At 64.5% G+C, this 112,914-nt stretch carries 107 protein-coding genes (1 of these 107 only partly in view); 45 read left to right on the plus strand and 62 right to left on the minus strand.

All coding sequences use genetic code 11. From position 1 onward, the window contains the following. Positions 1-576 (plus strand): IS5 family transposase (locus ABIB90_RS22570; RefSeq protein WP_354201409.1); only part of this gene is annotated, 576 nt, incomplete at its 5' end. A 140-nt stretch (positions 577-716) separates the two neighbouring features. Here ABIB90_RS22570 and ABIB90_RS22575 read toward each other — a convergent pair. Both ABIB90_RS22575 and mutY read right to left on the minus strand, forming a co-directional pair. Then, positions 717-1,136, minus strand: a complete 420-nt coding sequence (locus ABIB90_RS22575; RefSeq protein ID WP_354169745.1) for a PaaI family thioesterase — start codon at positions 1,134-1,136, stop codon at positions 717-719. A gap of 68 nt (positions 1,137-1,204) precedes the next feature. Continuing rightward, positions 1,205-2,305, minus strand: coding sequence for an A/G-specific adenine glycosylase (mutY, locus tag ABIB90_RS22580; RefSeq protein ID WP_035993278.1), 1,101 nt, complete (start codon positions 2,303-2,305; stop codon positions 1,205-1,207). A gap of 122 nt (positions 2,306-2,427) precedes the next feature. Here mutY and ABIB90_RS22585 point away from each other — a divergent pair, with 122 nt between their 5' ends. The 9 genes from ABIB90_RS22585 to ABIB90_RS22625 all read left to right on the plus strand — a co-directional run bounded on the left by ABIB90_RS22585 (position 2,428) and on the right by ABIB90_RS22625 (position 12,637). Then, a complete protein-coding gene (locus ABIB90_RS22585; protein ID WP_007595017.1) occupies positions 2,428-2,922 on the plus strand; it encodes a DUF721 domain-containing protein in 495 nt (164 codons plus the stop codon). Between the two features lie 127 nt (positions 2,923-3,049). Next, entirely contained in the window at positions 3,050-3,706 is a 657-nt protein-coding gene (locus tag ABIB90_RS22590) for a DsbA family protein (RefSeq protein ID WP_354169754.1), read from the plus strand. Between the two features lie 218 nt (positions 3,707-3,924). Next, positions 3,925-7,389 (plus strand): chromosome segregation protein SMC, encoded by a 3,465-nt coding sequence (gene smc / locus ABIB90_RS22595; RefSeq protein WP_007595021.1) that lies wholly within the window; start codon positions 3,925-3,927, stop codon positions 7,387-7,389. Positions 7,390-7,501: 112 nt separating this feature from the next. Continuing rightward, positions 7,502-8,470, plus strand: a complete 969-nt coding sequence (locus tag ABIB90_RS22600) for a small ribosomal subunit Rsm22 family protein (RefSeq protein ID WP_354169741.1) — start codon at positions 7,502-7,504, stop codon at positions 8,468-8,470. A 14-nt stretch (positions 8,471-8,484) separates the two neighbouring features. Next, positions 8,485-8,955, plus strand: a complete 471-nt coding sequence (locus tag ABIB90_RS22605) for a hypothetical protein (RefSeq protein WP_354169739.1) — start codon at positions 8,485-8,487, stop codon at positions 8,953-8,955. Between the two features lie 163 nt (positions 8,956-9,118). Further along, positions 9,119-9,679, plus strand: coding sequence for a LemA family protein (locus tag ABIB90_RS22610; protein ID WP_354169737.1), 561 nt, complete (start codon positions 9,119-9,121; stop codon positions 9,677-9,679). Between the two features lie 32 nt (positions 9,680-9,711). After that, complete coding sequence (locus ABIB90_RS22615; RefSeq protein ID WP_354169735.1) at positions 9,712-10,950, plus strand: M48 family metallopeptidase; 1,239 nt, start codon at positions 9,712-9,714, stop codon at positions 10,948-10,950. A gap of 205 nt (positions 10,951-11,155) precedes the next feature. Then, positions 11,156-11,908 carry a P-loop NTPase family protein gene (locus tag ABIB90_RS22620; protein ID WP_007595031.1) on the plus strand — a complete coding sequence of 251 codons (753 nt, stop codon included), beginning with the start codon at positions 11,156-11,158 and terminating at the stop codon, positions 11,906-11,908. A 60-nt stretch (positions 11,909-11,968) separates the two neighbouring features. Continuing rightward, positions 11,969-12,637: a hypothetical protein gene (locus tag ABIB90_RS22625; protein ID WP_007595033.1), complete on the plus strand. Its 669-nt coding sequence runs from the start codon at positions 11,969-11,971 to the stop codon at positions 12,635-12,637. Positions 12,638-12,676: 39 nt separating this feature from the next. On the opposite strand, the gene ABIB90_RS22630 is transcribed toward ABIB90_RS22625, so the two are convergent. The 5 genes from ABIB90_RS22630 to petA form a co-directional block, all read right to left on the minus strand. Then, entirely contained in the window at positions 12,677-13,216 is a 540-nt protein-coding gene (locus ABIB90_RS22630; RefSeq protein ID WP_007595035.1) for an adenine phosphoribosyltransferase, read from the minus strand. 8 nt (positions 13,217-13,224) lie between these two features. Then, positions 13,225-15,390 carry an anthranilate synthase component I gene (locus ABIB90_RS22635; protein WP_354169732.1) on the minus strand — a complete coding sequence of 722 codons (2,166 nt, stop codon included), beginning with the start codon at positions 15,388-15,390 and terminating at the stop codon, positions 13,225-13,227. A gap of 403 nt (positions 15,391-15,793) precedes the next feature. Then, complete coding sequence (locus ABIB90_RS22640) at positions 15,794-16,468, minus strand: dienelactone hydrolase family protein (protein ID WP_007595039.1); 675 nt, start codon at positions 16,466-16,468, stop codon at positions 15,794-15,796. Between the two features lie 144 nt (positions 16,469-16,612). Then, on the minus strand, positions 16,613-18,685 hold the full coding sequence (fbcH, locus tag ABIB90_RS22645; RefSeq protein ID WP_354201410.1) for a cytochrome b/c1: 2,073 nt from the start codon (positions 18,683-18,685) through the stop codon (positions 16,613-16,615). A gap of 62 nt (positions 18,686-18,747) precedes the next feature. Further along, the gene (petA, locus tag ABIB90_RS22650; RefSeq protein ID WP_007595042.1) at positions 18,748-19,278 is read right to left on the minus strand and encodes a ubiquinol-cytochrome c reductase iron-sulfur subunit; all 531 of its coding nucleotides are present in this window, start codon (positions 19,276-19,278) and stop codon (positions 18,748-18,750) included. A 288-nt stretch (positions 19,279-19,566) separates the two neighbouring features. On the opposite strand from petA, the gene ABIB90_RS22655 reads away from it, so the two are divergent. From ABIB90_RS22655 to ABIB90_RS22680, 6 genes are all read left to right on the plus strand, one after another. Further along, positions 19,567-20,025, plus strand: coding sequence for a tRNA (cytidine(34)-2'-O)-methyltransferase (locus ABIB90_RS22655; protein WP_007595044.1), 459 nt, complete (start codon positions 19,567-19,569; stop codon positions 20,023-20,025). 18 nt (positions 20,026-20,043) lie between these two features. Beyond that, complete coding sequence (gene queE / locus ABIB90_RS22660; protein ID WP_354169727.1) at positions 20,044-20,676, plus strand: 7-carboxy-7-deazaguanine synthase; 633 nt, start codon at positions 20,044-20,046, stop codon at positions 20,674-20,676. Positions 20,677-20,693: 17 nt separating this feature from the next. Next, positions 20,694-21,059, plus strand: coding sequence for a 6-pyruvoyl trahydropterin synthase family protein (locus ABIB90_RS22665; RefSeq protein WP_354169752.1), 366 nt, complete (start codon positions 20,694-20,696; stop codon positions 21,057-21,059). Positions 21,060-21,178: 119 nt separating this feature from the next. After that, positions 21,179-22,066, plus strand: coding sequence for an oxygen-dependent coproporphyrinogen oxidase (gene hemF, locus ABIB90_RS22670; RefSeq protein ID WP_354169725.1), 888 nt, complete (start codon positions 21,179-21,181; stop codon positions 22,064-22,066). Continuing rightward, positions 22,063-22,809 carry an HAD family hydrolase gene (locus tag ABIB90_RS22675; protein WP_354169723.1) on the plus strand — a complete coding sequence of 249 codons (747 nt, stop codon included), beginning with the start codon at positions 22,063-22,065 and terminating at the stop codon, positions 22,807-22,809. The genes hemF and ABIB90_RS22675 overlap by 4 nt, the downstream gene beginning before the upstream one ends. Positions 22,810-23,180: 371 nt before the next feature. Next, positions 23,181-23,384, plus strand: coding sequence for a YodC family protein (locus tag ABIB90_RS22680; protein WP_354169721.1), 204 nt, complete (start codon positions 23,181-23,183; stop codon positions 23,382-23,384). Positions 23,385-23,561: 177 nt separating this feature from the next. Here the strand turns inward: ABIB90_RS22680 and ABIB90_RS22685 are convergent, their stop codons facing one another. Continuing rightward, positions 23,562-24,341, minus strand: coding sequence for an ArsR/SmtB family transcription factor (locus tag ABIB90_RS22685; RefSeq protein ID WP_354169719.1), 780 nt, complete (start codon positions 24,339-24,341; stop codon positions 23,562-23,564). 248 nt (positions 24,342-24,589) lie between these two features. Here ABIB90_RS22685 and ABIB90_RS22690 point away from each other — a divergent pair, with 248 nt between their 5' ends. Continuing rightward, a complete protein-coding gene (locus ABIB90_RS22690) occupies positions 24,590-25,999 on the plus strand; it encodes an MFS transporter (RefSeq protein WP_354169717.1) in 1,410 nt (469 codons plus the stop codon). 41 nt (positions 26,000-26,040) lie between these two features. Beyond that, complete coding sequence (locus tag ABIB90_RS22695) at positions 26,041-26,238, plus strand: DUF1127 domain-containing protein (RefSeq protein ID WP_354127387.1); 198 nt, start codon at positions 26,041-26,043, stop codon at positions 26,236-26,238. 243 nt (positions 26,239-26,481) lie between these two features. Here the strand turns inward: ABIB90_RS22695 and ABIB90_RS22700 are convergent, their stop codons facing one another. Further along, on the minus strand, positions 26,482-27,555 hold the full coding sequence (locus tag ABIB90_RS22700) for a TauD/TfdA family dioxygenase (protein ID WP_354169714.1): 1,074 nt from the start codon (positions 27,553-27,555) through the stop codon (positions 26,482-26,484). A 300-nt stretch (positions 27,556-27,855) separates the two neighbouring features. Here ABIB90_RS22700 and ABIB90_RS22705 point away from each other — a divergent pair, with 300 nt between their 5' ends. After that, positions 27,856-28,161 carry a hypothetical protein gene (locus ABIB90_RS22705; RefSeq protein ID WP_354169712.1) on the plus strand — a complete coding sequence of 102 codons (306 nt, stop codon included), beginning with the start codon at positions 27,856-27,858 and terminating at the stop codon, positions 28,159-28,161. A 100-nt stretch (positions 28,162-28,261) separates the two neighbouring features. Here the strand turns inward: ABIB90_RS22705 and ABIB90_RS22710 are convergent, their stop codons facing one another. Beyond that, positions 28,262-31,783: a LuxR C-terminal-related transcriptional regulator gene (locus ABIB90_RS22710; RefSeq protein ID WP_354169710.1), complete on the minus strand. Its 3,522-nt coding sequence runs from the start codon at positions 31,781-31,783 to the stop codon at positions 28,262-28,264. Between ABIB90_RS22710 and ABIB90_RS22715 the strand changes: the two genes are divergently transcribed. Further along, positions 31,743-32,243: a nuclear transport factor 2 family protein gene (locus tag ABIB90_RS22715; RefSeq protein WP_354169708.1), complete on the plus strand. Its 501-nt coding sequence runs from the start codon at positions 31,743-31,745 to the stop codon at positions 32,241-32,243. The genes ABIB90_RS22710 and ABIB90_RS22715 overlap by 41 nt on opposite strands. Positions 32,244-32,286: 43 nt before the next feature. On the opposite strand, the gene ABIB90_RS22720 is transcribed toward ABIB90_RS22715, so the two are convergent. The 5 genes from ABIB90_RS22720 to ABIB90_RS22740 are packed head-to-tail and all read right to left on the minus strand — an operon-like array spanning position 32,287 to position 35,856. Then, the gene (locus ABIB90_RS22720) at positions 32,287-33,054 is read right to left on the minus strand and encodes a sulfite exporter TauE/SafE family protein (RefSeq protein WP_354169706.1); all 768 of its coding nucleotides are present in this window, start codon (positions 33,052-33,054) and stop codon (positions 32,287-32,289) included. Continuing rightward, positions 33,051-34,307: a CCA tRNA nucleotidyltransferase gene (locus ABIB90_RS22725; protein ID WP_354169704.1), complete on the minus strand. Its 1,257-nt coding sequence runs from the start codon at positions 34,305-34,307 to the stop codon at positions 33,051-33,053. Before ABIB90_RS22725 ends, ABIB90_RS22720 begins: the two co-directional genes overlap by 4 nt. A gap of 9 nt (positions 34,308-34,316) precedes the next feature. Beyond that, positions 34,317-34,580, minus strand: coding sequence for a DUF6111 family protein (locus tag ABIB90_RS22730; protein WP_354169702.1), 264 nt, complete (start codon positions 34,578-34,580; stop codon positions 34,317-34,319). Then, positions 34,577-35,248: a CoA pyrophosphatase gene (locus ABIB90_RS22735; RefSeq protein WP_007595081.1), complete on the minus strand. Its 672-nt coding sequence runs from the start codon at positions 35,246-35,248 to the stop codon at positions 34,577-34,579. Before ABIB90_RS22735 ends, ABIB90_RS22730 begins: the two co-directional genes overlap by 4 nt. Further along, positions 35,245-35,856, minus strand: a complete 612-nt coding sequence (locus tag ABIB90_RS22740) for a DUF1285 domain-containing protein (protein ID WP_219684492.1) — start codon at positions 35,854-35,856, stop codon at positions 35,245-35,247. The genes ABIB90_RS22735 and ABIB90_RS22740 overlap by 4 nt, the downstream gene beginning before the upstream one ends. Positions 35,857-36,132: 276 nt before the next feature. On the opposite strand from ABIB90_RS22740, the gene ABIB90_RS22745 reads away from it, so the two are divergent. The 7 genes from ABIB90_RS22745 (at position 36,133) to ABIB90_RS22775 (ending at position 47,365) form a co-directional block, all read left to right on the plus strand. Next, complete coding sequence (locus ABIB90_RS22745) at positions 36,133-37,131, plus strand: AAA family ATPase (RefSeq protein ID WP_354169699.1); 999 nt, start codon at positions 36,133-36,135, stop codon at positions 37,129-37,131. After that, positions 37,131-38,075: a DUF58 domain-containing protein gene (locus ABIB90_RS22750; protein WP_007595084.1), complete on the plus strand. Its 945-nt coding sequence runs from the start codon at positions 37,131-37,133 to the stop codon at positions 38,073-38,075. Before ABIB90_RS22745 ends, ABIB90_RS22750 begins: the two co-directional genes overlap by 1 nt. Continuing rightward, positions 38,072-40,885, plus strand: coding sequence for a DUF4159 domain-containing protein (locus ABIB90_RS22755; RefSeq protein WP_354201411.1), 2,814 nt, complete (start codon positions 38,072-38,074; stop codon positions 40,883-40,885). The genes ABIB90_RS22750 and ABIB90_RS22755 overlap by 4 nt, the downstream gene beginning before the upstream one ends. A gap of 7 nt (positions 40,886-40,892) precedes the next feature. Further along, positions 40,893-42,956 carry a hypothetical protein gene (locus ABIB90_RS22760; protein ID WP_354201412.1) on the plus strand — a complete coding sequence of 688 codons (2,064 nt, stop codon included), beginning with the start codon at positions 40,893-40,895 and terminating at the stop codon, positions 42,954-42,956. Between the two features lie 259 nt (positions 42,957-43,215). Beyond that, complete coding sequence (locus ABIB90_RS22765) at positions 43,216-44,229, plus strand: alpha/beta fold hydrolase (RefSeq protein WP_354169692.1); 1,014 nt, start codon at positions 43,216-43,218, stop codon at positions 44,227-44,229. 226 nt (positions 44,230-44,455) lie between these two features. Further along, a complete protein-coding gene (locus tag ABIB90_RS22770; RefSeq protein WP_354201413.1) occupies positions 44,456-44,860 on the plus strand; it encodes a DUF2946 domain-containing protein in 405 nt (134 codons plus the stop codon). Between the two features lie 147 nt (positions 44,861-45,007). After that, a complete protein-coding gene (locus ABIB90_RS22775) occupies positions 45,008-47,365 on the plus strand; it encodes a TonB-dependent receptor (RefSeq protein WP_354169688.1) in 2,358 nt (785 codons plus the stop codon). Between the two features lie 22 nt (positions 47,366-47,387). On the opposite strand, the gene ABIB90_RS22780 is transcribed toward ABIB90_RS22775, so the two are convergent. From ABIB90_RS22780 to ABIB90_RS22800, 5 genes are all read right to left on the minus strand, one after another. Continuing rightward, complete coding sequence (locus ABIB90_RS22780; RefSeq protein WP_354169686.1) at positions 47,388-48,545, minus strand: hypothetical protein; 1,158 nt, start codon at positions 48,543-48,545, stop codon at positions 47,388-47,390. Positions 48,546-48,578: 33 nt separating this feature from the next. Further along, on the minus strand, positions 48,579-49,256 hold the full coding sequence (locus tag ABIB90_RS22785) for a methyltransferase domain-containing protein (RefSeq protein WP_007595101.1): 678 nt from the start codon (positions 49,254-49,256) through the stop codon (positions 48,579-48,581). Positions 49,257-49,291: 35 nt separating this feature from the next. Next, on the minus strand, positions 49,292-49,807 hold the full coding sequence (locus tag ABIB90_RS22790; protein WP_007595102.1) for a GNAT family N-acetyltransferase: 516 nt from the start codon (positions 49,805-49,807) through the stop codon (positions 49,292-49,294). Between the two features lie 67 nt (positions 49,808-49,874). Further along, a complete protein-coding gene (locus ABIB90_RS22795) occupies positions 49,875-50,822 on the minus strand; it encodes a glycosyltransferase family 2 protein (RefSeq protein WP_354201414.1) in 948 nt (315 codons plus the stop codon). A 62-nt stretch (positions 50,823-50,884) separates the two neighbouring features. Beyond that, the gene (locus ABIB90_RS22800) at positions 50,885-51,376 is read right to left on the minus strand and encodes an NUDIX domain-containing protein (protein ID WP_219684481.1); all 492 of its coding nucleotides are present in this window, start codon (positions 51,374-51,376) and stop codon (positions 50,885-50,887) included. 80 nt (positions 51,377-51,456) lie between these two features. Here ABIB90_RS22800 and ABIB90_RS22805 point away from each other — a divergent pair, with 80 nt between their 5' ends. Next, the gene (locus ABIB90_RS22805) at positions 51,457-52,338 is read left to right on the plus strand and encodes a metallophosphoesterase family protein (protein ID WP_354169679.1); all 882 of its coding nucleotides are present in this window, start codon (positions 51,457-51,459) and stop codon (positions 52,336-52,338) included. A 113-nt stretch (positions 52,339-52,451) separates the two neighbouring features. Here ABIB90_RS22805 and ABIB90_RS22810 read toward each other — a convergent pair whose 3' ends face one another. The 3 genes from ABIB90_RS22810 to ABIB90_RS22820 form a co-directional block, all read right to left on the minus strand. Further along, complete coding sequence (locus tag ABIB90_RS22810; protein WP_354201415.1) at positions 52,452-53,006, minus strand: hypothetical protein; 555 nt, start codon at positions 53,004-53,006, stop codon at positions 52,452-52,454. A 199-nt stretch (positions 53,007-53,205) separates the two neighbouring features. Next, a complete protein-coding gene (locus tag ABIB90_RS22815) occupies positions 53,206-53,412 on the minus strand; it encodes a DUF4170 domain-containing protein (protein ID WP_007595122.1) in 207 nt (68 codons plus the stop codon). A 30-nt stretch (positions 53,413-53,442) separates the two neighbouring features. Next, on the minus strand, positions 53,443-55,074 hold the full coding sequence (locus ABIB90_RS22820) for an isocitrate lyase (RefSeq protein WP_354169676.1): 1,632 nt from the start codon (positions 55,072-55,074) through the stop codon (positions 53,443-53,445). Between the two features lie 226 nt (positions 55,075-55,300). Here ABIB90_RS22820 and ABIB90_RS22825 point away from each other — a divergent pair, with 226 nt between their 5' ends. Then, complete coding sequence (locus ABIB90_RS22825; RefSeq protein WP_354169674.1) at positions 55,301-56,746, plus strand: helix-turn-helix domain-containing protein; 1,446 nt, start codon at positions 55,301-55,303, stop codon at positions 56,744-56,746. A 111-nt stretch (positions 56,747-56,857) separates the two neighbouring features. Here ABIB90_RS22825 and ABIB90_RS22830 read toward each other — a convergent pair whose 3' ends face one another. Then, positions 56,858-57,151 carry an antibiotic biosynthesis monooxygenase gene (locus ABIB90_RS22830; protein ID WP_007607017.1) on the minus strand — a complete coding sequence of 98 codons (294 nt, stop codon included), beginning with the start codon at positions 57,149-57,151 and terminating at the stop codon, positions 56,858-56,860. 229 nt (positions 57,152-57,380) lie between these two features. Between ABIB90_RS22830 and ABIB90_RS22835 the strand changes: the two genes are divergently transcribed. Continuing rightward, a complete protein-coding gene (locus ABIB90_RS22835; RefSeq protein ID WP_354169671.1) occupies positions 57,381-58,187 on the plus strand; it encodes a hypothetical protein in 807 nt (268 codons plus the stop codon). 164 nt (positions 58,188-58,351) lie between these two features. Continuing rightward, positions 58,352-58,699 carry a hypothetical protein gene (locus ABIB90_RS22840; protein ID WP_007595135.1) on the plus strand — a complete coding sequence of 116 codons (348 nt, stop codon included), beginning with the start codon at positions 58,352-58,354 and terminating at the stop codon, positions 58,697-58,699. Positions 58,700-58,703: 4 nt separating this feature from the next. Here ABIB90_RS22840 and ABIB90_RS22845 read toward each other — a convergent pair whose 3' ends face one another. Together ABIB90_RS22845 and htpX are read right to left on the minus strand one after the other, a co-directional pair. Then, positions 58,704-59,345: a tetratricopeptide repeat protein gene (locus ABIB90_RS22845; RefSeq protein WP_354201416.1), complete on the minus strand. Its 642-nt coding sequence runs from the start codon at positions 59,343-59,345 to the stop codon at positions 58,704-58,706. 134 nt (positions 59,346-59,479) lie between these two features. Further along, entirely contained in the window at positions 59,480-60,412 is a 933-nt protein-coding gene (gene htpX / locus ABIB90_RS22850) for a zinc metalloprotease HtpX (protein WP_354201417.1), read from the minus strand. A gap of 299 nt (positions 60,413-60,711) precedes the next feature. Here htpX and ABIB90_RS22855 point away from each other — a divergent pair, with 299 nt between their 5' ends. The 3 genes from ABIB90_RS22855 to ABIB90_RS22865 all read left to right on the plus strand — a co-directional run bounded on the left by ABIB90_RS22855 (position 60,712) and on the right by ABIB90_RS22865 (position 64,061). Beyond that, positions 60,712-62,013, plus strand: coding sequence for a lytic murein transglycosylase (locus ABIB90_RS22855; protein WP_354201419.1), 1,302 nt, complete (start codon positions 60,712-60,714; stop codon positions 62,011-62,013). A 260-nt stretch (positions 62,014-62,273) separates the two neighbouring features. Continuing rightward, positions 62,274-62,777, plus strand: a complete 504-nt coding sequence (locus ABIB90_RS22860) for a DUF1993 domain-containing protein (RefSeq protein WP_007595142.1) — start codon at positions 62,274-62,276, stop codon at positions 62,775-62,777. A 183-nt stretch (positions 62,778-62,960) separates the two neighbouring features. After that, entirely contained in the window at positions 62,961-64,061 is a 1,101-nt protein-coding gene (locus ABIB90_RS22865; RefSeq protein WP_354201420.1) for an alkene reductase, read from the plus strand. 188 nt (positions 64,062-64,249) lie between these two features. Here the strand turns inward: ABIB90_RS22865 and ABIB90_RS22870 are convergent, their stop codons facing one another. From ABIB90_RS22870 to glpD, 7 genes are all read right to left on the minus strand, one after another. Further along, complete coding sequence (locus ABIB90_RS22870) at positions 64,250-65,992, minus strand: ABC transporter substrate-binding protein (RefSeq protein ID WP_035993295.1); 1,743 nt, start codon at positions 65,990-65,992, stop codon at positions 64,250-64,252. 127 nt (positions 65,993-66,119) lie between these two features. Further along, positions 66,120-66,449, minus strand: coding sequence for a DUF2160 domain-containing protein (locus ABIB90_RS22875; protein WP_354169663.1), 330 nt, complete (start codon positions 66,447-66,449; stop codon positions 66,120-66,122). A gap of 10 nt (positions 66,450-66,459) precedes the next feature. Continuing rightward, positions 66,460-67,266, minus strand: coding sequence for a carbohydrate ABC transporter permease (locus ABIB90_RS22880; protein ID WP_007606994.1), 807 nt, complete (start codon positions 67,264-67,266; stop codon positions 66,460-66,462). Beyond that, on the minus strand, positions 67,266-68,168 hold the full coding sequence (locus ABIB90_RS22885) for a carbohydrate ABC transporter permease (RefSeq protein WP_219684474.1): 903 nt from the start codon (positions 68,166-68,168) through the stop codon (positions 67,266-67,268). Before ABIB90_RS22885 ends, ABIB90_RS22880 begins: the two co-directional genes overlap by 1 nt. Beyond that, on the minus strand, positions 68,168-69,253 hold the full coding sequence (locus tag ABIB90_RS22890) for an ABC transporter ATP-binding protein (protein ID WP_354201421.1): 1,086 nt from the start codon (positions 69,251-69,253) through the stop codon (positions 68,168-68,170). The genes ABIB90_RS22885 and ABIB90_RS22890 overlap by 1 nt, the downstream gene beginning before the upstream one ends. A 12-nt stretch (positions 69,254-69,265) precedes the next feature. Next, positions 69,266-70,405, minus strand: a complete 1,140-nt coding sequence (locus tag ABIB90_RS22895) for an ABC transporter ATP-binding protein (protein WP_354201422.1) — start codon at positions 70,403-70,405, stop codon at positions 69,266-69,268. Further along, a complete protein-coding gene (gene glpD, locus ABIB90_RS22900; RefSeq protein ID WP_354169656.1) occupies positions 70,402-71,952 on the minus strand; it encodes a glycerol-3-phosphate dehydrogenase in 1,551 nt (516 codons plus the stop codon). Before glpD ends, ABIB90_RS22895 begins: the two co-directional genes overlap by 4 nt. 231 nt (positions 71,953-72,183) lie before the next feature. Here glpD and ABIB90_RS22905 point away from each other — a divergent pair, with 231 nt between their 5' ends. Together ABIB90_RS22905 and ABIB90_RS22910 are read left to right on the plus strand one after the other, a co-directional pair. Next, a complete protein-coding gene (locus tag ABIB90_RS22905; RefSeq protein ID WP_354201447.1) occupies positions 72,184-72,465 on the plus strand; it encodes a type II toxin-antitoxin system Phd/YefM family antitoxin in 282 nt (93 codons plus the stop codon). Next, positions 72,462-72,887, plus strand: coding sequence for a type II toxin-antitoxin system VapC family toxin (locus tag ABIB90_RS22910; protein ID WP_354201423.1), 426 nt, complete (start codon positions 72,462-72,464; stop codon positions 72,885-72,887). The genes ABIB90_RS22905 and ABIB90_RS22910 overlap by 4 nt, the downstream gene beginning before the upstream one ends. Before the next feature lie 2 nt (positions 72,888-72,889). Here ABIB90_RS22910 and ABIB90_RS22915 read toward each other — a convergent pair whose 3' ends face one another. Next, positions 72,890-73,735, minus strand: a complete 846-nt coding sequence (locus tag ABIB90_RS22915; protein WP_007595163.1) for a DeoR/GlpR family DNA-binding transcription regulator — start codon at positions 73,733-73,735, stop codon at positions 72,890-72,892. Between the two features lie 90 nt (positions 73,736-73,825). Then, positions 73,826-74,500, minus strand: a complete 675-nt coding sequence (locus ABIB90_RS22920; protein ID WP_354169652.1) for an HAD family hydrolase — start codon at positions 74,498-74,500, stop codon at positions 73,826-73,828. Positions 74,501-74,654: 154 nt separating this feature from the next. On the opposite strand from ABIB90_RS22920, the gene ABIB90_RS22925 reads away from it, so the two are divergent. Further along, on the plus strand, positions 74,655-75,131 hold the full coding sequence (locus tag ABIB90_RS22925) for a nuclear transport factor 2 family protein (RefSeq protein ID WP_007595170.1): 477 nt from the start codon (positions 74,655-74,657) through the stop codon (positions 75,129-75,131). Between the two features lie 223 nt (positions 75,132-75,354). On the opposite strand, the gene ABIB90_RS22930 is transcribed toward ABIB90_RS22925, so the two are convergent. The 10 genes from ABIB90_RS22930 to ABIB90_RS22975 all read right to left on the minus strand — a co-directional run bounded on the left by ABIB90_RS22930 (position 75,355) and on the right by ABIB90_RS22975 (position 89,556). Beyond that, a complete protein-coding gene (locus tag ABIB90_RS22930) occupies positions 75,355-75,546 on the minus strand; it encodes a hypothetical protein (RefSeq protein ID WP_007595173.1) in 192 nt (63 codons plus the stop codon). A 216-nt stretch (positions 75,547-75,762) separates the two neighbouring features. Next, entirely contained in the window at positions 75,763-76,173 is a 411-nt protein-coding gene (locus ABIB90_RS22935) for an acyl-CoA thioesterase (protein WP_247372636.1), read from the minus strand. Between the two features lie 37 nt (positions 76,174-76,210). Then, positions 76,211-78,307 carry a 3-hydroxyacyl-CoA dehydrogenase NAD-binding domain-containing protein gene (locus ABIB90_RS22940; protein WP_354201424.1) on the minus strand — a complete coding sequence of 699 codons (2,097 nt, stop codon included), beginning with the start codon at positions 78,305-78,307 and terminating at the stop codon, positions 76,211-76,213. A 2-nt stretch (positions 78,308-78,309) separates the two neighbouring features. Next, entirely contained in the window at positions 78,310-79,593 is a 1,284-nt protein-coding gene (locus ABIB90_RS22945; RefSeq protein WP_354169647.1) for an acetyl-CoA C-acetyltransferase, read from the minus strand. Next, on the minus strand, positions 79,593-81,860 hold the full coding sequence (locus ABIB90_RS22950; RefSeq protein ID WP_354169645.1) for an acyl-CoA dehydrogenase: 2,268 nt from the start codon (positions 81,858-81,860) through the stop codon (positions 79,593-79,595). The genes ABIB90_RS22945 and ABIB90_RS22950 overlap by 1 nt, the downstream gene beginning before the upstream one ends. 279 nt (positions 81,861-82,139) lie before the next feature. After that, entirely contained in the window at positions 82,140-82,763 is a 624-nt protein-coding gene (locus ABIB90_RS22955) for a flavin reductase family protein (protein ID WP_354127407.1), read from the minus strand. Between the two features lie 178 nt (positions 82,764-82,941). Continuing rightward, complete coding sequence (locus tag ABIB90_RS22960) at positions 82,942-83,541, minus strand: TetR/AcrR family transcriptional regulator (RefSeq protein ID WP_007595185.1); 600 nt, start codon at positions 83,539-83,541, stop codon at positions 82,942-82,944. A 35-nt stretch (positions 83,542-83,576) separates the two neighbouring features. Further along, positions 83,577-86,714, minus strand: coding sequence for an efflux RND transporter permease subunit (locus ABIB90_RS22965; RefSeq protein WP_354201425.1), 3,138 nt, complete (start codon positions 86,712-86,714; stop codon positions 83,577-83,579). A 179-nt stretch (positions 86,715-86,893) separates the two neighbouring features. After that, on the minus strand, positions 86,894-88,000 hold the full coding sequence (locus ABIB90_RS22970) for an efflux RND transporter periplasmic adaptor subunit (RefSeq protein WP_354201426.1): 1,107 nt from the start codon (positions 87,998-88,000) through the stop codon (positions 86,894-86,896). Positions 88,001-88,221: 221 nt separating this feature from the next. After that, positions 88,222-89,556 (minus strand): MFS transporter, encoded by a 1,335-nt coding sequence (locus tag ABIB90_RS22975; protein ID WP_354169638.1) that lies wholly within the window; start codon positions 89,554-89,556, stop codon positions 88,222-88,224. A gap of 78 nt (positions 89,557-89,634) precedes the next feature. Between ABIB90_RS22975 and ABIB90_RS22980 the strand changes: the two genes are divergently transcribed. After that, positions 89,635-90,063, plus strand: a complete 429-nt coding sequence (locus ABIB90_RS22980) for a ribosomal maturation YjgA family protein (RefSeq protein WP_007595193.1) — start codon at positions 89,635-89,637, stop codon at positions 90,061-90,063. A gap of 92 nt (positions 90,064-90,155) precedes the next feature. On the opposite strand, the gene ABIB90_RS22985 is transcribed toward ABIB90_RS22980, so the two are convergent. The 3 genes from ABIB90_RS22985 to ABIB90_RS22995 all read right to left on the minus strand — a co-directional run bounded on the left by ABIB90_RS22985 (position 90,156) and on the right by ABIB90_RS22995 (position 92,054). After that, a complete protein-coding gene (locus tag ABIB90_RS22985; protein ID WP_354169636.1) occupies positions 90,156-91,319 on the minus strand; it encodes a winged helix-turn-helix domain-containing protein in 1,164 nt (387 codons plus the stop codon). Between the two features lie 115 nt (positions 91,320-91,434). Then, positions 91,435-91,689, minus strand: coding sequence for a hypothetical protein (locus ABIB90_RS22990; protein ID WP_354201448.1), 255 nt, complete (start codon positions 91,687-91,689; stop codon positions 91,435-91,437). A gap of 119 nt (positions 91,690-91,808) precedes the next feature. Beyond that, positions 91,809-92,054, minus strand: a complete 246-nt coding sequence (locus ABIB90_RS22995; RefSeq protein ID WP_018455000.1) for a hypothetical protein — start codon at positions 92,052-92,054, stop codon at positions 91,809-91,811. Positions 92,055-92,554: 500 nt separating this feature from the next. Here ABIB90_RS22995 and ABIB90_RS23000 point away from each other — a divergent pair, with 500 nt between their 5' ends. Continuing rightward, positions 92,555-93,196: an OmpA family protein gene (locus ABIB90_RS23000; RefSeq protein ID WP_354169632.1), complete on the plus strand. Its 642-nt coding sequence runs from the start codon at positions 92,555-92,557 to the stop codon at positions 93,194-93,196. A gap of 56 nt (positions 93,197-93,252) precedes the next feature. Here the strand turns inward: ABIB90_RS23000 and ABIB90_RS23005 are convergent, their stop codons facing one another. Beyond that, positions 93,253-94,683, minus strand: a complete 1,431-nt coding sequence (locus ABIB90_RS23005; protein WP_354201427.1) for a phospholipid carrier-dependent glycosyltransferase — start codon at positions 94,681-94,683, stop codon at positions 93,253-93,255. A 51-nt stretch (positions 94,684-94,734) separates the two neighbouring features. On the opposite strand from ABIB90_RS23005, the gene ABIB90_RS23010 reads away from it, so the two are divergent. Then, positions 94,735-95,436: a FecR family protein gene (locus tag ABIB90_RS23010; protein WP_354201428.1), complete on the plus strand. Its 702-nt coding sequence runs from the start codon at positions 94,735-94,737 to the stop codon at positions 95,434-95,436. A gap of 2 nt (positions 95,437-95,438) precedes the next feature. Next, positions 95,439-96,593 (plus strand): hypothetical protein, encoded by a 1,155-nt coding sequence (locus ABIB90_RS23015; RefSeq protein WP_354201429.1) that lies wholly within the window; start codon positions 95,439-95,441, stop codon positions 96,591-96,593. A gap of 75 nt (positions 96,594-96,668) precedes the next feature. Here the strand turns inward: ABIB90_RS23015 and ABIB90_RS23020 are convergent, their stop codons facing one another. The 3 genes from ABIB90_RS23020 to ABIB90_RS23030 all read right to left on the minus strand — a co-directional run bounded on the left by ABIB90_RS23020 (position 96,669) and on the right by ABIB90_RS23030 (position 98,270). Next, entirely contained in the window at positions 96,669-97,157 is a 489-nt protein-coding gene (locus ABIB90_RS23020; RefSeq protein ID WP_354201430.1) for a VOC family protein, read from the minus strand. 40 nt (positions 97,158-97,197) lie between these two features. Then, the gene (locus ABIB90_RS23025; protein ID WP_219684461.1) at positions 97,198-97,626 is read right to left on the minus strand and encodes a VOC family protein; all 429 of its coding nucleotides are present in this window, start codon (positions 97,624-97,626) and stop codon (positions 97,198-97,200) included. 131 nt (positions 97,627-97,757) lie between these two features. Beyond that, the gene (locus tag ABIB90_RS23030; protein ID WP_007595213.1) at positions 97,758-98,270 is read right to left on the minus strand and encodes a cupin domain-containing protein; all 513 of its coding nucleotides are present in this window, start codon (positions 98,268-98,270) and stop codon (positions 97,758-97,760) included. A 128-nt stretch (positions 98,271-98,398) separates the two neighbouring features. On the opposite strand from ABIB90_RS23030, the gene ABIB90_RS23035 reads away from it, so the two are divergent. Then, a complete protein-coding gene (locus ABIB90_RS23035; protein WP_007595214.1) occupies positions 98,399-98,617 on the plus strand; it encodes a CsbD family protein in 219 nt (72 codons plus the stop codon). Between the two features lie 58 nt (positions 98,618-98,675). On the opposite strand, the gene ABIB90_RS23040 is transcribed toward ABIB90_RS23035, so the two are convergent. The 5 genes from ABIB90_RS23040 to ggt form a co-directional block, all read right to left on the minus strand. Next, the gene (locus ABIB90_RS23040) at positions 98,676-99,140 is read right to left on the minus strand and encodes an FKBP-type peptidyl-prolyl cis-trans isomerase (protein ID WP_007595215.1); all 465 of its coding nucleotides are present in this window, start codon (positions 99,138-99,140) and stop codon (positions 98,676-98,678) included. Between the two features lie 61 nt (positions 99,141-99,201). Then, positions 99,202-101,493 (minus strand): xanthine dehydrogenase family protein molybdopterin-binding subunit, encoded by a 2,292-nt coding sequence (locus tag ABIB90_RS23045; protein ID WP_007595217.1) that lies wholly within the window; start codon positions 101,491-101,493, stop codon positions 99,202-99,204. A 2-nt stretch (positions 101,494-101,495) separates the two neighbouring features. Further along, positions 101,496-102,512, minus strand: a complete 1,017-nt coding sequence (locus ABIB90_RS23050) for an FAD binding domain-containing protein (protein WP_354201431.1) — start codon at positions 102,510-102,512, stop codon at positions 101,496-101,498. A 4-nt stretch (positions 102,513-102,516) separates the two neighbouring features. Continuing rightward, positions 102,517-103,131: a (2Fe-2S)-binding protein gene (locus ABIB90_RS23055; protein WP_354169619.1), complete on the minus strand. Its 615-nt coding sequence runs from the start codon at positions 103,129-103,131 to the stop codon at positions 102,517-102,519. Between the two features lie 169 nt (positions 103,132-103,300). Beyond that, entirely contained in the window at positions 103,301-104,887 is a 1,587-nt protein-coding gene (ggt, locus tag ABIB90_RS23060; protein WP_354169617.1) for a gamma-glutamyltransferase, read from the minus strand. A gap of 185 nt (positions 104,888-105,072) precedes the next feature. On the opposite strand from ggt, the gene trhO reads away from it, so the two are divergent. Next, positions 105,073-105,870, plus strand: a complete 798-nt coding sequence (gene trhO, locus ABIB90_RS23065; RefSeq protein ID WP_219684455.1) for an oxygen-dependent tRNA uridine(34) hydroxylase TrhO — start codon at positions 105,073-105,075, stop codon at positions 105,868-105,870. Continuing rightward, positions 105,860-106,078, plus strand: coding sequence for a SlyX family protein (locus tag ABIB90_RS23070; RefSeq protein ID WP_007595232.1), 219 nt, complete (start codon positions 105,860-105,862; stop codon positions 106,076-106,078). Before trhO ends, ABIB90_RS23070 begins: the two co-directional genes overlap by 11 nt. A gap of 6 nt (positions 106,079-106,084) precedes the next feature. Here ABIB90_RS23070 and ABIB90_RS23075 read toward each other — a convergent pair whose 3' ends face one another. Both ABIB90_RS23075 and ABIB90_RS23080 read right to left on the minus strand, forming a co-directional pair. Beyond that, positions 106,085-107,989: a sensor domain-containing diguanylate cyclase gene (locus ABIB90_RS23075; protein ID WP_354169614.1), complete on the minus strand. Its 1,905-nt coding sequence runs from the start codon at positions 107,987-107,989 to the stop codon at positions 106,085-106,087. Positions 107,990-108,159: 170 nt separating this feature from the next. Then, positions 108,160-108,375 carry a hypothetical protein gene (locus tag ABIB90_RS23080; RefSeq protein ID WP_007595236.1) on the minus strand — a complete coding sequence of 72 codons (216 nt, stop codon included), beginning with the start codon at positions 108,373-108,375 and terminating at the stop codon, positions 108,160-108,162. 110 nt (positions 108,376-108,485) lie between these two features. On the opposite strand from ABIB90_RS23080, the gene hemE reads away from it, so the two are divergent. Beyond that, positions 108,486-109,520 (plus strand): uroporphyrinogen decarboxylase, encoded by a 1,035-nt coding sequence (gene hemE, locus ABIB90_RS23085; protein ID WP_354169611.1) that lies wholly within the window; start codon positions 108,486-108,488, stop codon positions 109,518-109,520. A gap of 218 nt (positions 109,521-109,738) precedes the next feature. Here the strand turns inward: hemE and hemC are convergent, their stop codons facing one another. The 3 genes in view from hemC to ABIB90_RS23100 are tightly spaced (at most 53 nt apart) and all read right to left on the minus strand, a layout consistent with a single transcriptional unit that may run on beyond the window. Then, the gene (gene hemC, locus ABIB90_RS23090) at positions 109,739-110,719 is read right to left on the minus strand and encodes a hydroxymethylbilane synthase (RefSeq protein ID WP_354169609.1); all 981 of its coding nucleotides are present in this window, start codon (positions 110,717-110,719) and stop codon (positions 109,739-109,741) included. Positions 110,720-110,744: 25 nt separating this feature from the next. Next, a complete protein-coding gene (locus ABIB90_RS23095; RefSeq protein WP_354169607.1) occupies positions 110,745-112,370 on the minus strand; it encodes a GMC family oxidoreductase in 1,626 nt (541 codons plus the stop codon). 53 nt (positions 112,371-112,423) lie between these two features. Beyond that, positions 112,424-112,914, minus strand: the 3' portion of a protein-coding gene (locus ABIB90_RS23100; RefSeq protein ID WP_354169605.1) for a TetR/AcrR family transcriptional regulator. The gene runs 100 nt beyond the window's last position; the window shows 491 of its 591 coding nt (coding positions 101-591); the start codon falls outside the window, past its right edge — the gene reads right to left on this strand; it ends in the stop codon at positions 112,424-112,426.

Genomic DNA, 112,914 nt, shown 5'->3' on the forward strand with positions numbered 1-112,914 from the left:
CAGCTTGAGAATGCCGGCGTCATCCTCAAGCGCGGCACGATGCTGGACGCAACCTTGATCCAGGCGGTGTCGGCTCCTCCCAAGGAGGATCGTCCCTCAAACGATCCCGACGCCCGTTTTGCCAAGCGGCAGGGCAAGAGCGGTTCGACCTTCGGTTACAAGGCCCATGTGGGTGTTGATGAAGGATCCGGCTTGATCCGCGCGGTGCTGACGACGCCCGCCAATGTCAACGACACCACGCCGGCTGATGAGTTGATCCGTGGCGATGAAACCGTGGTGTGGGCCGATGCGGCTTACGATACCCATGCCAGACGAGCCCGGCTGAAGGCGGAAGGCAAAAAGCCCCGCATCGCCCGGCGTCCCAACCGCCATCACCCAGAGTTGCCACCGAGGCTCAAACGCTACAACCTACTCATCTCTCGACGACGGGCGACGGTGGAGACCACCTTCGCTACCCTCAAACGCCGGATGCGGCTGACCTACATCCGTTACGTCGGTCTCATGAAGGCAAGCGGACAAATCCTGCTCGCCTCCATCGCATTCAACATGAGGAAATGGGCCGCGATCGCGGCCTGAGCCGCCCGCCGAGGGCGACAATCACAGTCTTGGCCGGAGCCTGTCGCGACCCAGACCTTCTCTCTCGACGTCTTCAGCCTCAAAAGCCAATAGCGCAACAGGCCCGCAAGGGGAGAAGGGGTAGCGCCTACGCGGCTAGACTATTTGCCCACCACCCTCGCCGCTTCGAGCAGCCGCTCGCTCGCGCTTGCCGTCGCCAGCACTGTTCCTTCCGCCATCAGCTTTGCCTCGACGAACGCAATCGTCTTGCCGAGCTGCGTCACCTTGGCCTCACCGATGATCGGTCCGGGCTTTGCGGGCGCCAGGAAATTCACGGTCATGCTGATGGTGGTGGTGTAGAGCCGGCCTTCGCTCATCACCAGCACGGCGGGGCCCATCGTGTCGTCGAGCATGGCCGAGAGCATGCCGCCCTGGATGAAGCCGGCCGGATTGCAGAACTCCGGCTTGCCGTCAAACGCGAGCTTGATCCAGCCTTCCCCGGGACGGGCATCGAGCAGACGCCACCCCAATAGCTCGGCACAAGGCGGCCTGGGAAAGTTGTCGAGCGCGGTCTTGATCATGCGAGCCTCCGTTGCCGATCACAGCTAACGCAGGGCTGCTGCCAGCATGTTGTCAGCAGGATGGGCTGCTAGGGGTCCAATCCATGCGCAATCACCTTACGCATGACGTTGGGCAATGCTTCGTCGGGGAGCGTGGCGATCGGCACCCAGCGCATGCCTGCCGGTGCCCGCGTGCGCGCTTCCACCTTGGCCGTGTAGACCACCAGTTCCAGCGGGAAATGCGTGAAGACGTGGGTGACCACGCCGACCTTGCGTTGCCAGCGCGACAGCCCCTTCAGCTCGGGCGCCTGCTGTTTTGCCTTGGCATCGTCCTGCTCGGCCAGCCAATCCGATCCCGGTACCTCGGTCATGCCGCCGAGCAGACCCTTTTCGGGACGGCTGCGGACGAGAAGCTCGTCGCCGCGCGTGACAACGAAAGCGGCGCCGCGCCGTAGCGCGCCGCTCTTCTTCGGCGCCTTGCGCGGAAACGTATCCTGCGTTCCCAGCGTGCGCGCCGTGCAGTCCTCGTTGAGTGGGCATAGCGAGCAGGCTGGCTTTTTCGGCGTGCAGATCGAGGCACCCAGATCCATCAGCGCCTGCGCGCTATCACCGGCGCGGGAGTCGGCGAGCAGCGTCGCAGCCAAGTGCTGGATCCGCGGTTTGGCCTGCGGAAGTTCTTCTTCAACAGCAAAGAGCCGCGAGACCACGCGCTCGATATTGCCGTCGACCGGCATGGTGCGGCGGTCGAACGCGATCGCCGCGATCGCTGCCGCCGTATAGGGCCCGATGCCCGGCAGCGCGCGCAGGCCCAGTTCGGTGTCGGGAAAGGTGCCGCCATGCTCGCGCATCACCGCGACCGCGCAGGCATGGAGATTACGGGCGCGAGAATAATAGCCGAGCCCGGCCCACATCCGCAGCACGTCGTCCTGCGAGGCCCGTCCGAGCGCGGTGACATCAGGCCAGCGCGCGACGAATTTTTCGAAATAGGGCCCGACCGCCTTCACCGTGGTCTGCTGCAGCATGATCTCGGACAGCCAGACGCGGTAAGGGTCAGATGCCTCGCCGGGCGCAGCGCGCCAGGGTAAGCGGCGGCGGTGGCGGTCGTACCAATCGAGCAGCGCGAGCGGGCGCGACGAGGTCTGCGGCGGAACTGGTTCCGATTTCGCCCTGAGGGCGGATTTGGGGCTCATGTTCGCACTGTAACGGCAATGCACCGATCTCTCCACGTCGTGCCCACGCTGGTCGCGGGCGTCCACGTTTTTCTTCGCGGCGAAGAGCCTGTGGCCGACGCGCCGGAGTGCTATAAGGTCCCATGTCCAAGCTTCGCCCCATCAAACCCGGTCCTATCAGCGCCAAGCCGCTGTCGCTCCTGCTCAACGACGTCTTCGCCGAGGCCTATGCCAAGCAGGGTTTTGCCGCGCGCGAGCTGGTGACGCGGTGGGCGCAGATTGCCGGACCGGAGATCGCGGCCCATGCCGAGCCGCTCAAGATGCAATGGCCGCGGCCGGTCGAGGGTCAGCCGCAGGAGCCGGCCACGCTGGTGCTGCGGGTCGAGGGGCCGATGGCGCTGGAGATCCAGCACTCCGCCGATGTGATCCTGCAGCGGGTCAACCGCTTCTTCGGCTGGAGCGCGGTCGGCAAGCTGGCCTTCCGCCAGGCTCCACTGTCGCGCGCCCGGCGGCCAACCCGGCCCGCCCCGCCGGACGCCAAATCGGTGGCCGAGGTGGCTGAGCGCCTGGGCGACATCGAAGATGAACAATTGAAGTCGGCGCTGGCGCGCCTGGGGGCCGCTATCAAGCGAAATTGAGCCTTATTCGGCGGCCAAACTGGACCTGTCCTTGCCGCTCGCCATTGCCTCAAACGACGTTTCAAGCTAGCGACAGGCCGTCTGAATGGGAATTTCGGGCGAGACCACGCCAATCCGGGAGCCGACCTTGATCATCACCCGCCGCGCCTTCACCTCGATGCTGTCGCTGACCGGGCTTGCCGCGCTCGCCGGGTTCTCGCCGCTGCGGTTCATCTCGGAAGCTATCGCGCAGGCCGCTGGCGACGTCGCCAAGCCGGTGTCACTGCCCGACATGGCGCTGGGCCCGAAGGACGCCGCGGTCACCATCACCGAATACGCCTCGATGACCTGCCCGCATTGCGCGGCTTTCAATGAGCAGGTGTTTCCCAAGATCAAGTCGGAATACATCGACGCCGGCAAGGTCCGTTACATCTTCCGCGAGTTCCCGCTCGACATCAAAGCCGCCGCCGGCTCGATGCTGTCACGCTGCATCGCCAATGGCGACGCACCGAAATACTTTGCGGTCACTGACATGCTGTTCCGCCAGCAGAACGACTGGGTGGCGAAGAACACCACGGAGACCCTGACGCGGATCGGCAAGCAAGCCGGCCTCACCCAGCAGCAGGTCGAGGCCTGTCTGAAGGACCAGGCGCTGCTCGACAAGATCGCCGCCGACCAGAAATATGCCAGCGACGTTCTGAAGGTCGATTCGACGCCGACGTTCTTCATCAACGGCGAGAAGATCAAGGGCGAGACCTCGTTCGAGGAATTCGCCAAGAAGATCAATCCGCTGCTGAAGAGCTGATTCGCACGGCACAATCCCTGATTCGCATCTCGATAGCCGTATCTTTCCCGGCATAAATCCCTTGGGAAAAGCGGCTTTCGCCGGTTGCCCTCGCAGCGCACCGCGGCCATTGTCCAGCCGCATGAGGCGCCTCGCGCGACTCGCCCGGATAGCGACATTGCCTTCCATGGTATTGTCCCGGCAGGGGGATTCGCGCCTGCCAACAGAGATGCGTGCTTATGAAAATCACCCGCCTGCGCCTTCACGGCTTCAAGTCCTTTGTTGAGGCCACCGACTTCGTCATCGAGCCCGGCCTGACCGGCGTGGTCGGCCCCAACGGCTGCGGCAAGTCGAATCTCGTCGAGGCGCTGCGCTGGGCGATGGGCGAGACCTCCTACAAGTCGTTGCGCGCCGCCGACATGGACGCGGTGATCTTCGCCGGCTCCGGCAATCGTCCAGCGCGCAACCACGCCGAAGTGACGATGACGATCGACAATTCCGATCGCACCGCGCCGGCGGCGATGAACGACAGCCAGCTTCTGGAAATTTCCCGCCGTATCGAGCGCGAGGCAGGTTCGGTCTACCGCATCAACGGCCGCGACGTGCGCGCCCGCGACGTGCAGATTCTGTTCGCCGACGCCGCCACCGGCGCGCGCTCGCCAGCCCTGGTCCACCAGGGCAAGATCGGCGAGATCATTCAGGCCAAGCCCGAGCAACGCCGCCGCGTGCTGGAAGACGCCGCCGGCGTCGCCGGCCTGCACGCCCGCCGCCACGAAGCCGAGCTGCGGCTCAAGGCGGCCGAAACCAACCTCACCCGCGTCGAGGACGTGATCGGCCAGCTGGCGGGGCAAATGGAAGGCCTCAAGAAGCAGGCCCGCCAGGCCGTGCGCTATCGCGAAGTTGCGGCCAAGGTCCGCAAGGCCGAAGCAACCCTGTTCCACCTGCGCTGGATCGGCGCCCATGCCGACGTCAACGAATCCGGCCACACCCACGATCTCGCGGTCCGCGAGATGGCCGAGCGGACCCAGCACCAGGCCGAGGCCGCCCGCATCCAGGCGATCCGCGCCGCCGAAATGCCGGCGCTGCGCGATGCGGAAGCGCGCGCGGCAGCCGGGCTGCAGCGCCTCACCAACGCCCGCGAGCTGCTCGATCGCGAGGAAGAGCGCGCCAAGGAGCGCGTCGCGGAGCTCGAGCGGCGCCTCGCACAGTTCGAAGGCGATATCTCGCGTGCCCAGCAGCAGACCATGGACGCCGACGTCGCGCTGCAGCGCCTCGACGCCGAAGATGCCGAGCTGAAGGAAGAGATCAAGTCGCGCGTCGAGAAGCGCTCCGGCGTCGACGAGCGTGTCGCCGAAGCCGAGGCGGTGTTGACCGAAACCGAGCAGCAGTTCGCCGAGCTCACCACCGCGCTCGCCGACCTCACCGCCAAGCGCAATCAGCTCGAAGCCAACGTTCGCACCCACCGCGACAAGCTCGCCCGGCTCGATCAGGAGATTTCGAACGTCGCGGCGGAAGAGCAGAAGCTCACCGAGGCGACCGGCGGCTTCGGCGATCTCGACGAGCTGACCGCGACCGTCGAGAACGCCGAGCAAACGCTGGCGGCCTCGGAAGCCGCGGCTCAGGCCAGCGAAGCCGCGCATGTCGCCGCGCGGCAGACGCTGGAATCCTCGCGCTCGCCGCTCGTCGAAGCCGACAAGCGCGTGCAGCGGCTCGATACCGAGGCGCGCACGATCTCCAAGATCCTCAACGGCGAGACCAAGAATCTGTGGCCGCCGATCATCGACGGCATCACCGTCGACAAGGGATTCGAAAAGGCGATCGGCGCAGCCCTCGGCGACGATCTCGACGCCCCGGTCGATCCGTCCGCGCCGATGCGCTGGACCAATGCCGGCGTCACCGACGGCGATCCGGAACTGCCCGAAGGCGTCGTGCCGCTCGCCAGCCACGTGCAAGCCCCGGCCGAGCTGACCCGCCGCCTGGCGCAGATCGGCGTGGTGCCGCGCGAGCGCGGCGCCGAACTGGTCTCGCAGCTCAAGACCGGCCAGCGGCTGGTCTCGCCCGAAGGCGACGTCTGGCGCTGGGATGGCTTTGTCGCAGCCGCCCACGCGCCGACCGGCGCAGCACGGCGGCTCGCCGAGCGCGCCCGCCTCATCGACATCGAGAACGAACTGGAGCAGGCCCGCATCGACGCGCAGATCAAGCGTCAGGCGCTGGAGAACGCCGAGGCCGAGCTGCAGATGGCCGCCAGCACCGAAGGTGCGAGCCGCGAAGCCTGGCGCGCCGCACAGCGCGAGCTCAACGTCGCGCGCGAGCGCCATGCCACGGTCGAGCGCGAGATCAGCCGCCACGCCGCGCGCAAGGCGACGCTGTCGGAAGCGCACAGCCGTCTGGCAGCCGACCGCGCCGAGGCCGAAGCCGCCTACGAATACGCCGAAGCCGGGATCTCCGAGCTGCCGTCGAGCGAGGACACCGAAACCCGTCTCGCCGCCGTCCGCAGCGACATCGAAGGCCATCGCCGCATGGCCGCCCAGGTCCGCGCCGAGGCACAGGCGTTGGCGCGCGAAGCCGAGCTGGCCGACCGCCGCGTGCAGGCGATCCTCGCCGAACGCACCGAGTGGCAGAACCGAAAGGAGAGCGCGACCTCCCACATCGACACCATCCAGGCGCGCATCGCCGAAGTCTCGATCGAGCGCAGCGATCTCGAGAACGCACCGGCCGTGTTCGCGGAGAAGCGCAGCGCGCTGATCACCGAGATCGAATATGCCGAAAACGACCGCCGCATGGCCGCCGATGCGCTCGCCAGCGCGGAAACCGCGATGGCCGAAACCGATCGCGTCGCGAAGCTGACGCTCGAGGCACTCTCAAGCTCCCGCGAGGCCACCGCCCGCGCCGAGGAGCGCATGGAAGGTGCGCGTCGCCGGCTCGAGGACATCGAGCGCGAAATCCGCGACATGCTGGAAGTCGAACCGCAGGCCGTTGCCGGCCTCGCCGAGATCGAACCCGGCACGGAGTTGCCGCCGCTGCACGACATCGAGGAAGACCTCGAAAAAATGCGCCGCGATCGCGAGCGCCTGGGTGCGGTCAATTTGCGCGCCGAGGAAGAGCTGCGCGAGGTCGAGACCCAGCACAACGGTCTGGTCACCGAGCGCGACGATCTCGTCGAGGCCATCAAGCGGCTGCGCCAGGGTATCCAGAGCCTCAACAAGGAGGCGCGCGAGCGGCTGCTGACGTCGTTCGAGGTCGTCAACAACCACTTCAAGCGCCTGTTCGTCGAGCTGTTCGGTGGCGGCGAAGCCGCGCTGCATTTGATCGAGAGCGATGATCCTCTCGAAGCGGGCCTCGAAATCATCGCCAAGCCGCCGGGCAAGAAGCCACAGACGCTGTCGCTGCTCTCCGGCGGTGAGCAGGCGCTGACCGCGATGGCGCTGATCTTCGCGGTGTTCCTCACCAACCCTTCGCCGATCTGCGTGCTGGACGAAGTCGACGCGCCGCTCGACGACCACAACGTCGAGCGCTATTGCAACCTGTTGCACGAGATGACCGCCTCGACCGACACGCGCTTCATCATCATCACGCACAACCCGATCACGATGGCGCGGATGAACCGCCTGTTCGGCGTCACCATGGCCGAACGCGGCGTCTCGCAGCTGGTGTCGGTGAACCTGCAAGAGGCGGTGGACATTCTCGACCAGAACGTGGCGTGATTTTTTGGCCGTCATTCCGGGGCGATGCGCAGCATCGAACCCGGAATCTCGCGCCACCATTTCAAGATTCCGGATTCGCGCTACGCGCGCCCCGGAATGACGGCGAATTAAGATGATCTCGCCCACGCTTCCCGCTGAGCTAAAGGCCGCCCTCGACGGCAAGCTCCAGGGGTTCTCGCGCACCGACGCAGCGCAGCGATCGCAGAGAATCTCGACCACCTACCGCACAGGCGGCGGCTCCGGCACGATCAAGTCGGATGCCGACGCGCTCGCCTATGCGCTCGCGCGCATGCCGGCGACCTACGCGGCGGTGGCGGCCAGTCTGAATGCGCTGACCGAGATCGTACCCGACCTCGCTCCGGAAACGCTGCTCGACGTCGGCGCAGGTCCGGGCACCGCGAGCTGGGCCGCGGCGGAGGCGTTCTCCTCGCTGCAGGATTTCACCCTGCTCGACGCCAACGCCACGCTCAGCCGTCTCGCGCTCGAACTGGCGCGCGACAGCACGCGTCTGGCGGATTGCCGCTATCTGCCGGGCGATGCCGGCGCGAACCTCGCCGAGGTCTCGCCAGCCGATCTCCTGGTCGCGAGTTATGTCATCGGCGAGCTCAGTGAGCGCGATCAACGCAAGCTCGCGGAAACGATGTGGGCGAAAGCGCGCCGCGCGCTGGTCGTGATCGAGCCTGGCACGCCCGCCGGCTACGCCCGCATCCTCGCTTTGCGCCAGCAACTGATCGCGGCGGGCGCCTATGTCGCCGCACCCTGCCCGCACGAAAAGCCGTGTCCGCTGACGGCGCCCGATTGGTGCCATTTCTCCCAGCGCTTGCCGCGCTCGCAGGCTCACCGCCAGATCAAGGGCGCCGAGGTGCCGTTCGAGGACGAGCGGTTCATCTATGTGGCGCTGACCCGCACGCCGCCCGCAGCCCGCGCCGCGCGCGTGCTGGCGCCGCCGGATGTCGGCAAGGCCGAGATCGCTGCAAAGCTCTGCACGGAGGACGGTGTCGAACTCGCCAAGGTCCCCCGGCGGGACAAGGCCGCCTATGCGGACGCAAGGCGGTGGCGCTGGGGCACAGCCACAAATTGAGGTAGAAGTCCCTCATGGCCAGAGATAGCTCAGCAGTCTTGGTATTCGAGCGGAAGCGCTCGACAATAATTTGGATGATTCCAGCGGGCCTTCTCGGCATTGCCGTTGTTGCAGCCAGTTCAGGCGCGACTGTAGTCGGAGGCGGCGTCATCCTATGGCTATTGCTGGCGTGCATGTTCTTCTCCGTCGCGTCCCAGCGAACGATCGTTCACATCGATCTTCGCGCAAGGCGGCTGACGATCCTTCGTCGTTTGTTTGGGCGATGGGGCAAGACGATCGTGGATTGCCCGCTCGACCAACTCCGCACGCTCGGTCGTATCGAATACGAGAGCGACGGGCATGCCTCGTATGGCGTTTATGTCGAGCTGCTCAGCGGAAGGCGGCACGACATTCCGGTCAAGGAAGCAACTATTCAGGAAGCAGGCAGGGTCGCAGCGCGATTGGCCGAAGCCACGGGCATACCCAGGCTCGATACGAAGTACTGAGACGCCGGTCCTGTCCGAAAATTAACCTCGTTACCCGCTTTCGCCTTGAACTCGGATAGTTCCTCATCCGACCAAATCCTACCTCTCCTCTGCGCCGGGCTCTCGCTCGGGGCCAATTTGGTCTACCCTAGCGCCCGCCTTCTTCCCCCTTCAGGAGTTCTCAATGTCGACCGGCTGGATCGTCCTCGGCGTTATCGTCGTCCTCGTGTTCTTTGCCTTCGCCGCCTACAACCGGCTGGTGGCGCTGAGCCAGCGCGTCGGCCAGGCCTTTGCCGACATCGACGTGCAGCTCAAGCAGCGTCACGACCTGATCCCGAACCTGGTCGAGACGGTGAAGGGCTATGCCTCTCACGAGCGCGGCACGCTCGACGACGTCATCAAGGCGCGCAATTCGGCGATGTCGGCGCAGGGACCAGCGCAGGTGTCCGCGGCCGAGAACCAGCTCTCGGGCGCGCTCGGCCGGCTGATCGCGCTGTCGGAGGCCTATCCCGACCTCAAGGCCAACGCCAATTTCCAGCAGCTCGCCAGCGAGCTGTCCGACCTCGAGAACAAGATCGCGGCCAGTCGCCGCTTCTTCAACAGCGCGGTCCAGGAATACAACACCGGTATCCAGCAGATGCCGGCCGCCTTGTTCGCCGGCATGTTCGGCTTCACCAAAAAGGACTTCTTCGATCTTGGTGCCAGCCGCTCCGAGGTCGAAGCCACGCCGCAGGTGAAGTTCTGAGTTGAGCTGATAGGCCGGCAGGGCATCGCGTCATGGCCGCGTATGGTCTCTACACGCACATCGCCTCGAACAAGTTTCGTTCGATGCTGCTGCTCGCCGGCCTGTTCGCGCTGGTCTATGTGCTGGTCTATGCCGGCGCGCTGATCGCTGAAGTCGTCATCAATGGCGACGAGACCGTCGTCTATTATCTGAGCCGTGCCTTCTATGACCTGAAAGTGGCCGCTCCGGTTGCGACCGTCGTGGCAGCGGCCTGGATCGTGATCGCCTATTTCTTCCACCAATCGATGATCGATGCGGTGACCGGCGGCCACGACGTCACCCGGCAGGAAGAGCCGCGGCTCTATAATCTGCTCGAAAATCTCTGCATCTCGCGCGGCATCACGATGCCGAAGCTGAAGATCATGAAGAGCCCGGCGCTGAACGCGTTCGCGACCGGCCTCAACCCGCGGCAATATTCGATCACCGTCACCACCGGTCTCCTCAATGCGTTGAACGACAAGGAGATCGAGGCGGTGCTGGGTCACGAGCTGACCCATATCCAGAACGGCGACGTGCAGCTCATGGTGGTCGCCGTCATCATCGCGGGTGTGGTCGGGTTCTTCGGCGAACTCTTCTTCCGCCTGTTCACGAATTTCAGCTGGAGCTCCGGCTCTGGCGGCTCGTGGTCGTCGGGCTCCTCCTCGTCCTCACGATCGTCCTCGTCGTCGAGCGACAGCAAGAGTTCGGGCGGCGGCGCGGTGATCGTGATCATCATCGCGGTCGTGCTGATCGTGGTAGCCTGGCTGTTGTCGCAGGTGGTGAAGCTCGCGCTATCGCGCTCGCGGGAATATCTCGCGGACGCGGGCTCCGTTGAGCTGACGAAAAACCCGGACGCCATGATCTCGGCCCTGCGCAAGATCGAGAACCGCGGCGAGCTGCCGGGCGCAACCTCGGCGGTGATGGAGCTCTGCGTCGACAATCCGCGCGAGGGCTTCGCCGATTTATTCGCGACCCACCCCTCGGTGCAGTCCCGGGTGGACGCGCTGGTCAAGTTCGCCGGCGGCCGTGATCCTGGCCCGCTGCCGCCTCCCGCCGACGAGGGCGAGGAGCCAGACACGCAAGCCGACCGCCAGAACACCCCACCGCCGCTGCGCCAGGGTCCCTGGAACGACGCAGGCGGCACGGCCAGTCCGCCGCCCGTGCCCGCACCCGGAACCGCCAGCAGCAACCCAATAGGCAATCGGGTAAGCAATCCCTTGGGAAATCCTATGGGTCCTTGGGGCCGCCATTGAGCGCGATTTGACGCCATGCGCGGAAGGATTGATCGCGATTGGGAAAAACCTCGGGAATTGCCGTAACTGGGGCCTGCGGAATTGAATTCTCCCTTGTTTCTGCCATGTTCGCGCCCAACAGCAGACTTGGGACATCTTTGCGACATCGATTTGGGGCCCGTCCGATTGCGACCTCGCGATCGGGGGCGCGCGTTAGGGGACAGCAATGGCAAAGCCGGCAGTGGTTGTGGTGGGCGCGGACAAGGGCGGGGTCGGCAAGACCACGGTATCGCGCACCCTGCTCGATTATTTTTCCGCCAACAACGTGCCGACGCGCGCCTTCGACACAGAGTCACCGCGCGGAACCCTGAAGCGCTTCCATCCCGACATCACCGAGATCGTCGACATGACGACGACGTCGGATCAGATGAAGATCTTCGATACGCTCAACGCCACGAGCCCGTCGGTCACCGTGATCGACGTCCGCGCCGGCCTGCTCTCGCCGGCGCTCGCCTCCTTGCGCGACATCGGTTTCCTCGATGCCGCCAAGGCCGGCCAGATCACCTTTGCCGTGTTCCACATCCTCGGACCCTCGATCGCCTCTCTGGACGAAATCGCCGAGACCGCGGGCTTCATGACCGGCGCCAAATACTTCCTGGTGAAGAACTTCATCAACGACACCCAGTTCTTCCAGTGGGACCAGGCGACCTATAATTCCTACTTCCACCGCATCAAGGATGCGACCGAGCTAACCATCCCCAAGCTCAACGAAATGGCCTATGAGCAGGTCGAGGTGTCTTCCGTTCCGTTCCTGAAATTCGTCGCCAACAAGGGTATCAACGACGAGGCCGCGAACTATTCGTTCGTGCTGCGCGGCTATGTCCGGCATTGGCTGGCGAACGTCTGGAGCGAATTCGACCGGATCCGGCTGACCGACATTGTCGGCTCCAAGCCCACGACCCGCAACAGCGAAAAATAGTTGCGCAAGCCGGGCGGATACGGCTGGATTGGTCGCCGAGTTCGACTGATATAGCTATCGATGCCCGCGACGCCCCTCTACATCATTTGCTCGCCCCGCCCGCAGGTCGGCAAGACCCTGCTGGCGCGGCTTTTGAGCGAATTTTTGCTGCTCAAGAACGGCAACGTCGTGGCCTTCGACGTCAACCTGAAGGAGCCGTCGCTGCTCGACTATCTGCCAACGATCACGGAGACCGCCGACGTGATCGACACCTACGGCAAGATGCAGCTGATGGATCGCGTCATCGTCGATGACGGGGTTGCCAAGGTGATCGACCTCGGCTTCCACGCCTTTGACGAGTTCTTCAAGATGACCGAGGAGATCGGCCTGTTGAAAGAGGCGGCGCGCCGCCACGTCGCGCCGATGATCCTGTTCGTCGCCGACACCGACCGCGTCTCGGCCCGCGCCCACGAGATGCTGCGCGAACAGATCCCGCGGATTAACCTGATCACGGTGGACAACGAGCACATCATACGCGGCGAGCTGCCGGCGGCGATGGCTGCCGGACGGGTATTCCGCCTGCCTGCGCTGCCCGGCTTTCTCAAGACCTATATCGGCCGGCTGAACTTCTCCTTCACCGGCTATCTGCGCCAGGAGAAGGATGCCTCGACCGAGCTGCACCAGTGGACCCGGCGGAACTATCTCGCTTTCCGCGAGCTGGAGCTCAGCCTGATCCTGCAACGGTCCTAGGCGATAATTTACCCGGGCGATACTCCTCGGCGTCCTGGCTCAGTGCCCCTCGAACGTCATCAGCGTGCGCACCGGCACGTCCATCGCGCGCAGCTTGGCGGCGCCGCCGAGGTCCGGCAGGTCGATGATGAAGCAGGCGGCGACCACATTGGCGCCGATCTGGCGCAGCAATTTCACCGCGCCTTCCGCAGTGCCGCCGGTGGCGATGAGGTCGTCGACCAGGATCACGCGCTCGCCGGGCTGGATGGCGTCGACATGCATCTCCATCTCGTCGATGCCGTATTCGAGAGAGTAAGCGATCCGCACGGTGGTGTGCGGCAGCTTGCCTTTTTTCCGGATCGGCACGAAGCCGGCCGAAACCTGGTGCGCCACGGCGCCGCCTATGATGAAGCCGCGCGCTTCCATGCCGGCGACCTTGTCGATCTTGTTGCCAGCCCAGGGATTGACGAGTTCGTCGACCGCGCGGCGGAACGCACGCGCATCCGCGAGCAGCGTGGTGATGTCGCGGAATAAGATCCCGGGTTTCGGGTAGTCCGGGATGGTGCGGACGCTCGCCTTCAGATCGTGGTCAAAAGTCATGGTGCCTCTCAATCAGCGCGCGCATCCAGGCGGAACGCGTTCTCGACAATTCGTAAGCCCACCTCGCCGCTCAGCGACATCAGCGATTCCGGATGGAATTGCACGCCGGCGACCGGCAGGGTCTTGTGCTCGAGCGCCATGGCGACGCCGTCCTCGGTGCTGGCGGTGACGGATAGCACCTCCGGCATGCTGTCACGCTCGACATAAAGCGAGTGATAGCGGCCGATCACGATCTCGTTCGGCAGATTGCGCATCAGCCGCCCGCCGCGCACCTGCACCCGCGAGGGCCGGCCGTGGGCGGGATGCGTGAGCTGCCCGAGCTCGCCGCCGAAATACTCGCCGATCGCCTGGACGCCGAGGCAGACCCCGAACACCGGCAGCTTGTTCTCCAGCGCTGCGTCGATGGTCTTCTTGATCCCGAAATCCTCGGGCCTGCCGGGGCCGGGCGACAGCACCAGCAAATCCCACCGCTTCTGCTTGAGCATGTCGAGCGCATGCACATGGCGGACCACGGTGACGTCGGCGCCGACCTGGCGGAAGTAATCGGCCAGCATATGCACAAAGCTGTCGTCATGGTCGATCAGCAGTACCCGCTTGCCGCTTCCGGTGGCATCGGGCGCGAAGGCCGACAGCGGCTTCGGCGGATCGCCGCGCAGCGCCTGGAACAGGGCCGCGGCCTTGACCTGGCATTCGCGGTCCTCGGCGGCGGGATCTGAGTCGAACAAACAGGTGGCACCGACACGCACTTCCGCGAGGCCTTCCTTCATCCGGATGGTGCGGATGGTGAGGCCGGTGTTGATGCTGCCGTCGAAATTCACCGCCCCGATCGCGCCGGCATACCAGCGGCGCGGCGAGCGCTCGTGATCCTCGACGAACTGCATCGCCCAGAGCTTTGGCGCGCCGGTGACGGTGACGGCCCAGGCATGGGTGAGGAACGCATCGAGCGCATCGAAGCCGGGACGCAGCATGCCTTCGACATGGTCGACCGTGTGGAAGAGTTTTGAATAGGTCTCGATCTGCCGGCGTGCCAGCACCTTGATCGTGCCGGGGACGCAGACGCGCGCCTTGTCGTTGCGGTCGACGTCGGTGCACATGTTGAGCTCGAACTCGTCCTTCTCGGAGTTCAGGAGCTGGCGGATCTGCTCGGCATCGCCGATCGCATCGGTACCGCGCGCGATCGTCCCCGAGATCGGGCAGGTCTCGACCCGGCGTCCGTCCGAGCGCACGAACATTTCCGGTGAGGCCGAGACGAGAAATTCGCCCTCGCCGAGATTCATCAGCGCGCCGTAAGGCGACGGGTTGATGACGCAGAGCCGCTGGAACACTTCTGCCGGCGAGCGGTCGCAGGGCTCGGCAAAGAGTTGCCCCGGCACCGCCTCGAACAGATCGCCACGCGCAAAGGCAGCGCGCGCGGTCTCGACCGTAGCCTGATATTCGCCGGGCGCGTGATCGGCAAAACCCTGGCGCGGTGTCTTGAGGTAGGGGCTCTCGGCGGTCTCGTGGGGCAGGCCCGCGGTGGACTTGCCCTTCCACGCGAAATCGTAAGTGAGCACGACGCCGCGGCCGGTGGCGCGGTCATAGGCGAGCAGCCGGTCGGGGACGTAGAGCACGATGTCGCGTTGGTCGGCCTCGCGCGCGCGCTTCTGCACGAGGTCCTCGATCTGGAACACGAGGTCGTAGGCAAAGGCGCCGAACAGGCCGAGCACGCCGTCGTCGTTGGCGGAGAACGCGGCGACGAGATCGCGCACCAGCGACATCACGCTGGCGCGCCGCGTGCGCTGGTCTTCGTCGATCGGGGCTTCGCCGCGGATGATATGACCGGCAAGGCGCGTGGGCGTCGTCTCGGAGATCACGACGCAGGGTTCGCGCAAGACGTCGGCGAGGAAGGCGATCAGCACCTCTCCGCGCGCATTCAGCGCTTCCAGCTTGAAATTGACGCCAGTGGTCTCGAGCTTGAGCGGCGGATCGGAGAAGCCGAGGTCAAAGCTTTCGTAGCGGCCGGGCACGGTCGTCCCCGACGACAGCACCACGCCGCGGCGACGGTCGAGCAGGTTGACGAGATCGTCGAGCCGGTTGGCGCCGCCGGAAAACTGTTCCGCCACGCGCGTGATCGCAAGCCCCGCGCGGGTCACATAGTCGCTTCGAGCCGGAAGGGCAAAGACGGTCCTGTTCATGGGGTCCTCTTACGAAACTTGTCGAGGGAACGCCACACAGGACAAACGATCAGGCCGCCGCACTGCGTGGGCGACCTCAGACGATTTTGGGAGAATAAATCGCACCGGCCACCTCTTAGGAGGTGCGCCACCAAAGACGGGATGGGCGGACGGCGGTGCTCATGGGCGGATACTCACCATGGCGCGGGGACGGCGTCAAGGGTGGCTGGGCCGGCTGCTAGTCGTCCGTGAGGGACGACACCAATCTCCACCGTCGTCCCGGCGAAGGCCGGGACCCATAGCCACAAAATTGAGTTTGGCGAAGACTCGCAGTGGCAGCTCGCCCCGACCACAAAGTGTTGTGGTTATGGGTCCCGGCCTTCGCCGGGACGACACCGAAATTGTAGCGCGATTGGCGCCCAACCTACCCCAGATGCTTGCGGAAAAACTCCGTCGCCCGGCCCCAGGCCAGCTCGGCGGCTTCGCGGTCGTGCACGGCCTGGCGCTGCTCGTTGACGAAGGCGTGCTCGGCGTCATAGCGGAACAGCTCCAGCGACTTGCCGGCGGCCTTCATGGCCTTTTCGAAGCCATTGACCAGTTCCGGCGTGCACCAATCGTCCTTGTTGGCGAAATGGGCCTGGAGCGGGATCTTGACGTCGGCGGGCTTGGCCGCCTGCTCTGGCGGGATGCCGTAGAACACCACGCCGGCGGCGAGCTCCGGCACATGCACCGCGCCGATGATGGTGACGGCGCCGCCGAGGCAGAAGCCGGTCAGGCCCACCTTGGCGCCGTTGCGCGACAGATATTGCGTGGCGCCGCGCACCGTCTGCGTGGTGGCGTCCATGAAATCGAGCGAGTTCATCTCTTTGCCGGCCGCGTCCGTGTCGTGATACGGCACCACCTTGCCCCTGTAGAGATCGGGCGCGAGCGCATCGAACCCGGCCAGCGCGAAGCGGTCGCACAGGCCCTTGATCTGGTCCGACAGGCCCCACCATTCTTGGATGACCACCACGCCCGGCGCATTGCCGCGCGCGGCATTGGCGAGATAGCCCGATGCGTCCTTGCCGTCCGGGCGCTTGAAGGTGATGGCGGTTCCCATGATGTCCTCCGACGAGTTTTTGGGGAGCGGTTGGCGGCATTTTGGCGTTTGAGCGGGCGATAGGCAATCGCGCCTGACAACACACTCTCGTGCCCAACAAAAAAGCCCCCTTGCGGGGGCCTCTTCATTCTCGCCTCAGGCCGCTCAGTGCGAGTCGGCCCAGACCTTCTTCTTGGTGAAGTACATCAGGCCGGCGAAGATGATCAGGAAGATGAAGACCTGGAAACCGAGGCGCTTGCGCGCTTCCATGTGCGGTTCGGCGCTCCACATCAGGAACGTGGTGACGTCCTTAGCGTATTGCGCGACCGTGGTCGGCGAGCCGTCGTCATAGGTCACCTGGCCGTCGCTGAGCGGCTTCGGCATCTTGATGGCGTGGCCCGGGAAGTACTTGTTGTAGTAGGACCCCTCCGGGATCGTCACACCCTCGGGCGCCTTGTCCTCAAAGCCCTGGAGCACCGCCGAGACGTAGTCCGGGCCCTGCTCCTGATATTGGGTGAAGAAGTCGACAATGAACCAGGGGAAGCCGCGGCCGTAGGAGCGCGCCTTGGTGATCAGCGACAGATCCGGCGGCGCCGCGCCACCATTCGCCGCACGCGCGGCCTGCTCGTTCGGGAATGGCGAGGGGAAATAATCCGCCGGCCGGCCCGGGCGCTCGAACATATCGCCGGCGTCGTTCGGACCGTCCTTGACCTTGTAGTCGGAGGCGAAGGCTGCAGCCTGCGCGACCGAATAGCCGGGACCGCCGGCTTCCGCGAGGTTGCGGAAGGCGACGTAGGACAGGCCGTGGCAGTTGGCGCAGACTTCCTTGTAGACCTTCAAGCCGCGCTGCAATGCGCCGCGGTCGTACTTGCCGAACGGACCGGCGAACGACCATTTGTTGCCCGGCGGCTTGTCGCTGCCTTCGGAGGCACGCGCGCTATCGGCTGAGCCCGCAAACAACGCGCCCGCCAGCGCAAGCACGATCGCGCTCGACACCATCGGCGTCGACCTGCTCCCGGTTTTGGCCAGGACGGCGTCCGAGATCGAGTTCGGCACCGGCCGCGGCTTCTCGATGCGCGAGAGCAGCGGCAGCACGATCAGGAAGTAGGCGAAGTAGCAGAACGTCAGGACCCGGCCGGCGATCACATAGATGCCTTCCGGCGGCTGCGCGCCGAGATAGCCGAGCAGGATGCAGACCGCGACGAAGATCCAGAAGAACTGCTTGGCCAGCGGACGGTACTTCGACGATTTGGTCTTGGCAGCATCAAGCCAGGGCAGGAAGCACAGGATGATGATCGCCGAGAACATCCCGATCACGCCCGCGAGCTTGTTCGGGATCGAGCGCAGGATCGCGTAGAAGGGCAGGTAATACCATTCCGGCACGATGTGCGGCGGCGTCACGCCCGGGTTCGCCGGAATGTAATTGTCGGCGTCACCGAGATAGTTCGGCATGTAGAAGATGAACCAGGCGTAGAGCAGCATGAAGCAGGACACGCCAAACATGTCCTTGATGGTCGCATGCGGCGTGAACGGAACCGTGTCCTTCTCCGTCTTGGGCTCGACGCCATCAGGGTTGTTCTGGCCGGAGACATGCAGCGCCCAGACGTGGAGCACGACGACGCCCGCGATCAGGAACGGCAATAGATAGTGCAGCGAGAAGAAGCGGTTCAGCGTCGGGTTGCCGACCGAATAGCCGCCCCACAAGAGCGTCACGATGCTCTCGCCGACATAGGGGATGGCGGAGAACAGGTTGGTGATGACGGTGGCGCCCCAGAAGCTCATCTGGCCCCACGGCAGCACGTAGCCCATGAAGCCCGTCGCCATCATCAGAAGGTAGATGATGACGCCGAGGATCCAGAGCACCTCGCGCGGCTCCTTGTAGGAGCCGTAATAAAGGCCACGCAGCATGTGGACGTAGACGGCGACGAAGAACATCGAGGCGCCGACGGCATGCATGTTGCGCAGCAGCCAGCCGTAATTGACGTCACGGACGAGCAACTCGACCGACTTGAAGGCGAGGTCGGCATGCGGCGTGTAGTGCATCGCCAGGATCACGCCGGTCAGGATCTGGATCCCCAGCATGAAGGAGAGGATGGCGCCGAAGGTCCACCAATAGTTCAGGTTGCGCGGGGTGGGATAGACCACGAAGGAAGAGTGCATGAGGCCGAGGATCGGCAGACGTCGCTCGATCCATTGCAGGGCCGGATTGCTCGGCTGGTAGTCGGATGGTCCGCTCATGATGCGATCCTGAGGAAATAGTACGACGAGACGGCGCGAAGCTTCGGACGAGGGCCCGAAGCTCAGCCGATCTGGATTTTGGTGTCGGAAACGAACTGGTACGGCGGCACCGGCAGGTTCGCGGGCGCGGGCCCCTGGCGGATGCGGCCGGACGAATCGTACTGCGAACCATGGCAGGGGCAGAAGAACCCGTCGTAATTGCCTTCATGGGCGATCGGGATGCAGCCGAGATGGGTGCAGATGCCGATCACGACCAGCCACTGGTCATGGCCGGACTTGACCCGGGCCTCGTCGGACTGCGGATCGGGCAGGCTCGCCACGTTGACGGCGCGCGCCTCGTCGATCTGCTTCTTGGTGCGGTGGCTGATATAGATCGGCTTGCCGCGCCAGAACACCTTGATGTCCTGCCCCTCGGCGACCGGGCTGAGATCGACCTCGATCGGCGCACCGGCGGCGATGGTCGACGCATCAGGATTCATTTGGGAAATGAAGGGCCAGAGCGCGGCTGCGCCCCCTACTGCTGCAGCTGCCCCCGTTGCAACGAATAAGAAATCACGGCGTGTCGGATGGTCCGCCGAAGACGCTGTCGTCACGATTCCAACCCTTTCTTCTTATGCAGCCGGCGGAACCGCTCCGGGAGCCCCCAAGGTCCCCAGAACAGCCTGCCGGCGCCCGCGGCCCCCCGCGGCGGCAGAACTTCACGTGCCCCCACCAAAACAAGGCGAAAACAGCAGTCCAGAATCGTTCTATTGGCACCCTTGCCGGGCGAGCGCAAGCCCGCTATCGGCGCGGGAGCGTGCAATGCACGAATTCCCCGGCCAGCGATGTTTTATTGAGACATTTCCGGCCCGCACCGAACCGAGACAGCCCATGCACAGCCCATGCAGATAGCGCTTTTCCAACCCGACATCCCCCAGAACACCGGCACGATTCTCAGGCTCTGCGCCTGTCTGGGCGTGGCCGCCCACATCATCGAACCGGCGGGCTTCCCCGTCTCCGACCGGCATTTCCGCCGGGCGGGAATGGATTACCTCGATCAGGTCAGCATCGTCAGGCATGACTCCTGGTCAAAATTCGAGCAATGGCGCGCGGCGCAGGGCGCCCGCCTGCTGCTGTTCACCACCAAGGGGGCGACCGACTACCGCGATTTCCGTTACCAGACGGCGGACATCCTGCTATTCGGGCGCGAGAGCGCCGGCGTCACCGAGGCGGTGGTCGAGGCCGCCGACGCGCGGCTGGTGATCCCGATCGCCCCGGGGCTGCGGTCGCTCAATGTCGCCATGACCGCGGCGATGGCCGCAGGCGAAGCGCTGCGGCAGCTCCGGAACCCGCAAGTTTGATATGTTGAGGAGAGACGGTTGAGTTACGCGGTCAAGGAAATCTTCCTGACACTGCAAGGCGAAGGCGCCCATGCCGGGCGCGCGTCCGTATTTTGCCGTTTTGCCGGCTGCAATCTCTGGAGCGGGCGCGAGGCGGACCGCGGCGAGGCGACCTGCAAATTCTGCGACACCGATTTCGTCGGCACCGACGGCACGCTCGGCGGGCGCTATGCCTCGGCCGCGGACCTCGCAGACACCATCGCCGCGCAATGGACGGCCTCCACCGACAACCGTTACGTGGTGCTCACCGGCGGCGAGCCGCTGCTCCAGGTCGATACGGCGCTGGTCGACGCGCTCCATGCCCGCGGCTTCGAGATCGGCGTCGAGACCAACGGCACGATCGCCCCGCCCGAGGGGCTTGACTGGATCTGCGTCAGCCCGAAGGGCGGCAGCGATCTGGTGATCCGGCGCGGCCACGAGCTGAAGCTGGTCTATCCGCAGCCGCTCGCCATGCCGGAGGCCTTCGCGGGCCTCGCCTTCGAACGCTTCTCGCTGCAGCCGATGGACGGGCCCGAAGTCGCCCAAAACACCGCAGGCGCAATCGACTATTGCCTGAATCATCCGCAATGGCGGCTCAGCGTGCAGACGCATAAATCGCTCGGTATCAGATAGGATTGGTTTTCGAACAGATGTGGGAATTGACGAAATCGTTTCGCTTCGAGGCGGCGCACTCATTGTCGGGAACGACATTCGGCGCTGATAGCGAAGAGATCCACGGCCACTCATTCCGCGCCGAGGTGACGTTGCGCGGCACGCCGGACCCTGCGACCGGCATGGTGGTCGATCTCGGCCTGGTCCAGCGCGCCATCGAGGATGTGCGCATGACGCTTGACCATAAGTACCTCAACAAGATCGAGGCGCTGGGCACACCGACGCTGGAAAACCTCTCGCGCTTCGTCTGGGAGCGGCTGGCCCCTATCGGCAAGCTCACCCGCGTCAGCATCCACCGCGACAGTTGCAACGAGAGCTGCACCTATTACGGTCCGCAAGGGTGAAATTCGTAGGGTGGGCAAAGCGTAGCGCGCCCACCATTCAAGATAAACGGTGATAGATGGTGGGCACGGCGCAAGTGCGCCTTTGCCCACCCTACGAGCCCGTTCGTTGGGATTTGCATATGGACGTTTCTACGATCGAAGACCGCAAGACCCGCGCACGCGCCTGGTTCGAAGCCCTGCGCGACGACATCTGCGCGAGCTTCGAGCGGCTGGAGGACGATGCCCCGCAAAGCCTCTATTCGGGCGAGCCCGGCCGCTTCAAACGCACGCCGTGGCAGCGCACCGATCATACCGGCGCGGCCGGCGGCGGCGGCGTGATGTCGATGATGTCAGGCCGCCTGTTCGAGAAGGTCGGTGTGCATTGCTCGACCGTGCACGGCGAATTCGCGCCCGAGTTTCGCGCGCAGATTCCCGGTGCGGCGGACGACCCGAAATTCTGGGCCTCCGGCATCTCGCTGATCGCACATCTGCGCAATCCGCATGTGCCGGCGGTGCACATGAACACGCGCTTCGTCGTCACCACGAAAGCCTGGTTCGGCGGCGGTGCCGATCTCACGCCGGTGCTCGACCGCCGGCGCACGCAGGACGATGCCGACAGCGTCGCCTTCCACGCCGCAATGAAACAGGCCTGCACGCAGCCGAACGGCGTCGCCGATTACGACAAGTACAAGAAGTGGTGCGACGAGTATTTCCACCTGCCGCACCGGAAAGAGGCGCGCGGCATCGGCGGCATCTTCTACGACTGGCACGACAGCGGCGACTGGGACGCCGACCTCGCCTTCACCCAGGATGTCGGCCGCGCCTTCCTGAAGATCTATCCCGACATCGTGCGGCGCAATTTCGCGACGAGCTGGACCGCGCAGGATCGCGAGGAGCAATTGATCCGGCGCGGCCGCTATGTCGAGTTCAACCTGCTCTACGACCGCGGCACCATCTTCGGTCTCAAGACCGGCGGCAATGTGGATTCGATCCTGTCGTCGCTGCCGCCGGAGGTGAAGTGGCCATGACGACGATGAAGCCCGCAATGAGGCCGCTGCCGCGCGCCATGCTGATCGACATGGACGACACCATTCTGTCGGCCTATGCGCGGCCCGAGATCGCCTGGAACACGATCACAGCGGAGTTCGCGGAGGAGCTCGCGCCGCTACCGCCGCAACTGGTCGCAAGCACCGTCCTGGCGTTCGCGAAAAACTTCTGGGCCAATGCGGACGCCTCCTGGCGGATGAAGCTCGCCGAGGCCCGGCATCTCACCGTCAAGGGCGGTTTTGCCGCGCTCGCGGCCGCCGGTCATCGCGCCCTGCCCGACGACCTCGCCATTCGTCTCGCCGACCGTTTCACCGCCTATCGCGAGGAGGAGATGTTCGTCTTCCCCGGCGCGCATGATGCGATCGACAAATTGAAGGCGCTCGGCATCAAGCTCGCGCTGGTGACCAACGGCGCCGCCGACACCCAGCGCGCCAAGGTCGAGCGGTTCGAGCTGGCGCATCGCTTTCACCACATCCAGATCGAGGGCGAACACGGCTTCGGCAAGCCCGAGGAGCGTGCCTATCTGCACGCGATGGACGCGCTTGGCGTCACCGCTGGGGATACCTGGATGATCGGCGACAATCTGGAATGGGAAGTCGTGACGCCGCAGCGTCTCGGCATCTACTCGATCTGGATCGACGTGCATGGCGACGGCCTGCCCGAAGGCTCGATCGTCAAGCCCGACCGCATCATCCGCTCGCTGACAGAACTGGTGCCGGGCTGACTGCAATCAGGGTGCGTAAACAAAAACATCGAAAACAACCCCATGCACAGTAGACGGCCGCAGCAAAATCAACGACTTGCGGAAAACGCGAACTGCGGATCCGACGAAATCGGTTGCTCCGTCGGGCAAAACAGGCGCATGGTGTCATGGTCGCGACGCACGGGACGGAAGAGCCCTTGCGCCATCCATCGAACAGGCGCCATTGCCTCTCGTGATGGGATCGCTCCGGCCTAAAGCTCTCTGATCGACGTTTCAGCAGCACGGCCGGCGGATGCGCGCTACCGCAACACATCCACTGACCGAGTAGCCCGTGATCGGCATGTCATGCCGGTTTGCTAGCTTCTCCGTCAATCAACCCGAAAGGACCATCCATGGAACTAAAAGCCGGCGATATCGTCATGCTGAAATCCGGCGGGCAGCCGCTCACCGTCGCGGACGTGAAGGGCGACGACGTGATCTGTCTCTGGATGGGCGCGGAAGGCGATCTGTTTCGCGAGACGCTGCCGCTCGCGGTCCTCGATCGACTGGAAGAGCTCGACGAAGACGAAGACGAGGACGACGAAGACGAGGAGTAGGCGCGGCTGAGGCCGCGTCAAGGTTTGATCGTAGCGCACAGCTCCGGCGCGCGTGATGTCCGCTTCTTCGCCAACAATGGCGCGGTAGCGGACATCGCTGCAGGGCGCAGAACGGCCACAATGGAGCGCATCTGCCTTAGCTCCGGTCACCACAGCCTAAAATGGCTAATCGCGCTACTACCTCCGTCCGGGAGGCGCTGACTCGACCGTTATAGCTGATACCCGGCCTCCGGATAGTGATCCAACACGCCCATCGTGACCGTCCGTCGGGGGTACGCCCTCAATGCCGAACCTTGTGGCGAGTTCTCTAACGCCAACCGGGGTTACGACGAGCGCTCGGCTATCCCTGACGTGCTCGACCCAATCGTGCTCGAGAGCGTGATCAAGAATGGCGGCGCCGACTGCCCCGGCCAGATGCGGCCGGCGCTCGCTCCAGTCGAGACAGGGGCGACAGAACACCCGGCGCTTAGAGGCGAGGCCAAGATCGACGCCCAACTCATTGAAGAATGACCGGCCGGCGTCGGTGAGTTGCCCGCCATCCTCGTCGAGCAGAATAAACGACTGTTGGACCAACCGGTCGGCGATTGCGACGGCGATGCGGCCGGCCATGTGGTCATAGCACGTGCGCGCGTGCCGGAGCGTTTCTCCACCGCGCCAGAGATTGCGCTGCCGGGCGGGGCCGTCCTGCGCCACGACCATGAGACCTTCTAGCACGCGCGCGACGTGCGGAGAGGCCAGGCGGAAATATCGCCGTCGGCCCCGCTTTGCGAGCGCGAGCAATCCCGCGTCGCTGAGTTTCGCAAGATGGCCACTCGCTGTCTGCGGCGCCACGCCAGACACATAGGCGAGCTCCGAGGCGGTCAACGTTCGGCCATCCATCAGCGCGCTCAGCATGTTGGCCCGCGCCGGGTCGCCGATGACCGCTGCGACTTGGGCGATTTTGGGTCCCGTGTCCATGCCCTTCTCGTATGCCGATAAGGACGCAGTGCCAAGCACGGATACTTCGGTCAAGACCGTAGTGTTTCCGCGAGACTGGATCGATCACGAAACATAGGTTGCCCGGACGCCAGTAGGCCCGGTGAAGAAATGCCGCGACGAGGAGAAAGATCATCCCGCGGCTCCGAGTATTCGGTTGGTATCGAATGACCATCGCGAAGTGGGCTGATCAGGGCCGTCAAATTCTCGCAGGCAACTGAGTGTGATCAATGCCAACAACTTCGTTCAATACAAGACAGCCGGAACTAGCCCACGCCGACAACACGTCATCCCGCTCGCCTCTCGCGACGGCGCTGGCACTTGCTGCCACGAGCCTCGGCCTTGGCGTGGTGCAGCTCGATATCACCATCGTCAATACTGCGCTGAGCAGCATCGGCACTTCGCTCGGCGGTAGCGTGGCCGAGCTGCAATGGGTGGTGACCGCCTATACCATCGCATTCGCGGCCTTCATTTTGACCTCCGGCGCGCTCGGTGACCGCGTCGGCGCCAAACGGATATTCATCGCGGGCTTTGCGATCTTCACGTTGGCTTCGCTCGCCTGCGCGCTGGCGCCGTCGGCGATATTCCTGATCGCCGCACGCTCCGTGCAGGGCCTGGCAGCAGCGATCCTGGTGCCGAACTCGCTCACGCTGCTCAATCATGCCTATGCCGATCCGAGGGCGCGCGGCCGCGCGGTCGGCTTCTGGGCCGCAGGTGCGAGCGTCGCACTGACTTCGGGGCCGTTTGTCGGCGGCGCGCTGATCGCGCTGGTCGGCTGGCGAGCGATCTTTCTCGTCAACCTGCCGATTGGCGCCGCCGGCCTCTGGCTTGCCTGGCGTTATGCCGAGGAGACGCCGCGGCTCGCGCAGCGCGAGATCGATCTGCCGGGACAGATCGCGGCGATTGCAACCCTCGGCACGCTGGCCGGCGCCCTGATCGAAGGCGGCGTGCTCGGCTGGAGCCATCCGCTCGTCATCATGGGCTTCGTGGCAGCGGCCGTGATCGGACTCCTGTTCGTATGGCGCGAGGCGTGCGCGCCACAACCGATGCTGCCACTCTCGCTGTTCCGCCACCGCGTGTTTGCGCTGACCGCTCTGGTCGGGCTCCTCTTCAACATCGCCTTCTACGGCCTGATCTTCGTGCTCAGTCTCTACTTCCAGAAAATCAATGGCTGGTCGCCGTTCGCAACGGGTCTCGCTTTCGTTCCCATGATGGGCATGGTGCTGCCCGCCAACCTCGTCGCCGCATCGGTCAGCGAGCGCCTCGGCGCGCCGCAAACCATTGCACTGGCTTGTGCGATTACTGCCGCGGGCTGCGTTGCGCTGCTGCCTATGGCCTCAGGCACCAGCTACGGGGCGATCGGCACTCAGCTTGTGATCCTCGGCGGCGGGCTCGGCTTGCTCGTGCCGTCCTTGACCTCGACGCTGCTCGGCAGTGTCGAGAAGTCGCGATCCGGCATCGCCGCGGGCGTTTTGAACGCAACGCGGCAGACCGGCAGCGTGCTTGGCGTTGCCCTATTCGGCTCGCTGGTCGGAGACAACAACGTGTTCATTGCGGGCGCACATACCTCGCTGCTCATTTCGGCCGCTGTGTTGCTCGCCGGTGCGGTCGCGATCTGGCTTGGCCGAGCAAAGGACTGACGGTGAAAGGGAGGGGCCGATCGACCTCATATGGTGCCCGGATGTCGAAGACCGTGGGGTCCGACGGTTCGCAGCTTTCTGACGCAGTGAAGCGCGCGTTTGTCACACTGCAAATTTGGCGCGAACGGGTTCGGCAGCGCCGCGAATTGGCGCAATGGACTGACCACGACTTACATGATGTCGGATTGTCCTGGTCTGACATCGCTCTGGAAATCAAAAAGTCCTTCTGGCGGGCTTGAATAGCACTCGGATAGAGCGGCCTCCTGCGCGACGAGGCCGGCCAAAGAAGGCGGACCCTTGTCCAACTAAATTCTTCCGCTTTTGGCCCATCGCGACATTTGCCGCGGTTGCGCAAAGGAAAATGGCGCCGGACCGTGGCCTCGAGATGGCCTGCCTCGATCTAGTGCCAGGCTTCGCAGCAACGATGTCCGCTCCTCTACCAATATCGGCATAAGAGCGGACATCGCTGGATGCTTCGAACGTCAATCCAACGGAACGTTCAAACTGGTACCCTTGGTGATGATGCCACCACGGTTGCCGATCTCAATCGAGCCATAGCGCTGTTTGAAACAATCGGGCAGCGGCCGGTCGCCTTCCGTGCTGAGCCAAAGGCGCAACAAATGACGCTTTTGGCCTGCAATGGGCCAATCGCGGAATTCGGTCCGATCGTGCAACAAGGCATGATTGTAAACGAACTGCATGTCGCCCGGCTGAAGCCGCATGCCGAAATGCAGCGCGGGATCATTTGCGAGCGCGTCAAAGAGATCGAGCGCCTCGACGTGAGCCGGCGTCAGTCTTGGCGCATCGGGAAAGCGTTGGGCACTATCGATATACTGGCGCTGATAGAACCCGGTCAGGAACCCCACATGCCAATTCAGCACCGGGATTTCAAGATATGGCTTTTCGTTCTCCGGCACCTCGCCTCGCCGGTCCGTCGCGATCGGATCAAACAAGAGGGCGGCAAGGTCGGGACGTCTGTCAAACATCTCGTTGTAGATTGTCGTCGTACTGACGAGGAGAGAATCCCCTCCCTCCATCGCCTCGCGAATGCATAACAATCCAACCACGTCGGCCGAATCCGTGTGGAATGTCTGCCGGTCCGACGTTTGATAAATTCGGGTGTTGGGATCCCTTGCATCGGCGCCGGTGTCACGGACGTGACCGAGAATGTGACCCGCTGCATTCTGAGACCGCGCCGATCCAAGGTGCGCGCCCACTCCGCAAAAGATCGTAGCGGCAAACTCCTGATTATATTTTGCCACCGGGAGGCCGCGTATGACTTCGAAGCCAAGGCCAGCCAGGAGCGTTGTCTTAAGCTCTTCCAGATGCCTGCCGAAGTGGGGAAGCGGAAAGCTTTCCTTCGTGATCTCGGCGATTTTTTTGTTTCTGCCAAGATATGTTTCAGCCGCGCCCTCGAGTTCCGCAATCTCGCCGGCCGCAAGCGATATCAACCATCGATCAGGATTGGCTTTCATCTCAGCGCCCAGCCAGGCAGACGGGATATCGACCTTCCCCGGAGGGCGATGAATCCCGCCGGGCACTGAGACCAAATTCATAGTGTTGGCTCCCGAAGAGATTGGACGTCAGACATGGGGGCGGAAGACGTGGGGGCGGACGATCGACGATATTGTGCCGACCACTTGTTTGCAACTTGGCTAAAGCGCCGCCGTGAGCTGAGCGCATTTTCGCCGTGACGAGATCCGTTCCAGGCAGTCGCGTGTTAGGTGAGCCGCTTCCGCCAAAATGATTACAACGCGGCGCTTCGTTCGACCGGACAAAGCCCGGGAAAAAATGGCATCAGCCGGAACGTTCACGAAGCTGGCTGAGTTAAAAGTCATGCGCGTCGCGCTGCGGTCATGGCCGCACCGCGCGGCCCGGATAAGGCTCTGGAAGAGGCGAAAGCTACTCTGCGGCGTGCTTCGCGGCACGGCCGCGCGAGGACCGCGATGTACACGACGGCGATATACGATGAGCTGAGGCAGATCGAGCGCGACGTCGTCGAAGGAGAACGCCGGCTCGCAGAGCAGGAGGCGCTGATCATTGAAATGAAGCGCCAGAACGAGGACACAGCCAAGGCGGAAGGCGAACTCGAACGGATGCGGATGGAGCAGCGACGTCGCGATCAGGATCGGCAACGTCTGCTCTCACGGCTACAACCCTGAACAATTCCGCTCAATGAGGCTGATCCGCCGAAGGCGTCGTGTTCCTGAGACCTGTACTGCGGTGACAGTTGCCATTTTCGGTCAATGACGATGCAGCGGTTCAAATCAGCAGATCATGATGCGCAGGGACAATGGCTTGATGCGCGCCGTTATTGCCGTGATCGTCCGCGTGTCCGTTCAGTGCATGAGGGACGAGCTTGGCGTTGAACCCGAGGCTCTCTTCCTGACTGGGCGGAACGTGCGCATCGAGCGGATCATTGAACTCTTTAACCTCAACTATCGCGACGAGAGGAGAAGGAGTTGGTCCGCTATCGAACCGGAACACCGGTCCTTGGTCTGCGCCGCCGATTTCGAACGCAGCCTTGGCCGGGTGTGCGTCGTCTGATGCGATTGCTGCAGATTGCGCAGCGTGCTGCGAGTTACCGTGGTCCACGGTGGCTGGTTCTGCCGTCTTCATGGTCCCCGCAGCATCCGAAGCCGAAGCGTGATGCTCGGCGCCATCGCCGGTGCCGTTGCCCGGTTTGCCTCCATCTTCCGTCGATTCCGTGCTTGCCGCCTTTGCAGACCCTGGCTCCGAGGCGTGTTGCGAGTTGTCGTGGCCCGCGCTGGCGGGCGTTGCGGCGGCCGGATCGATCTTTGCTCCGTCCGGCGGGCTTGCAGCGGTTGAGTGCCCGGATTTGCCGTGTTCCGCGCCGCCTGGTTCAGCCGTCGTCGCTGGCGCTTGCGCGGCTTCAGAAGCCGAAGCGTGATGCTCGACGCCATCGCCGGTGCCGTTGCCCGGTTTGCCCCCATCTTCTGTCGATCCCGTGCTTGCCGCCTTTGCAGATCCTGGCTCCGAAGCGTGTTGCGAGTTGCCGTGGCCCGCGCTGGCGGGCGTTGCGGCGGCCGGATCGATCTCTGCTCCGTCCGGCGGGCTTGCAGCGGCTGAGTGCCCGGATTTTCCGTGTTCCGCGCCGCTTGGTTCTGCCGTCGTCGCTGGTGGTTGCGCAGCGTCGGAAGCCGAAGCGTGATGATGATCGCCGCCATGGCCGCCATCATTGCCCTGTTTGGAGCCAGCTTCAGTTGATTCGGTAGCTGCCGCCTTTGCAGACCCTGGCTCCGATGCGTGATGCGAGTTGTCGTGGCCCGCGCCGGCGGCCGTTGCGACGCCCGGATCGATCTCTGCTCCGTCCGGCGGGCTTGCAGCGGTTGAGTGCCCGGATTTGCCGTGTTCCGCGCCCGCTGGTTCTGCCTTCTGCGTTGCCCCTCCCGGAGCTTCCGAAGCCGATGCGTGATGCTCGGCGCCATTGTCGTCGCCCTTGCCCGGTTTGGAGCCACCTTCAGTCGATTCGGTAGCTGCATCCTTTGCAGACCCTAGCTCTGAAGCGTGCTGCGAGTTGCCGTGCCCCGCGTTGTCGGCCGTTACGACGCTCGGTTGGCCGATCTCGTTGGGTGCAATCGACGAAACGCCGGTGCCCGTGTCGGTCGGGCCACTGTGCGACGTGACATTTGCGACTGCCGGCGCTGTGGCACTATGAGCAAGCTCGATGGATGATCCGTGAGCCGACGCGGCAGACGCACCATCGCTCTCTTCCGTTGCATCCGCGGACGGGTCCGTGGAGGTTTCGAACTTCGACGGCGTTCCCAAGCCGGTCCGGGTCTGCCCGAAATGGAAACCCGAGCCGTTATTGGCCAGAAGGGCCCAGGCTCCGGCCGTCCCGAGCGTGCTCTCGCCCCCTTCGATACTGGTCTGGACATGGTCCTTGCTCGAAACAGCCTCATCGAGTGCGGTCGCCGGTATCAGCGCGGCTTCGAGCTGCTCCAAAGTGGTCGCGACAGCCGCGCCATCTGGCTCGGAGACGACATCCGCCTCCGCAACGGCTACAATTCCCTCCAGATGAATTTCCAGCAAGCCGCGATCGCCGATATCAAGGATACGATCGGTCGCATTCACATAGACGATCGTTTCGTTGCTTGCGGAGTCGTAGACCCAGGCGAGTGTATGTGGCGGTATAGACTTGCTTGCCGCCGTCATATGCAGCCAAGCAAGCGCTCCGAAAGCCGCAAGATTGATCCTGCTCGACCCAGATGCGAAATCGAACACGGTGTCGGAAGCGGTCGACTTGGAATCGTTAGACACGGAATCGATCGGGGAGCGATAAACAATTTTTTCAACGTTGCCGCCCAAGCCGATACTGGCATCGTGACCAAGGTCCGCGCCAACGGGTTTATGGAGGTTGTCACTCGCATCGCCCGGGCCCTTTTGGCCCAGAGCGCCTTCCGCGACGTCGTCGTGTCCAGCGGTCGCAACGGCGGAAGACAGGCGGACATCGTGCGACAGGAAACCCGGGGCTGAATTGTCGTCATGATTGGCGGCAGCATGGGTGATCGCGGCCAGTTTTGTGGTCGCACTCTCTTCAGTAACGGCCAGGATGCTGTCGATCGACGCTTCACGGAGGTCATGCGCCTGCGCGGCGAGATGGGGATCCTGCAGTGCGTAGATCAACGCACCGGCGAGAATAGCGAAGTTGCCATACCCGCCCTGCATCGACATCGCATTGGAAAGAAGCCGCGGGAATTGATGTTCCGGGGCCGGGTCAACTCCGACCTGTATGTCGTTTGCTGCTCGCGGCAAGAGCCCAGAAAGATCGGGCGCGCCCGATCCAGCTGGACCGTGGTGTGTCCACGCTTTCGCGCCCCCGGATTGCTCGGCCGCGCGCAGCGCTTCCATTGCCGTCGCCGGGTTGGTGATTTGGGCGGCCTTGGCGAACAAGTCTCTCTGGGCGAGCGTGGGCGTCTCGCCGGATTCCCAGGCGATGAGGTGCCGGAGAATGCCTTTTTTCCAGGGCTCGTACGCGGCGTGCTCGTCCGCATGGCCGACGCCGTTCTGATCCGGAAAGATGTCGTTCGCTTCGGACGCCTTGAGTTCGTCCGCAATTGCCAACGCCAGAAACGCCAGGGAGAGCGCGGCCAGGCCGGAGGGGCGCTGCAGCAATGCGATGGTCGCGAGCACGGTCCTGTTGGTGATCTCAAGCTTTTGGAAAATATTGTACAAGTGGACTTTGACCGTCCCGTCGGAAACGTTGAGCTGGCGCGCGATCTCCTTGTTCGACAGTCCTTCCGACACCAGCCGTGCAATTTGACGTTCCCGTTGCGTCAACAGCTCCAGCATCTTTTCGACTTTGCCGTCGCCGTCCACCTCCTTGCCGGCTGCCGAGAGATCGGACTTCTCCAGTGCCACACCGCTCTTCGTCATCAGCCGCAGCGATCGCAGCATCGTGGCGGGAGAGGCATACTTGGAAATTGCGCTGCAGGCGCCGGCTGCGATGGCGGACGTCAGATCGTGGTCGGTGTCGGACTCGGTGAAGAACACCAGGCGCGTAGAGAGCTTCTCAGCTTTCACGATCGCGAGGATCTCGGGGACCGTCAGATCCGGCACCTTGTCGGCAAGAAGCGCGACGTCGGGTGTCAGCTTTCGAATTGCTTCGAGGCAGCTTGTCCGATCGCTGGACGATGCGGCAACGTCGAAGTCCGGCTGCGTCCCGAGAACCGACCTCAGTCCCTGCAAAACGATCGGCTGTGGATCGACGATCACAAGCCGGATGGGCTTGAGTATCCCCTGCCTGGCGGACGCGTCCAACATCGATCTTGCCCTCGGCCCGGTCCTCTATGTCGTTCGCCATATGGCCGTGCCCGGGTGGGATATTAAAATCAAAAAAGGCTCGGCAGTTCCAGAGCCTGAAGCAGATTTGGACGGCATGCGAGTGAAAAATATGTCCTTTGACCCGATGGCCGTTGCGGTTGACTGGCTTGATGCCTATCGCGCGGGCGATATCGAGGCGATCTTGGAGCTCTATGCCGAAGATGCCGTTGTGCACTGCGGCTGCGCCGGTGTCCAAACCATTACCGGCCGCGAGGCACTTCGTGCCTATTGGGTCGATCGCCTCCGAAAATATCCGGCAGGCACGTTGGATGATCTCAATCCCTCGCACAACGACCGCACCATTATCTCGTACATCACCAGTGCTGGTGTGATGAGCGCACTTTTGGCGTTTGACGCCTCCGGCAGGATCAAGGAACTGGACTGCAGTCCCTCACACTAGATCTGCGGCGTAACCCAAACCCGCAGCGGGACACCTGGCGGCGTTAGATGAGCTGCCTCGCCGCTGCCGAAATCATCACCAGCCCGCCCGTGATCACCGCGACGTCGAGGATCGCGGTGTGGATGTGCACCGGCATCCGCTCGACAAAGGCCTTGGCCAGGAACGCGCCGGGAATGGCAATCGCGCCGATCAGAAGTGCAAAGGCGAGCACCTGCGCGGTCACGGCGCCGGCCAGTCCAAACACCGAGATCTTGATGAGGCCGGTGCCGAGCGAGATCATTGCATCGGTCGCGATCACGGCGGCGCCCTCGAGGCCCGCGGCCATCAGCAGCGACAGCAGGATCACGCCGGAGCCGGAGGTGCCGCCGACCAGCGCGCCATAGCCGACCGAGCCTGCCGCAAGACCGGTGTCGCCGATCTTGACCTGGCGGCGGCGGAGCACACGGCGCAGCGGCACGCTCAGGATCAGCATGGAGCCGATCACGAGTGCCGCGCCGGCATTGGTCAGCCGCGTATAGCCGTAGGCACCAAGGGCGGTCGTCAGTGCCGCGCAGGCCAGCACGATCAGCGCGCGGCGGCGATCGGCATAGCGGAGATAGGCAACCGCGCGGCTGGAATTGGTGAAGATCGCGGAGATCGCGATGATCGGCACCACCGGCTCGGCGCCAACGAGAGGGACCAGCACCAGCGGCATCAAGGCGCCGGTGCCGTAGCCGGCGAGACCGCCGATGATCGAAGCAAACAACGCCATCAACGCGACCAGCAGGAGCTGAAAGATCGAGATGTCGGCAAAGCCTGAGACGATGGTCACGTTCTCTCGTCGCGGCTGATTCGTGCCGCAGCTTGATCGGCGATGGAAGCGAGTGCGGCTTGCTCTAGGGGAAAATCCGCCGCAAGCCAAGCGTCCTCGGCGAGCGTCAACACATGTCCGAGCGCGGGTCCTTCCGCCATGCCGCGCGCGATGAAGTCGGCGGCGCGAAGCGGAAATTTCGGCGCAGTCCAGCGCTGCGGCAGCTCGGCGAGCGCCCGCCATCGCGACGAGCCGACGTCACCGCCGGCTCGCGCCCAGCCCAGCAACACGCGATCGTGATAGCGCTCTGCACCGAGCCGGTAGAGCAATCGCCGCGCATCGGCTTCGCCCTTGGTGGCCAGGCGCCACCAGCGATGCCCCATCGAATCCAGCGCCTTGGTTTCCGCATTGGAGAGCCTCAGGCGCGTGGCGACGCGCTTGGCGTCTTCGGTCACGGCGACCGTCAGCGCGGCGAGGCGCCGCGTGCTGCTCGCGGTGAGGCCAAGCTCGCGCTCGATCGCGATCATCGCCGAGAGCGGCCCGGTATAGGCGACGCCGCCGGTCAACGCCTGCAGCAATCCGCCATCGGCCATCGCAAGCGCGGCGGCGGACGCACCGGGAGCGACCAGAAGCTTCAGCGTCTCCATGCGCAGCCGCTCGGCCGAGAGGCTGGCAAGTCCGGCGCGGCCGCGGATGCAGGCGAGATAGCCGTCGCGGTCGGGATCGCCGGCACCAAAGGCGGCGTGGATGCGGAAGAAGCGCAGAATGCGCAGGAAATCCTCGGCGATGCGCTGGTCGGGATCGCCGATGAAGCGCACGCGCCGCGCGGCCGCATCTGCGATGCCTTCGACGTAATCGTGGACGACGCCGTCAGCATCGACCGAGAGGCCGTTCATCGTGAAGTCGCGGCGCTCGGCGTCCTTCACCCAGTCGCGGCCGAACGCAACCTTGGCCTTGCGGCCGAACGTCTCGGTATCCTCGCGCAACGTCGTGACTTCGTAAGGCTGGCTGTCGATGACGAGGGTGACCGTGCCGTGGTCGATGCCGGTCGGCACGGCCTTGATGCCGGCGCTCTTGGCGCGCCGCATCACCTCGTGCGGGAGCGCCGTGGTTGCGATGTCGATGTCACCGGGCACGAGGCCGAGCAGCGCGTTGCGCACGGCGCCGCCGACAACCCGCGCCTCCTCGCCATCCGCGTTGAGCAATTGCAGGACGCGCGCGGTCCCGCCCGAAATCAGCCAGGGCGCATCGGCGAGCATGGGCACCGCGCTCATCGGCCGGCCCTATCTTTCCACGCCCGGCACGAGCTTGCCGTTCTCGACATGGGCGGGGACATAGGTCGAATCCGGCGCAGCGCCGGAGTAATGCGCAAAGCCGATCAGCCCCGCGATCACCAGCACGAGCGCCGCCAGCATGAGACGCGCGACGATGGTGGTCGGCCAGGACGATTGCACGAACAGGCCGGAACGCGTGGCGGCCAGGAACAGCGCATAGACGACAAAGGGAACGAGGAAGATTCCGATCTCGGTCAGGATCGGCCGGATCATGACGAATAGATCCGCTCGTAGAGCACACGCAGCATGCCGGCCGTCGCGCCCCAGATGTAGCGTTCGGCAAACGGCATCGCGTAGTAGGACCGCTCCATGCCGCGGAATTCTTTACTGTGCACCTGGTGGTTGGCCGGGTTCATCAGGAAGGATAGCGGCACTTCGAACGCATCATCAACCTCGGAATGGTTGATCGTCAGCTCAAAACCCGGGCGCACCCTGGCAACCGTCGGCAGGATGCGGAAGCCGAAGCCGGTGCCGTAGAGATCGAGATAGCCGATCGGCTCGACGAAGTCTCTGGACAGCCCGACCTCCTCCTCGGCCTCGCGCAGCGCCGCATCGAGCGGCGAGCGGTCGGTCGCGTCGATCTTGCCGCCGGGAAAGGCGATCTGGCCGGCATGGTCGTTCAGATGCGCCGACCGCTGCGTCAGGAGGATGGTCGGCTCGGGATGATCGACCACCGCGATCAGGACCGCCGCCGGCCGCACCGGCTGCTCGCGCGCGATGATCTCGAGCATCTTGTCGGTACCGGGATCGCCCGAGGCAGGAATGATGTTGGGATCGTAGAGACCGGGCGGAACGTCGAAGCCGAGCCGCGCGGAGGAGCGGGCGAAGAAATCGGCCGCACCGATCACGGCGGGATCGTTCCTGGAGATAGGCTTGTTCAAAGCGCGGCCCTCACCTGCTCCGCATCGGCCATGGCAAAGAATTCGCCGGCCGATTCGACACCGAACATCGGCTGGCCATCGACCATCCGCTCCTCACCCATGTCAACAAGATCGTAATAGAGCGCGCGGGTGACCTTGGCCCAGAGCTCGGCGCGGACGTGCAGATAGGGCGTCAGCCCGCCGTCTCTGGCCTGCTCGAAGCGCAGCCGGTGCGCCGCATCGCAGGTGACCCAGTCGTCGACATTGGTGCGGAAGCGGAGCACGCGATGGTTGGCCTCGCCGTCCTTCTGCATCTCGACCGCCATGAACGGCGCGTCGTCGACGCGAATGCCGACCTTCTCCACCGGCGTGACGAGGAAATGCTTGTCGCCTTCACGCTTGAGGATGGTCGAGAACAGGCGAACCAAGGCATGACGGCCGATTGGCGTCCCCAAATAGAACCAAGTACCATCGGATGCGATTCGCATGTCGAGATCGCCGCAGAATGGCGGATTCCACAAATGCACCGGAGGCAGGCCCTTTTTGGCACCTTCGGCATCGGCAGCAGTTTTGGCAGCGGCAGTCAGCCCCTCGAGACCGCGATCGGCGCTCTGCCCTTGGTTCGCCATGGTTTGCCCTGACTTTGTCATTTGGCACGATCGGTGCAAGTCTGAATTGTAAGTCTACGTTGTATGCCGGTGCACGGTTCCACCCCGGATTCATCCGGTGTGGAGGTCGCCACTTCGTGATGCCCTACATATCCCTAAGCCGATAAGGTGGGGATAGGTTAATTCAACGAATACATGGCCTTCCTGCAAGTCTAGCATAGGGCCCACGTCTTGAGTTGAGGACGTGACGACATGACGACGCAAGCGAGCTGCATGGCAGGCTGAAGGAGCTAACGGATGGCGGAGAGTGTCGAGAAGCTCGAAGACGGAATCGTCCGTTCGGCCGAGCAGGTGTCGAGCCAGATTCGCGCGGCGAAAGAGGCGATCGGCTCCGTCATCTTCGGTCAGGATCGCGTGATCGAGAACACGCTGGTCACGATCCTCTCCGGCGGCCATGCGCTGTTGATCGGCGTCCCCGGCCTCGCCAAGACCAAGCTGGTCGAGACGCTCGGCGTCACGCTCGGCCTCGATGCCAAGCGCATCCAGTTCACGCCCGATCTGATGCCGTCGGACATTCTCGGCGCCGAAGTGCTCGACGAGAGCACCTCCGGCAAGCGTGCCTTCCGCTTCATCTCCGGCCCCGTATTCGCGCAACTGCTGATGGCCGACGAGATCAACCGCGCCAGCCCGCGCACGCAGTCGGCGCTGCTGCAGGCGATGCAGGAGCAGCACATCACCGTTGCCGGCGCGCGTCACGATCTGCCGAAGCCGTTCCACGTGCTCGCCACGCAAAATCCGCTGGAGCAGGAAGGCACCTATCCGCTGCCTGAAGCCCAGCTCGACCGTTTCCTGATGGAGATCGACGTCGACTATCCCGACCGCGACGCCGAGCGCCGCATCCTGTTCGAAACCACCGGCGCCGACGAGACGCTGGCGAAGGGCACGATGACACCTGACGCACTCATCACCGCGCAGCGACTGATCCGGCGCCTGCCGGTCGGCGATTCCGTGGTCGAGGCGATCCTGTCGCTGGTGCGCGCGGCCCGTCCGGGTCCGGACGGCGGCGACACCAGCAAATTCATCGCCTGGGGCCCGGGCCCGCGCGCCAGCCAATCGCTGATGCTCGCGGTGCGCGCACGCGCGCTGATCGACGGACGCCTCGCGCCTTCGATCGACGACGTGCTCGACCTCGCCGAGCCCGTGCTGAAGCACCGCATGGCGCTGACGTTCCAGGCGCGTGCCGAAGGCCGCACGATTCCGGACGTGATCCGGCAACTGAAGACACGGATCGGTTGATGGCGGCGGAGAACGGGCACGCAGCAAAGGAGATCATCGCGATCCGACGTGCCGATGGCGAAAGCCGCACGCTCGCAGCTTCCTTGCCGCGCCTGGTGCTCGAGGCCCGCCGTATCGCCGCCAACGTCATTCACGGCCTGCACGGCCGCCGTCGCGCCGGCTCCGGCGAAAATTTCTGGCAGTACCGCCGCTTCGTCTCCGGCGAGCCGTCGCAGAACGTCGACTGGCGGCGATCGGCGCGCGACGATCTGCTCTATGTCCGCGAGCTCGAATGGGAAGCCTCGCACACGGTCTGGATCTGGCCCGACCGCTCGCCCTCAATGGCCTTCGCTTCAAAACAGGCGCGCGAATCCAAGCTCGAGCGGACGCTGATTGTCGCCTTCGCGCTGGCCGAGTTGCTCGTCTCCGGCGGCGAACGCGTCGGCATTCCCGGGCTGATGGCACCGACCGCGAGCCGCAGCGTCATCGACAAGATGGCGCAGGCGATGCTGCATGACGATGCCGACCGCTTGAGCCTGCCGCCGTCCTTCGTGCCCGCGGCGCTGGCCGAGACGATCGTGCTGTCGGACTTCTGGTCGCCGATCTCCGAGATCAGGACCACGCTCGGCGGCCTGTCCGGCTCCGGTGCGCATGGCACGCTCGTGCAGGTCGTCGATCCCGCCGAGGAATCATTCCCCTATTCCGGCCGCGTCGAGTTCGTCGAGCCAGAAGGGTTCGGCGTGATCACCGCCGGCCGCGCCGAGAGCTGGGCGCAGGATTACACCGCCCGGCTCGCGCTCCACCGCGACCAGATCCGCGCCGAGACCAACAAGCTCGACTGGCTGTTCACGACGCACGCCACCGACCGCTCGGCCGCCGAGCTCCTGCTGTTCCTCCATGCCGGCATGCAGGTGAGCAAGTCGGGCGCCCGCACCACCACGATCAAGGCGGGGCCGGCAGCATGATGGGACTGCCGCTCGCCTTCACCGAACCGCTGCTCCTGATCGGCCTCGTCAGCCTGCCGGTGCTGTGGTGGCTGCTGCGCGTGATGCCGCCGCGGCCGCGGCGGATCGAGTTTCCGCCGACGCGCCTGTTGTTCGATATCGCGCCTCGTGAAGAGACGCCGTCTCGGACGCCGTGGTGGCTGACCGCATTGCGGCTGCTGGCTGCCGCACTCGTTATTTTCGCCGCCGCCGGTCCGATCTGGAATCCGCAAACAGGCGCGGCCGCCAGCAAGGCGCCGCTGATGATCATGTTCGACGACGGGTGGAGCGCGGCCTCGAACTGGGACATCCGAATCAGGGCCGCCGACGAGTTGATCGCCAGTGCCGAGAACGACCGCCGCGCGATTGCGCTGGTGCCGCTGTCGGAGCCGAACCGCGATATCACCCTGATGCCGGCGGGCGCCGCGCGCGTCGCGCTGCGGCAGCTGACGCCAAAGCCGTATTCCATCGACCGCGTCGAGACCCTGACCGCAATCGATCGCTTCCTGAAAGCGACCGGCGACTGCGAGATCGCCTGGCTCTCCGACAGCGTCGACACCGGTCGCGGCGAGGAATTCGTGGCTGGCCTCGGCAAGACCATCGGCGATCGCAGCCTGACCGTATTCGAAGGCGGCACCTCGTCGCCGCTGGCCCTGGTCGCGGCCGAGAACGCCGCCGCCAAAATGACGGTAAAGGTGCTGCGCACCGACGGCGGCATCGCAATCGGCACCGTGCGCGCTCTGGACCAGAAAGCCTCGCCGATCGGCGAAGCGCGCTATTCGTTCGGCCCGCAGGATAAGGAAACCGAAGCGTCGTTCGATCTGCCGGTCGAGTTGCGCAACGACATCACGCGGCTGGAAATTGCCGGTGAGCGATCCGCAGGCGCAGTGCAGCTGCTCGACAAGCGCTGGCGCCGCCGCGCCATCGGCATCGTCTCGGGCTCCACCAGCGAGACCGCGCAGCCGCTGCTGGCGCCGACCTTCTATCTCACCCGCGCGCTGGCGCCGTTCGCTGACGTGCGGCTCGCCGACAAGGGCTCGCCGCAGCAGGGCATCACGCAGTTCCTCGACCAGAAGCTGCCGATGATCATCCTCGCCGATGTCGGCACCATCGCCCCGGAAATCCGCGAGCGTCTCAATGCCTGGATCGATCAGGGCGGCGTGCTGGTGCGGTTCGCCGGTCCGCGGCTGGCGCAGGCAGAGGACGATCTCGTCCCGGTCAAGCTGCGCAAGGGCGGCCGAACGCTCGGCGGCAGCCTGACCTGGGAAAAGCCGCAACATCTGGCCTCCTTTGCCGCCGACGGTCCGTTTGCCGGCGTGGTGGTCCCCAAGGACGTCACCATAAGCCGCCAGGTGCTGGCCGAGCCCGACGCCGTGCTCGCCACCAAGAGCTGGGCGTCGCTGGAAGACGGCACGCCGCTGGTGACCGGCGAGCATCGCGGCAAGGGCGTCGTCAGCCTGTTCCACGTCAGCGCCGACATGCGATGGTCGGATCTGCCCATGTCGGGCACCTTCGTCGAAATCCTGCGGCGTGTCGTCGACATGTCCGGCTATACCGCCAAGCCGGGTCCAGGCGTTGCCACTGAGGCGACCGCCGAGACGGTGGCGCCGCTGCATATCCTCGACGGCTTTGGCGCCTTCGGCCCGCCGCCGGCCGCCGCCAAGCCGCTGCCCGCGGATTATCGCGACCGCGCCACACCCGATCATCCGCCGGGCTTCTATGGTCCGGCAGAAGGACCGCTCGCCGTGAACACGCTTGCCAGCGCCGACCGTATCGCAGCGCTGAACACCGCGAGCCTGCGCGCCCGGCACGCCACCTACACCAATGCCGAGCCGCAGGACTTGCGCGGCTGGCTGCTGTCGACGGCGCTTGCGCTGTTCCTGGTCGACGCCATCATCGTCGCGGTGCTCGGCGGCGGCCTTGCCGCGCTGCTGCGCCGCCGCGCCGCGCCCGCGATGATCGTCTTCGGACTGGTGCTCGCTGGCCTCGCCTCATTCGTGCCGACGCCGTCACACGCAGACAGCGCGTCCGACGAGTTCGCGATGAAGGCGGTGTCGCAGACCCGCCTCGCCTATGTCGTGACCGGCAATGCCGATGTCGATTCCATCGTCAGGGCCGGACTATCAGGATTGACGCTGTTCCTGGCGCAGCGCACCGCGCTCGAGGCCGGCGATCCCGTCGGCATCGACCCGGCGCGCGACGAGCTCGCCTTCTTCCCGCTGATCTACTGGCCGATCGTGCCGGGCGCGCCCAAGCCGTCGCGGGACGCCATCAACAAGATCGACGCCTACATGAAGCAGGGCGGCACCGTGCTGTTCGACACCCGCGATGCGGTCGAAGCCCCGCCCGGCGCGAACGGCGCCGCGCAGACCCCCGCCATGCAGACGCTCCGCGAGATCCTGTCCTCGCTCGACGTGCCCGAACTGGAGCCGGTGCCGCGCGAGCACGTGCTGACCAAGACCTTCTTTCTCTTGCGCGACTTCCCCGGCCGCTTCACCACCGGCCAGACCTGGGTCGAGACCTTGCCGCGGGAAGACGACGACGACAGCGCGCAACGGCCGGCACGCGGCGGCGACGGCGTCTCACCGATCATCATCACCTCGAACGACCTTGCCGGCGCCTGGGCCGTGCGGCCCGACGGACAGGCCATGCTGCCGGTGACCGGCGGCGACCCCCGCCAGCGCGAATTCGCCTACCGCGCCGGCGCCAACATCGTGATGTACACGCTGACCGGCAACTACAAGGCCGACCAGGTGCACGCACCGGCCCTGATCGAACGGCTGGGGCAATAGGATCGATATGAATTACGGCATCGCATTCACGCCGCTGGTTCCCACGATCGTCCTGTGGCTCGCGCTGGCCGCGGTCGTCTTCATCGCGCTCGTGCTGCTGCTGGCGCGGGCGCGCGGCGCTGCCGTGCGCGTGGCCGCGTTGGCGCTGTTCCTGCTGGCGCTCGCCAATCCCTCCTTCACCCGCGAGGACCGCGATCCCCTCACCTCGGTCACCGCAATCGTCGTCGACAAGAGCCCGAGCCAGAATTTCGGCAATCGCAATCGCGAGGCCGCTCAGGCGCAGGAAGCGCTGGTCGACAGCCTGAAGAAGATCAAGGGGCTCGAGGTCCGCGTCGTCGATGCCGGACAGGCCGACGGCGAGACCGACGGCACCAAGCTGTTCGGGGCGCTGGCCTCGGCCTTGTCGGACGTGCCGGTCGACCGCGTCGCCGGTGCGTTCCTGATCACCGACGGCCGTGTCCACGACATTCCGGCCAACGCCGCCGGGCTCGGCTTCCAGGCGCCGGTGCACGCGCTGATCACGGGGCAGAAGGACGAGCGCGACCGCCGTATTGCGGTCATCGCCGCGCCGCGCTTCGGCATCGTCGGGCAGCCCCAGACCATTACCTACCGCCTCGACGACCAGGGCGTCAGCGGCGAGCGCGCCAAGGTCACGGTCCGCAGGGACGGCGAGGTCATCAACGAGCGCACGCTTTCGAGCGGCCAGGCCGCAAGCGTCGAGGTCGACATCAAGCACTCCGGGCCGAACATCGTCGAGATCGAGGCCTCGCCGCTCGAGCGGGAATTGACGCCGGTGAACAACCGCGCCGTGGTCGCCATCGACGGTGTGCGCGACAAGCTGCGCGTGCTGCTGGTCTCGGGTGAGCCGCATTCCGGCGAGCGCACCTGGCGCAACCTGCTCAAGTCCGACGCCAGCGTCGATCTCGTCCACTTCACCATTCTGCGGCCGCCGGAGAAGCAGGACGGCACGCCGATCAACGAATTGTCGCTGATCGCGTTTCCGACCCGCGAGCTGTTCCAGCAGAAGATCAACGAATTCCAGCTGATCATCTTCGACCGCTATGCTCGCCAGGGCGTGCTGCCGATCGCTTATTTCGACAACATCGCGCGCTACGTGCGGTCCGGCGGCGCAGTGCTGGTCTCGGCCGGCCCCGATTACGCGTCCAACACCAGCATCTGGCGCACGCCGCTGGATTCGGTGCTGCCGGCCGAACCGGTCGGGGTGACGGAAAAGCCGTTCTACGCGCATCTGTCCGACGTCGGCAAACGCCATCCTGTCACGCGCGGCCTCGAGGGCTCCGCCTCCGAGCCGCCGCGCTGGAGCCGCTTCTTCCGCACCGTCGAGACCCGCAATGCGGTCAACCCGCCCGTCATGACGGGCGTCGACGGCAAGCCGCTGCTGTTCCTATCGCGTTTCGGCGAGGGCCGCGTGGCGCTGCTGCTCTCCGACCATATCTGGCTGTGGGCGCGCGGCTACGAAGGCGGCGGCCCGCATCTCGATCTGTTGCGGCGGATGTCGCACTGGCTGATGAAGCAACCTGATCTGGATGAGGAAGCGTTGCGCCTGCAGGTGCAGGGCAAGAATCTCGTGGTGGTGCGCCAGACCATGGCGGACAGCGTTCAGCCGGTGAGCGTGATCTCGCCGTCGGGCGTGTCGCGCGACCTGACGCTTGCAGCCGGCGATCCCGGCGAATGGCGCGCCAGCCTGCCGGCGAGCGAGCTCGGCCTGTGGCAAGCCACCGACGGCACGCTGAAGGCGCTGATCAATGTCGGCCCGACCAATCCGAAGGAGTTTTCGGAAGTCACCTCCACCACTGAGACGTTGAAGCCGCTGACCCAGGCGACCGGCGGTGACGCCGTGCGCGTGGTCGACGGCGCCAGCGTCGAGCTGCCGCGCATTCTGCCGGTCCGCTCGGCGAGCGTCTTCCATGGTGACGGCTGGATGGGCGTGCGGATGCGCGACGCCAGCGTCGTGAAGGGCGTCGGCGTGCTGCCGATCTTTGCCGGCCTGATCGGCCTGTTGCTGCTGCTCGGCGCGTTTGCTGCGACGTGGGTCCGTGAAGGGCGCTAGGCGGCTTACGCGCGTCCCTTCGCTTCCCGTTAGTCGGATAATCCAATCGTCACTTCTTCGCCGGAAGCTCCATAGCGCCTTCGACCCCGAACTCGGTCGAATGTAGCGCGTTGTGAAATCTGGGGGCGGTTCTTCCTCGGCCCTGGGCAGGCGTGTCCCTGTCCAGGCATCGCTCCCCGCGGACAAGAGCAGTTCTCGACGGAGCCTTCGCAGCACCCAAACAGCGCGAGCGTTCGATGAGAAGCGGAGTTACTCGACCATGACAGACACACTTCACCAGCGCACGTTCAGCTCGCCTCGTCAGACAACGCGCTACATCGCGTGCGGGCCGGCCGACGGACCGTTGATGATCTTCGTCCATGGCTGGCCGAGCATCAGCTTGATGTGGCGCGCGCAGATGGGCGCGTTTGCCGTCGACGGTTGGCACTGCGTCGCTCCCGATCTGCGCGGCTACGGCGGCTCTTCCACCCCTGCAGCCAACGACGCCTATACCATCGAGGAAATCGTGATGGACATGGCCGAACTTCATGATCACCTCGGCGGCAAGCCTGCGATCTGGGTTGGCCACGACTGGGGCTGTGTTGTGGTCGGTGAGTTGGTCGCGCATCAGCCAAAGCGCAGCCGCGGAGTAGCGCTGACCTCGTTGGCGTATCAGCCCGACGGGCACGCCCTGCGCACTGTCGTCCCGCTGGTCGACCGAACGATTTATCCGGTTGACCAATATCCGGACGGCCAATGGGATTACTACCGTTACTACACCACGCACTTCGAGGCGGCGGTCGCCGACCTCGATGCAGATTTGGCAGCATCGCTGGCGTCGATCTTTCGGCCAGGCGACCCCGCCGGCATCGGCAAGGTTTCGCCGAATGCGATGGTCACGCGCAATGGAGGGCGCTTTGGCGCCGCGCACCGCGCCCCGCCGACTGAGCCTGATCCGGCTCTCTGGCCGCCGGCGGACTTCGACGTGCTGGTGCAGACGTTCAAGACTCATGGCTTCCGCCCATCCTGCGTGTGGTACCTGAACGACGACGCCAACATCGCCTATGCGCGCAAGGCACCCAGTGGCGGCCGCCTGTCGCAGCCGGTGCTGTTCGTTAACGGCGACTTTGATCAGATCTGCAGCATCACCGGAAATCGCCAAGGTGACCCGATGCGGGCCGCCTGCCCGGACCTGACCGTGACGAGCCTGCCCGCAGGGCATTGGCTGCCGCTGGAGCGCAAGGCAGAACACATCGAGGCTATCCGCACCTGGCTCCAGAGCAAAAAGCTCTGATGCCGCCTCCTCGCGCTGGCACTGAGTCAATCAATCGCCGTTCCCGTAAGCCATTCGATAGGTCCTCAGCCTAGATCTTTCAGTTGCCCGCACGACACGGCGAGGAGCCGGCCCGCTCGGGTCGGCTCGACAGCGGTTGACATCCGCTGACCGATCGGGCGATGTTACATTATAACATCGCGGGATCAGGGGATGATGCCTCGCGATGTGGGGGTGGCGTTTTCGGATGAAGTGGTTCCGGTCGAATATCAAGCACGGCGCCCGGCTCGCGATCTTCGCGATGCTGGTGCAGTTCGCGCTGACGTTCGGCCACAGCCATTGGTTCGCCCAGGCCGCTCCCCTCGCTCAGTCCTCGCTTCAGCAGACCGACAGCAACCAAGCTCCCACTTCGATCGACCGCGCCGCGGTCGAGAAGCAATCTCCCGCTGGCCCCGACAGGGAGCAGCCGGGTGAGGACAATTGCGCGATCTGCGCATTGGTCGCGATGGCCGGCACCGTCATGTTCGCGGCGCCGCCGGTGTTGTTGCTGCCGCAGGCGATCGACCTGCTCTACCGCACCACCGACGCCGAATTCGTCCATCTGAAATCGGCCGGCACGGCATTCCAACCGCGCGCACCTCCCGCGTCCTGACTTCCAACAACGCTTGATCACGCTCGGCTCGCCGCTTTCAGGCGCGTGCCCGGGAGCAGTTGAAGTCGAATTCCGTCGCGCAGCGACGGCAGGCCGCCTCCGATCAGCAGACCAACATGCGGACGGCGCCTGACTGGAATCAGGACCATGTCATTCAAATTGCGGCGCACGCAGCGCCTTGGCGGAGCAAGCCTGCTCCTGATCGGCGTCGCCACCTCGGCGCTGGCCGAGGATAAGTCATCGACCGAGATCCCCGCCGTCACCGTGACGGCTCCGAGCCCCATCGTACGCAGGGCGGTGGTGCCGACCCGCAACCCCGGCCGCCCTACGCGAACCGCGCGGGCGCGCAGCCCCGAGCGCACCACGGACGCCACGCCGGCAGCCTCCACGCCGGCCGCACCCCAGCAGGGCGTGCTGCCTATCGTGACCAACCAGTTCGCGACCGTCACGGTGGTGCCGAACGAGGAGATCCGCCGCGAGGGCGGCGGCCAGCTCGGCGATCTCCTGTTTTCGAAACCCGGCATCACCGGCTCGAGCTTCGCGCCGGGCGCTTCCAGCCGGCCGATCATCCGGGGGCTCGACGTCAACCGCGTCGGCATCGTCGAGAACGGCACCAATGCCGGCGGCGCCTCCGATCTCGGCGAGGATCACTTCGTCCCGATCGATCCGCTCGCGACCAACCAGGTCGAGGTGGTGCGCGGGCCGGCTGCGCTGCGCTACGGCTCGACCTCGATCGGCGGCGTGGTCAGCGCCACCAACAACCGGATTCCCGACACGCTGCCGAACTGCGCTCCGTCGTTCCAGGCTTACGGCATGCCGGCCAAGGCGCCGCTCGCGAGCGCCGCGACATCGCCTTGCGTCACCGCCGAGACGCGCAGCGCCTTCAGCTCGGTCGACCGCGGCGTCGAAAGCGGCGTGCTGCTCGACACCGGCGGCGGCAATTTTGCCTTCCATGCCGACGTCTACGGCCGCAACACCACCGACTACAGCATCCCGAGCTATCCCTATCTGAACGACCAGACACGCTCCGTCGCCAACGGCCGCCAGCCGAACTCCGCAACGCGCTCGGACGGCGCCTCGATCGGCGGCTCCTATTTCTTCCAGGGCGGCTATGTCGGCGCGGCGATCACGCAGAACGACTCGCTCTACCACATCCCCGGCATCGACGGCGCCGACCACAACACCCGGATCGACGGCCACCAGACCAAGATCACCGTCAAGGGCGAGTACCACCCCGACGCGGCCGCAATCGACGCCGTCCGCTTCTGGGCCGGCGCGACCGACTACCGGCACAACGAGATCGGCCTTGCCGATCCGGCCGATCCCACCACCGACGGCGTGCGGCAGACCTTCACCAACAAGGAGCAGGAGCTTCGCACCGAGGTGCAGCTGATGCCGTTCAACGCGCGCTTCGCCGAGGTGACGACGGCGTTCGGCTTCCAGGCGGGCCACCAGGAACTGACGGCGCCAAGCCCGGATGATCCCGGCGCGCTGTTCAACGGGTTGTGGGACCCGAACCGAAACTACCGCGTCGCCGGCTACGTCTTCAACGAGTTCAAGTTCAGCGAACAGACCAGGGCGCAGATCGCGGGCCGGATCGAACATGTCGAACTGCACGGGTCGACGCCCGATTTCCCGGCAGACTTCCTGCCCGACGGGACGCCGCAAACGAGCATCGTCCGCAATCCGTCGTTCACGCCGAAGAGCGGCAGCATCGGCCTGTTGCAGGACCTGCCGGGCGGCATGGTCGGCAGCATCACCGCGCAATATGTCGAGCGTGCGCCGAAGCCGGCCGAGTTGTTCTCGCGCGGTGGCCACGATGCGACCGCGACCTTCGACATCGGCAATCCGAACCTCACCATCGAGACCGCGAAGTCGGTCGAAATCGGCGTGCGCAAGGCGGCCGGACCGCTCCGGTTCGAGGCGACCGCCTATTACACGCACTTCGACAATTTCATCTATCGCCGCCTCACCGGCGTGATGTGCGACGGCGACTTTGCCTCCTGCGGTGCGCCCGGCGCCGAGCTGAACCAGGCGGTCTACTCACAGCGCAATGCCAACTTCCGCGGCGGCGAATTCCAGTCGCAGCTCGATATCGGCGCGTTCCAGGGCGGCATCTGGGGCATCGAGAACCAGCTCGACGTGGTCCGCGCCACCTTCAGCGACGGCACCAACGTGCCGCGGATTCCGCCGGTGCGGCTGGGTGGCGGCGTGTTCTGGCGCGACGACAACTGGCTGATGCGCGTCAACCTGTTGCACGCGTTCGCGCAGAACAATGTCGCCGTGATCGCGGAGACTCCGACGGCAGGCTACAATTTGCTGAAGGCGGAGGTCAGCTACAAGACCAAGCTCAACCCGAATGCATTCGGCGCGCGCGAGATGCTGGTCGGCCTCGTCGGCAACAATCTGTTGAACGAAAACATCCGCAACTCGGTGTCCTACACCAAGGACGAGGTGTTGATGCCTGGCATCGGCGTGCGGGCGTTCGCGAACTTCAAGTTCTGAAAGCGCGATAGCTAGCCGGAGCTCATCGCGGTTCGGCTAGAGCGGCTGCATCGGGGGAAGCCTCTGCCGCCTCCCGAAACAGCACGGCGAACAGCAGGGTCCACAATGTCAGGAGAGAAATGGGGATCGTGTAGTATGGCGTCGCGATCGGATAGGTGAAGAAGAAGGCGAGGTTGAGCGCCAGATTGGCCATCGTGAGCAGCGCGACGCGGCGAGTGCCGTTCGCCTGCCGCAACAGCCAGATCGAGCCTGCAACTCCGATGACGATCAGCAAGGTCTGGAGCGGGTCGGCGAGATAGTCCCGGACCACCGCGAACGAAAAATCCAGCGGCCTGACATCGGGGTTGTTGCCGTAGGTCGACGCGAACGGACTGCCGGCGTTGACGGCGTAAGAGACGATGGTCGGGATCACGCCGGCCAGCAACGCGAGGCCGAACACGAGCCCCTGCAAGAACCGGGACAACGTCCGTTCCGCAAGGAACGCGACGAGGAGAAACAGGCCATAGCCGGACGCCAGGAAGAGATTGGCCAACCGGAAATCAACGGTCAGTCCGAGCAGGAAGCCGATCGGCGCCAGCGGCCAGATCCTCGGTTGAGATCGCGGGCTCGCCAGCCATCGCGCCGTGAGACATCCCGCGAGCGCGCAGACGACGACGGTCGGGGCCATCGAATAGCTCGCCTTGACCGGATTGACCATCTGGTAGATCGCAAGGCAGCCGAACGTCCCGGCCATCAGGACCGACCGCATGCTGCGCGCGAGAGAAAGCGCAAACAGCGCAAAGCCGAGCACGATAATGGTCGCCAGCATGTACATGGGCACGACCTGGTGACCTGGCGGAAACAGCGCCAACACGAGGCCGACACCCGGCGGATATTGAATGACGACCTTCCCCGTGGCCGGCATCAGATTGTGACAGGGCGCCGCGGTCGTATCGTTCCAGTCCGGGTAGCCGATCTCCTTCAGCTTCGCTTTCTGATAGCCATCGTCGTCGCGGCCGAGGTTGGTGTCGAAGCCCTCCACCAGCCCGAACCTCTGGAACAGATGCGCCTGCCTGAGGTAGCAGATGTCGTCATAGACGCCGCGCGCCTCATTCCATCGCATCATGGTCCAGAAATGGCCGATCAGCACCGCGAGAAACAACACGGCGAAGACGGCTTTGCTGGTGTGGATCTTCTTCATCGGGGATCATGATGCGACGGAGGCGGCGCTGCTTTAGCGGAATGCAAGATAGAGATTGGACGATAGCGGGCCGAGCGACAAACCGGTGTAGCCCACGGCCGCGGACTTAGGGGTGGAGGACTTGGCGGCGAGCCCCAGCAGCCGTTTTCGCGTCATCAGGATCAGGTTCTGCTCGTCGGTCCATTCCGACTTGCCGGCGATCCTGCAGGCGATCCTGAAGGTGCCGTCGAGATAATGCGCCAGCGGGATGGCGGTGTGGTGCTCGACCGGAAAGAACCTGTTGGGCACGGTGATGAACACCCGCCGCGCGACGCGGCAAAGCTCCTCGACCAGGAGCACCTGATTTTCATGGCTACCGGCATGCTCGAGCACGGCATTGGACGTCGCGACATCGAACGCATTGTCGTTGAACGGCAGCCGTGTATTCGGTTCGATCTGCACGTAACGGCAAAGCGGAAAAGCCGCCTTGAACCCGATTCCTTCGCCGAGCCCGCACGCCGTGATCTTGTGCTGATGCGGGTAGCTTCGCTCCAGCACGTTCGCGCCGTCGTTGATCACGTCGGATACGCCGACATCCAGGATCTCGTCCAAGGCAGACGGCTGCATGCGGGCGATGAAATCCTGGTAGATGCGGTCGCGCGCGGCGATCAGCAGCTTTTCCGCCGTGCTCCCGGACGCCACTTCCCGGTAATATTGCTGATCGACCGGCACTGCCCTACCTTCATGTGAGCTTCGAAGCGATGGCGTCAGGTGCGCGTCTTGCTCCAGTCCGGACCGACCGGTCCCGATACGCCTTCGAACGCGCCCTCGACCAGCTCGATGACGAGGAGCCGGCTGTAATCGACCGGGCCCGGCATGGTGACGCGTCCCTTGGGGACCTGCTTGAAGCCGACGCGGCTGTAATAGGGCTCGTCGCCGACCAGCAGCACCAGGCGATGGCCCTGCGCCTTCGCATCCGTCAGTGCGCGCTCGAGCAGCAGCCGGCCGACGCCGCGGCTGCGGAACGGAGGCTCGACCGTCAGGGGCCCGAGCAGCAGTGCCGGCGTGTCGCCGACGCAAATCGGCAATTGCCGTACGGATCCGACCAGCAACGTACCGACGCGGGCGGTGAAGGATAGATCGAGCACATGATCCACGTGCTCGCGGATTCGGTACGCGCTGAGCACGAAGCGGCCGGGTCCGAAGGTGCGTTCGTGCAGCCGCTCGATCGCCTGAGCATCGCCGGCGGCTTCCGACCGGATGGTGAGGGAGAGATCGTTCATCGCGTCGGCGGGATATCACCTTGGAGGGCAGCGGTCCATGGGATTGCGCCCGGCCCCGGAGGCAATTTCAGGTCCGCCCGAGCGGCGGTTGGGACAGGTAGGCGAGCATCTTTATTTCCCGCCGCCCGCGCGTCACGGTGTCGAGCACGAGCCCCGACGAAGCCGAAAGCAGCGCCATGATCATCAGACCCATGGAGAGCACGGCGGTCGGCAGGCGCGGGACCAGGCCGGTTTCGAGGAAGGTGATCACGACGGGCAGCCCGAAAGCGATCGACAGCAGCGCGAGCACGATGCCGATCGCCGAAAAGAAGCGCAGCGGCCGCTCCGACCGATTGAGCTTCAGCATCGTGTTGAAGATGCGCAACCCGTCCTGCCAGGTGTCGAGCTTGGAGAAGGAGCCTTCCGGGCGCGCGTAATAGGGCGTCTCGACCTCGGCGACCGGCAGCGACAATTCCAGCGCATAGACCGCGAACTCGGTCTCGATCTCGAAGCCACCGGACAGGACCGGGAAGGATTTGACGAACCGGCGCGAGAACACGCGGTAACCGGACAGGATGTCCTTGAAGGCGTGGCCGAAGGTCGATGCCAGGAAACCGGTGAACAGCCGATTGCCGATGCGATGACCGCGCCGGTAGGCCGCTTGCGATTGATCGACACGCAGACCGACAACCATATCCAGATGCTCGTCGAGGAGCTCGTCGATCATGCGCGACGCGCTCGGCGCGTCGTAGGTCGCATCGCCATCGACGAGCACGTAGATGTCGGCCTCGATGTCCGCGAACATGCGGCGCACGACGTGACCTTTGCCCTGGCGCCGCTCGCTGCGCACGATCGCTCCCGCCTCGCGCGCGACCGCCGCGGTACGGTCGGTCGAGTTGTTGTCGTACACGTAGACCTCGGCCGCAGGCAGTGTCTTGCGGAAATCGGCAACGACCGTCGCGACGGCGGCTTCCTCATTGTAGCAGGGCACCAGCACGGCGACCCGAAACGGCCATGACCTCGTCGATTCAGACAATCTTCATCCCTCGTCCATGCGCCGACACCGCAGGTGCGGCGATTTACTAGCACAGGCAGCCATCATCGCCACGTCGCAATCCGCGGCCTGTCGTGTAGGACTTCCGCGATCCGCAACCGCGTGCCGGGCGTGGTCCCCTCGGGCAGCGCGGTGACCGCGAAGAACCCGCACTCGGCGATCTCGTGGTTGGGCGCGGGCAGGCGATCCTGCTTGAACTGCCTGACGACGTAGACCGCGACGTGGTCGCGGCGCGAGACGTGGCTGTTGAGGAAGATGCCGTGCAGCACGGCATCGCCAGTGAGATCGATATCGCCCTCCTCCTTGAGCTCGCGGCGCATCGCCTGCTCCATGGTCTCGCCGAGATCGACGCCGCCGCCGGGCAGATACCAGCCCGTGACGTAGCTGTGCCTGACCAGGAACACCCTGGTGTCGGCATCCAGTACCACGGCGCGGACGCCGAGCGTCATGCCGCGGACCAGCAGGAAATAGGCGTGGAAGATTTGCCGCAGCAGCGGCTCGAATCTGCGTCGGACGCTGTTCAGACGATCCGCCATCGGGCTCCCTTGATGCCCCGCTTGCACCTGGCCTGCGACCTTGCCATTACAGCGGGCGAATAGCGAGGCAATCGCCCCCAATGGCCCCCTTCACGCTCGCCCATCTGTCGGACCCGCATCTGCCGCCGCTGCCGAAGCCGCGGCTGATCGAGCTCGCCGGCAAGCGCGCGTTCGGCTACGTCAACTGGACGCGCAACCGTCACAAGTATCAGCGCCGCGAGGTGCTCGACGCACTCGTCGCCGACATGAAGGCGCAAGGTCCCGACCACATCGCGGTCACAGGCGATCTCGTCAATCTGGCGCTGGAGGCGGAATTCGCGCCGGCGCGCGCCTGGCTCGACGGCCTCGGTCCGCCCGACCGCGTCACCACGATTCCCGGCAATCACGACGCTTATGTCCGCGCCACCTTTCATCGCTTCGGCGAAACCTTCGCGCCCTATCTTGCGGGTGACGATGGCCGTATCGGCTTTCCGAGCCTGCGCCGGCGCGGGCCGCTCGCGCTGATCAGCCTGTCCACGGCGGTGCCCACCTTGCCGTTGATGGCGACAGGCGCGCTCGGACGCGATCAGCTCGCGTCGCTCGAAGAGATGCTCGAGCGGTTCGCAGCCGAGGACGTCTTTCGCGTGCTGCTGGTGCATCATCCACTGAAGTCCGGCGCGCGCCACAAGCGGATGATCGACTCGGCCGAGCTGCTGACGCTCTTGAAACGCCACGGCGTCGAACTGATCCTGCACGGGCACGACCACATTCATTCGACGATGTGGTTCGAAGGCCCCAACGGCAACATTCCCGCAATCGGCGTGCCATCGGCCTCCGCGCTCGCGCACGGGCACACCCCGGCTGCGGCCTACAATCTGTTCACGATCGAGAAGGACAACGCCAGCTGGCGTTGCGAGCAGACGGTGCGGAGCCTGGGGGCTGGACTTCAGATCGGGCAGATCAAGCATGTGAAGTTGATTTAGACCGCTGTCATTCCGGGGCATGCGAAGCATGAACCCGGAATCCATCGGGCCGCGATACGTGCTGATAAATGGATTCCGGGTTCGCGCTTCGCGCGCCCCGGAATGACGACGCCTCACCAGCTCCGCAGGGCCGCGAGCACGGCGACCCCGAACAGTGCGGCGGCACCGAGCACGAACCCCAGCACGAATGGCCAGACGCGCGAGCGGCGCCGCGGCTGCGCCACCTCGGGCTTCGGCTCGGGCGGGACCACCATGGCATGCTCGCGCTCGATCATGCGGCGCGCGACGTAATCGGTCACGGCCTCGACGATGACAGCGGTGTCGTGCGATTCAGCGAGCACGATGCGGCCGAAGCGGGTGTCCTGCACGAAGCGGTACATCCGCTTGTCGCGCCCCATCACGATGTGCGCGACGACGTCGATCCAGAGCCTGGGCGTATCGCCCTGGCTGATACCGCGGTCGAACAGGTCGATCTTGTCAGGCACCTGCGCGAACAGAGGATCGAGCGAATCGTTGAGTATCTCGAGCCGTGCCACCTCGGCATCGCGCAAATCGACGACGACGCCGGTCCGGTCGGCAGCCTCGATCCGCGCCCGCAACAGCGCATCGCGCAGCCGCACCGGGCGCGGCTGGCTGGGATGGATCCCGCTGGTCTCGGGCTCTGACATTGGCGGCCTCGTCCTCACTTGGCCGGATTAACCTATCAGCAACCAATGTGTCCGCAAAGGCCCTACAATTCCAGTTACTTACGGAGCCCACAGGCTATTCACCTGTGCCAAAAACAGACGGTCCCACCCGGCTTGCGCCGGATGGGACCCTCCGTCCTTGGACGTCTTCTTATTCAGATTGGCATGTTAGTTCAGATTCTCACGCCGAGACCCGCGACGGCTCTTCCACGATCGAGAAGCGGACGCCCGCCTTGTGGCGGTTCTCTTCCGAGACCGAGCGCCAGGCGTCCTCGGCCTCCTTGCGGGTCTTGAACGGACCCTGCACCTGGGCCGAGCCTTCCACCAGCTTGTGGAAGTTCATCGAGCCGAACTCGCCGCCGATCACCCAGAAATTGCTGTTGGTCATTGTCAGTCTCCTGTCGATTAGCGTGATGCGTTAGCCGAACTGGTTCATCGTGTTGTGGGCGCCGCCCGCCTTCAGGGCAGCCTCCCCGGCGAAGTATTCCTTGTGGTCGTCGCCGATGTCGGAGCCGGCCATGTTCTGATGCTTGGCGCAGGCGATACCCTGACGGATCTCGGCGCGCTGGACGTTCTTGACATAGCCGAGCATGCCCTGGTCGCCGAAATATTCCTTCGCCAGATTGTCGGTCGAGAGCGCCGCCGTGTGGTAGGTCGGCAACGTGATCAGGTGGTGGAAGATGCCGGCACGCTTGGCGGAATCCGCCTGGAAGGTACGGATGCGCTCGTCGGCTTCCTTTGCCAGCGGCGTATCGTCGTATTCCACCTTCATCAGCTCGGCACGATTGTACTTGCTGACGTCTTGGCCGGCTTCCTTCATCGCGTCGTAGACCTGCCAACGGAAGTTGAGGGTCCAGTTGAACGAGGGCGAGTTGTTGTAGGCCAGCTTCGCGTTCGGAACCACCTTGCGGATGCGGTCGACCATCTTGGCGATCTGCTCGATATGCGGCTTCTCGGTCTCGATCCAGAGCAAGTCGGCGCCGTTCTGCAGCGAGGTGATGCAGTCCAGCACGCAGCGGTCCTCGCCGGTGCCCGGGCGGAACTGATAGAGATTGGAGGGCAGCCGCTTCGGACGCATCATCTTGCCGTTGCGGTTGATGATGACGTCGCCATTGCGGGCGTTCTCCGCCGTCACTTCCTCGCAATCCAGGAAGCTGTTGTACTGGTCGCCGAGGTCACCGGGCTTGTGGCTGACCGCAATCTGCTGGGTCAGGCCGGCACCGAGCGAGTCGGTACGGGTCACGACGATGCCGTCTTCGACGCCGAGTTCGAGGAACGCGTGGCGGCAGGCCCGGATCTTCGCCAGGAACACCTCGTGCGGCACCGTGACCTTGCCGTCCTGGTGGCCGCACTGCTTCTCGTCCGAGACCTGGTTCTCGATCTGGAGCGCGCAGGCACCCGCCTCGATCATCTTCTTGGCGAGCAGATAGGTCGCCTCCGCATTGCCGAAGCCGGCGTCGATGTCGGCGATGACGGGCACGACATGGGTCTGGAAGTTGTCGATCTTCTCGATCAACTCCTTCTCTCGGGTCTTGTCGCCTTCCTTGCGGGCCTTATCGAGGTTGCGGAAGATATCGTTCAGCTCGCGCGAGTCGGCCTGACGCAGGAAGGTGTAGAGTTCTTCGATCAGCGCCGGCACCGAGGTCTTCTCGTGCATCGACTGGTCGGGCAGCGGGCCGAACTCGGAGCGCAGCGCCGCGATCATCCAGCCGGACAGGTACAAATAGGTGCGATCGGTCTTGCCGAAGTGCTTCTTGACCGAGATCAGCTTCTGCTGGGCGATGAAGCCGTGCCAGCAGCCCAGCGACTGCGTGTACTTGGTGGGGTCGCCGTCATAGGCGGCCATGTCCGCCCGCATCAGCGCCGCGGTGTAGCGGGCGACGTCGAGGCCGGTCTTGAAGCGATTCTGCAGGCGCATGCGGGCGACGGCCTCGGCCGACACCCCGTTCCAGGTCGGCTGGGTCTCCAAGAGCGACCGGGCCGCCTCGACCTCGCTCTGATACGAGGCGGGGGCCTGGAGGGTGCTGATGCCGCGGGGCTGGTAATTCATGTGCCTGATCCTTTCGCTGACGATGGCCACCAGCCATCGACATTCTTGACAATGCATTGCGAGATGCGTGTCAGAAGCTAAACGCGAGAAAGCTCAGCTCGTATAGTAGGCTTGTATCTGAATGGTGATGTCATGTAACATCGGTACTTGTAACAAATGTCACTTTGTAAATCTTGTAAATTAAAAGGTCAGCAAGCCTGCCCTTGATGCCTCCGGAGACCTGAGAATGCCCGCCGGTTCCAGCAAGAAGCTCTTCGTCGGCCCGCGCTTCCGGCGGATCCGGCAGCAATTGGGGCTGTCGCAGACCCAGATCGCTGAGGGGCTCGGGATCTCGCCGAGCTATGTCAATCTGATCGAGCGTAACCAGCGCCCGGTGACCGCCCAGATCCTGCTGCGGCTGGCCGAAACCTACGACCTTGACCTGCGCGACCTCGCGACCGCCGACGAGGACCGCTTCTTCGCCGAACTCAACGAGATCTTCTCCGACCCGCTGTTCCGTCAGATCGACGTTCCCAAGCAAGAATTACGCGATCTGGCCGAACTTTGCCCCGGCGTCACCCATGCGCTGCAACGGCTCTATGCCGCCTATACCGAGGCCCGCCAGGGCGAGACGCTGGCCGCGGCACAAATGGCTGACCGAGACGTCGGCACCCGCTATGAGGCCAATCCGGTCGAGCGCGTCCGCGAACTGATCGAGGCCAACCGCAATTACTTTCCAGAGCTCGAGCAGGCCGCGGAGACTCTGCGCGACGAGCTGAACGTGCCGGCCGAAGAGCTTTACGCGGCGCTCGCGGCACGGCTGCGCGAAAAGCATTCGATCCAGACCCGCATCATGCCAGTGGACGTGATGCGCGAGACGCTGAGGCGCTTCGACCGCCACCGGCGCCAGCTCCTGATCTCCGAACTGGTCGACCCGCCCGGCCGCGCCTTCCAGCTCGTCTTTCAGCTCGGCCTGGTTGAATGCGCGCAGCATCTGGAGACCATCATCGGCCGCGCCGGCCCGCTCGACGACACACCGCGCCGCCTGTTCCGGATCACGCTCGGCAACTACTTTGCGGCCGCCGTGATGATGCCCTACCCGGCTTTCCTGGCTGCCGCCGAAGCATTGAACTACGACATCCATCTGCTGGCACAGCGCTTCAATTCCGGCTTCGAGCAGGTCTGCCATCGGCTCACCACCCTGCAGCGGCCGAACGCGCGCGGCATCCCGTTCTTCCTGCTTCGTGTCGACAATGCCGGCAACGTCTCGAAGCGATTTTCATCGGGCACGTTCCCGTTCTCGAAATTCGGCGGCACTTGTCCGTTGTGGAACGTGCACTCGACCTTCGACACGCCTGACCGCCTGCTGAAGCAGGTGATCGAGCTGCCGGACGGCACGCGCTATTTCTCGATCGCACAAATGGTGCGCCGTCCCGTCGCGCCGCACCCGCTGCCGCAGCCGCGCTTCGCCATCGGCCTCGGCTGCGAGATTCGTCACGCCGCGCGCCTCGTCTATGCTGCCGGCATCGATCTGGAGAAAACGGAGGGCACGCCGATCGGCGTCAACTGCCGTCTCTGCGAGCGCGAAAACTGCGCCCAGCGCGCCGAGCCGCCGATCACGCGCACGCTGATCCTGGACGAGACGACGCGGCGGGTGTCGAGTTTTGCGTTCTCGAATGCGCGGGAGTTGTGAAGGGGCACATCTACCTCCTCGTCATTGCGAGCGAAGCGAAGCAATCCAGACTGTCTCCGCAGTGACAGCCTGGATTGCTTCGTCGCTTCGCTCCTCGCAGTGACGAAGGACTTACGCCAGCGTATGCACGATCACCGGTCCCGCGGCGGCGCGGGCGTCGCCTGCAAGGAGCGCACCCAGATCCTTCTCGATCCAGGCGATCGCACGCCTGTTCGCCTCCTCCGCCTGCTCGAACTTGTCGAAGATCGAAATCGCCGTGACCGTGTCGTCGCCGGCATAGACGACGTAATAGGCGCGGAAGCCGTCGACGTCGCTGATGATCGGAACGGCACCTTCCTTGATACGGCGCGCCAGCTCTTCGGCGCTCCCGCTTTTCGCCTTGGCCTGACGGATGGCGGCATACATGGCATCCTCCCTTCCGGCTATCTGGTTTGAGGGCTTGGTGCCCGGACCGCATGCTACGCCGAAGCGCGCTGGCAATCCACGCTTGGTTAACCCGGCGCTAATTCACTTCCGCGATCCGCAACCATCGATTAAGCACGCCTCAACATCGCTGCCTTAGTCTCGCCCCACTCACTTTTCGCAAACAACGGCGGCTTATCCTGCCGCGTGAAGTGACATCAGGGGGTTCATCATGCGCATTGCGTTGCTGCTGACCGCGACCATTGTCGGCGCGCTCTTTGCCAATTCGTCCCATGCCGGACCGCTTGATGCATCCGCCGGCGCAGCGCAGGCGTTACCGCCGGGCTTCCAGAGCTACCGCGGCTACATGTTCGACTTGTCGGAGAATTCCGACCGCAAGGATGTCGACAAGCTCACCGACAATGTGAAGAGCCAGATCGACGTGGTCGAGGCCGCCGGCCTCTCGCCGCGCGTCCTGCGCTTCTTCCGCACCGTCCCGATCATCGCCAGCGAGCTCGCCTGCCTCGACGAAGGCGCCGCGACCGCGTGCTACGGCCGGGTCACGCCTGACATCCAGCGCACCGCTCCCCGCACGCTGACGGTCTGGGACCCCAACAAGCAGCGCTGGAGCAATCCGAACGCCGTCGACCTCGCGGTCGATTCCGGCCTTGGCGTGATCATGCTGCGGCCGGACATGATGCGGTACGAAAAGGAAGCCGTGCTGCTGCACGAGTTGCTGCACGCCTACCACGCGCGGCTGTTGCCGGACGGCTACGCCAACAAGGGCGTGATCGGCTATTACGCCTACGCCAAGTCCAAGGATCTCCTGCCCAAGGAATCCTACGCGCTGAAGAATCACATGGAGTTCTTCGCGGTAACCGCCAGCATCTTCCTGGCCGGGAAGAGCGAATTCCACGACCCGAAGTCGCGCGAGGCGCTCAAGGAGAAGTTGCCGGACTATTACAAATATCTGGTCGGCGTGTTCGGCTTCGATCCCGATCCGGCAGCCTCGAGCGGCCCGGTCGCCTCGCTGAAGTAAGACAGAAAGCGCCAGACCAAGCCCGAGAGCCGCGCGCGCAGCGCGGCTCTTTTATTTTGGTCACCGGAAGCTGCGGATGACGCGTGGCCGGGAATTGCCAAGGTGGGGCCCGATCTGCATAGTCCCGCCCGCATCGATACCGTTTTCGAAGAGGATAGAACAACATGGCGGAAGCCGACCTGGATGTCGTGATCCGGCAACTGGCCAGACAGCTGCATACGGGCCTGATGACCCGCGCCAAGGAGCGGCGGGACCGATTCAACGGCCTTGCGGCCAAGGCCAAGGGCAAGGAGACCGGCGACCGCTTCAAGATGATGGCCAAGGCCACCATGGAGCAGGCCATTGCCGCCGCCAAGCGCCTGCAGATGTCCGCCGACAACGTCGCCGACAGCTACGCGCGGTCGATGCGGATCGCCGCCAGCACGCCGGTCGCGGTGAAGGTGGAGAAGAAGGCGCCCAAGGAAAAACCGGCCAAGAAAGCGAAGAAGGCCAAAGCCAAGAAGGCGAAGTAGACGCTCACTTTCCTGGAGCGCCGAGCCGGGTCGGCTCGGCGCTCGCCAGTTCGGCGAGCTTTGCGCGTGCCGCGTCGCGGGTGCGGACGTCCTTGCCGGCGGGCAGCGCCAGCGCGGCCTCGAAATCGGCGCGCGCCTCATTCGCCTGGCCCCGGGCGAGGAAGGCGAGGCCGCGGTCGAGCCGAGGCTGCGCATCCGAGGGGTCGAGGCGGACCGCGGTGTTGTAGCTCAGGATCGCGCGATCGAGATCGCCGGCGGCCGCGAGCGCGAGACCGCGCTGGTGATAGGGCGCGGCGTGCCTGGGATCATGCGCGATCGCCTCGTCGTAATCCTCGATGGCAAGTTCGAGGTCGCCGTTCTGCCGGCGCGCCAACGCCCGATCGCGATAGAGCGAGGCGCGGTTGGGGTTGAGATGGATAGCCTCGTCGAAATCCGCGATCGCCCGCCGCCAGTCGCCGTGGCGCAACGCGATCCGTCCACGCCCCTCATAGGCGAAAGCGATCAGCGAGCCGCGCAGCGGCGAGAAGCCGATCACTGCCGAGCAGATGTCGGGCTCGTCCTCGTCCCCGCAATTGACGACGGTGTGCGTGGACAGGCCAATCAGCATGCCCAGGGCAATCAACAATGGTACTGCAGCTTTGGTCATCTTCGAGGGTGGCAGGCAGAGGGCCGGCCACGCATCCCCTTTCGCAGGAACTGTCACGGCAGGGTGTTAACACCGGCCGGGACGGCCCTGTGTGCGACAGGTCACAAAGCGAGCAAATTCGCGCTGCTTCCGCGTCAGCCCCAAGGGCCGCGTGAAGAAGAGCGGCCCCATGGGCTCCGCGGCGGATAGTTCTCATTGGCGCCGACCGACGGCGAGGCCTGCGCACCGAGCTCGGCTGCGAGCTGCTGAAGTGCCGCGATGCGATTCTGCGTCGAGGGATGGGTGGCGAACAGATTGTCCACGCCGTGGCCCGACAGCGGATTGATGATGAACATGTGCGCGGTGGCAGGATTTCGCTCCGCCTCGACATTCGGGACCTGATGCGCAGCGCCCTCGATCTTCACCAGCGCCGATGCCAGCCACATCGGCTGACCGGCGATGCGTGCGCCGAGATTGTCCGCGGCGTATTCGCGCGTACGACTGATCGCCATCTGCACCAGCATGGCGCCGATCGGGGCGAGGATCATCATCAGGATCGAGCCGACGATACCCGGACCATTGTTGTCGCGGTTGCCTCCGAAGAACATGCCCAACTGCGCCAGCATCGAGATCGCGCCTGCAATGGTCGCGGTAACGGTCATCAGCAGCGTGTCGTGGTGCTTGATATGAGCGAGTTCGTGCGCGATCACGCCGGCGAGCTCCTCGCGGCTGAGCTGGCGCATCAACCCGGTGGTGACGGCAACCGCGGCATTCTCGGGATTGCGCCCGGTGGCAAACGCGTTGGGCTGCGGCTCGTCCATCAGGAACACGCGCGGCATCGGCAAGCCGGCCCGGCCCGCCAGCTCGGCCACGAGCCCGACCAGCTCCGGTGCGCTGCTGCGGTCGACCTCATGGGCGCCATACATCGACAGCACCATGCGGTCGGAGTTCCAGTAGGTGAAGAGATTGGTCGCCGCGGCAATGACGAGCGCAATCATGGCGCCGCCGGCACCGCCGATCAGATAGCCGACGCCCATGAACAGGGCGGTGAGGCCTGCGAGCAGCATTGCGGTACGAAGATAGTTCATGGCCGTCTCCCGAGGCCGGCCGTGGCCGCTGGAGGCGTTGCAGGCCGGCAAGCATGAGGTAGGGATGCCCCCCGTCCGCGTGCAAGGTTTCAAGGTGCGTCGCGGAGCCGCGGCCATTGACCAACATTGCTTTTCCGTCATGCCCGGGCTTGTCCCGGGCATCCACGTTCTCCCTCCGGCGCAAGGCCGAAAGCGTGAATGGCCGGGACAAGCCCGGCCATGACGAAAGGATGGTTTGAGGCGCTCAATTCCCTTAAGCTTTGGCAAGATTCCCCACGCGCCCTCCCCCCGGAAACCTCATGCTCCAGACCCGATTTGCGATCGCGGCCGTCACTCTTGTCGCGCTGTCTGCAACCGCCTCCGCCCAGTTCGCGCCAGCGCCCGCAAAACCAGCAGCCCCCAGGGCGACCGCGCCCTCGCCGCGCGCGGCGGCGTGCCATAACGGCGCGAACTTCGATCGGTTTCTGGCCGACGTGAAACAACAGGCCGTTGCCGCCGGCGTGTCGCAGCGGACGATCGCGGCGGCCTCGCCTTACCTCATCTACGACCAGGGCATCGTCAATCGCGATCGCGGCCAGCGCGTGTTCGGCCAGCTCTTCACCGAATTTGCCGGCCGCATGGCCGCGCCCTATCGCATGCAGAACGGCCAGCAGCACATCAAGCAACATGCGGCCGCGTTCGCGCGCGCGGAAAAGGAATACGGCGTGCCGCCGGCGGTGATCGCAGCGTTCTGGGGACTGGAGAGCGATTTCGGCGTCAACATGGGCAATCTGCCGACGCTGAAATCGCTGGTGTCGATGGCCTATGATTGCCGCCGCTCGGAGATGTTCGTGAACGAGACCATTGCCGCGCTGAAGATCATCGACCGCGGCGATTTGCATCCTGACGAGATGGTCGGCTCCTGGGCCGGCGAGCTCGGACAGACCCAGTTCCTGCCCGTGCATTACGTCAACTATGCCGTCGACTATGACGGCGACGGACGACGCGATCTCCTCCGCAGCGAGGACGACGTGATCGGCTCGACCGCGAACTACATCGCCAACGGATTGAAATGGCGGCGCGGCGAGCCGTGGCTGGAGGAGATCAAGGTGCCGCAAAACCTGCCGTGGGATCAGACCGACCTCACGGTGCAGCTGCCGCGCTCGAAATGGGCGCAGCTCGGCGTGACCTATCCCGACGGCAGGCCGCTGCCGAACGACAATCTTGCGGCCTCCGTGCTGCTGCCGATGGGGCGCTTCGGGCCAGCCTTCATGGCGTACCCGAATTTCGCGGCCTACACCGAGTGGAATAACTCGCTGATCTATTCGACCACCGCAGGCTATCTCGCCACCCGCATCGCGGGCGCGGCTCCGATGCGAAAGCCGTCCACACCGGTCGCGCAGCTGCCGTTCAACGAGCTCAAGCAATTGCAGCAGCTTCTGGTCCAGGCCGGCTTCAATGTCGGCAAGGTCGACGGCGTGCTGGGCCAGCAGAGCCGCGCCGCGGTGAAGGCGATGCAGATCAAATACGGTCTGCCCGCCGATTCCTGGCCAACGGCCGAGCTTTTGGCCCGGATGCGCGGTGGCACGGCGCAGGCACAGCCGGCGGGGACGATCCGCTAAGCACTAGAATCGCTGTCATGCCCCGCGAAAGCGGGGCATCCAGTACGCCGCGGCCTATCGATTCAATCACAGCTGCCTCGGAGTACTGGATCGTCCGGTCAAGCCGGACGATGACAGCGGGGCGCCGATAGCACCACAAGCCCGCTCGGTAGAATTTTCGCACTGCACAAGCCGCTCCCGCGATTGTATTTTTCCATGAGGTTCCCATGTGAGTGGCTCAGGTTTCTCCTGAGATTTCCCACCACAATAGCGAGCATCACATGTCCTTCCACGACGCCGTCGTTCCCGCCTATTTGCAAATGCTGAACAGCCTGACCGGCCTGCTCACGAAAGCCGAGGCGCATTGCGCGGCCAAGAAGGTCGATCCCGCCGTCCTGCTGGGCTCCCGCCTGTTTCCGGACATGCTGCCGCTCTCGAAGCAGATCCAGCTGGTCAGCGATTTTGCAGCCAAAGGCTGCGCCCGGCTGACCCATAGCGAAGTGCCCTCCACAGCAGACACCGAGACCAGCTTTGCCGAATTGAAGCAGCGGCTCGCCAAGACCATCGACTATGTGAAATCGTTCAAGCCCGAGCAGTTCGAGGGCGCCGACACCAAGGACGTCACCTTCCCGGCCGGTCCCGACAAATCCATCACCATGAAGGGCCAGCAATTCCTCAGCGCGTTCTCGCTGCCCAACTTCTATTTCCACGCCGCCACCGCCCACGGCCTTCTGCGCCACGCCGGCGTCGAGGTCGGCAAACGCGATTTCCTCGGCGCGAACTAATACCCGATGATTCAGGCGGCCGCGGCGGGAGATCGAATCTGCTGCCGCGGCTGAAATTGCACATGCTTTATGCTGCGTAGCCCCGCTGCGCATCTCGCCTGCAGTTTCCGTATGGCTCCTCCCTTGCGCTGATTGCCGCGATGCACAAGTGTTCCGGATCTCTCACCGCCTGGAAGCATTCTCATGAGCCGTTCGACCAAATTGTTTGAGACCTACAAGCTCGGCCCGATCACGCTGGCGAACCGTTTCGTGATGGCGCCGCTGACGCGCAACCGCGCCTTTCCCGGCACCTTCGTACCGGGCGCGCTCGCCGCCGACTATTACGCCCAGCGTGCTTCTGCGGGGCTTCTGATCACCGAAGCGAGCCAGGTCTCGCAGCAGGGCCAAGGCTACCAGGACACCCCCGGCATCTATTCCAAGGAGCAGGTTGCCGGCTGGCGCAAGGTCACCGATCAGGTGCACCAGCGCGGCGGCAAGATCTTCATCCAGCTCTGGCATGTCGGCCGCATTTCGCATGTCGACCTTCAGGCCAATGGCGCAGCCCCGGTGGCACCGAGCGCGATCCGCGCCAAGGGCAAGACCTTCGTCAACGGCGGCTTCGCTGACGTCTCTGAGCCCCGTGCGCTCGAACTCTCCGAAATTCCAGGGATCATCGACGATTTCAAGCGCGCCACGAAGAATGCGCTCGAAGCCGGCTTCGACGGCGTCGAGATCCACGGCGCCAACGGCTATCTGCTCGAGCAGTTCGCCAAGGACGGCACCAACAAGCGTACTGACGCCTATGGCGGCTCGATCGAGAACCGCGCGCGACTGATGCTGGAAGTCTCCAGGGCCGTCGTGGCGGAGGCCGGAGCCGATCGTACCGGCATCCGCATCTCGCCGGTGACGCCTGCCAACGACATCTCGGATTCGAACCCGCAAGCCCTGTACGACCATATCGTCGATGGCCTCGGCGCGCTGAAGCTCGTCTATCTCCATGTCGTCGAAGGCGCCACCGGCGGTCCGCGCGACATCGCGCCGTTCGACTATGCGGGCGTGCGCAAGCGCTTCCCCGGCACCTACATCGCCAACAACGGCTATGATTTCGATCTCGCCGCCAAGGTGCTGGACGCGAACGCGGCCGATCTCATCGCCTTCGGCAAGCCGTTCATCTCCAACCCCGATCTGGTCGAGCGCCTGAAGGCGGGCGCGACGCTGAACGATTGGGACAAGAACACGTTCTACGGCGGCGGCGCCAAGGGCTACACGGATTACCCGACGCTGGCGGCTGAGCCGGCTGAGTAAGGCGTCGTCGTCGCTCCACCCTCCGTCATTGCGAGGAGCGAAGCGACGAAGCAATCCAGACTACCTCCGTGGGAAGACTCTGGATTGCTTCGCTTCGCTCGCAATGACGTTGTGGAAGCAAAATCCACGACAATAAAAAGAAAAAGGCCGGGATTGCTCCCGGCCTTTCGTCGTTATGTTGAAGTGCCTTACTGCAGCGAAGCGCGCTTCGGGGGCTGTGCCGGCCACGACTTGATCAGGGTGTCGTAGTCGACCGTCTCGCCCTTCGGCTTCTCGTTGGCGAGCTTGCGCTGCGGGGCGATCGTGCCGTCCTTCTGGGCCTTGGCGAACCAGTACTCGGCCGTCTCCTTCTTGTGCAGCTTCGGACCGCAGGCGCCCTGCACGCCGGACTTCTCCAGACGCTCCATGACGGAGTCCTGCGCGGCGGCAAGGGAGTCCATCGCGGCTTGCGGCGTCTTCGTACCGGACGACGCATCGCCGATATTCTGCCACCACAGCTGCGCCAGCTTCGGATAGTCGGGCACGTTGTTGCCGGTCGGGGTCCACTGCACGCGCGCGGGCGAGCGGTAGAACTCGATCAGGCCGCCGAGCTTCGGCGCACGCTCGGTGAACGACTTGTCCCAGATGTCGGATTCACGAATGAACGTGAGACCGACATGGCTCTTCTTCAAGCTGACCGTCTTGGAGACGATGAACTGAAGATAGAGCCAGGCCGCCTTGCGGCGGTCAGCGGGAGTCGACTTCAGCAGCGTCGCCGAGCCCGCGTCCTGGTAGCCGAGCTTCATGCCTTCCTTCCAGTACGAACCGTGCGGCGACGGAGCCATACGCCATTTCGGCGTACCGTCCGCGTTCATCACGGCGATGCCCGGCTTCACCATGTCGGCGGTGAAGGCGGTGTACCAGAACATCTGCTGGGCGATATTGCCCTGCGCCGGCACCGGACCGGATTCGGAGAAGGTCATGCCCTGGGCCTGCGGCGGAGCATACTTCTTCATCCACTCGAGGTACTTGGTGATCGAGTAGACCGCGGCCGGACCGTTAGTGTCGCCACCACGCTCCACCGAGGAGCCGACCGGACGGCAGCCTTCCATGCGGATGCCCCATTCGTCGACGGGCAGACCGTTCGGGATGCCCTTGTCGCCGTTACCGGCCATCGACAGCCAGGCGTCGGTGAAACGCCATCCGAGCGACGGGTCCTTCTTGCCATAGTCCATATGGCCGTAGACCTTGACGCCGTTGATCTCCTTTATGTCGTTGGTGAAGAACTCGGCGATGTCTTCGTAGGCCGACCAGTTCACCGGCACGCCGAGCTCGTAGCCGTACTTGGCCTTGAACTTGGCCTTGTAGTCGGGGTTGGTGAACCAGTCGTAGCGGAACCAGTAGAGGTTCGCGAACTGCTGGTCGGGCAGCTGATAGAGCTTGCCGTCCGGCGCCGTGCCGAACGACTTGCCGATGAAGTCGTTGACGTCGAGCATGGGATCGGTGACGTCCTTGCCCTCGCCGGTCATGTAGTCCGACAGCGCGATGGTCTGGCCGTAGCGGAAGTGGGTGCCGATCAGGTCGGAATCGTTGATCCAGCCGTCGTACACGTTCTTGCCGGACTGCATCTGGGTCTGCAGCTTCTCGACCACGTCACCTTCCTGGATGATGTCGTGCTTGAGCTTGATGCCGGTGAGCTCGGAGAACGCCTTGGCCAGCGTCTGCGACTCGTATTCGTGGGTCGTGATGGTCTCGGAGACGACGTTGATCTCCATGCCCTTGAAGGGCTCGGCGGCCTTGGCGAACCACTCCAGCTCCTTCTTCTGCTCGTCTTTCGACAGCGTCGAGGGCTGGAATTCCGCGATCCACTTCTGGATCGCGGCGTCGTCGGCGGCGCGCACCGGCGCCGAGACGGCCAACGACACCGCGACCATGGCGGCGACGCTGGACATCGTCAAAAAGCTATTCTTGGTCAATGGACGTTCCCTTCTCCTAAACTGCCGCATGTTGTTCCTCCGTTGCAGCGACAAACTTTTTACAGGCCCGGGTTGGTCCCGGATCTGGCCGTTCCTTCGCGGGCTAGACCGTGCGGAAAACGAGTACGGCCGTGGCCAGCGAAATTCCTGATGCGATCCAAAGGCGCGAAATTTCAACTCCGTCCTCGCCGATCGGCAGCGTGGCGAGGGCGTCGGTGCCGGCGAAGGCGATCCACAGCAAGTGGATGACCGCCGCCGTGATCAGGGAGATGAACAGACGGTCGCCGCGCGTGGTCGGGATGCGCAGCACGCCGACGCGCTCGGCTTCGGGATAGGCCACCCCAAGCCAGGTCATCACGGCGAGCGTGCAGGCGAGCGCGACAAAGAAGATTGCCGTCGGCGGCGTCCAGGCCATCCATGCAATAGCTTCCATTGATGCCTCCCTAAACCCGACCGAGCGCGAAACCGCTCGCGATGTAGTTCCGAACGAACCAGATCACGAGCGCGCCCGGGATGATCGTCAGCACGCCGGCCGCAGCCAGCAGGCCCCAGTCCATGCCCGCGGCCGACACCGTGCGCGTCATGATCGCCGCGATCGGCTTGGCCTGCACCGAGGTCAGCGTGCGCGCCAGCAGCAGCTCGACCCAGGAGAACATGAAGCAGAAGAAGGCGGCGACGCCGATGCCGCTCGCAATCAGCGGCACCAGAATCTTGATGAAGAAGCGCGGGAAGGAATAGCCGTCGAGGAAGGCGGTCTCGTCGATCTCGCGCGGCACGCCGGAGACGAAGCCTTCCAGGATCCACACCGCCAGCGGGACGTTGAAGATGCAGTGCGCCAGCGCGACCGCCCAGGGCGTATCGAACAGGCCGATCGCCGAATAGAGATTGAAGAACGGCAGCGCATAGACCGCGGCCGGCGCCATGCGGTTCGACAGCAGCCAGAAGAACAGATGCTTGTCGCCGAGGAAGCGGTAGCGCGAAAACGCGTAGGCTGCCGGCAGCGCCACCGAGATCGAGATGATGGTGTTGAGGACGACATATTCCAGCGAGTTGATATAGCCGGAATACCAGCTCTCGTCGGTGAAGATGCGCTTGTAGTGCTGGAGCGTCGGCGCGTGTGGCCACAGCGTCATCGTCGAGACGATCTCGGCGTTGGTCTTGAAGCTCATGTTGACGAGCCAGTAGATCGGCAACAGCAGGAAGATCAAAAACAGCGCCATGATGAGGCGACGGCCGGGGATCGAATGCATCACGCGGCTCCTTCCTGCGGCTTCCGCTCGGCGCCGGCATTGGTCATGACGGTGTAGAAGATCCAGCAGACGATCAGGATGATGAGGTTGTAGACCAGCGACAGCGCGGCGGCCTTGCCGAGATCGAACTGGCCGAGCGCGATCTTGACCAGCTCGATCGACACGAAGGTCGTCGAGTTGCCGGGCCCACCACCCGTCACCACGAACGGTTCGGTGTAGATCATGAAACTGTCCATGAAGCGCAGCAGCACCGCGATCAGCAGCACACGATTCATCTTCGGCAGCTGGATCGCCTTGAACACCGCCCAGCGGGAGGCGCCATCGATCTGCGCCGCCTGATAATAGGCTTCGGGGATCGACTTCAGGCCGGCGTAGCACAGCAGCGCGACCAGGCTGGTCCAGTGCCAGACATCCATCACGATGACGGTGACCCAGGCGTCGATATCGTTGGAGACGTAATTATAATCGATGCCGATGGCATTGAGGACATAACCGAGCAGGCCGATGTCGGGGCGGCCGAAGATCTGCCAGATCGTGCCGACCACGTTCCACGGGATCAGCAGCGGCAGCGCCAGGATGACGAGGCAGGCCGCAACCGTCCACCCCTGTCGCGGCATCGACAGCGCGACGACGATGCCGAGCGGCACCTCGATCGCGAGGATCACCAGCGAGAAGAACAGATTGCGCCCGAGCGAAGCCAGGAAGCGGCCGCCGAGATCGGTCGAGGGATCGAGCAATTCCTTGAACCAGCCGACACCGTTCCAGAAGAACTGGTTGTTGCCGAAGGTGTCCTGCATCGAATAGTTCACCACCGTCATCAACGGCAGCACCGCCGAGAAGGCGACGACCAGGAACACCGGCAGCACCAGGAACCAGGCTTTTTGGTTGACGGTCTTGTCCATCAGGCGGCTCCCTCCACCAGAAGGCTGTCGGCATAGACGTGGACGTGCGACGGGTCGAATTTCAGGCCGGCCGTCCCGTCCGGGCTCGTGAAGCCGGCCGGCGCGCGCGCTGCGAGCTTTGCATCACCGAGCCGCGCACGCGCGAAGCGGATGCGCCCGAGGTCGTCGACGCGTTCGATCTTCGCACTGAGCAGGCCGGGTGCAGGCGCGACGGCCTCAACGAATTCCGGACGGACGCCGATCTCGATCTTCGCGCTTGGCGGAAGGCTGTCGTAGCTGCGATTGAGCGCGATGACGTGACCGCCGATCCTGGCCTCGCGGCCCCTTACCTCGGCCGGCAAAATGTTCATGCCGGGCGAGCCGATGAAATAGCCGACGAAGGTGTGCGCCGGCTTGTCGAACAGCTCGGCCGGCGTGCCGCTCTGCACCACGCGGCCGTCATGCATGACCACCACGGTGTCGGCGAAGGTCAGCGCTTCGGTCTGGTCGTGGGTGACGTAGATCATCGTCAGGTCGAGCTCGCGATGCAGCGCCTTCAGCTTGGAGCGGAGCTGCCATTTCAGCTCGGGGTCGATCACGGTGAGCGGCTCGTCGAACAGCACCGCGGCGACGTCCGAGCGGACCAGGCCGCGACCGAGCGAGATCTTCTGCTTGGCATCGGCCGTGAGCCGCGTCGCCTTGCGGTTCAGATAAGGCTCGAGGTCGAGCAGGCGGCCGATCTCGGCGACGCGCTTGTCGATCTCGGCCTTCGGTACACCGCGGTTCTTCAGAGGGAACGCCAAATTCTGCCCCACCGTCATAGTGTCGTAGATCACCGGAAACTGGAACACCTGGGCGATGTTGCGCTTCTGGGTTGACAGCGGTGTGATGTCCTCGCCGTCGAACAGGATTTTCCCGCGCGACGGGGTGATGATGCCCGAGATGACGTTGAGCAGCGTGGTCTTGCCGCAGCCGGACGGCCCGAGCAGCGCGTAGGCGCCGCCCTGTCGCCAGGTCATCGTGACAGGCTTGAGAGCAAAGCTGTCCTGCGGCGCATCATTGCCACCGTAGGAGTGAGCGAGATCGACGAGGTCAATGCGGGCCATGTCGCATCCCCCTCAAGCTTGTTTCTTTGACGCGTTTTCTTCACGCGAACCGCTCGGCACTTCGCTTGAAAACGCTGTGGGACCGGGCGCCGCGACCAGGCGGTCGCCAGCGTCGAACACGAAAACGTCGTTGGGATCAAGCACGGCATCGATGGTCTGCCCGGGCTCGAACTCGTGCACGCCGTGCAACACCGCCACCCAGTTCGATCCGTCGCGGGTCAGATGCACGAAACTCTCCGAACCGGTGATCTCGGTCACCGTTACCGTGGCATGGAAGGCGTGGCGGTCGGTCTCGCCATTGGCAAGCGCGAGCTGATGGGCACGAAATCCGACGCGATAGGCGCCGTCCGCGAGCGAGGAATAGAGACCGGACGCCGGCGCGGCAATGCCGCCCGCATATTGCACCGAGCCGTTCTTTTTCTCGATGCCGACGAGATTGAGCGGCGGATCGGAGAACACCTGCGCGACGCGCAAGGTCTGCGGCCGCCGGTAGACGTTTGGCGTCTCGCCGATCTGGAGCGCTTTCCCCTCCCACATGCACACCGTGTTGCCGCCGAGCAGCAGCGCCTCGGTCGGCTCCGTGGTGGCATAAACGAAGATCGCGCCGGACGCTTCGAAGATGCGCGGCAGCTCGGTGCGCAACTCCTCGCGGAGCTTGTAGTCGAGATTGGCGAGCGGCTCGTCGAGCAGCACGAGGTCGGCGCCCTTCACCAGCGCGCGCGCCATCGCAGTTCGCTGCTGCTGGCCGCCGGAAAGCTGGAGCGGCGTGCGCTTCAGGAACGGCTCGAGCCTGAGCAGCCGGGCGGCTTCCGCGACCCGCGCCTCGATCTCGGCGCGCGGCTTGCCCTGCACGCGCAAGGGCGAAGCGATGTTCTCGTAGACCGACAGCGAGGGGTAGTTGATGAACTGCTGATAGACCATGGCGACCGAGCGCTGGCGCACGTCGACGCCGGTGACGTCCTTGCCGTTAACCAGCAGCTTGCCCGATGTCGGCTTGTCCAGGCCAGCGAGCAGCCGCATGATCGAGGTCTTGCCCGACAGCGTCGGCCCGAGCAGCACGTTGAGCGTGCCGCTCTCGAGCGTCAGCGAGACGTCGCGAATGTGCTCGATACCGTCGACAGTCCGGGTTACGTGATCGAGTGCCACTGTCATGAGCGTCCTCCCGCTTCCAGCAGGGGACTTTGCTGCACGGCGTGGGTCCTGATCCAGTCATCAAGCGCCGCGATCTCGTCGGCACTTAGTCGCAGGCCGAGCTTGGAACGGCGCCAGACGACGTCGTCGGCGGTGACGGCCCATTCGTTGGCCATGAGATAGCGGACTTCGCGCTCGCTCAGCGTCGCACCGAAGGCCTGTCCGAGATCGGCCGCCGATTTCGCATCGCCAAGCAGCTTGATCGCCCTCGTGCCATAGGCGCGTGCGAGGCGCCGCGCATGCTCGTGGCTGAGGAAAGGATAGCCGCGCTGAAGCTCGGCGATCAGGCCGTCGACATCGGACACACCCATGTCGCCGCCGGGCAGCGGCCATTTGCCGGTCCAGCCTTCGCGCGCTTTCGCACTGCGAAGATAGGGCGCGAGCCGCTCCAGCGCCTCCTCGGCGAGACGGCGGTAGGTCGTGATCTTGCCGCCATAGATCGACAGCAGCGGCACGCCGCCGGGCGTGTCCAGCTCGAACACATAGTCGCGCGTCGCGGCCTTGGCTTCGCTGGCCCCGTCATCATAGAGCGGACGCACGCCGGAATAGGTCCAGACCACGTCATCGGGCGTGACAGGCTTGGCCAGATATTCGCTTGCCGCCGTGCAGAGATACTGGATCTCCTCGGCCGTCGCCTTCACCTTGGCGGGATCGCCGTCATAGTCGCGGTCGGTGGTGCCGATCAACGTAAAATCGTCCTGATAGGGAATGACGAAGATGATGCGGCCGTCGGCATTCTGGAACATGTAGGCACGGTCGTGGTCGTAGAGTTTCTTTACGACGATGTGCGAGCCCTGCACCAGGCGCACCTTGGCTCTGGCGTTGACGCCGGCGCCGCGGCCGAGCACATCCTCGACCCAGGGCCCGCCGGCATTGACCAGCGCACGGGCCCGGATCGACGAGCGCGCGCCGGTCAGCGTGTCGATCATGCTGACGGTCCAGATGCCGTCGGTCTGTTTAATATCGGTTGCACGGGTCCGGGTACGGATCTCGGCGCCCTTGTCGGCGGCATCGCGCGCGTTGAGTACGACGAGACGGGCGTCGTCGACGAAGCAGTCGGAATATTCGAACGCGCGGCGGTAGCGGTTCGGGATCAGCGGGCGGCCGACCTCGTCGCGCCCAAGGTCGACCGAGCGCGTCGCCGGCAGCAGATGACGGCCGCCGATGTGGTCATAGAGGAAGAGGCCGAGGCGCAGCAGCCAGGCCGGCCGCAGGCCCGCATGGTGCGGCAAAACGAAACGCAGGGGGCGAATGATGTGAGGCGCGATCCCCCAGAGAATCTCGCGTTCGATCAGCGCCTCGCGGACCAGCCGAAACTCGTAGTATTCGAGATAGCGCAGGCCGCCATGCACCAGCTTGGTCGACCAGGACGAGGTCCCGCTCGCCAGATCGTTCATTTCGCACAGGAAAACCGTGTTGCCGCGGCCCACCGCGTCGCGCGCGATGCCGCAGCCGTTAACACCGCCTCCAATAATGGCGAGGTCGAAAATCCGCTCCAACAGACGCATCCCCCGGCGACCGCCCGTTCAATCGAGCGGTTACTTTCGCTTTTGATTAGATCACACCAGAAAACGAAAGCAAGATGAAAGAGGGGAGAAAGGAAGTGAAAGCGGAACTTTCGAGTGGGCATATGGGTGTGGAAATGGGCAGTTCGGGACGGGATTCGCGCAGCATTATTGCTCTTGAATAGTCGTCGACGACCATTATTAGTTACGATAGTCATATTGGTCTTTATCTGCATGACAGAACACAGCACTGCACCAAACTCACCGGCGACTGACTCGTGGACGCTTGCCAACGCCAAGGCCCGGCTCTCCGAGGTGATCGACCGTGCCCAAGCCGGCCCGCAAATCATCACCCGACACGGCAAGCCCAATGCGGTGATCGTTTCCGCCGAGGAATGGGCGCGCAAGACGGCGCGCAAAGGAACCTTGGCCGAATTCCTGCTGGCTTCGCCGCTGCGCAGCGCCGACCTCGAGCTTGAACGCGTGCACGACGCGCCGCACGACGAGACGCCGTGAATCTACTGCTCGACACCAACGTGTTGTCGGAGGTCCAGAGGCCGGCCCCTTCGCCGAAAGTCTTGTCATGGCTTGATACGATCGACGAGGATCGAGCGTTCATCAGCGTGGCATCGATCGCCGAGCTTCGCCGCGGCATCGCATTGCTGGAGGACGGCCGTCGGCGCGCAGCATTGGCCGCCTGGCTTGCCCACGATCTGCCGGAGCGTTTTGCCGGGCGCACCCTGCCGATCGACCACGCGGTGGCGGAACGCTGGGGTGACCTCATGGCTCAGAGCCGCAGAAGCGGCGTCGCATTGTCTGTCATGGACGGCTTCTTTGCCGCGACCGCGCTCGCGAACAACCTCATGCTCGTCACACGCAAAGTGAAGGATTTCGCGGTATTCGGCGTGCCGCTGCTGAACCCGTGGGACAACCCATAGTCCTACCTCAGCCGCACCACCGGCGCCGATTCAGGTGCTGCATCCTGCACATCGGCCTGAGCCTCATCGACATCCGCCCCCTTCGGCATCGCCGCCATCACCTCGATGCCCTTGCCGTGGCAGATGGTGGCGAGGCGCTCAGGCAATTCCTGGTCGGTGACGAAGGTCTGGATCTGGCTGATATGGGCGATGCGCACCGGCGCGCTGCGGCGGAGTTTGGTTGAATCGGCGACCAGCATGACGCTGCGGGCATTGGCGATGATGGCCTGCGCCACCTGCACCTCGCGATAGTCGAAGTCGAGCAGCGCGCCCTCCTCGTCGATCGCGGACGCCCCGATGATGGCGTAGTCGACCTTGAACTGGCCGATCAGCTGCGTCGCGGTCGAGCCGACCACCGCGCCGTCGGCGCGCCGCACCGTGCCGCCGGCAACCACCACCTCGATGCGGGGATGGCGGTAGAGCAGCATCGCGACGTTGAGATTGTTGGTGATGACGAGGAGGTCCTCGTGCGAGGTCAGCGCGCTCGCAACCTCCTCGGTCGTTGTGCCGATGTTGATGAAGAGCGAGCAGCCGTTCGGGATCAGCGAGGCGGCCGCAGCTCCAATCGCCTTCTTCTCGTCGGCGGCGACGAAGCGCCGCGCCTCGTAGGCGAGGTTTTCGACGCCGGAGGCGATGATGGCGCCGCCATGGATGCGGGTCAGCGAGCGGCGCTCGCAGAGATCGTTGAGATCCTTGCGGATGGTCTGCGCCGAGACCTCGAACCGGCGCGCCAGCTCCTCGACCATGACGCGGCCCGAGGCGCGCGCGATGTTGAGGATTTCGGCTTGGCGATGGGTCAGTCCGGTCACGGCGATGGCCTCAAGTCAGGAAGCTGCATGGTGCGGCGGTTCGCGCGTTCGGTCAATGCGCGCGCCGATCACGGTTAACGGACGAGGTCTTCACCACGCCATCGCAGCCGCGAGGCGCGCGAGCAGGTCCGGGTCGTCGAAGGCGCTGGCGGAGGCGATAGCCCCGGCGGCGACGAGATCAGCATGGCTGAGGCTGGTCCGGATGCCGATGGTCGGAATGCCGGCCGCTGCGGCCGATTGCACGCCGGTGCGAGAGTCCTCGAACGCGATCGAGGCCATCGCGCTGGCGCCGGCAAAGCGCAACCCTTCCTGATAAGGCAGCGGATGCGGCTTTCCGTGCAACAGCTCGGCGCCGATCACGAGCGCCTTGAAACGGTGCGTGATGCCGAGGCCGGACAGCAGCAGCTCCGCATTGAGCCGCGGGGCGTTGGTCACGGCAACCATGGGAATACCGGCCGCATCCGCCTTGTCGAGCAGCGCCATCAGGCCAGGCAGCGGCTCGATCTGTCCGGCGACGAGTTCGCGGAAGACCTCCTCCTTCTCATCGAGGATCAAGGCACGCCGTTCCGGCGCCTCGTCGGGCAGAAAGCGCTCGCCGATCGATACATTCGCGAAGCCTTGCAGCTCTCTGGAGAAGCGCGCGTGATCGAAGACATGGCCGCGCGGGCCGAGCACCTGGTTGAAGGCCTTCAGGTGCAGCGGATCGGTGTTGGCGAGCGTACCGTCGATGTCGAACAGCAACGCCCTGCCGATAGCCTCGATCATGTCCGTACCTTCCCGAATATACGACGCATCAATACGAAAGCCGTATCAATACAGCGCCAATCGCGCAATGACGCACGTGCATGACCACCACGCGACACTCGACAAAGTCGAGCGCGGCTGCAACACTCCATGCAAGATCAAAAAGGAGGAAACGATGACGATCAACCGACGCGATCTGGCTCTCTCGACTCTTGCAGTCCCAGCTCTTGCCGTCTCCACTCTTGCAGTTTCAGCGCTCACAACACCGGTGCTGGCGGCCACGGCGGACGAGGAAGCCGTGGCGAAGAAGGTCGAGGCCTTCCGTCTCGCGCAGATCGCGGCCGATCCCAAGGCGCTCGGCGCGCTCTGCGCCGACGAAGTGAGCTACAGCCATTCCAGCGGCAAGGTCGAGGACAAGGCGACCTTCATCGCCAACGCCACCGACGGCAAGTCCAAATTCCTGTCGATCGAGTACAAGGACCCGACCATCAAGGTCGTCGGCCCGGCTGCGATCGTGCGCTTCCACTGGGTGGCGGAACAGGAGATGGCGGCCGATGGGAAAAAAGTGCCGACCAACCTTCACATCCTGATGAACTGGCAGAAGCAGGGCGACGACTGGAAGCTGCTCTCGCGGGCGGCGACGAAGTTGTGATGCTTCCCCTCTCCCCTTGCGGGAGAGGGTGGCTTCGCGAAGCGAAGTCGGGTGAGGGGTTTCTCTCCGCAGATTGATCTCTCGCATTGGAATTCGCGGAGACGATCCCTCATCCGGCGCTTCGCGCCACCTTCTCCCACAGGGGGAGAAGGGAAGGCAGAGTTCGCGGCAAAAGATTCCCACCTCTCGCGCCACGCCCGGCCCGGAATGACCAGCGGGAGGACTAAGCCGCTTCCTTCACGTCACCGTTAACCAGCTTGCGCGCGGCGCGCTCGGCTTCGCGGGCGTTGCGGAAGAGCTGGCCTTCGAGACGGTTGAAGCGGTTGGATGAGGCGAAAAAGCAGTAGCCTCCCTGGGAACGAACGACGATACCTGCGGTCTGCGAATCGACTTCGATGATGTAGCTGTCCGGCATGGTCCGTGGATTCCTCAGTGCGGGCAAATAACGGCAGTTCTGCCCAAAGGTTCCTGGGCATTTTGACGCCGTTTCCACCCCGGATCGACACGCGATGGAGTACGCCGGGACCTCATCCGTTTTATGACTGGTTCTTGGCAAAGCCGCGGCGCCGTGACTCAGTCGCGCCGCGTTTGGCGGTGCCGCACGCAAGATGAGGCGCAACGCCGCGCGCGATTACGTCGCGATCGCGGTGTCGGTCGGGCGAACCGGCTGCGGGCGGCCATGCTCGTCAATCGATACGTATGTGAAGTTGCCGTCGGTGACGAGGAACGGTTGTTGCTCGCCGCGGCGCAGCGCCCACGCTTCCAGATGCACGGTGATGGAGGTGCGCCCGACGCGAACGAGGTGGGCGTGGACCGAAACGAGATCGCCGACATAGACCGCCTTGCGGAAATTCATCGCCTCGATGGCGACGGTCACCGTGCGCGACTTCGCGACCTTTGACGCAAACACGCCGCCGCCGACGTCCATTTGGCTGAGCAACCAGCCGCCGAAGATGTCGCCGTTTGCGTTGGTGTCGGCCGGCATCGCCAGCGTACGGATGCAGAGATCGCCGCCCGGCCCGGCATTGGCTTGTTCGTTCATGCCGCTCTCACTTGAAGATTGCTCACTTGAAGATTGCTCACTTGAAATTATCCCAGCCCGGATCCGGCGCAAAGCGCTCGCCGAATCTCCCGGCCAGCGCGCGCAAGGTGGATACGACATGATCGACGCCACGCGTGCGCGCATAATTCAGCGGACCGCCACGGAACGGTGCATAACCGGTGCCGAAGATCATGGCGCCGTCGACCATGTCGGCGTCATCGACGATACCCTCGCGAAGCGCCGCAACGCAGACATTGGACATCGGCAGCACCAGGCGGTCGATCATCTGGTCGGTGACGCGCGGACCGGTCTCGGGCAACGGCGCCTTCTCGGCCTTGCCGTCGCGCCAGACGTAAAAACCCTTGCCGGTCTTGCGGCCGAGTTCGCCCTTGGCGACCTTCTCCCGCAGCCAGGCCGGCGTCGGCGGCAGTAGATCGCCGAACTTGCTACGCAGCATGTCGCCGACGTCGAGACAAATGTCGAGCCCGACCTGGTCGGCCAGTTCGATCGGTCCCATCGGCATGCCGAACTGCTCCGCGGCGGCGTCGATCAGGCGCTGGTCGATCTTCTCGTCCAGCATCACCATCGCTTCCAGCATGTAGGGCGTCAGCGCGCGGTTGACGAGGAACCCCGGCGAGCTCTTCACCGACAACGGCAGCCGATCGATCGCGCCGACGAAAGCGAGTGCCTCCTTCAGCACCTGCGTATCGTTACCGTCATGGCTGACGACTTCGACCAGTTGCAACCGCGACACCGGATTGAAGAAGTGAAGGCCCACCAGCCGCTCCGGCCGCGCCAGCATGGTGCGCAAATCCTGGAGCGGAATGCTCGAGGTGTTGGTCGCGAGAATCGCGCCCTGCTTCATTCGCGGCTCGAGGCCGGCATAGACCTTCTGCTTGAGTTCGAGCTTCTCCGGGACAGCCTCGATGATGAGATCGGCGTTGCGGACGCCCTCCCCGTCCATGTCGGGGATCAGGCGATCGAGCGCGTCGCGCACCTCGGTCGGTTTGCGGATGATTTTGCCATAGAGCTCGGCGGCGCGCTTGACCGCGCCCGCAATCGGCTCCGCCTTCATGTCGGCGAGCGAGACGCGCAGCCCCTGCCCCGCGCACCAGGCCGCGATGTCGCCGCCCATCGCGCCGGCGCCGATGACGTGGACATGCCTGACCGTGTTGCCGGAGCCTGCTGCCTTCTTCATCTGCTCGCGCAGGAAGAACACGCGGATCAAGCTCTGCGCGGTGGGCGTCACCATCAGCTTGGCGAACGAAGCCTGCTCTGCCCTGAGCATCGCGGCCTTGCTGCCGCCATGGGTCTCCCAGAGATCGATCAAGGCATAGGGCGCAGGATAATGCTCGCGAGACGCGGCCTTCGCCGCCTCCGAGCGCATGCGCCGGGCCAGCAGCCCGCGCACCGGGCCGAAATTCGCCGCACGCGTCAGAAAACCCGGCCGCGCCCGCTTGAGGCGGCCGAACAGTGCATCCTTGACGGCGTTGCGAACGTGGCGCTCCTGCGTCACGGTGTCGACGAGGCCGAGCGATTTGGCACGGCGGGCATCGATGGTGCGGCCGGTCAGCATCAGGGCCATCGACTGGGTCGGATTGATCAGCGCGGTGAAGCGCGCGGTGCCGCCGAGACCGGGATGCAAGCCCAGCATCACCTCAGGGAAACCAAAGCGCGCGCCGTCGATGGCGATGCGCGATTGGCAGGCGAGCGCAACTTCGAGCCCACCGCCGAGGCAGAAGCCGTGGATCACCGCGACGGTCGGCAGCTTCAGCGCGTCCAGATGATCGACCACCGCATGGGCGGCGCGGATCCGCGTCTCCACCATCCCGGCATCACCGGCGCCACGGAATTCGTTGACGTCGGCGCCCGCGATGAAGCCGGACGGCTTTGCGGAGCGGATCACGAGGCCGGCCGGACGCTCGGTCTCGATCGTCGCCAGCACGGCGTCGAACTCCTCCATCACGTCCGAGGACAGCGTGTTGGCGCTGGCGTCAGCGCGGTCGAACAGCAGCCAGGCGACGCCGTCGGCGTCGCGCGTCAGCTTGAAGTGCTTGTAGGGACTATCGGCAGCGGGCTTGGGCCCGAACTCCAGCAGGCGGTCGCCGAGCGCGGTCATGATCTTGGAATCCATCGTCACACCGCCTCGATGAGCATGGCGCCGCCGAGCCCGCCGCCAATGCATTCGGTGGCAACGCCGCGCCGCGTGCCGAGCCGCTTCATCGTGTTGACGAGATGCAGCACGATGCGATTGCCGGAGGTGCCGACGGGATGCCCAAGCGAGATAGCGCCGCCATCGACATTGAGTTTTTCGCGGTCGATCTCGCCGGCGGCGCCGTCCAGCCCCAAAATCTCGCGACAGAATTTGTCGTCATTCCAGGCGGCGAGACAGCCGAGCACTTGGGTGGCGAAGGCCTCGTTGAGCTCCCAGGTCTGGACGTCCTGGATGGTGAGATCGTTGCGCTTCAGTAGCGGCGTCGCCGCCATCACGGGACCGAGGCCCATGATAGCAGGATCAAGTGCGGCCCAGTTGCTGTCGACGATGACGGCCTTCGGCGTCAGCTTGTGCCTGGCGACCGCTTCGTCGGAAGCCAGGATCACCCAGGACGCGCCGTCGGTGATCTGCGAGGAATTGCCGGCGGTGACCTGGCCCCATGGACGCTCGAACACCGGTCGGAGTTTTGCCAGCGTCTCGGCCGTCGAGTCCGGACGCACGCCATCGTCATGCTCGAAGAATTTTCCATCGCGCGAGAACGCGGTCTCGACTTCGCCCTTGAGAAAACCTTCGGCCTGCGCATGCGCGAGCCGGCGATGGCTCTCGGCGGCATAGGCATCGGACTGCGCGCGGGTGATGTCGAAGAGATGGCCGACGACTTCGGCGGTCTGGCCCATGTTCAGGTCGGTAATGGGATCGGTCAGCCCGCGCTCCAGGCCGATGATCGGCTTGAGATAGCGCGGCCGCAGCTTGAAGGCCGCGGCAAGCTTCGCGGCGACGCCCTTGGCGGTGGCGAGCCCGGCAAACCAGCGCACGCCGGAATTCGGCCACACCAGCGGCGCGTGGCTCAAGGCCTCGGTGCCGCCGGCGAGGATCATGTCGGCATGGCCCTCGCGGATGTAGCGATAGGCGGTGTCGATCGACTGCATGCCGGAGCCGCAATTGATCTGCACGGTGAAGGCGACCATGTCCTCGCCGATGCCGAGCCGGAGCGCGGCGACGCGGGCCGGGTTCATTTCGTCCGCGATCACGTTGACGCAGCCGAGGATGACCTGGTCGAAGCTATCAGGCGAAAACGGCTGGCGCGCCAGCAGCGGCCGGCCGCATTGCACGGCGAGATCGACCGGCGTGAACGGCCCCGGCCCCGAGCGCGCCTTCAGAAACGGCGTGCGGCTGCCGTCGACGATGAAAACCGGTCGTGCCATCAGCTCGCCGCCCTCTGTTCACCGAGTTCTTGGAAGAACTGATGCACGTCGCCGGTTTTCTTGTAAATCGGGGACAGCGCCTCCGGCGCAAAATCGTCGACCTCTATCACCTTTGTCACCGCTTCGCGGGCCGCGGCCAGCTGCTCGCCCTCGGCCTGCGTGATCACACCCTTGGCGACCGCATCCTTCCAGTCGCTCAGATGCGCCGCGCGCATGCGCCTGGCGATGGCGTCCGTGGCCGCGACCAGCTTGAACGCGCGCTCCAGCCGGGCGAAGCCGCCATCGTCATCGACATAAGCGAGGTCGGGCGTGAGGCGGTCGCGCGCTGCCGACGGCTCCAGCACGAGGCTCGCGCATTGATGCACGACCCGGTCGGAGGGACCCAGCACGCGAGCGCCGAAGGGCTGGACCACGAACTTGAGGATGCCTGCGACGAAGCGGTTCGGCAGATTGGCGAGAATCTCGGCAAGCCGGTTCTCGATGGTCCGAAAGCCCGTCGCCATGCACCATTCGAGCGCGGCAAAATCTTCCTTCTGCCGGCCCTCGTCCTGCCAGCGTTTGAGCGCGGCCGAGAGCAGATACAGCTCGGACAGGATGTCCCCGAAGCGCGCCGACAGCATCTCCTTGCGCTTGAGCGCTCCGCCGAGCGTCAGCAGCGCCATATCGGCGCAGAGGGCAAACGCCGCGGAGTAGCGCGAGAGCTGACGATAGAAGGGCCTGGCGTCACCCGCATCGGGTGCAAGCGCGAAGACACCAAAGCTCCAGCTCCGGCCGAACGCGCGCAAGAGTGTCTCGAAGCTGTGGCCGACATGCTTCCAGAACACCTTGTCGAAGGCGGTGAGCCCGCGCTCGCGATCGGCATCGGCAAGCGCATTCATCTCGTCGAGCAAATAGGGATGGGCGCGGATGGCGCCCTGTCCGAACACGATGAGATTACGGGTGAGGATATTGGCGCCCTCGACGGTGATGCCGACGGGGACGGCACGGTGGAGATTGCCGAGATAGTTTTGCGGACCGTCGATCACGGCCTTGCCGCCATGGATGTCCATGGCGTCGTCGACCGCGGTGCGCATCCGCTCGGTTGCGTGCAGCTTCATGATGCCCGAGATGACGGCGGGATGGATGCCGGCATTCAGCGCGGCGCAGGTCAGCCGTCGTGCCGCGTCGAGCTGATAGGCGGTCGCGACGATGCGCGCGAGCGGCTCCTCGACGCCCTCGAACTTGGAGATGGAAATGCCGAACTGCTCGCGGATGCGGGCATAGGCGCCGGTGGTGCGCGCGGCATAGGCGGCGCCGGCAGCGGAGAGGGACGGCAACGAGATGCCGCGGCCGGCGGCGAGCGCCGTCATCAGCATCTTCCAGCCCTGCCCCAGCCGCGCCTGGCCGCCGATCACGTAGTCGAGCGGAATGAAGACGTCGCGGCCCCAATTCGGGCCGTTCTGGAAGACCTGCATCGACGGCAAATGGCGTTTGCCGATTTCCACGCCGGGAAGGTTGGTCGGGATCAGCGCCACGCTGATGCCGAGCTCTTCCTGATCGCCGACGAGATGATCGGGGTCATAGGCCTTGAAGGCGAGGCCAAGCAGCGTCGCGACGGGACCGAGCGTGATGTAGCGCTTGTGCCAGTTGAGCTTCAGGCCCAGCACCTCCTGGCCCTCGAAGGTGCCCTTGCAGATGATGCCGGTGTCGACCATCGAGGCGGCGTCGGAGCCGGCCTCCGGGCTGGTGAGGCCGAAGCAGGGAATGTCGCGGCCGTCGGCAAGACGCGGCAGCCAGCGCTGCTGCTGCTCCTTGGTGCCGAAGTGCATCAGGAGTTCGCCGGGGCCGAGCGAGTTCGGCACCATCACCGTCACCGCGGCGGCAATCGAGCGGGTCGAGATCTTGCGCACCACTTCCGAATGCGCATAAGGCGAGAAGCCGAGGCCGCCGAACTCCTTCGGAATGATCATGCCGAAGAATTTTTCGCGCTTGATGAAGTGCCACACGTCGGGCGGCAGGTCGCGCCATTCCCAAAAGATCTTCCACTCGTCGAGCATGGCGCAGAGCTCGTCGACCGGGCCGTTGAGGAAGGCCTGCTCCTCTTCGGTCAGCGTTGCCTGCGGAATCTTCAGCAGCTTCGACCAATCAGGGTTGCCGGTGAAGAGATCGGCGTCCCACCAGACGTCGCCGGCCTCCAGCGCCTCGCGCTCGGTGTCCGACATCGCCGGCAGCACGCCGCGCGCCCAGGAGAAGATCGGCTTGGTCAGGGTGTCGCGGCGGAAGCTCATGGCGGACCTCATGCATCGGCGCGGTGATCGGGCATTTTAGCGGAAAGTGGCCGGCGGAGGTGAACACTTCACCTGCGAAAAGACGCGAATTGACGCGGCCGGGCAGCCGCCCAAGGGCCATAACGGCCGAGGCGTGGTGGCAGTTCCGGGAGGGATGTCATTCCCGGGCGCGCGAAGCGCGAGCCCGGAATCCATGGTGCGGCAGCGCTGGTCGATGAATGGATTCCAGGTTCGCGCCTAACGGCGCGCTCCGGAATGACGGGATGGAGAGAGAGGCGCCTAATCCGGCCGCACCATCTCGAACATGTTTTCCGGCTTGATCTCGAAATAATCCCCGCTGCGGCCGGCCCGGACGATCGGGCGGGCGGCGGCGGTCTGGTAGACGCCGTCCTTGATCATGGCCTTGTCGATGTGGACGGCAACGACCTCGCCGAGCGTCAGCCAGGCATTGGCTTCCTTGCCGTTGGCGCCCTTGAGCCGGACGATGTCGGACACCTTGCACTCGAAGGCGACGGGACTCTCGCCGACGCGCGGCACGTTGACGAGTCTGCCGGGCACGGCAGTGAGGCCGGCAACCTCGAACTCGTCGACCTCAGGGCCGACGTGCGCCGCAGTCGCGTTCATGTGCCTGGCCAGGTCCATGGTGGCCAGATTCCAGACGAACTCCCCGGTCTGCTGGATGTTCGCGACCGTGTCCTTCCAATTGGTGGAGGAGAAGCCGATGATCGGAGGGACATAGCAGAACGCGTTGAAGAAGCTGTAGGGCGCGAGATTGACGTGGCCCTTGGTGTCGCGCGACGAAATCCAGCCGATCGGCCGCGGCGCGACGATGGCGTTGAAGGGATCGTGCTTGAGGCCGTGGCCCTTGGCGGGCTCGTAGAAGTGCAGGTCTTTGTCGGTCACGCGCTGTTTCCTTCTCGTCATTGCGAACGCAGCGAAGCAATCCAGAATCCTTCCGCAGAAACAGTCTGGATTGCTTCGCTACGCTCGCAATGACGGAGTGTGTTAATCCGTCCTTGCCAGCCACCAGCCGTCATTCCGGGGCGGTGGGCCTGCTTATAGGAGGAAATCCGTCGCCGCGTCAGTGGCGCGGGGACAATCCCGCGATGACGAAATCGATCATCTGGTCGATGGTCGGGCCCGGCTTGGTCGCGCACTGGGCGATCATCTGGGGGTGGAAAAACCGCATCATCGCGGTGCAGGCGCAGAGCGCGGCCAGTTGCAGGTCCGGCGCCTCGAACTCGCCGGACGCCACGCCTTGCGCGATCATCTGGCCGATGACCCCGGCAATACACTCCATGTGGTTGACGCAGACATCCCAGTCCTCCTGCATCGCGATCTCGACCATCTCGTGCAGCTTATTGTCGCCGACATAGCGTTCGGTGTTCATGCGATTGATGGTGGTGAGCAGCTCGCGGAAGCGCGGCGTTACCGGACCGGGCCTCGCCACGATCCGCTGCGCTTCCAGCTCGACCTCGCCCATCAGCGAGCGGGCCACCGCCTGATGAATCGCCTTCTTCGATTCGAAGAAGCGATAGACGTTGGCGGGGCTCATCTTGAGCTCCTTGGCGATGTCCCCGACCGTGGTCTTGAGATAGCCGATCTGGCGGAACAGCCGCTCGGCCACCTCGAGAATACGATCCCGGGTGTCGCCTTCGATATGTTCCGAAACCAGTGTCATCTGTCAGGACTCGTCAATCAGCAGTTCATCTTCACTTATTCAGCCGCCTCAGCAAGCGGAATTACGTTCTGGTCATCGCTCCCATGCTGCGGCGCGGCAGGTTGCTCGGGGGTGCCCGCCTCGTCCAGGCTCTTGCGGAACCAGAGGGCGTAGAGGCCCGGCAGGTACAGCAGCGTGAGGAAGGTCGCAACGAACAATCCGCCCATGATGGTGATCGCCATCGGCCCCCAGAACGCCGAGCGCGACAGCGGGATCATGGCGAGGATGGCGGCAAGCGCCGTCAGCACCACCGGACGGGCCCGGCGGACAGTCGCCTCCACGATCGCCTCACGGCGGGTCAGGCCATGCGAAACGTCGGTCTCGATCTGATCCACGAGGATGACCGCGTTGCGCATGATCATGCCGGCAAGCGCGATCAGGCCGAGCAGCGCCACGAAACCGAACGGGGCGTTGGCGAGGTTGAGCCCGAAGGAGGCGCCGACAATGCCGAGCGGTGCGGTCAGGAACACCAGGATCAGGCGCGAGAAGCTCTGCAGCTGGAACATCAGCAGCGTCAGCATCACCATGACCATCAGCGGGAAGAGAATGAAGATCGAGGCGTTGCCCTTGGCGGATTCCTCGAACGCGCCGCCCGCCTCGATGCGGTAGGCCGGCTCGAGGTTGTCCTTGATTGCCTTCAGCTTCGGCGCGATCTGGCCGGTGACGTCGGGCGCCTGCACGCCGTCGACGACGTCGGAGCGCACGGTGATCGCCATGTCGCGGTTACGCCGCCACATGATCGGCTCCTCGTGGGCATACTCGATCTTGGCGATCTGCTGCAGCGGCACGGCCACGCCGTTACGCGAGGTGATGGTGAGATCGCCGACAGCGCCGAGGTCGAGCCGTTCGGACGAGACGGCGCGCGCGACCACGCCGACCTTCTCGATGCCGTCGCGCACGGTCGTCACCTGTGAGCCCGAGATCAGCATCGAAAGCGCCTGCGACACGTCCTGCGGGGTCAGGCCCATCGCGCGGGCGCGATCCTGGTCGACGACGAGCTTGAGGTAAGGCGACTGCTCGTTCCAGTCGAGCTGGACATCCTTGACGCTCTTGTTCTGCCGCATGACGTCGCGGACCTGGTAGGCGATCTCGCGCACCTTGTTGGCATCGGGGCCGATGACGCGAAACTGCACGGGAAAACCAACGGGGGGACCGAAATTGAAGCGGTCGACGCGCACGCGGGCTTCGTTGAGCGCGCCGTCGGCAACGGCGTTTTCAAGCTTGGCCTTGATGCGCTCGCGCGCCTCGACGCCCTTTGCGACGATGACGATTTCGGCAAAGGCCTCGTTCGGAAGCTGCGGATTGAGGCCGAGCCAGAAGCGCGGCGAGCCCTGCCCGACATAGGCCGTGTAGGTCTCGATATCCTTGTCGTCCTTGAGCATGGTCTCGGCCTTCTTCACCGCCTTTTCCGTGACGTTGAAGGCGGTGCCCTCGGGCAGGCGAAGCTGGAGGAACAGCTCGGGGCGCTCGGACAGCGGGAAGAACTGCTGCTGGACGTGGCCGAAGCCGACGATCGAGGCGATGAAGACGCCGACGGTCGCGGCCACCACCGTGATGCGGTGGTTGACGCACCACTGCACGATGGCGCGCAGGCCGCGATACATGCGGGTCTCGTAGACCGCGTGCGGATCGTGATTGTGGTGCACCTTGATGTTGGGCAGCAGCATGACGCCGATATAGGGCGTGAAGATCACCGCCACGAACCAGGACGCGACCAGCGCGATCGCCACGATCCAGAAGATGCTGCCGGCATATTCGCCGACCGCGGAATTGGCAAAGCCGATGGGGAGGAAGCCAGCGGCCGTGACCAGCGTTCCCGTGAGCATCGGAAACGCAGTGGATTCCCAGGCAAAGGACGCCGCACGCATGCGATCCCAGCCCTGCTCCATCTTCACCACCATCATCTCGACCGCGATGATGGCATCATCCACCAACAAGCCGAGCGCGATGATCAGCGCACCCAGGGTGATGCGGTGCAGGTCGAGCGACATGGTGTTCATGACGACGAAGACGATGCCGAGCACCAGCGGCACCGACAGCGCGACGACGATGCCGGTGCGCCAGCCGAGCGCCAGGAACGACACGAACAGCACGATGACGAGGGCTTCCATGAAGGAGTGCACGAATTCGCTGACGGCGTGCTCGACCACCTTGGGCTGGTCGGCGATCAGCTTGACGTCGACGCCCTGCGGCACCGCCTTCATGAATTCAGCCGTCGCCTTCTCGACCTCCTTGCCGAGATCGAGGATGTTGGCGCCCTTGGCGGTGACGACGCCGATGCCGATCGCGGCCTTGCCTTCCTGGCGCACGATGAAGCTCGGCGGGTCGACGTAACCATGGGTGACGGTGGCGATGTCGCCGAGGCGGAACACGCGGCCGTTGCTCTCGACCGGAGTCTCCGCGACGGCCTTGGCGCCGTCGAGCGCACCGGTGACGCGCAGCGGCACGCGCTGCGACGAGGTCTCGACCGTGCCGGCCGGCGTCACGTTGTTCTGCTTGGCGAGCGAATCGAACAGCGCCTGCGGCGTGATGCCGAGGGTGGCGAGCTTGGCATGGCTGAATTCGACGAAGATGCGCTCATCCTGGTTGCCGTAGACGTCGACCTTGGTCACGCCCGGCACCTTCAGGAGGCGCTGACGGAAACCCTCCGAGACCTTCTTGAGCTGGGCGTAGTCGGCGCCGTCGCCGGTCATCATGTAGAGGATGGAATCGACGTCGGAGAACTCGTCGTTGACCACGGGTCCGAGAATCCCTGCGGGCAACTGGCCCTGCACGTCGGCCAGCTTCTTGCGCAGCAGATAGAAGAGATACGGAACGTCCTTCGGCGGCGTGGAGTCGCGGAAGGTCACCTGGAGCGCAGTGAAGCCGGGCTTGGAATAGGTCTGCACCTTCTCGAAGTAAGGCAGCTCCTGGATTTTCTTCTCGATGGGATCGGCGACCTGCGCCTGCATCTCCTGCGCGGTCGCGCCCGGCCACAGCACGGAGACGTTGACCACCTTCACCGTGAAGAACGGATCCTCGGCGCGGCCGAGCTTCTGATAGGAGAAGAACCCGGCGACGCCGAGAATGAGCATCAGGAACAGGATCAGCGTCGGATGGCTGACGGCCCAGGCCGAAAGATTGAAGCGCTTCATCGCACTCTCCAAAGATGATCCGGTTGCAAAAAACGACAGCCACTCTGTTCAAACCGTCGTCGCGAGGCAGCGAAGCAATCCAGGGGGCTGGGCAGGTTCTGGATCGCTTCGCCGCTTCAGCCAAAGCATTTGCGCTCGGGCCGAAACTCACCTCACACGACGCAACTCGTAAACGAGACTTAAAAGGACAGTGACGACACGATCCGCACCCGCTGGCCCGGATCGAGCTTCTGCACACCCAGAGCAACGATCTTGGCGCCCTCGTCGACACCGCCGGTGATGACGACGTCGTTGCTCTCGTAGGACTTCACCGTCACCGGCTTCAGCGTGACCCCGCCGTTGTCGTCGACGACGTAGAAGGACGGTTTGCCGCCTTCGTTGAACAGTGCCGACAGCGGCAGCCGCGCAACGCGCTCGGTCGCAGCGTCCGACAGCGTCAGCGTCGCAGTCATGCCGAGCGAGACCTTGTCGTCGGCCTCGGGCAGCGAGAACTTTGCCAGATAGGTGCGCGTCGCAGGATCCGCGGTGGGCGCGATCTCGCGCAGCTTGGCCGTATATTTCTTGCCCGGCTCCGACCAAAGAGTGACGCTGGCGGCGCCCGATTTGGCACGTCCGACCAGCGTCTCAGGGATCGCGACGACCGCTTCCTTCTCGGCAAAGCGGGCGACACGGATCGAAGCCTGGCCCGCGGCGACCACCTGGCCGGGCTCGATCAGCGTTGCGGTGACGACGCCACGGGCGTCGGCGTTGAGCGTCGCGTAGGAAAGGGAATTGTTGGTCAGCTCGACCGAGCGCTCGGCCCGGTTCAGGCGGGCACGTGCCTCGTCGGCGGCGGCGCGGCTCGAATCCAGCTGCGCGTCGGTGGTCCAGCCCTTGGCCTTCAAATCCTTGGCGCGCTGCTCGGCGGCGGCGGCCTGGGCCAGCACGCCGGTCGCAGCGGTCTGCTCGGCGACGGCTTGCTCGGCCTGGAGCTTCAGATCGACCTCATCGAGGACCGCGAGCGGCTGGCCGATTTCGACGGTCTGGCCGACTTCGACCAGACGCTTGGCGACCTTGCCGGCGACCCGAAAGCCCAGATCGCTCTCGATCCGCGGCCTTATGGTGCCAACAAAGCTACGCTCAGGCTTTTCGGCATCATAGTGGGCGGTGGCGATCAGAACCGGCCGCGGCGGCTCGGCCTTTTCAGCAACGGTGTCATTGCACCCAGCGAGGGCGGCAGCCATTAGCGCCAGCGAAACACCGGCCAAGAGCCTCGAATAGCTGGACAAAACGGATCGGACGAACATCGGAGGACACTCCCTCGGCTGCAATGAGAGGAATGTCGACTAATCACTGATAAAAGTCAATAATCGTCAGTCATCAGGAATCTGTGATCGTTAAGAGGTGGTAACCTCCGCGGGCTGCCCCTGGCGGAAGCCTGGACTGTTCGAAGAAAGCGTCGCGCCGCAGGTCCCCAGAGGGCCGCGTGGAAATAGGCCCTGGCTTTCGCGGAGGCGACATTTCGAGGCTATCGCCGCCCCTGCTCCGCGAACTCGTGCTTGCTTTCGTGACCGCCGATGAAGACCAGGATGCCGGCGATCAGCGGCAGCACCGCGAGCACGAGCAGTCCGGTCGAGGTCTGGCCGGTGGCTTCCTTGACCCAGCCGATCAGATAGGGCCCACCGAAGCCGGCGAGATTCCCGATCGAGTTGATCAAGGCGATGGCACCGGCCGCCGCCGTGCCGGAGAGCCAGGCGGTGGGCAAGGTCCAGAACACCCCGAAGCAGCAGAACACGCCGATCGCGGCCACCGTCAGCACCATCATCGTCAGGGTGGGGTCGGTGAGATAGGAGGAGACGCCGAGGGCGACGGCGGTGAGCAGCAACGGCGCGCCGACATGCATCACGCGCTCACGCGTGGCATCGGAATGCCGTGCCCACAGGATCATCGCGATGGTGCCGAACAGATACGGGATGGCGGTGACGAAGCCGGTCTGAGCGTTGGTGAGGCCGAACGCCTTGACGATCTGCGGCAGCCAGAACTGCATGCCATACAGCGCGCCAACGAAGCCGAAATAGACCAGGGCGAGCATGATCACATTCGGTGAAGTCAGCGCCTCACTGAGCGACAAATGCTTCACCGCCTGCTTGGCCGCGATCTCGGCATCGAGCTTGGTCTTGAGCCAGGCCTTCTGCTCGGCCGTGAGCCAATCCGCCTTCTCCGGCCTGTCGGTGAGATAGAACCAGGTGACGATGCCGAGCAGCACAGAGGGAATGCCCTCGATGATGAACAGCCACTGCCAGCCCTTCAGGCCCATCGCGCCGTCGAGGCCGAGCAGCAGGCCCGAGACCGGCGCGCCGATCAAGGTGGAGACCGGCACGGCGATGGCGAAGGCCGCGAGGAAGCGGGCGCGGTATTCGGCCGGATACCAATAGGTGAGATAGAGGATGATGCCGGGGAAGAAGCCGGCCTCGGCGACGCCGAGCAGGAAGCGCAGCACGTAGAAGCTCGTGACGCCGCTCGTGAGCGCCATCAGCGCCGAGATGATGCCCCAGGTCACCATGATGCGGGCGATCCAGCGGCTGGCGCCGAACTTCTCCAGCGCCAGATTGCTCGGCACCTCGAAAATGAAATAGCCGATGAAGAAGATGCCGGCGCCCCAGGAGAAGATCAGCGGCGTGAATTTCAGCTCGGCATTCATGGTCAACGCGGCGAAGCCGAGATTGACGCGATCGAGATAGGAGAAGAAGTAGGCCAGCACCAGGAACGGGATCAGTCGCCAGGAAATGGCGCGGATCGTCGAGGTCTCGATTTCCGACTTGGCTGCGCCGGTCGAACCGGCATAGGTCGTGGTCTGGCTCATGGCTTCCCCCGGGTTGTTGCTTTTATGGGCTGATCCGGGGTTTTGAGCATCGCCGCGAAAGAGTCAATGGAGCAAGCAATGCACGAGGCACAACCGGTCAAACCCATTGCACCGCTTCGGACATCGCTGATCCGCGCCGGTCTGGCGCTGGCGGTTATTGCCTGCGGACTCTCGCTGCGCTGGTACGGCTTTCCGATCGGCCTGCCGGCCTTCGTGGTGAAGTACGGCGGCTCGCTGCTATGGGCGACGATGGTGTTTTTGCTGGTCGGCGTTTTGCTGCCGCGGCTGCCACGGGCGCAGATCGCAGCCATCGCAATCGCGATAGCGGTCGTGGTCGAATTCTCCCGGCTGGTGCACATGCCCTGGCTCGACGCGTTCCGGCTGACCACGGCCGGGGCGCTGCTGCTCGGGCGCATCTTCTCGCCATGGAATTTGCTGGCGTATGCGGTTGGGATTGCGTTCGGCGTTTGGATTGATCGGCTCGCCAGGGTGCGTACGGTGGGTTAGCGCAGCGTAACCCACCACTGTTTGTCTCCGCGGAAGTGAAAGAGGTGGATTACGCTTCGCTAATCCACCCTACCGACCGACGAGGGCGCATTTCACTCCGCCAATTGAAACTTCTCAAACCGATCGAGCTCCTCCTCGATCTTTTGCTTGAGCTCCTTGCGCCCCGCGGCCTTCTTTCCCTCACCGACCCAGGTCCATTTCTGCATCAGCAGCTTCTTCGCCTGCCGGTCGGTCTTCAGATCGAGCGCGGCGACGATCTCTTCGCCGACCAGCACGGGGAGCGCGAAATAGCCGAGCTTGCGTTTGGCCTTCGGCACATAGGCCTCGAACAAATGGTTGTAGCCGAAGATGAGATTGGTGCGCTTGCGCTGGATGATCAGCGGATCGAACGGCGACAGGATGTGAACGAGATCAGGTGGCGCGCGCTCGCCCGGCTCGAGCGCAGCCGGCAGTGCCCAGTGCGCCTGCTTGCCGGCACCGTCGATGGCGACAGGCACGAGCTCGCCACGGCGGACGCGCGAGCCGATCAGGACAGCCACCGCCGCCTTGCGCGGCGCGTCGAGATGGCAGACTGAATCGAGGCTCACCACACCTTGCGATCGCAGCGCGCGATCGAGCAGATAGGCCGTAATGTCCTTTGCCGACGCCGGCTTTGGCAGCTTGTCCCAGCCGAAATGGCGCGTCATCAGCTCATAGGTCTTGAGCATGCCCTGGCGCTCGCTGACGGTCACGGCACCCGTATAGAAAGCGAGCTGCAACGCCCGCTTCGAGGGTTTTCGGCTTTGCCACAGATGCTCCTTCTCGGTGAGCACGTCGTCCTCGATGTCGCGGATCGTCAGCGGGCCGGCGCGCACCAGCCGCATCACCTTGCGCATGTCGGCAGGCTTCACCGAGGCGAACCATTTGTGCCCCTCGCGGCGGTGCTCGCGCATCGCCGGCAGGAAGAAGCGGAAGTCGCCGGCCGGCACGTAGGACAGCGCATGCGTCCAATATTCAAAGACGCTCTTGTCGACGCTCTGGGCGTGGCGCAGGTCGGCGCGGCGGTAGGACGGGATGCGGCTGAACAGGATGTGGTGGTGGCAGCGCTCGATCACGTTGATGGTGTCGATCTGCACATAGCCGAGATGGGCGACCGCGTCGGCGACGGCTTGCGGGCCGTCACCAAACGGCGCGCGCTCGTTCAGGCGCTGGGCATGAAGCCAGATTTGCCGGGCCTGTTTCGTGGTGAGTGGAATCGGTTTGGGCGCGCGGGACATTGCAGGAGGGAATGTAGCGGAATTCGCGCTGGGAGAAAGAAGCGGACCGGACTGAGCAAAAGAAAAGCCGCGCTGCCATCTGCTGACAGCGCGGCCGCTTGGCGTGGCCGAGGCCCTATTTCATCATCATGGCCTTCTGCGCCTTCATGTAATGCATGCAGCCGCCCTTCATCTTGCCATTGCTCATATCGGTGTTGGCCATGGCCATTTCCTTGTTGGCCGCGACCTTGGCCGGGGTATCGGCCGTGCCCATCATCATGGCTGTCGATTTCATCATGTTATCGCCGGTGCACGCCATCATGGCGGCGGATGCCGGTGAAAGAGAAACGGTGAACGCGACAAAAGCGGCGGCTGTGAGCAAGATCTTCATCGAAAAGTCTCCTCCGTAAAACGAAACCGGCGTCATGCCGGCCTTCGCAATACGTATTCTCCGGCGAAGACGTTTCGGGGAGAAGACAATTTTCTTGCTGCGGTGCGAAGGCGGAGCGCTCAGCGCCCGGCTTTCGGGGCTTTGGACCGGTCGCCAACGCTGCCTGTGGCGACATCGGGTTCGCACGAGGCCTTGCCGCGCTCCTCCGCCTGGCAGCGATAGACGTTGCCGGTGAGGCGATCGACCAGCCACATGTTCTCGTCGGTCGGCGCTTGAAGCCCGACATAGCGGGAGGTCAGCCCCGTGATCAGCGTCGACAGCAGGATCGCCACCGCGATCATCGCGGCCCCGATATAGATGGGCATGGAATTCAGGGACACGGTCCGATCTGGCGGGCCACTGCGATAGAACTGATAATCACTTGGCCTCGGCACTGGATGGAACTCGGCTCCCTTCGTTGCGCTTGTCGGAGGCTCCGCCCTAGGCGTCCATCTGGCCGAAAAATTGTCCGCAGACAGGCCATCACGCGACGGCTTTGCGACAATCGGTCAGCACAGGTTTCCCTGAGTGAACCGGGGCCCCGAGTGGCACCGGGCGCGGCGGTCCTCAGTGATGTGGATCACGACAGGACTGCGACGGCTCGAACGCTCGCGGGGCAGCATGCGACCACTCTCTTCACGCGTCAGCGTCGGTCCTCGGAGTGGACCGCGGGTCGGCCCTCCATGAACCCGAAACCGCTTGAAATTCGCTGCCGTGGCCTCGGAGGGCCCGTTTCCACCGTGACCAAGATCACAGCAGGGGTTTTGAACCTGCCCTATGCTTGCAGCATCAAATAGCCATCAGGCGTCACAACGAGGATACGACAATGACTAGTTTCAATAAGTCTTTTGCACTGAAGGCGATGACCCTCTCGGCAATTCTGTCGATGACAGCCGGCTTGGCTATGGCCGGCGACGGCAATGTCTCGACCAACCAGATCCTGGATGCATTGAAGCCGAAGGCGGCGACCCGCGGGCTGTCCGCAGGTCCGCAGGTCGATCCGGCGGCGCAGGCCAAGGAATCGACGTTCCTGAACACGGTGCGCAACCGCTCGACCCGGTCGCTTTCGACGGGCGAGCGCGAGCAGATTGCCGAGCTCGCCGCGACCAAGCCGAAGATCGATCTGGAGATCCAGTTCGACTACAACTCGGCCGACATTGCCAAGACATCGGTGCCGTCGGTGCAGGCGCTCGGCAAGGCGCTGTCCGATCCCTCGCTGAAGGGCTCGACCTTCGTGGTCGCCGGCCACACCGATGCGGTCGGCACCGAGGGGTACAATCAGGGGCTCTCCGAGCGGCGGGCTGACACCATCAAGAAGTATTTGGTGCAGAACTACGGACTCACCGGCACCGATCTCGTCACCGTCGGCTACGGCAAGACCAAGCTGAAAGACACCGCCAACGGCGCCGACCCGATCAACCGCCGCGTCCAGGTCGTGAACATGGACACCCAGACCGCGTCAAAGTAATTCCCAGGTCATCGCCCATAAAGGCGCCGCCTGTCGTTCCCCGGCAGGCGGCGATATCATATCCAGCTCTGGAAGAGCATCAGCCGGTTGAAAGTCTGCATCGACGTGCCGATGAAGGCCGCCGAGATCGGCAGCATGGCGGCAAAGCCGATCGCGGCGGCCCCGACATAGGCCCACAGCAGCCAGCGTGGCAGTCCGTCCCGGCGCAGCACATAGACCAGCGCGAGCGACGCCAGGGTCGCAGCCGGCAGATAGTAATAGATGAAGGCGAGCGTGCGCGGCAGCAACGCCCAGGCGAGCCAGCACCCGAAATAGAAGACCGCGATCAGGAACGCATCCCGGCGGCGCGCAACGACGAAGTCGCGCAGCACGACGGCGAGCGCGAGCAGCGCCGGCCACAGCACCAGGGGATTACCGAGGAAGGCGATCGCGGAGACATTGCCGTCCGCGGTCTTGTCGAACAGGAACCATACCGGGCGCGCGAGCAGCGGCCATGACGGCCACGCGCTCATATAAGTGTGGCCGGCGATGGCAGTGGTGGTGTTGTCGGCGAAGATCCGGCGTTGCGCCTCGACCAGATCCGGCAGCGACACGCCGTACAGCGGGACGAAGGCCGCAAGATATGTCATCGCGGGCAGGACGGTGAAGCAGAGCACGACGTGATGTAATCTGAAGTCGGGCCAGAGGTCGGGCCGGTACCAATCCCCCGGCTTCGCGTCGGCAAACAGGGTGTGCCAGCCCTGCATCAGGCGGATCACCGCGACGATGACGATGCAGATTCCGAGTGGAAATAGGCCGCTCCATTTGCAGGCGGCAGCACAGCCGAACAGGCTGCCGGCAGTCGCGAACAACGCATGAGGACGATCCTTTCGAAAACCGTGCATGAAGGCGGCAATTGCGAGCAGGCCGAAGCCGAGCGCAAAAATGTCGAGCATCGCGACGCGCGCCTGCACGTACAGCATCTGATTGCAGCCGGCGATCAGCGCAGCGGCGATCGCAGGCCCTTGCGCGGCGAACAGTGCGAGGCCGCACAGATAGATCGCGACGATCGCGAGCGCGCCGAACAATGTCGCGGGATAGCGCCAGCCCAGCGCGGTGTCGCCGAAGGTCGCTATCGATAGCGCGATCAGCTCTTTCGCCAAAGGCGGATGCATCGGGTTGAGCATCGGTTGCGACATCGTCGGTGCCAGCATCTGCCGCGCCGCCGGCACGTAGTGCACTTCGTCGAAGACGAACTTCTCCGGCGTCGTCAAGCCGATCAGCAGGGCGAGATGCGCGGCCAGGAAAATCGCGACAGCAATCACTGCGCTCCGCGACACCTTCGGAACCGCGGGCAAGTCGAGCGGCATTTGTGGGGATGTTTTGCGTGGCAAATTTGCGTCACCGCCGAGAATAATAGACATCGCAGTTTTCATTGAACGCATTCTGCCGCGACTGTCACTAAGCATAGCGCAGGTCTCGCGCTGCTTGTGATAATTCCGCCACATCGCAAGCGCGCGCGATCCGGTACGATCAGGGACACATCGATCGGTTGCGAAATGAATTTGCGTTTCTGGCTTTTCTCCACGCTGTTGTCGATCGCCTTGTGCGTGGCCCCTTGCGCGCAGGCGCAGACGCGCGTCGGGGAAGCCGTCGTGATCCAGAATGAGGTCGTTCGCGTGGCCGCGACCACGACACCGATCAGCATTGGCGACAGCATGCTGCGGGACGAGACCGTGCGCACCGGCGCCGGCAGCGCAGCGCGCTTCGTGATGGCCGACAGCACCAATCTGTCGCTCGGTCCGAGCGCCACGCTCAAGCTCGACCGCACCGTCTTCAACGACGAGCACAGCTATCGTGACGTTGCGATCCGCATGACGACCGGCGCATTCCGTTTCGTCACCGGACATTCCGAGAAGACCGCCTACAAGATCACGACCCCGCTTGCGACGATCGGCGTGCGCGGTACTACACTCGATATCCTGTCCCAGCGCGGCCGCTCGGTCGTCGTGCTGCAGGACGGCGCCGCCAGTGTCTGCACGACGAGCCAACAGTGCGTGCAGCTCACCCAGCCCGGCGACACCGCAATCATCACCTCGACCGGCGGCAAGGTCTCCATCAGTAAGACCAATACGCCGCCCTGGACCTTTGCCGCGACCTGCGCCGCGAGCGCGGGACTATGCGCCGTCAACCAATACGCGGATGCCTCGCCGACCATCACGCCCGCCGTCCACGACGACGGCATGCTGTGCGGACGCTGAAGATGGCGGTATTCAACGTCAGGCGCTTCATCGTCGCGAGCGTGCTGACCGCCGCGGCTACGTTTGCGTTTGCCGCGTTCGGGGCCCGTCCGGCGGCTGCCGCCACGGCGTGCCAGTCCGACTGCGGAGGGCCCACGCCGGCGCCGAGCTATTCACCCTCGCCGACGCCGACCTACAGCCCCTCGCCCGCGCCCAGCCCCTACCCGTCATCGTCGCCGAGCCCTTATCCGTCCTCTTCGCCGAGCCCGACGCCGACACCGACCGGCGCGGATTCCAGCGGCGGCTCGATCGGCGACCTCGCCAACCAGCGCTTCAACCAGATGATCACCAACCGGGTGCTCGGCACGGTGCTGCTCGGCGTCAACGAACAGGTCAATTGCAGCAACTGCGTCAGTGCGTTCGGCTCCGCCGGCTCGTTTTCGGCCGGCATCCACGGCCGCAAGGAGCTGACCAACAATCTGTCGCTGCTCGCCGGCATCGCCTACACGCAATACAGCGAAGGCGGCTACAACATCACCAGCGCGCCGATCGGCGCATTCGCGCTACGCTATGACTTCACCGACTGGGGCTCGTCGCGTCCGTTCTTCGACATCGGCACGATCCTGACGCCGTGGGAGAAGGCGCGCTACACCCGCAGCTACAACACCAGCCTCGGCCCGGTGAGCGTCACGAGTTCGACCAACGCCGCGAACTACGCCGTCTACGGCCGCGCCGGCTGGATGAGCCGCGTGTCGCCCCGCGACGAGGTCGCCGCCTCGATCGAGGTCTGGCAGCTCTGGCAGCGCGTCTCGGGCTACACCGACAGCGCAGTGGCGTTCAATCCGTTCGATGCCAGCATCGCGACCGGCACCGACCGCACCAGCCTGGTCAAGATCGGCGGCCAGTGGACGCATCTCTACGGCAGCAATATCGAGGCCAACATCAATGGCGGCTGGGTGCAGTCGTTCGCTGGCCATAGCGGCATCGTCGCCACCGTGACCGGCGACGGCGTGGTGGTGCCGACCATGGGCAACCAGGGCTGGTTCGAATATGGCGGCCGGCTCGGCTTCCGCATGCAGAAGGGCTGGATCGTGGACCTGTTCGCCAACGGCACGCTCGGCCCGCAGCCAGTGGGTAACACCATCCATGGCGGCGTGGGGCTGCGGATCAATTATTAGCGGCGGGCTCAATCTCGTAGGGTGGGCACGGCGCAAGCGCGCCTTTGCCCACCCTACGATACTGTGGCTTCCACATCACGCTGCCGACTTGCCCTCGAACACGCGGCGCAAGGTCTCCACGTCCAGCTTCACCATCTTCATCATGGCCTGCATCGCGCGTGCGGCAGCCGCCTTGTCGGGGCTCGAGAGGAGTTCGAATATCACCTTCGGCACGACCTGCCAGGCCACGCCCCAGCGATCCCTGAGCCAGCCGCACTGCTCTTCCTTGCCGCCATGGGCCAGGAACGCATTCCAGACGCTGTCGACCTGGGCCTGATCGTCGCAATGGATCATCAGCGAGATCGCATGGGTGTATTCCATTTTCATGCCGCCGTTGAGCGCGACCAAAGGCTGTCCCGCCACCGAGAATTCGACGACGAGCACGGAGCCTTCCTTGCCGGACGGGCCATCTGAAACGTTGCGCTGAACATGCGTGATCGCCGAATTCGGCACGAGCGAGACGTAGAACTTCGCGGCTTGCTCGGCATCGCCATTGAACCACATGCAGGGAACGACCTTCGACATCGTGAATGCTCCTCTTCAGTTGTGATGTTCGCGCGCTAGATCAGGCGTTCGCCATGTCGGACTGCGCCGGGAAGGCTGCCATGTCCATCCAGTTCACGCCCCACATGTGGCCGTCCGGATCCTCGAAGCTGCGGCCGTACATGAAGCTGTATTCGTCCTTCGGGCTGGGATCGGCCACCCCGCCTGCAGCCGCGGCCCTGCTGACGATATCGTCGACCTCGGTCCGGCTATCGGCGGACAGGCAGAACAGCGCCTGGTTTGAGGTCTTTGCATCCGAGATCGGCTTCGGCGTGAACTGCCGGAATTTCTCGTGGGTCGTCAGCATCGCGTAGATGGTCTCGGAAAAGACCATGCAGCTCGCTGTTTCGTCGCTGAATTGCGGGTTCCTGGTCGCACCGACCGCCTCGTAAAAGGCAGTGGCGCGCTTGAGGTCGGTCACGGGCAGATTGAGGAAAATCATCCTGGGCATCGGAGCTCCTTGGGCGGGGTTCTGCCCAAGGACGGATGGCCAAGCGGCGATCCGACACGGCTTCCGGATCTTTTTTGGACCCCTGCCTGCGAGGTTCTGTCGCACAGAACCCGCTGGCTTTCAGGTGTTCCTCACTTCTTCTCGTTCGGATCGCGGTGAATGGGATCGACCCACAGCACGGTCTCGGGCTTCTCGACCGGCTCGATGTCGAGGTTGATCGCCACCGCCTCGCCGTCGCTGCGCACCAGCACGCATTCCAGCACCTCGTCCCGGCTGGCGTTGATCTCCTGATGGGGCACGTAGGGCGGGACGAAAATGAAGTCGCCGGGGCCGGCCTCTGCGGTGAATTGGAGGCTCTCGCCCCAGCGCATCCGCGCCTTGCCTTTCACGACGTAGATGACGCTTTCGAGATGGCCATGGTGATGCGCGCCGGTCTTGGCGTCGGGCTTGATGCTGACCGTGCCCGCCCACAATTTCTGCGCACCGACGCGCGCGAAATTGATCGCGGCCGCGCGGTCCATGCCCGCCGTCGACGGCACGTTGGTATCGAGCTGGTTGCCGGGAATGACGCGCACGCCGTCATGTTTCCAGCGATCATCGTGATCGTGGTCATGGTGGGAATGCGAATGGTCATGACCGGTCATGAGACTTGCTTTCTGTTGGTTCCGTGCGCGGCAAACTAACCCAAAGCCGCGACATCGAGCCATACCAAAATCGGAACCCTCATAACCGTCGAACGTTGTCCTGACGAGCAAACCGCAAGGAGGATTTCATGGGTAGCACGACCGACAAGATCAAGGGCACCGCAAACGAGGCAATGGGAAAGGCCAAACAGGGCATCGGTGAAGCCACCGGTTCCGAGCGCATGAAGGGCGAAGGTGCGGTCCAGGAAGTGAAGGGCAAGGGCCAGCAGGCCATGGGCGATGCCAAGGATGCCGCGAAAGACGCGGTCGATCGCGCTGCGGCTTCGGCCAAGCGCGCGACGGAATAACGAGCATCGCACTCAAAGTGAAAGACCGGCCGAGAGGCCGGTCTTTTTGTTTGCGGGCTTACTTCACCCCGAGCAATTCCACGTCGAACATCAGCGTTGCGTTCGGCGGGATCACGCCGCCTGCGCCACGGGCACCATAGCCGAGCTGCGGCGGAATGATCAGCGTGCGCTTGCCGCCGACCTTCATGGAGGCAACACCCTCGTCCCAGCCGGCGATGACCCGGCCCTTGCCGATCGGGAATTCGAACGGCTCGTTGCGGTCGACCGACGAGTCGAATTTCTTGCCCTTCTGGCCGTTCTCGTAGAGCCAGCCGGTGTAGTGCATCACGCAGATCTGGCCGGGCTTCGGCGAAGCGCCGGTGCCGACGACGCTGTCGGTAATCTGCAAACCTGAAGCTGTGGTCATGGTCTTCCCTGCGGTCTGGGCCGAGGCCGTGGTGGAGACGAAATCGGACACGCCGGCGATCACGGTGATCGCGAGTGCCGACATGATGGCGAGGAGCACGCGCTGTAAACGCTGCATAAGACACCTTACGTTTGAGGCGGAAGGGGTCTAGCGCAACGCCGACGCCGTTGCCACCCCCTCAGGCCTCGATATTTTCCAGCCGCACGGGCAGCTTGCGGATGCGCTGGCCTGTGGCGTGATAGATCGCATTGCAGATCGCCGCATTGGTGCCGACATTGGCGAGCTCGCCGAGGCCCTTCACGCCGGCCGGGTTGATGTGATCGTCCTGCTCGGAAAGCAGGATCACCTCGACACCGGGGACGTCGGCATTCACTGGCACGAGATAGTCGGCTAGATTGTCGTTGACGTAACGCGCATTGCGCTCGTCGATCTCGGTGGCCTCCAGCAGTGCCGAGGACATGCCCCAGATCAGGCCGCCCATGAGCTGGCTGCGCGCCGTGCGCGGATTCATGATGCGGCCCGCCGCGAACGCTCCGACCAGCCGGGGGCAGCGGATTTCATGGGTAAAGCGGTTGACGCGGATCTCGACGAACTCGGCACCGAAGGCGTACGCGATCTTGTCCTTCATCTGATGGCCACCGACGAGCCGCGCGTGCCCGCTGTGCATCGCCGTGAATGAATCCAGCGGCGCGCCTTCGGGCTTCCACTCGCCGTATTCCTCGACGATACCGACACCGAGTGCGTCGAAGGCCTTTTCGATATCGAGTGGACGATCGCTCTGCGCCGCCTGCGTGCTCGGCGCCTGGCTGATGCCGACGGTCTCTTTGGCCTTGTCGGCTAGGCTGTCGCTCGGCATCACGGCCTTGAACAGCCTTTGACGAATTCGGTCGCACACCATCATCACCGCCGAGCAGGTGCTGGCAGTCGAGTTCGAACCGCCGGCAACAGGCGCCGGCGGCAGATCGCTGTCGCCCAGGAACACCGCGACCTTCTCCAGCGGCACGCCGAGCCGCTCGGCCGCGGTCTGGGCGATGACGGTATACGCGCCGGTGCCGATCTCGTGACCGGCGATCTCGACCCGGGTACGGCCGTCGCGCTGGAGGCGGACGCGCGCGGCAGAGGGCGCCATCTGCGTCGGATAGCAGGTGGCGGCACAGCCATAGCCTATCAGCCAGTCGCCGTCCGACATCGATTTCGGCTGCGGCGAACGCTGCGACCAGCCGAACGCCCTGGCGGCCTCGTCGAAGCACGCCATCAAGGACCGCGACGTATAAGGCTTGCCGCCGATCGGCTCGACGGTGGTGTCGTTGATGCGGCGGAGCTCGACAGGGTCCATGTTCAGTTTCACCGCAAGCTCGTCCATCGCGCTCTCAAGCGCGAAGAGATACGGCACCTCCGGCGGAGAGCGCATGAAGCCGGGCGTATTGCGGTCAGCGCGCACGATCGACACCAGACTTGCGACGTTCGGGCAGGCATAGAGCCGCGTCGTCGTCTTCGTGCCGCCGACGCAATAGGCATCCGGACGCGACGAAACCTCCGCGCCGTCGTGCCTCAAAGCCACCAGCTTGCCGTCCCGGCCCGCACCAAGCCTGATCTCGTGGCGCGTCTCGGCCCGGTAGGTGGCGATGGTGAAACCCTGGTCGCGGGTCGGCACCAGCTTGATCGGCCGGTTCAGGCGTTTGGCAATGCCGGCGATGATGGCGGTGCGGGGCGTCATCGAGCCGCGCGAACCAAAGCCCCCGCCGACATAGGGATTGACGACACGGACCTTGTCGGCGTCGATGCCGAGCTGCTCGGCGACGCCGTTCTTCAGGCCGTAGACATACTGGCTGCCCTCGTAGATGACGAGGTTGTCGCCCATCCAGGCGCAGCTCGTCGTAAACAGCTCCATTGGATTGTGGTGCTGGGTCGGCGTGTCATAGGAGGCGGTGAGTTTGACCTCGGCTGCGTCGAACGCCTTGGCGAAATCGCCGACCTCCGGGTCTTCCTTGAACTGTGCGTTCTGTCCCTTTGCCGCCGCCGTGGTGGTCCCCGGCGACTCAAAGCTCGCACTCGGCGCCACGGCCGTGTAGCTGACCTTGACGCGATTGGCGGCCTCGCGCGCCGCCTCGTAACTTTCGGCGATGACGACGGCGATGATCTGGCCATCATGGGCGACGTCGGCTGATTTCAGCGGCTGGATCGTGGTCCCGGCATAGCCGCCATTGCTGAACAGTTTCGATTCCTTCAGCTTCGGAGCGTTCTCGTGCGTGACGATGTCGATCACGCCGCGGACCTGCCTGGCATCGTCGAGATCGAAACCGTCGATGCGGCCCTTGGCGATGGCGCTGGTGACCAGGAATGCGTAGGCTGGATTGTCGAGCGGCATGTCGGACGCATATGTCGCCCGGCCCGTGACCTTTGCGGCCGCGTCATAGCGCGGCACGGGATGGCCCATGTTTGCTTTCGGCTCGGGAGCTGCAGCGGTCATGATCAGATCTCCATGGTTACGGCCTGCTGGAGCGCGCGCGCCACCACGCGCTTGCCGAGCGCGATCTTGAAGCTGTTGTGCCGGCGGCCCTTGGCGTCGGCAAAGGCGGCATCGGCCACACGCTGCGCCAGACCGTCGTCGAATTTCTGTCCCTTCAGCAGCGCCTCAGCCTCGCGCGCCCGCCACGGCACGGTGGCGACGCCGCCGAGCGCGACACGCGCGTCCCTGATCGTGCCATCCTGCACATCGAGCGCGACCGCAGCCGACGACAGCGCGAACTCGTAGGACTGACGGTCGCGCGCCTTGAGATACACCGAGCGCGGCCAGCGGCCGGGAATGGAGAACGCAGAGATCAGCTCACCGGGCCGAAGCGTGGTCTCGATGTCGGGCGTCGTGCCGGGCGCGTTGTGCAACTCTGCGAACGGCAGGTTGCGCGCGCCGGACCTGCCGGTGATCTCGACCACCGCATCGAGCGCGATCAACGCCTGGGCAAAATCGCCGGGATAGGTCGCGATGCACTGATCGGATGTGCCGAGCACCGCATGCATGCGATTGACGCCGTCCATGGCGGCACAACCCGAGCCAGGATTGCGCTTGTTGCAATTCTCGTATGAGACGTCCCGGAAATAGCTGCAGCGCGTTCGCTGCATCACGTTGCCTCCGAGCGTCGCCATGTTGCGCAGCTGGGCGCTGGCGGCAAGCTTCAGGGAATTCGCGATCACCGGATAGTTGCGCTGGATCTCGGCATGCGCGGCCACGTCGGACATCTTGGCGAGCGCGCCGAGCCGCAAGCCGTCACTGCCGGGCTCGATCGCCGACCAGCTGCGCGCCAGCGGATTGATATCGACGATTGCCGCGGGCCGCATCGCGTCCAGCTTCATCAGGTCGATCAGCGTGGTGCCGCCGGCGAGCGGCTGTGCTGTAGCCTTGGTCAGCGGATTGTTCGCAGTTGCGGCAGCGCTGAGCGCCTGCACGGCCATGTCGGGGTCTGTTGCCCTTTGGTAGGAAAACGATCGCATGGGCCTAGCCTTTCATGATCTCGGGCGCGGCCTGCTTCACGGCAGCGACGATGTTGGGATAGGCGGCGCAGCGGCAGATGTTGCCGCTCATGTATTCGCGGATGTCGGCCTCGCTGCCCGCATGCCCCTCCTTGACGCAGGCCACGGCGGACATGATCTGGCCCGGCGTACAATAGCCGCATTGAAACGCGTCGTTGTCGACGAAGGCCTGTTGCATCGGATGCAAATGATCGTCGGTGGCAAGGCCCTCGATCGTGGTGATCTCCTGCCCCTCGGCCGCGAGCGCGAGCGTCAGGCACGACACCACGCGTCGATCGTCGATCAGTACCGTGCAGGCACCACATTGGCCGTGGTCGCAGCCCTTTTTGCTGCCGGTGAGCTTGAGATGCTCCCGCAGCGCGTCGAGCACCGTTGTGCGCGCGTCGATGTGCAGGCGCTTGTCCTTGCCGTTGACCCGCAGCGTGACATCGACGGGGAGCGCCGGATCCTGCGCGGCCGACACGCTCGCATCCTGCGCGGCCGCACGCGCTGTCATGGGGACCAGCGCACTGCCGGCAGCGCCAGCCATGAAGGCGCGCCGATCGAATCCGGACGGTCCGGAACCTGATTTTTCGGACATGGAGGGCCTCCGCCGCTTCGAGCAAGAGCAGCGCACGCCTGCACCGCTCATCGGCCCTTAACCTGAAGCAGTGAACTCCGTTCCGAACGAGAAAGGGCGACGCAGCAAATGCCGCGTCGCCCTTCGTCAAATTTTGCTGATGTTGCGCGGGGAACCCCGTGCGCGGCGGTCAGTATCCGAGCGCGCAACCGTCCTTGCGCGGATCGGAACCGCCGGTGAGCGTCCCCTTGTCCCAGTCGATCCAGATCGCCTGCGCGCCGCCGAGCGGACCGACGACGCTGGTGGTCTTGTGGCCGAGCTTCTGCAGGCCTTCGACAATGGCGGCCGGCACGCTGTCCTCGAGCTGGTACTGGCCTTCGTAATGCAGGCCGCGCGGCATATCGATCGCCTCCTGCACGTCGCAGCCATAATCGAGGATGTTGGTCACCACATGGGTCTGGCCAACCGGCTGATATTGTCCGCCCATCACCGCGAACGGCATCACCGAGCGGCCGCCCTTGGTGAGCAGGCTCGGCATGATCGTGTGCAGCGGGCGCTTGCCGCCGGCGATGCAATTCGGGTGGCCGGGCTGGATGCGGAAGCCGCCGGCGCGATTCTGGAGCAGGATGCCGGTCTTGTTCGAGACGATGGCGGAGCCGAAGGAATGCGCGACCGAGTTGATGAACGAGCAGACGTTGCGGTCCTTGTCCACGACGGTGATGTAGATGGTCGAGGGATTCATCGGCGGCGCGACGTTCGGCAGGTCGAGCATGCCGTCCATGCGGATCTTGTCGATGTGCTCGTTGCAGTATTCCTTGGCAAGGATCTTGGCGACCTCGACCTGCATATGCTCGGGATCGGCGACATGCAGCTCGCGATGCATGTAGGCGATGCGCGCGGCCTCGGCTTCGAGGTGGAAGCGCTCGACGCTGAGTGGCGCGTATTTCGTCAGGTCGAACCGCGACAGGATGTTCAACATCAGCAGCATGGTGAGGCCGGGTCCGTTCGGCGGGCACTGCCAGACGTCATGGCCCTTGTACATGGTGCCGATCGGCGACGTCGTCTCGGTGGTGTGCGCGGCGAAATCGTCGAGCGTGTGCAGGCCGCCGATTCCGCGCAGGGTCTCCACCATGTCCTCGGCGATCGGGCCCTTGTAGAAGGCGTCGCGGCCGTCCTTGGCGATCGCCCGTAGCGTCTTGCCGAGCTCGGCTTGGCGGATGACGTCGCCGGCCACCGGCGGCTTGCCGTGCGGCAACAGATACCGCTCCGTGTTGGTGCCACCCTTCAGCTTCTCGAACTGGTTCTTCCAGTCGAAGGCGATGCGAGGGGCGACGACGTAGCCTTCCTCGGCGGCCTTGATCGCGGGCTGAAGCAGCCGGTCGAAGCCGAACTTGCCGTGGTCGCGCAAAACGGTCGCAAAGGCGTCGATCACGCCGGGGATCGACACCGCATGCGCCGAGGTCAGCGGCACGGAGTTGATCTTGCGCTCGAGATACCAGTCGGCGTTCGCCGCCTTCGGCGCGCGCCCCGAGCCGTTATAGGCGATGATCTTGCCCTCGCCGCGCGGCTGGATCAGCGCAAAGCAGTCGCCGCCGATGCCGGTCGATTGCGGCTCGATCACGCCGAGAATGGCCGAGCCCGCAACGGCCGCGTCCACTGCCGTGCCGCCCTCGCGCAGCACCTCGATCGCGGCGAGCGACGCCTGCGGATGCGAGGTCGCCACCATCGCGTTGGTGGCGTGGACCGTGGACCTGCCGGGGAAATGGAAGTTTCTCATCGAATTCTTGCTCTCGTTGGCGTCTGGCGCGGATGGCGTGTCGTTTCGGAAAAAGCCGCGCCTACATGACACATTCCGGCCCGCCGGGGCAATGCTGGCATACCAGGGAAATGGCTGCCATCCGCTGGGAATAGAGCTGCTTCTTGCGGGTTTTCCGGGCGCGCCCCGCCTGCTAAACGGGCGCCATGATTTGCAAGGTCGCCGCCTTCTACCAATTCGCCGCCCTGCCCGATTACCGGGAGTTGCGCGAGCCGCTGCGCGCGTTCTGCGCCGGCCTGGCGGTGAAGGGGAGCGTGCTGCTCGCGCAGGAGGGCATCAACGGCACGGTCGCGGGTGCGGGCGCGGCGATCGACGCTCTCGTCCATGAGCTCGCGCACGGCGACATCTTCAGCGGCAGGTTGAACAATCTCGAATTGAAGTTCTCGACCGCCGAGGCGATGCCATTCGGCCGGCTCAAGGTGCGGCTGAAGAAGGAGATCGTCACGCTCGGCGACGAAGCCGCAGATCCGACCCGGCAGGTCGGCACCTATGTCGATGCGAGCGAATGGAACGCGCTGATCGCGGCGCCCGACACGCTGGTGCTCGACACCAGGAACGCCTTCGAGGTGGCGATGGGGACGTTCGACGGCGCGCTCGACCCAGGCATCGAGAGCTTTGGCCAGTTCAAGGAATTTGCGGCCGAACGGCTCGATCCTGTCAAACACCGCAGAATCGCGATGTTCTGCACCGGCGGCATCCGCTGCGAGAAAGCGAGCGCGCATCTGCTCGCGCGCGGCTTTGCCGAGGTCTATCACCTCAAAGGCGGCATTCTCAAATATCTGGAAGAGGTGCCGGAGGCTCAGAGTCGCTGGCGCGGCGAATGCTTCGTGTTCGACGAACGTGTCGCGCTCGGTCATGGTTTGCAGCAACTTGGCGCGCAACAACTCGGCTTGCAAGAACTTGGCTCGCCCGAACGAAATAAGGACGCGGCACGTGACGAATGAGATCCAGACGCTCGGCGAGCGCATCGACACGCTTGAGACGCGCCTCGCCTATCAGGACGACGCGATCGAGACGCTGAACCAGACCATCACCGCGCAGTGGAAGCAGATCGACGCGCTGACGCGAAGGATCGCAGAGCTCGGCGAGCGGCTGCAGGAGGCCGAGGCGAATGCGCCGGGAGCCGCCAATGAGCGCCCCCCGCATTATTGAGCGGGGTTACTGACCGGACGCCTTGAGAAGAAGGTTGCTCACCTCGCCCGACATCATCAGCCGGTTGCGCCCGGCTTCCTTGGCGGCATAGAGCGCCTGGTCGGCGGCCTCGATCAGCGAGGTGACGCCGGCCGTGCGCTCCAGCGCCGGCCGGCAGGCAGCACCGCCGAGCGAAGCGGTGACGCAGCCAGCCGCATGGTTGCTGGCGTGGACGAGGCCCGCATCGCGGATCGCCCGTCGGATCCGGTCGCCGATCAGGGCGCAGCCGGCAGCGTCGGTGTTCGGCAGCAGCATGGCGAACTCCTCGCCGCCGTAACGCGCCGCCAGATCGCCGGAACGATGCATCTCGGCGGCGATGATCTGCGCCACCTGCCGGAGGCAGGCATCGCCCGCGGGATGGCCGTATTCGTCGTTGTAAGACTTGAAGTGGTCGACGTCGATCATCAGCAGGGAAAGGCTGGAGCGCTCGCGATAGGCACGCGCCCACTCCTCCTTCAGTCGTTCATCGAAGCGGCGGCGATTAGCAAGCCCGGTGAGGCTGTCCTCGATCGCGAGCGTTTCGAGCCGGGTCTCGAGCTTCTTCTGCTCGGTGATGTCGCGCGAGATCGCGACCACGCCGTCGACGCTGCCACTCTCCTTGCGGGTCACCCGCATGGTCGATTCGAGCCAGACTTCGGCGTTCTGCCGGTGCGCGTTGCGATAGGTAACGCGCACCTCCTCCTTCTCGCCGCGTTTCATGGCGTCGACGAGAGCCTGGACCTGCGGCCGGTCGTCCGCGTGAATGCCGGCGAGCGCGAAGGTTCCGATCAGCTGATTGGCGCGCCAGCCGACGACGCCAATCGACGATGGCGAGACATAGCGCAGCCGCTCGTCGAGCCCCATACGCGTCACCATGTCGCTGGAGCTTTCGGCAAGCAGTCGGAAATTCGCTTCCTTCTCGACCAGCGCGGCCGCCATGCTCTGGCCCCGCTGCAACTGCCGCACCAGCACCGCACCAATGATTGCGATCAGCATGACCAACGCGAGCACGTAGAGCATGCGGGAGATCACCGCAGCGCGCCAGGGTGCGAGCAGCTCGTCCTTGTCGACGGTGGCGAGCAGGACCAGCGGATAACGGCCAGAGCGCTTGAAGAAGCTGACGCGTTCGGCGCCATCGAGCGGCGACTTGAAATGATAGACGCCGCCCGGCCGCTGCAGAGCGGCGTCGCGGAACAGCGGCGTATTGGCAACGCTGCGGCCGATGTATTTCTCGTTGCTCGGGTAGCGCGCGATGATCAGGCCGTCGCCGTGTGTCAACGCCACCGAGCTGTTGCGGCCGATCTCGAACTGTTCGTAGAAATGCGAGAGATATCCCGAGCTGATGGTCGCGAGCACCACGCCACCGAAGCTGCCATCCAGCTTGTTGAAACGGCGCGACAGGGTGACGACCCACTCGCCGTCGAGCAGGCTCTTCACGGGCCGGCCGACATGGGGCTCCCGTTTCGGCGAGAGCTGGTGATAACGGAAGAACGCGTCGTCGTTCAGAGTCGAGCCGATCGTGCCGGGCGAGGTCAACCAGTTGCCGCGGTCGTCAATGATGGCGAGGCTGTGGATGCGCTCTACCGCCTTCTTGCGCACCTCCAGCAGGGTTCTGAGCTTGGCGATCGTGGCCGGCTCGGTGCCGTCCATCTCCAGCCGGCTGACGACGCCGACGACGCCAGAATCCAGCAGATCGAGGCTGTCATCGGCATGCTGCGTCAGCGATCGCGCAACGTTGGCCATCTCGGTCTCGGCGCCCTTGAGCACCGCGTCGCGGGCCGCCCATTCCCGCCAGCCGCTGACGCCGAGGATGGCCACGCACGTCAGCGCGACGAACGCAGCTGCCCGCAGCGGCAGGCGGCTCAATCCGGCTCTTTGGGTCACAGCACTCATGCGGCAGAATTCTCCGAAGATCGGAAACTCTGCTGCTTCTGTTATTGAACTCTGAAACGCCCGCAGAAATATGCGGCGATGTCGGCGGTTCCCGTAGTCGTACGGACACCGGAATCAGCGCATCGCTAACAGGGCATTAGCAGACCTATCGGAATCCGGCGCTCCCGCGGCTAGCTGAAGATGGCCTTAACCTTGTCCCAGAGCGAGGGATTGTCGGCCTCCGCATCGGCCTTCGAGGGCGTTGGCTGGGCGGCGCTCACGGGATCGGACGCCGGGAAGGTATCTTTCAGCCCGGCATCGAGCTTGGCGTGGCGATCGGCGGCGAGCGCTTCGTGCAGATCGTCGGCGTGCTTATCATGCGGCGCGGGGTTGAATGTCTCAGCCATGGTCTCGTCCTCCGTTGGCTGGTCAACGCGGTCGAATTGCGCTTGGTTCCCCTGTTCCGCTTCGGGCCGCGGCGGTGTATCAGGAGCCCTAACCATCCTCAGGACCGTTCGTGCCCCAGTCTGCGACAAAGCCTTTCATCGACGTCCTCTCCGGCCAGCGGCAGGTCATTCCGCCGATCTGGATGATGCGGCAGGCCGGCCGTTACTTGCCGGAATATCGCGAGGTGCGCGCCAGGGCCGGCGGCTTCCTCGACCTCTGCTTCAACCCGGAGCTTGCCGCCGAGGTGACGCTGCAGCCCATCCGGAGGTTCGGCTTCGATGCGGCGATCATCTTCTCCGACATCCTGGTGATCCCCTATGCGCTCGGACGTTCCGTGCGCTTCGAGGTCGGCGAGGGTCCGCGGCTCGAACCGCTGGATGATCCCGCCAAGGTCGCGACACTGGCGAAACACGCCGATTTCGGCAAGCTCGCGCCGGTGTTCGAGGCGCTCAAAATCGTGCGCGGGGCGCTCGATCCCAGGATCGCGCTGATCGGCTTCTGCGGCGCCCCTTGGACGGTGGCGACCTACATGGTCGCCGGCCAGGGCACGCCTGACCAGGCGCCGGCGCGGATGATGGCCTACCGGCATCCGGAGGCGTTCGCTGAGATCATCGACGTGCTGGTCGAGAACTCGATCGAATATCTGCTGGCGCAGCTTGCGGCAGGCGCCAACGCCTTGCAGATCTTCGACACCTGGGCCGGGGTGCTGCCCCCTGCCGAGTTCGCGCGCTGGTCGGTCGAGCCGACCCGGCGCATCGTCGAAGGCGTGCGCGCCAAGGTGCCGGACGCGAAGATCATCGGCTTTCCGCGCGGTGCCGGTGCGCAACTGCCCGGGTTCGTCGAGGCGACCGGCGTCAACGCTGTCAGCATCGACTGGACCGCGGAGCCGGCCTTCATCCGCGAGCGCGTGCAGAGCAAGGTTGCGGTTCAGGGCAATCTCGATCCGCTGGTGCTGATCACAGGCGGCGCCGCGCTCGACCGCGCGGTCGACAACACGCTGGCGAATTTTGCGCAGGGGCGGTTCATCTTCAATCTCGGCCACGGCATCCAGCCGGAGACGCCGATCGCCCATGTCGAGCAGATGCTGAAACGTGTGCGGGGCTGATTTATTTTGCGCCTGGGGAGCGGAAAAACAAAAAAACGCGAAAACAACCCCATGCACAGTAGAGAGGCCACGCCCGATCAATGACTTAGGGCGGACCGAAATCAGGTGCGCCGTCATCGCATCAGGTCGCGCCAACATTTGACGCGTCGGGCAAAACAGGCGCATGATGCCATCATCGCAGCGCTGTCCCCCTCGCCATTGCGAACCTGCGGGAAAGCTTACCGCGGACGGCTGCGCTCGATGATCTCGGCGGCGCCCTTGGCCAGCAGATCCAGTCCCACCGCACGGCCGAGTTCGCGGGGGCGATTGGCGGGGCCCGAACGCAAGGCTTCGATGATGGTGTTGCCGGAGAGATCGAGCACGGACGCGGTGAGCGACATCTGATCGCCCGCAATGGTCGAAAAGCCCGCCACCGGCGAATTGCAATGGCCGTTCAGCACCCACAGCACTTCGCGCTCGGCATCGGCGGAGGCGTGTGCAGCGGGATCATCGATCGATGCGAGGATACGACGCGTATGCCAGTCCTGTGCCGCGCATTCGACCGCGACGATGCCCTGTCCCGCTGCCGGCAGCATCTCCGCTGCGGTAAACTCGTAGGCGATGCGCTGTGAAAGGCCGACGCGGTCGAGGCCGGACCGCGCCATGATCAGCGCGTCCGCAGGCCCCACCGCGCCGCCATCCGGCAGGCGCTGCTTCTCGCCATTGTCGAGTTTTCGCACGCGCGTGTCGGCGGCGCCACGGAAGTGGATGATCTCGACGTCGGGAAACAATCGCCGCGCATAGGCGGCGCGGCGGACGGCGTTGGTGCCGATCTTGAAACCCTTGCCACGAGATTGGCGCAATGCCTCCAGCGTCACGCCGTCACGCAGCACAAGCGCGTCATTGGGGGGATCGCGCGAGAGCGTGGCGCCGATCACGAGGCCCGGCGTGTCTTCGTTGCCGGGCATGTCCTTCAGCGAATGCATCGCCGCCTGGAGTTCGCCCGACAGCACGGCGGCGCGGATCTGGGCCACGAAGGCACCACCCTTGCCGCCATGGGGCAACAGCTTGCTGGTCTGGTCGAGATCGCCCGTGGTGTCGAACTTGACGATCTCGACGTCGAGATCGGGCATGGCAGCGGTCAGGCGGCGCGCGATCTCTTCCGTCTGTGCCAGCGCCATCGCGCTCTTGCGTGTGCCGATCTTGAATCGCGTAGCCAAGCCCAAATCCTCTCAAGACGCGAGTTTACCGCGCATCCTCCAATATCATGTCGGAGGCCTTTTCGGCGATCATGATGATCGGCGCGTTGGTGTTCCCCGAGACCAGGTCAGGCATGATCGAGCCGTCGACCACACGAAGGCCTTCGAAGCCCCTCACCTTCAGCCGCTGATCGACCACCGCGAGCGCATCATTGCCCATACGACAGGTCGAGGTCGGATGGTAGATGGTGCTGCCCCGCTCACGGCAATAATCCAGCAGCTCGGCATCCGTGGCTACCTTCGTCCCGGGATCGTACTCGTCGACCACGAAAGGCTTCAGCGCCGGTGCATGCAATATGTTGCGCAGGATCTTCAGGCCTTCCACGTTGGTGGTGCGGTCGGTCTCGGTCGACATGTAGTTGATGCGGATCTCCGGCGGCACTGTCGGGTCGGCGCTTTTGATGCGCAAGGACCCGCGGCTTTCGGGGCGGAGCTGGCACACCGACGCCGTGAAGCCGGAGAAAGCATGAAGCTTCTCGCCCATCTTGTCGGTCGAGAACGGCAGGAAATGGACCTGGATGTCCGGCGAGGCCAGCCGCGGACTGGTCTTGAAGAACGCGCCCGCGGTGCCCGCCGCGATCGTCAGCCAGCCTTTGCGGAACAGCGCATAGCGCGCGCCGGCCATGGTGCGGCGGAGCGGGTGATTGACGGTGTCGTTGAGCGTAATCTTCTGCGAGCAGCGCATCACGATACGGACCTGCATGTGGTCCTGGAGATCGTGCCCGACGCCCGGCGCGTCCAGCACGACATCGATGCCGTGCTTGCGCAGGAGGTCGCCGGGCCCGACGCCGGAGAGCTGGAGCAGCTGCGGCGAGTTGTAGGCGCCGCTCGACAGCACGACCTCGTTGCGCGCACGGGCGCGACGCAATGTGGCGCCCTGACGGTATTCAACGCCGACCGCGCGGCGGCCCTCGAACAGCACGCGCTGGCCGAGCGCGCCAGTTTCGATCTTGAGATTGCCGCGGGCCTTGGCGGGGCCGAGATAGGCCACCGCGGTCGAGGCGCGGCGGCCATTGCGGGTCGTGGTCTGGAACAGGCCGACACCTTCCTGCGTGGCGCCGTTGAAATCAGGATTGTAGGGCAGACCGCTCTCGACCGCGCCATCGATGAAGGCCTTCGACAGCGGATCGGTCACGACCATGTTGGACACCGGCAGGGGGCCGCCGCTGCCGTGATATTGATCGGCGCCGCGCGACTGGTTCTCAGCCTTCTTGAAATAGGGCAGCACGTCGTCATAGCCCCAGCCCGCGTTGCCGCGCTGACGCCATCTGTCGTAATCCTCGTGCTGGCCGCGGACATAGAGCAGGCCGTTGATCGAGCTCGATCCGCCCAGCGTCTTGCCGCGCGGCTGGAACACCTGACGACCCTTCAGCTCGGGCTCCGGCTCGGTCTGGTACATCCAGTTGACGGTCTTTTCCTTGAACAGCTTGCCGTAGCCGAGCGGCACGTGAATCCAGATGTTGGAATCCTTCGGGCCTGCCTCGAGCAGCAGCACGCTGTGCTTGCCGTTCGCCGACAGCCGGTTGGCGAGCACGCAGCCGGCAGAGCCGGCACCGACGATGATGTAGTCGAATTCAGGGTCGGAGGGCGTCAGGGAGGAAGTTGCGTTCATGCGCTACTGTTCTTTTTGTTGGTGGGGGCGTTTCCAATCATCACTTAGCACGATCATGCAGCGACGCGCAGCGCCTCGACCAGCGACCTGAACGCACGGGTATATTCCGCACCCGCCCTTGCGATATCGGCGCGTCCGGCGCAGGCGACCGCGGCCTCTGTTACCGCGCCGAGCAGCAGCCGGGCCAGCGGCTCGACCGGCTGCCGCGCAATCAGGCCGGCTTCCATCGCCGCCGCAATCGCGCGCGGCAGCTTGCCGCCGAAATGTTTGGCGTCGATCTCTCGCCAGCGCTCCCAGCCGAGCACCGCCGGGCCATCGCGCAGGATGATCTGGCCGGTCGGCCCCTTCGCGGTTGCGGCGAAATAATGCTGGGTGCCGGCGACCATCGCGGCGAGCACATCCTTCTCGGAACGCGCGGCGCCGTCGATCTCGGCGACGAGATCGCGCGAGACGTTGTCGAACACCGCTTCGAACACCGCTTCCTTTGTCTTGAAGTGATGATAGACCGCGCCCTTGGCGACGCCGGTGGCTTCGGCGATCTCGT

Source organism: Bradyrhizobium sp. JR4.1 (assembly GCF_040548605.1).
GTDB classification, from domain to species: Bacteria; Pseudomonadota; Alphaproteobacteria; order Rhizobiales; family Xanthobacteraceae; genus Bradyrhizobium; species Bradyrhizobium canariense.

What these genes read in the sequence shown, in the direction of transcription:
- ABIB90_RS22575 (WP_354169745.1), bottom strand. Translation starts at nt 1,136, where the DNA reads ATGATCAAGACCGCGCTCGACAACTTTCCCAGGCCGCCTTGTGCCGAG.
- mutY (WP_035993278.1), bottom strand. Translation starts at nt 2,305, where the DNA reads ATGAGCCCCAAATCCGCCCTCAGGGCGAAATCGGAACCAGTTCCGCCG.
- ABIB90_RS22585 (WP_007595017.1), top strand. Translation starts at nt 2,428, where the DNA reads ATGTCCAAGCTTCGCCCCATCAAACCCGGTCCTATCAGCGCCAAGCCG.
- smc (WP_007595021.1), top strand. Translation starts at nt 3,925, where the DNA reads ATGAAAATCACCCGCCTGCGCCTTCACGGCTTCAAGTCCTTTGTTGAG.
- ABIB90_RS22600 (WP_354169741.1), top strand. Translation starts at nt 7,502, where the DNA reads ATGATCTCGCCCACGCTTCCCGCTGAGCTAAAGGCCGCCCTCGACGGC.
- ABIB90_RS22605 (WP_354169739.1), top strand. Translation starts at nt 8,485, where the DNA reads ATGGCCAGAGATAGCTCAGCAGTCTTGGTATTCGAGCGGAAGCGCTCG.
- ABIB90_RS22610 (WP_354169737.1), top strand. Translation starts at nt 9,119, where the DNA reads ATGTCGACCGGCTGGATCGTCCTCGGCGTTATCGTCGTCCTCGTGTTC.
- ABIB90_RS22615 (WP_354169735.1), top strand. Translation starts at nt 9,712, where the DNA reads ATGGCCGCGTATGGTCTCTACACGCACATCGCCTCGAACAAGTTTCGT.
- ABIB90_RS22620 (WP_007595031.1), top strand. Translation starts at nt 11,156, where the DNA reads ATGGCAAAGCCGGCAGTGGTTGTGGTGGGCGCGGACAAGGGCGGGGTC.
- ABIB90_RS22625 (WP_007595033.1), top strand. Translation starts at nt 11,969, where the DNA reads ATGCCCGCGACGCCCCTCTACATCATTTGCTCGCCCCGCCCGCAGGTC.
- ABIB90_RS22630 (WP_007595035.1), bottom strand. Translation starts at nt 13,216, where the DNA reads ATGACTTTTGACCACGATCTGAAGGCGAGCGTCCGCACCATCCCGGAC.
- ABIB90_RS22635 (WP_354169732.1), bottom strand. Translation starts at nt 15,390, where the DNA reads ATGAACAGGACCGTCTTTGCCCTTCCGGCTCGAAGCGACTATGTGACC.
- ABIB90_RS22640 (WP_007595039.1), bottom strand. Translation starts at nt 16,468, where the DNA reads ATGGGAACCGCCATCACCTTCAAGCGCCCGGACGGCAAGGACGCATCG.
- fbcH (WP_354201410.1), bottom strand. Translation starts at nt 18,685, where the DNA reads ATGAGCGGACCATCCGACTACCAGCCGAGCAATCCGGCCCTGCAATGG.
- ABIB90_RS22655 (WP_007595044.1), top strand. Translation starts at nt 19,567, where the DNA reads ATGCAGATAGCGCTTTTCCAACCCGACATCCCCCAGAACACCGGCACG.
- ABIB90_RS22665 (WP_354169752.1), top strand. Translation starts at nt 20,694, where the DNA reads ATGTGGGAATTGACGAAATCGTTTCGCTTCGAGGCGGCGCACTCATTG.
- hemF (WP_354169725.1), top strand. Translation starts at nt 21,179, where the DNA reads ATGGACGTTTCTACGATCGAAGACCGCAAGACCCGCGCACGCGCCTGG.
- ABIB90_RS22675 (WP_354169723.1), top strand. Translation starts at nt 22,063, where the DNA reads ATGACGACGATGAAGCCCGCAATGAGGCCGCTGCCGCGCGCCATGCTG.
- ABIB90_RS22680 (WP_354169721.1), top strand. Translation starts at nt 23,181, where the DNA reads ATGGAACTAAAAGCCGGCGATATCGTCATGCTGAAATCCGGCGGGCAG.
- ABIB90_RS22685 (WP_354169719.1), bottom strand. Translation starts at nt 24,341, where the DNA reads ATGGACACGGGACCCAAAATCGCCCAAGTCGCAGCGGTCATCGGCGAC.
- ABIB90_RS22690 (WP_354169717.1), top strand. Translation starts at nt 24,590, where the DNA reads ATGCCAACAACTTCGTTCAATACAAGACAGCCGGAACTAGCCCACGCC.
- ABIB90_RS22695 (WP_354127387.1), top strand. Translation starts at nt 26,041, where the DNA reads ATGTCGAAGACCGTGGGGTCCGACGGTTCGCAGCTTTCTGACGCAGTG.
- ABIB90_RS22700 (WP_354169714.1), bottom strand. Translation starts at nt 27,555, where the DNA reads ATGAATTTGGTCTCAGTGCCCGGCGGGATTCATCGCCCTCCGGGGAAG.
- ABIB90_RS22705 (WP_354169712.1), top strand. Translation starts at nt 27,856, where the DNA reads ATGGCCGCACCGCGCGGCCCGGATAAGGCTCTGGAAGAGGCGAAAGCT.
- ABIB90_RS22715 (WP_354169708.1), top strand. Translation starts at nt 31,743, where the DNA reads ATGGGCTTGAGTATCCCCTGCCTGGCGGACGCGTCCAACATCGATCTT.
- ABIB90_RS22710 (WP_354169710.1), bottom strand. Translation starts at nt 31,783, where the DNA reads ATGTTGGACGCGTCCGCCAGGCAGGGGATACTCAAGCCCATCCGGCTT.
- ABIB90_RS22725 (WP_354169704.1), bottom strand. Translation starts at nt 34,307, where the DNA reads ATGAGCGCGGTGCCCATGCTCGCCGATGCGCCCTGGCTGATTTCGGGC.
- ABIB90_RS22730 (WP_354169702.1), bottom strand. Translation starts at nt 34,580, where the DNA reads ATGATCCGGCCGATCCTGACCGAGATCGGAATCTTCCTCGTTCCCTTT.
- ABIB90_RS22740 (WP_219684492.1), bottom strand. Translation starts at nt 35,856, where the DNA reads ATGGCGAACCAAGGGCAGAGCGCCGATCGCGGTCTCGAGGGGCTGACT.
- ABIB90_RS22745 (WP_354169699.1), top strand. Translation starts at nt 36,133, where the DNA reads ATGGCGGAGAGTGTCGAGAAGCTCGAAGACGGAATCGTCCGTTCGGCC.
- ABIB90_RS22750 (WP_007595084.1), top strand. Translation starts at nt 37,131, where the DNA reads ATGGCGGCGGAGAACGGGCACGCAGCAAAGGAGATCATCGCGATCCGA.
- ABIB90_RS22755 (WP_354201411.1), top strand. Translation starts at nt 38,072, where the DNA reads ATGATGGGACTGCCGCTCGCCTTCACCGAACCGCTGCTCCTGATCGGC.
- ABIB90_RS22760 (WP_354201412.1), top strand. Translation starts at nt 40,893, where the DNA reads ATGAATTACGGCATCGCATTCACGCCGCTGGTTCCCACGATCGTCCTG.
- ABIB90_RS22765 (WP_354169692.1), top strand. Translation starts at nt 43,216, where the DNA reads ATGACAGACACACTTCACCAGCGCACGTTCAGCTCGCCTCGTCAGACA.
- ABIB90_RS22770 (WP_354201413.1), top strand. Translation starts at nt 44,456, where the DNA reads ATGAAGTGGTTCCGGTCGAATATCAAGCACGGCGCCCGGCTCGCGATC.
- ABIB90_RS22775 (WP_354169688.1), top strand. Translation starts at nt 45,008, where the DNA reads ATGTCATTCAAATTGCGGCGCACGCAGCGCCTTGGCGGAGCAAGCCTG.
- ABIB90_RS22780 (WP_354169686.1), bottom strand. Translation starts at nt 48,545, where the DNA reads ATGAAGAAGATCCACACCAGCAAAGCCGTCTTCGCCGTGTTGTTTCTC.
- ABIB90_RS22790 (WP_007595102.1), bottom strand. Translation starts at nt 49,807, where the DNA reads ATGAACGATCTCTCCCTCACCATCCGGTCGGAAGCCGCCGGCGATGCT.
- ABIB90_RS22800 (WP_219684481.1), bottom strand. Translation starts at nt 51,376, where the DNA reads ATGGCGGATCGTCTGAACAGCGTCCGACGCAGATTCGAGCCGCTGCTG.
- ABIB90_RS22805 (WP_354169679.1), top strand. Translation starts at nt 51,457, where the DNA reads ATGGCCCCCTTCACGCTCGCCCATCTGTCGGACCCGCATCTGCCGCCG.
- ABIB90_RS22810 (WP_354201415.1), bottom strand. Translation starts at nt 53,006, where the DNA reads ATGTCAGAGCCCGAGACCAGCGGGATCCATCCCAGCCAGCCGCGCCCG.
- ABIB90_RS22815 (WP_007595122.1), bottom strand. Translation starts at nt 53,412, where the DNA reads ATGACCAACAGCAATTTCTGGGTGATCGGCGGCGAGTTCGGCTCGATG.
- ABIB90_RS22820 (WP_354169676.1), bottom strand. Translation starts at nt 55,074, where the DNA reads ATGAATTACCAGCCCCGCGGCATCAGCACCCTCCAGGCCCCCGCCTCG.
- ABIB90_RS22825 (WP_354169674.1), top strand. Translation starts at nt 55,301, where the DNA reads ATGCCCGCCGGTTCCAGCAAGAAGCTCTTCGTCGGCCCGCGCTTCCGG.
- ABIB90_RS22830 (WP_007607017.1), bottom strand. Translation starts at nt 57,151, where the DNA reads ATGTATGCCGCCATCCGTCAGGCCAAGGCGAAAAGCGGGAGCGCCGAA.
- ABIB90_RS22835 (WP_354169671.1), top strand. Translation starts at nt 57,381, where the DNA reads ATGCGCATTGCGTTGCTGCTGACCGCGACCATTGTCGGCGCGCTCTTT.
- ABIB90_RS22840 (WP_007595135.1), top strand. Translation starts at nt 58,352, where the DNA reads ATGGCGGAAGCCGACCTGGATGTCGTGATCCGGCAACTGGCCAGACAG.
- ABIB90_RS22845 (WP_354201416.1), bottom strand. Translation starts at nt 59,345, where the DNA reads ATGACCAAAGCTGCAGTACCATTGTTGATTGCCCTGGGCATGCTGATT.
- htpX (WP_354201417.1), bottom strand. Translation starts at nt 60,412, where the DNA reads ATGAACTATCTTCGTACCGCAATGCTGCTCGCAGGCCTCACCGCCCTG.
- ABIB90_RS22855 (WP_354201419.1), top strand. Translation starts at nt 60,712, where the DNA reads ATGCTCCAGACCCGATTTGCGATCGCGGCCGTCACTCTTGTCGCGCTG.
- ABIB90_RS22860 (WP_007595142.1), top strand. Translation starts at nt 62,274, where the DNA reads ATGTCCTTCCACGACGCCGTCGTTCCCGCCTATTTGCAAATGCTGAAC.
- ABIB90_RS22865 (WP_354201420.1), top strand. Translation starts at nt 62,961, where the DNA reads ATGAGCCGTTCGACCAAATTGTTTGAGACCTACAAGCTCGGCCCGATC.
- ABIB90_RS22870 (WP_035993295.1), bottom strand. Translation starts at nt 65,992, where the DNA reads ATGTCCAGCGTCGCCGCCATGGTCGCGGTGTCGTTGGCCGTCTCGGCG.
- ABIB90_RS22875 (WP_354169663.1), bottom strand. Translation starts at nt 66,449, where the DNA reads ATGGAAGCTATTGCATGGATGGCCTGGACGCCGCCGACGGCAATCTTC.
- ABIB90_RS22880 (WP_007606994.1), bottom strand. Translation starts at nt 67,266, where the DNA reads ATGCATTCGATCCCCGGCCGTCGCCTCATCATGGCGCTGTTTTTGATC.
- ABIB90_RS22885 (WP_219684474.1), bottom strand. Translation starts at nt 68,168, where the DNA reads ATGGACAAGACCGTCAACCAAAAAGCCTGGTTCCTGGTGCTGCCGGTG.
- ABIB90_RS22890 (WP_354201421.1), bottom strand. Translation starts at nt 69,253, where the DNA reads ATGGCCCGCATTGACCTCGTCGATCTCGCTCACTCCTACGGTGGCAAT.
- ABIB90_RS22895 (WP_354201422.1), bottom strand. Translation starts at nt 70,405, where the DNA reads ATGACAGTGGCACTCGATCACGTAACCCGGACTGTCGACGGTATCGAG.
- glpD (WP_354169656.1), bottom strand. Translation starts at nt 71,952, where the DNA reads ATGCGTCTGTTGGAGCGGATTTTCGACCTCGCCATTATTGGAGGCGGT.
- ABIB90_RS22905 (WP_354201447.1), top strand. Translation starts at nt 72,184, where the DNA reads ATGACAGAACACAGCACTGCACCAAACTCACCGGCGACTGACTCGTGG.
- ABIB90_RS22920 (WP_354169652.1), bottom strand. Translation starts at nt 74,500, where the DNA reads ATGATCGAGGCTATCGGCAGGGCGTTGCTGTTCGACATCGACGGTACG.
- ABIB90_RS22925 (WP_007595170.1), top strand. Translation starts at nt 74,655, where the DNA reads ATGACGATCAACCGACGCGATCTGGCTCTCTCGACTCTTGCAGTCCCA.
- ABIB90_RS22930 (WP_007595173.1), bottom strand. Translation starts at nt 75,546, where the DNA reads ATGCCGGACAGCTACATCATCGAAGTCGATTCGCAGACCGCAGGTATC.
- ABIB90_RS22935 (WP_247372636.1), bottom strand. Translation starts at nt 76,173, where the DNA reads ATGAACGAACAAGCCAATGCCGGGCCGGGCGGCGATCTCTGCATCCGT.
- ABIB90_RS22940 (WP_354201424.1), bottom strand. Translation starts at nt 78,307, where the DNA reads ATGGATTCCAAGATCATGACCGCGCTCGGCGACCGCCTGCTGGAGTTC.
- ABIB90_RS22945 (WP_354169647.1), bottom strand. Translation starts at nt 79,593, where the DNA reads ATGGCACGACCGGTTTTCATCGTCGACGGCAGCCGCACGCCGTTTCTG.
- ABIB90_RS22950 (WP_354169645.1), bottom strand. Translation starts at nt 81,860, where the DNA reads ATGAGCTTCCGCCGCGACACCCTGACCAAGCCGATCTTCTCCTGGGCG.
- ABIB90_RS22960 (WP_007595185.1), bottom strand. Translation starts at nt 83,541, where the DNA reads ATGACACTGGTTTCGGAACATATCGAAGGCGACACCCGGGATCGTATT.
- ABIB90_RS22965 (WP_354201425.1), bottom strand. Translation starts at nt 86,714, where the DNA reads ATGAAGCGCTTCAATCTTTCGGCCTGGGCCGTCAGCCATCCGACGCTG.
- ABIB90_RS22970 (WP_354201426.1), bottom strand. Translation starts at nt 88,000, where the DNA reads ATGTTCGTCCGATCCGTTTTGTCCAGCTATTCGAGGCTCTTGGCCGGT.
- ABIB90_RS22975 (WP_354169638.1), bottom strand. Translation starts at nt 89,556, where the DNA reads ATGAGCCAGACCACGACCTATGCCGGTTCGACCGGCGCAGCCAAGTCG.
- ABIB90_RS22980 (WP_007595193.1), top strand. Translation starts at nt 89,635, where the DNA reads ATGCACGAGGCACAACCGGTCAAACCCATTGCACCGCTTCGGACATCG.
- ABIB90_RS22985 (WP_354169636.1), bottom strand. Translation starts at nt 91,319, where the DNA reads ATGTCCCGCGCGCCCAAACCGATTCCACTCACCACGAAACAGGCCCGG.
- ABIB90_RS22990 (WP_354201448.1), bottom strand. Translation starts at nt 91,689, where the DNA reads ATGAAGATCTTGCTCACAGCCGCCGCTTTTGTCGCGTTCACCGTTTCT.
- ABIB90_RS22995 (WP_018455000.1), bottom strand. Translation starts at nt 92,054, where the DNA reads ATGCCCATCTATATCGGGGCCGCGATGATCGCGGTGGCGATCCTGCTG.
- ABIB90_RS23000 (WP_354169632.1), top strand. Translation starts at nt 92,555, where the DNA reads ATGACTAGTTTCAATAAGTCTTTTGCACTGAAGGCGATGACCCTCTCG.
- ABIB90_RS23005 (WP_354201427.1), bottom strand. Translation starts at nt 94,683, where the DNA reads ATGTGGCGGAATTATCACAAGCAGCGCGAGACCTGCGCTATGCTTAGT.
- ABIB90_RS23010 (WP_354201428.1), top strand. Translation starts at nt 94,735, where the DNA reads ATGAATTTGCGTTTCTGGCTTTTCTCCACGCTGTTGTCGATCGCCTTG.
- ABIB90_RS23015 (WP_354201429.1), top strand. Translation starts at nt 95,439, where the DNA reads ATGGCGGTATTCAACGTCAGGCGCTTCATCGTCGCGAGCGTGCTGACC.
- ABIB90_RS23020 (WP_354201430.1), bottom strand. Translation starts at nt 97,157, where the DNA reads ATGTCGAAGGTCGTTCCCTGCATGTGGTTCAATGGCGATGCCGAGCAA.
- ABIB90_RS23025 (WP_219684461.1), bottom strand. Translation starts at nt 97,626, where the DNA reads ATGCCCAGGATGATTTTCCTCAATCTGCCCGTGACCGACCTCAAGCGC.
- ABIB90_RS23030 (WP_007595213.1), bottom strand. Translation starts at nt 98,270, where the DNA reads ATGACCGGTCATGACCATTCGCATTCCCACCATGACCACGATCACGAT.
- ABIB90_RS23035 (WP_007595214.1), top strand. Translation starts at nt 98,399, where the DNA reads ATGGGTAGCACGACCGACAAGATCAAGGGCACCGCAAACGAGGCAATG.
- ABIB90_RS23040 (WP_007595215.1), bottom strand. Translation starts at nt 99,140, where the DNA reads ATGCAGCGTTTACAGCGCGTGCTCCTCGCCATCATGTCGGCACTCGCG.
- ABIB90_RS23045 (WP_007595217.1), bottom strand. Translation starts at nt 101,493, where the DNA reads ATGACCGCTGCAGCTCCCGAGCCGAAAGCAAACATGGGCCATCCCGTG.
- ABIB90_RS23050 (WP_354201431.1), bottom strand. Translation starts at nt 102,512, where the DNA reads ATGCGATCGTTTTCCTACCAAAGGGCAACAGACCCCGACATGGCCGTG.
- ABIB90_RS23055 (WP_354169619.1), bottom strand. Translation starts at nt 103,131, where the DNA reads ATGTCCGAAAAATCAGGTTCCGGACCGTCCGGATTCGATCGGCGCGCC.
- ggt (WP_354169617.1), bottom strand. Translation starts at nt 104,887, where the DNA reads ATGAGAAACTTCCATTTCCCCGGCAGGTCCACGGTCCACGCCACCAAC.
- trhO (WP_219684455.1), top strand. Translation starts at nt 105,073, where the DNA reads ATGATTTGCAAGGTCGCCGCCTTCTACCAATTCGCCGCCCTGCCCGAT.
- ABIB90_RS23075 (WP_354169614.1), bottom strand. Translation starts at nt 107,989, where the DNA reads ATGAGTGCTGTGACCCAAAGAGCCGGATTGAGCCGCCTGCCGCTGCGG.
- ABIB90_RS23080 (WP_007595236.1), bottom strand. Translation starts at nt 108,375, where the DNA reads ATGGCTGAGACATTCAACCCCGCGCCGCATGATAAGCACGCCGACGAT.
- ABIB90_RS23095 (WP_354169607.1), bottom strand. Translation starts at nt 112,370, where the DNA reads ATGAACGCAACTTCCTCCCTGACGCCCTCCGACCCTGAATTCGACTAC.